Here is a 108,232-nt window from a genome sequence, read left to right as displayed (position 1 = left end):
GTCGGAGGTGAGAATCTCCTCCTGTTGGCTCTCGAGCGCGATGTTGCGCCGGTCGAACTTGATGACGTTCTCGAGGAACGGAGCCTTGGCGTTCAGCCCGGCCCCCTGGGTGCCAGGCGCATTGACCACCCGCACCGGTTCGCCGAAGCGGACCACGATCGCCTGCTCGCGTTGATCGACCACGAACAGGGTCTGGCTCAGCAGCACCAGCGCAGCCACCGCCAAGACGACGTACAGGGTGAAGCGGCTACGGATCATTGGGCGGCCCTCGCGCGCGGTCGGACGTCCACCTCTGGCTCGGGCGCGGACGCGGCGGGCGGCGCGGCCTGGCTGCGGGGGCGGAAGATGTCCGGCGGCAGGATGATCGGAGCTGAGGCGCCGTCGCCGTCGACGATCACCTTGTTCGAACGCGCGAGCACGCGCTGCATGGTCTCGATGTAGAGCCGGTCGCGGGTGACGCCCGGCGCGCGGCGGTATTCGGTATAGATGGAGTTGAAGCGGGCGGCGTCGCCAAGCGCCTCGCGCACCGACTGCTCGCGATAGCCCTGCGCCGACTGGATGATGCGCGCCGCGTCACCGCGGGCCTCGTTGACCACACGGTTCGCGTAGGTGCGCGCCTCGTTGACCGCCGAGGCCTGATCCTGTTCGGCGCTGCTCACGTCGCGGAACGCGGCCAGGGCCTGCTGCGGCGGGTTGGCGTTGCGGATCTGCACTTCCACGATGCGAACACCGGCGCCCCACTGGTCCAGGGTCCGCTGCATCAGCTCGGCGGTCTGCGCCTGCACCTGGCCGCGTTGGCCGAAGACCGCGTCGAGCGGCATGCGGCCCACCACTTCGCGCATGGCGCTTTCAGCCACCGCCTTCACGGAGGCTTCGGGGTCACGCAGGCGGAACACGAACTGATCAGCGTCCGAGACACGCCAGGTGACGCTGAAGTCGATGTCCACGATGTTCTCATCGCCGGTGAGCATCAGGCTCTCCTGCGGGACATCGCTCTCGCCGGCTCCGCCGATGTCGACGCGCTGCAGGCTGGTGACCGGCACCTTCACCACCCGCTCGATCGGGAAGGGAAGGTGATAGCGCAGGCCGGGCGCTTCGTTGCGTGTGTAGGCGCCGAAGGTGGTCACCACCGCTTCCTCCTGCGGCTGGACCACGTAGATCCCGGACAGCGCCCATAGGCCAAAGGCGACGCCCGCCACCGCGGCGATGGCGCCGGGGCGTAGACCGCCGCCGGGTCCGCCGAAGAAGCGGCCGAACCGGCGCTGGAGCTGTTCGAAGCTCTGGTTGAGGTCGGGACCGCCGGGCCGCTGCGGGCCACGCGGGCCGCCGCCCTGCGGGCGTTTGGGCGGCGTGTCGCGACGGTCGTTGTCGTCACCCGGCGAGCCCCACGGCCCGGGGTTGGCGTTGTCGTTCCAGGGCATCAGCCGGGTCGCGTCTTGGTCAAGGTTGTTTTTGTCTTCGTCCAGGCGCGGCCGTGTCGGGCAAGCCCCCGTGGGCTTGTAAACCGGCGCAGTCAGCCGGATATGAGACCCCTTCCCGGCCAAAGCAAGCCAAAGGGCGTCATGAACGAACGGGCAGCCCCTGAACGGGCCCAAATCCTGGCGGCGCTGGACACCGTGCGCGACCCCAAATCTGGCCAGGGGCTGAGCGCGGCGGGGCTGGTGCGCGGCCTGGTGCTGCGCGGGGACCGCGCGGCTTTTATGCTGGAGGTGGCGCCCGCCGACATCGCCCTCTACGGCCCGGTGCGCGAGGCCGCGGAGCGGGCGCTGGCCGACGTGCCCGGCGTGGCCACCGCCCAGGTGGTGCTGACCGCCGACGGCCCGGCTCCGCCCCCGCTGCAGACGGCGCCCCGCCGCCGCGCCCAGGTGAGCGAGGACCCGCAGGCCAGGCTCGGCCACATGCCGGAAGCCGAACGCCCGGCGCACGTGAAGAAGGTCATCGCCGTGGCCAGCGGCAAGGGCGGGGTGGGCAAGTCCACCGTCTCCGTGAACCTGGCCGTCGCCCTGGCCGGGCTCGGCTATCGCGCCGGCCTGCTCGACGCCGACATCTACGGACCCTCGGCGCCCCAGATGCTGGGCGTCAGCGACGAGCCGACGTTTGGCGCGGACAAGAAGCTGAACCCGCTGGAGGCCTACGGCGTCCAGGTCATGTCCATCGGCTTCATCGTCGAGGATGGGGCCGCCAACATCTGGCGCGGACCGATGGCCTCGTCGGCCCTGCGGACCCTGATGGGCTCAAACTGGGGCTCGGAGGCCGAGCCCCTGGACGTTCTGGTGGTGGACCTGCCGCCGGGCACCGGCGACATCCAGCTGACGCTGGTGCAGCGGCTGAAGCTGGACGGGGTGGTGATCGTCTCCACGCCGCAGGAGATCGCCCTGATCGACGCGCGGCGCGCCGCCACCATGTTCTCCAAGACCGGCACGCCGGTGCTGGGGGTGGTGGAGAACATGGCCTTCTTCCCGGATCCGGCCACGGGCGCGCGCATCCCGATCTTTGGCGAGGGGGGCGGCAAGGCCGAGGCCGAACGGCTGGGCGTGCCGCTTCTGGCCGAGGTGCCGATCGACATCGCCCTGCGGCAGGGCGGAGACGAGGGACGGCCGCTGGTGGCCACCCATCCGCAGAGCCCGGCCGCCCAGGCGTTCTTCAGGATGGCCGAGCAGCTGGCGCGGTGAGCGGCGAAGACCCGGCGCCGGTCAGCGCCTCGATCGGCTCGGCCTCGGCATAGAGGGCGGCGTCACGCGCCTCCAGTTCGCGCCGGATCTCGTTCGCCCGTTCGGCGGTGAGCTTGTAGCCCACAAAGCAGAACGCCCCGAGCGCCAGGAAGACGATCGGCCCGGCGGTGAAGGCGAGCGTCAGGCCCTGGATCGCCTCGGGCGTGTTGGCCCGCCCGAGCTTGGGGTCGTAGCCCAGACGAGCGAGCAGCGGGTAGGTGATGATCACCGCCGAGGCGAGCGCCAGCTTGCTGGTCGAAGTGATCAGCGAGTAGAGCACCCCAGCCCGCTCCTTGCCCTGGCGCAGCCGGATGTCGTCGGCGACGTCGGCGACCATGGCCCGGATCAGCGCGGTGAACCCCGCCGCCACGAAGCCGGCCACGAACTGGGTCGGCATGGACGCCCAGACGTTGCCCCGAGGCAGGAACAGCAGGGTGACCAGCGCGGCCGAGTAGATGGCGCTGGAGAGCATGGCCGCCCGATGCTTGCCGATCCTTGCGGCCACGGCTCCGGTCACCGGCGCGCCCACAAGGCCGGCCAGAATGTAGACGCCGAGCAGCATGTTGGCCTCGGCCGTGGTGAAACCCATGCGGTCTCGGCAGAAGAACAGGAACAGCGCCGCCATCCACCCCGGGCCCAGGGAGAGGCAGAGATCGGCGAGCAAGATCCTGGCCATGCTGCCGTGGGTGATCAGCTCGGCGTAATCGCGGACCCGGAACCTGTGGCCGCCGGTCTCCGGTGCGATGGTTTCCGGCGTCCGCCAGACCACCAGCAGGACCGCCAGCGGCGTGAGCCCGATGATCGCCCAGATCATCGCCCGCACGCCCTCGTGGTCGGCGTAGCCCCTCGCTTGCATGACGATCGGCACCAGCAGCACGCCGATGGCGCCGAGCACGCCAACACCGCCCATGATGCCGAACACCCGCGCACGTTCCGCGTAGCCGGTCGCCAGGCGCGCGCCCCAGGCGGCGTGCGACAGGACGAGCACCGAGAGCCCCAGGTACATGACCATCAGCCAGACGATCAGGTAGCCGGTTCCCACCCCCGACCTGGCCTGCAGCAGCATGTAGAGGCCGGCCATCAGCAGGGGCGCGCCGACAATGGTCCAAAGCCGATAGCGCCCGAACCGGCTGCGGGTCCGGTCCATCGCCAGGCCGAGGGCGGGCTCGACGGGAATGTCGATCATCCGGCAGGTGAAGAAGGCCGCCGCCACCGCCGTGAGCGGCACGCCGATGCTGGCGGCGAAATAGGCCGGCATGTGCACGGTGATGGCCATGGCGAGCGCCGCGATGGGCACGCTGGTGGCGGAGAACGCGAGCACCGTGGAGAGCGGAACGCCTCCGGGGGATGGTCGGGACTGGGACTCGGTCACTCTGGTCTCCTCCCTCATGGCCGTGTCGCCGTGGGCGCCGGGCTTTCTCGTGATCTCAGGTCATGCCGGACGGGGCGCTTCGCGCTCCTCTCCGGTCAGGCTCACCAGGGCGCCCGAAGGGTCGAGCGTTGCGTCGCGCTCGTCCAGCTGGCGGCGCACCTCGGCGGCGCGGGCGGCGGTCAGGCGGTAGCCCACCAGGCAGGCGGCCCCCAGCATCACGAAGACCACCGGCCCGACCACGAAGGACAGCATCAGGGCCTGGATCGCCTCGGGTGTGTTGCGTTGGCCAAGCTGCGGGTCGTAACCCATGCGCGACAAGACGCCGAACGTCAGGAAAATCGCGACGCCGCCCGCGATCTTCGAGGTGAGCGTGGTCATGGCGTAGAGCAGGCCGCTGCGCTCCTTGCCCTGCTTCAGCCGCATCTCGTCGGCGACGTCGGCTGTCATCGCGCGCGTCAGGACATTGAAGCCCTGGGCCAGGAAGCCGGTGAAGAACAGGGTGGGCAGCGAGGTCAGCACATTGCCCTTCGGCAGGAAGGGCAGGGTGATCAGCAGCAGAGAGTAGCCGGCGGCGATCAGCATCACCGTCCGATGCTTGCTGATCTTGGTCGCGACCCACGCCAGCGCCGGCGCCCCGACGATCCCGGCTACGATGTAGGCCAGCAGCAGGATGTTGGCCTCGCCGGACGTGAAGTGCATGTAGTCGCGGCTGTAGAGGATGTAGAGCGCCGCCATCCAGCCGGGCCCCAGGGAGACCATCAGGTCCACCAGCAGGATGCGCGACATGTTCCGGTCGGTGACGATCTCCAGGTAGTCGCGCAGCCGGAAGCGCTGCCCCGGGACCTCCCGGGCGATGGTCTCGGGCGTGCCCAGCACCACGATGGCCACGGCGATGGGCGCCAGCACGATCAGGTACCAGCCCATCGCCCGGACGCCCTGCGCCTCACCATAGCCCAGCTGCTCCATGACGATGGGGATCGCCAGGACGGTGACTGCGCCCAGCACGCCCACGGCGGCCATGATGCCGAACAGCCGGGCGCGGTCTTCGTAGGACTTGGCCAGGGTGGCCGCCCAGGCGTGATGCGAAAGCATCAGGATCGAGACGCCCAGGTACATCACCAGCAGCCAGGTGATCAGGTAGCCGGAGCCCACGCCGCGCCCGGCGGTCAGCAGCATGTAGAGGCCCAGCATCAGGAAGGGCGCGCCCACGAGGGTCCACAAGCGGTAACGGCCGAAGCGGGTCTTGGTGCGGTCCATGCCGAGGCCGAGCGCCACCTCGATGGGCACGTCGATCAGCCGGACCGTCCCGAACGCCGCGGCCACCACGGCCAGCGGCACCCCGATGTTGGCCGCGAAATAGGCGGGCAGGTGCACCGCGACGGCCAGGGTCAGCGCCTGCAGGGGCAGGCTGGTGGCGGCGAAGGCGAGGGCGGTCCGGAGCGGCAAGCGCCGGGCGCTGGCGGCGGCGGCGGCCGTCACGACGGGCGGTTCGCCGGGGCGAGATCCTCGCCCGTCAAAGACTCCAGGCTGGCCGCCGGGTCGAGGAGGGTGTCGCGTTCCTCCAGCTTTCGTCGGATCTCCGCGTGCCGCTCGGCGCTGAGCTTGTAGCCGATGAAGCAGGCCCCCGCGGCCATCACGAACACGATCGGCCCCACGATATAGGCAATCTCCAGCCCGCGGATCGCCTCGGGAGTGTTCACCGAGCCGGCCTGGGCCACGTAGCCGACCGCGGCCAGCACATTGAAGGTGAGGAAGATGGCGCCGGCCGTGGCCAGCTTCGACGTGGCGGTGATGCCGGCGTACATCAGCCCCATCCACTCGCGACCGCTGTCCAGGCGCAGTTCGTCGGCGATGTCGGCGCAGATCGCCCGGATCATCACTGTGAAGCCAGCGGCCATGGCCCCCACCAGGAACATCACCGGGGCGAAGGCCAGGAAGTTCCCCGGCGGCAGGAAGGGCACGACGATCAGGCCCAGCGAGTAGATGCTCGTGTTGACCATCAGGGCGCGGTGCTTGCTCAGCCGGTTGGCGAGCCAGGCGGCCAGCGGCGCGCCGGCGAAGCCGGCCACCACATAGATCAGCAGCAGAAGGTTCGCCGCGGCGGTGTCGAAGCCGCGGCTGTCCTTGAAGTAGAACAGGTAGAGCGCCGCCATCCAGCCGGGTCCGAGCGTCACCAGAAGGTCGGCGGCCAGCAGGCGGATGACGTTCCCGCGGCTGAACAGGGCCGCGTAGTCCTTGAGGCCGAACCGGGTGCTGTGGTCCGGGGCGATGCGCTCGGGAGAGCTCGCCACCACCAGCAGGCAGGTGGCGCCCGCGCTGGCGATGATGAACCAGATCATGGCCTGGACGCCTTCGGCGTCGCTCGCGCCCGCCTGGGTCATCACCACGGGGATCAGCAGCACCGCGATGGCGCCGATCACGCCGAGGCCGGTGATGGCGCCGAACACCCGGGAACGCTCGGAGTAGGTCGCCGCCAGCCGTCCTGCCCAGGCGAGGTGCGAGAGGTAGATGCCGGAGTAGCCGACGTACATCACCAGCAGCCACCACCCGAGGTAGGCCGCGCCCACGCCTTCCGGCGAGATCAGGAGCATGTAGAAGCCGAGCATCAGCACCGGGGCGCCCAGCGCCATCCAGACGCGGTATCGGCCGAACCGGGTCCGCGTGCGGTCCATCGCCAGGCCCATCAGCGCGTCCACCGGGATGTCGATGAAGCGGACGAGGGCGAAAACGGTGCCGACGAGGGCCAGGGACAGGCCCAGCTCGGCGGCGAAATAGCGGGGCAGGTGGACCGTGGCTGCGAGGACCAGGGCCCCAACCGGAATGCTGGCGCTCGCGAAGGTCAGCACAGCCGGAAGGGAAAGTGCGCCGCTCGGCGCGGCCTTGTTGCCCTGGGCCACCTGGATCTGCTCCTCCGCACCGACGCCTCTCCGGGCGCCTTCGAAAGTTACGCGCGTTCACCTGCCCTTCGGCAAGCGCTTTCCGATTACAAATACGAAACGGGCGGCCGCATGGCCGCCCGTCTGTCAGACCCCGTTGTGGGCGGACTCAGCCGCCCTGCATCTTGCGGAAGAACTTCTGGGTCTGCTCGCCGCCGTTCAGGTAGGCCTTGGCGCCGGTTTCGTCGGCGATCTGGCCCCAGGCGTCGCGAACCTGCTCGACGGTCGCCCCGCCGCCCAGGTAGACGCCCTCGGTCTCGACGATGCGCGACAGGGCGAAGGCGCCCGCGCCGGCGGTCAGGATGGCGCCGGTCGGGGCCTCTTCCGAGCAGAGGAACACCACGCCCGGCGTGACGTACTCGGGCTTCAGCTGCTCCAGGATGGCCGGCGGCATCAGGTTCTCGGTCATCCGCGTGGCGGCCACCGGGCTGATGGCGTTGACGTGGATGTTGTTCTTCTGGCCCTCGAGCTTCAGCGTGTTCATGAAGCCGATCAGGCCGAGCTTGGCCGCGCCGTAGTTGGACTGGCCGAAGTTGCCGTACAGGCCCGACGACGAGGTAGTGACCACGATCCGCCCGTAGTTCTGCTCGCGCATGATCTCCCAGACGGCCTTGGCGGGCTTCACCGTGCCGAACAGGTGGACGTCCACCACCACCTGGAAGTCGCCGATCTCCATCTTGGCGAAGGTCTTGTCGCGCAGGATGCCGGCGTTGGCGACGAGGATGTCGATGCGGCCCCAGGCGTCCATGGCGTCCTTGACCATGCGCTGGACGCCGGCGTCGTCGGTCACGGACGAGCCGTTGGCGATCGCCTCGCCGCCGAAGCCCTTGATCTCCTCGACGACCGCATTGGCAGCGTCCGAGCCGCCGCCGGAGCCGTCCATGGAGCCGCCGAGGTCGTTGACCACGACCTTGGCCCCGCGCCGGGCGAGCTCCAGGGCGTACTGGCGGCCGAGGCCGCCGCCTGCGCCGGTGACGATGGCCACTTTGCCGTCGAAGCGGATGTCCGCCATGTGAAGGTCCCCTCTGGAACAGCTGTTCGAAGTCGGCGCGCCTTGTGCGGCGCGGCGACGGGACCGTCAAGCTGACGCCGCGGAGACTAGCCGGCTGGACGCGAAGCGGCGCTCGCCTGCTTCTGGTCCATGAACTTCACCAGCACCCGCTGGCCGATCAGGAACGGGGCGCCGTCGGCCGCGACGACCACCTCCACAACGCGGTCGTCGGTCCGTTCGGTGGGATCGTCGGACTGCAGCTTGCGGGCGCCGAACACCGCCGCTCGGCGGAGGACGCGGCCTGGGTAGGCCTTGGTCGGGTCCGCCTCCGGCGACATCTGCACGGTCTGTCCGATGGTCACGTAGGGCAGGGCGTTCTCGGCGATCTCCGCGCGGACGATGCGGCCGGCCTGCGGCTCCAGGTCGAACATGTTGGACACGTTCAGGGTGGAGGCGCCGGCGCCCGGGTTGGCGTAGCGACGCACGATCCGCCCGTCGGCCGGGGCGCGGATGACCGACAGCTCCTGATCGTACCGGGTCTCGGCGAGGCGGGCCTCGGCCGTCGCGATCAGGGCGAGCTGGGCGGCGATTCGCGCATGCGCCTCGCGCACCGCGTCGCGGGACTGGTCGAGTTTCTGCGCGGCCACGAAGTTGGAGGCCGACAACCCCGCGAGCCGGCGTTCCTCGCGCTGCGCCGACGTCAGCTGCACCTCCAGCAGGGCCAGGGCCGCGCGGGCCTGGGCGACCTCGGCCTGGGCCCGCTGGGCGGCGAGGCGGGGCTCGTCGTCCTCCAGCCGGGCGAGCACCTGGCCACGCCGGACCATCTCGCCCTCCTGAACCAGCACCTCGCGGACCACGCCGGCGCGGCGGGCGGCGACCTGGATGATCCCGCCCTCCACGTCGGCCTTGCCGTTGGCCACCGCGGCGTAGGGCGTCTCCTGCTTGGCCTTGGCGGCTTCGGCCTTGGCGGCCTCGGCCTTCTTCGCCTGGGCCTGGCTGTTGAAGTAGAGGCCGGCGCCGCCGCCCAGGACGACCAGGAGCGCGACGATCCAGACGATGCGGTTGCGGAACAGGGCGAACATCTAGGCGGTCCTCAGGCTCGGACGACGTGGGCTTGGGCGTGGTCGGGTTGGGCGGGAGCCCGGGCGGGGTCGGCGCCGCCCGGGCGGTGGTCGGACAGGATCCGCCCGTCCTCCAGGTGGATCACCCGGTCGGCGTAGGCCTCCAGGCGCGGGTCGTGGGTGACGCAGATCACCGCGGCGCCGTGCTGCCTCGCGGCCCGCTGCAGCAGCTTGATGACGACCTGGCCATTCTCGCCGTCCAGCGCGCTGGTGGGCTCGTCGGCGAACAGCAGGCGCGGGTCCTTGGCGAGCGCCCGGGCGATGGCCACGCGCTGTTTCTCGCCGCCGGAGAGCTCGGAGGGCCGCATGTTCATGCGCATCTCCAGGCCCACCTCGGTCAGCGCGTCGGCGGCCTTGCGGCGCGCCTCGCCGGGGGCGTAGCCCTGGTACTTGAGGATGATCTCCACCTGCTGTCGCGCCGTGAGCGCCGGGAACAGGTTGAACCCCTGGAAGATGAAGCCGCAGTGGTCGAGGCGGAAGCGATCGCGCCGGCCGCCGGAGAGCTTCCAGATGTCCTGCGAAAGCGCGGTGACCTGGCCTTCGTCGGGCTTCAGCAGCCCGGACAGGGTGGCGACCAAGGTCGACTTGCCGGAGCCGGAGGGGCCCATGACCATGGTGACGTCGCCATGCAGGGCGTCGAAGTCGACCCGCTTCAGCACCTCGATGTGCGTCCGGCCCGTCTTGAAGCGCTTGTAGAGCCCGTGGGCGGCGATGGCGGTTTCGGAGGCGCTCATCTCAGCAGGTCCGCAGGTTGGCTCTTCTTGAGGATGCCCAGGGCGAGCAGCCCCGAGGCCATGGCGATCGCCAGCAGCATGATCGTGACGCCCACCAGCCACGGCAGGGGGAAGCCCATGGGCAGCCCGCTGTTGTTGGCCAGCAGGTAGACGCCGAGCGTCAGGACCGCGGTGACCCCCAGCCCGGCCACGCCCACCCAGAACGAAAGCTCCATCACGATCAGGCTGAGCGAACTCAGGGACACGCCGAGCGCCCGCAGGCTGGCGAACTCCTTGATGGACGCCAGGATCGCGCCGCGCAGCGTCTGAGAGGTGATGCCGATGCCGATCAGGAAGCCGAGCACCACCGAGAAGGTCAGGAACACCCCGATGATCTGCTCCTTCAGGATGGCGGCTTCGTTGGCCTTGGAGAGCTCCTGGCGGGTGAACGCCCGGTAGGCGCCCTTCGCGCCCGCGTTCAGCTTGTCGCGCACCCCATCGGCGCGCGCGGGATCCTTGATCCGCACCAGCATCGGCGCGTTGTCGCTTCCGCGCCGGCTGAGGCCGAGCAGTCGGTAGCTGTCGTTGGACATGACGACGCTCGTCTGGTCCATGCTGGCGTAGCCTTCGAGGAGCGCCCGCACCTTGACCGTCTTGCCATTGATCGTGGCGCTGTCGTTCAGCCCCACCCCCAGCTTCTTGAGGCTGGATTTGTCGACAGCGATCGCCATGGGCTCGAGCAGGGCGCGGCGCGTCTGTTCGCTGTAGTCGGTGGGGAGGCTGACGGATCCCGGCCGCGGGTCCACGGTCCAGATCTGCACGAAGTCGGTTTTCCGCTTTTTCCCCGGTTCCGGGACGTTCGCCCACATCGCGCCGTTGCCCATGAGCGGGGCGACCTCGACCACCTCCGGATGCATGTAGAGCTGCGGCCTTACGCGCATGGGCACGCCGGAACCCGGGCCGCTGTTGATGAGGCTGTCCGACTTGGGACCCAGCACCATGATGTCGGCGCGGCTGCGGTCGATGGTGGCGGTGATGCCGCGCACCAGGCCGGTGAACATGCCGATCTGCGCCAGGATCAGCAGGCCCGAGAAGGCCAGGGCGACCATGGCCGCGGTGTAGCGGCGCCATTCGTAGAGCAGCGTGGCGAGCGCCAGCGACATCGTCCCCCTCCGGCGAGCCGCCCTAGGGTTGTGGGCGGATCTTGACCGTAAGGAGGCCGCGGCGCGCCCCGGCGGATGCGGGGCGGCCGATTAAACCTTCGTAATGCTCGGGGGAGGAGCCGGGCGCAGGTTGGCCGCGCCCGGCGTGGGGTCAGGCGGCGATCGCCGTCTCCGGCAGGGCGCCGTCCAGGTCCAGCAGCGTGACGATCTGGTCCTCCAGGGTGATCACCCCGCGAACGAACTGGCTGCCGCCGGAGCCCAGGTCCGGGGCCGGCTGGATCTGCGAGGCTTCGACCGTGATGATGTCGCAGACCGCGTCCACCAGCAGTCCCACCGGGCGGCCGGTCAGCTCGGCCACCACGACCACCGAGGACGCCTCGGGGCTGCGCGCGGGCAGGCCCACGCGAGCCGAGAGGTCCAGCACCGGCAGCACCGTTCCGCGCAGGTTGATGAGGCCCAGCACGTAGACCGGTGCGTGCGGCAGGGGCGTGGACGTCGTCCAGCCGCGGATTTCGCGCACGATCATGATGTTCAGGGCGAAGAGCTGGCCGCCCACCTCGATGGTGATCAGCTCGCGCGCGCCGGCGCCCGGTTCGCCGCTCATCAGAATTCCTCCCAGCTGTCGACGCCCGCCGCCGCTTCGGACTTGCGCAGGGCCCCGCCGCCCCCGGCGTGGGTTGAGACTGTCTTCAGCGCGGCCCGTGGGGCCTGGGCCGGGGCCGAGCCCGAGGTCCGGCGCGCAGGCGCCGGCGCCTTGCCGGCCGCCGCGTCCTGCCCCAGCCGGAAGCGGCCGATCAGCCGGGTCAGCTCCTCGGCCTCCTGGGCGACGCTGTGGCTGGCGGCGGTGGACTGCTCGACCATGGCGGCGTTCTGCTGGGTGACCTGGTCCATCTGGTTCACCGCGGTGTTCACCTGGTGCAGGCCGGTGGCCTGCTCCTGGGCCGAGGCGGCGATCTCGCCCACCACGCTGGTGATGTCGGCCACCTGGGCGACGATGCGGTTGAGCGCCTCGCCGGTCTCGCCCACCAGGGCGACGCCCTGGCCCACCTGCTCGGTGGACGCGCTGATCAGGGTCTTGATCTCCTTGGCCGCGTCGGCCGAGCGCTGGGCCAGCGCCCGGACTTCCGAGGCCACGACGGCGAACCCCTTGCCGGCGTCGCCGGCGCGGGCGGCTTCCACCCCGGCGTTCAGGGCCAGCAGGTTGGTCTGGAACGCGATCTCGTCGATCACGCCGATGATCTGGCTGATCTGCGACGAGGACTTCTCGATCTCGCTCATCGCCTCGACGGCGTGGCGGACCACCTCGCCCGAGCGCTCGGCGTCCGAGCGGGCGGTGTTGACCACCTCGCGCGCATGGTTGGCGCCCTCGGCGGTCTTGCGCACCGTGGCGGTGATCTCGTCGAGCGCCGCGGCGGTCTCCTCGAGGCTCGCGGCCTGCTGCTCCGTGCGCTTGGAAAGGTCGTCGGCCGCCTGGCTGATCTCCTCGGTGCCCGAGCGCATGCCCCGGACGTTGGCGGCCACCGTGCGCAGGGTGTCCTGCAGCTGGTCCATGGCGCCGTTGAAGTCGGCCCGCAGCTTCTCGTACTCCTGGGCGAACGGCTCGTTCAGCCGGAACATCAGGTCCCCGGCGGCGAGCCGCTCGAGCCCGCCGGCGACGCCGTCGACCACCTGCTGCTGCTCACGGGCGGCCTGCGCCTTGGCGGCTTCCTGGCGGCGGCGCTCCTCCTCGGCGGCCTTGGCCTGCTCGGCCGTCGTGCCCTCCAGGCGCAGCTTCTCGATGGCGGCGTCCTTGAAGGTCTGCACCGCCCCGGCCATCTCGCCGATCTCGTCGCCGCGGCCGACCCCCGGCACCTCGACGGTGTTGTCGCCGTCGGCCAGCCGACGCATGGCCGCGGTCATCTGCACCACCGGGCGGGCCACCAGCCGCGACAGCATCCAGGCCATGGCGGCGGCGAAGCCGGCGGCCGCGAGCGCGCCCAGGATCATCACCAGATTGGCGGCGGCGATGGCTTCGGTCTGGCCGACGCGACGCTCGGCGAGCAATTCCTGCTGGGTTTCCTTCACCGCTTTGATCTCGGCCTCGAGAGTCTCGAGGGAGTTCATGGCGACCATGGCGGCCGCCTCGCCGCGGGTGGCCGGATCGACAGCCAGCGCCATCGGGCGCTCCGCATGTTCCGTCCGCCACGCCGCCAGGTGCGTACGCAACTGCTTGCCGCGCTCGCGCTGCTCGGCGACCTTGTGCTCGGTGATGAACCGCTCGAGCGCGGCGTCCATCGCCACCCCCTGCTGCTGGTAGTTGGAGCGGAACGCGCCGTCCTGGGCGAGCACGAAGCCCCGCGTGGCGGCCACCTGCTGGGCCAGGCCGCGCTCGACGATCTCGATGTCCGCGGCGCGCGCGTGGCCGAACTCCACGAGGCCCGCAAACTTCTGGGCCTCGGTGACCTTCCAGAAGATCACGCCATTGGCCGCGATCACCATGACTATAACGGCCCCAAAGGCGGCCGCCAATTTCATCGAAATCTTCGAATTACTAAGCATGATATGAAAAATCCCCCCAACCCGAACAACAATGGGCCGTCCCACAGCTCACAAGTCGTGAGTCGTGGTTTCCGAAAGATTACGTTCAGGGAGGAAGAGGCGGCCGGAGTTGTTCGCGCGGGGCTTGCCTGCACGCCGCGTGCTCAGGCTTGAGGTTGCGCGCCGTCTTAGGGGCGCCGGTAGCCGTGGGCCGGCGCGCGGCGCCCGCCCCGGCGGATCAGGCGGCGGCGTCGAGCGCCGTCTGGGGGATTGTGCCGTCGAGGTTCAGCACGGTGACGATGCCGTCGGCGCCGGTGATCACCCCGGTCACGAAGCCTCGGTAATCCGAGCCCAGCTCCGGCGGCGGCTTCATCTCGCCGTCGGCCACCGTGACAATGTCGCACACCGCGTCCACAAGCAGGCCGACCGGGCGTCCGGCGAGGTCGGCGACCACGACCACGGACGAGGCGTCCGGCTCGATCCGCGCCAGGCCGAGCAGGCCCGCCAGGTCGACGACCGGCAGCACGGCGCCGCGCAGGTTGATCATTCCCAGCACATATTCCGGCGCGTGGGGCAGGGGCGTGGAGGCGGTCCAGCCGCGGATCTCACGGACCGACATGATGTCCAGGGCGAACAGCTGTTCACCGATGCGGACCGAGATCAACTCGGCGGGGGAGGTGGGGGTCAAGGCTGAAGCCTCCATCAGAATTCTTCCCAGCCGGCGGGCTGGAGCTTGAGCGCCGCGCCGCCGGCGCTGGCGCGGCGCAGTTGCGGCAGGCTGGCGCGCGCGGGCGCCGGCCTCTGGGCTGCGGCAGGAGCCGGAGCAGGGCTTGGGCGACCGGCGTGGGCCTCATCGACCTTGAAGCGGCCGATCAGTTGGCTGAGTTGGGCGGTTTCCTGCGCCAGGCTGTGGCTGGCGGCGGTGGTCTGCTCGACCATGGCCGCGTTCTGCTGGGTGACCTGGTCCATCTGGTTGACTGCGGTGTTCACCTCGGCGAGGCCGGTGGCCTGCTCGGCCGCGGAGGCGGCGATCTCGGTGACCACGCCGGTGATGTCAGCCACCTGGGCGACGATGCGCTCGAGCGCTTCGCCGGTGCGGCCCACGAGGTCGACGCCCACGCCAACCTGATGCCCAGAGGCCGAGATCAGGCCCTTGATCTCCTTGGCGGCGTCGGCCGAACGCTGGGCCAGGGCCCGCACCTCGGAGGCGACCACGGCGAAGCCGCGGCCCGCGTCGCCGGCCCGGGCGGCTTCCACCCCGGCGTTGAGCGCCAGCAGGTTGGTCTGGAAGGCGATCTCGTCGATCACCCCGATGATCTGGCCGATCTGGGCGGAGGACTTCTCGATGCCGCTCATGGCTTCGACGGCCTGGCGCACCACCTCGCCGGAGCGCTCGGCGTCCTCACGGGCGGCCTGCACAACGTCGCGGGCGTGGTTCGCGCCCTCGGCGGTCTTGCGCACGGTGGCGGTGATCTCGTCCAGCGCCGCGGCCGTCTGCTCAAGGCTCGCCGCCTGTTGCTCGGTGCGCTTGGAGAGGTCGTCGGCCGCCTGGCCGATCTCGCCGGTCGCCGCCCCGATGCTGCTGGTCGTTCCGATAATCACGCCGACAACCTGCGCCAGACGCGTGATCGCCGCGTTAAAATCGCCCTGCACACGTGCATATTCCGGCGGAAACTCGCCCTGCAGCCGGACGGTCAGGTCGCCGTCGGCCAGGGCTTCGAGGCCTTCGGCGAGCCGGCTCATCACCGCCTCCAGCCGCTCCGCGGCCTCGCCGCGCTGCGCCTCGTTGGCGGCGCGCTCAGCCTCCACCGCGGTCACGTCGCTGGCGAACTTGATCACCTTGTAGGGCTTGCCGTCGGGGCCGAGCATCGGGTTGTAGCTGGCCTGGATCCAGACCTCCCGACCGCCCTTGCCGTAGCGGAGGTACTTGTCGGTAAAGAATTCGCCCCGCGCCAGCCGCGACCAGAAGGCGCGGTATTCGGGGCCCGCCGCATAGTCGGGGTCGACGAAGAGGCTGTGATGCCGGCCGACCACCTCCTCGGCCGTGTAGCCCAAGGTGGCCAGGAAGTTCTCGTTGGCGGCCAGGATGGTCCCGTCGAGCTCGAACTCGATAACCGCCTGCGAGCGCATGATCGCCGCGACCTTGGCTTCCAGTTCGGCCACATGGTCGGCCTGCGCCTGCCGGCGCTCACGATTGGCTTTGAACATCTTCACCCACACAGCCTGACATCGCGGTTCTTCGACCGCAGTGCGTGGCGTTCTGACGCAGCAGGCTTAAGGAATGTTGTATCGGGTGAGATATTTTATTCCTCGATAGGATCGGACTCGATGCTTTAGGGGCTTATTCACGCCTCCGGGTTGCAATGCGGCATGCACGCCCGGAACCCGCGAACATGAACGCCGTACCCGTTTCCCTCTCGCCGGAGGCCTATGACGACCTCCAGCTCGACCGTCAGCTCTGCCTCGCGGTGCAGATCTGCGACAGCCAGATCACCCGCATCTACCGCGAGCTGCTGAAGCCCCTGGGGCTCACCCACCCGCAGTACCTCGTCCTGCTGGTGCTCTGGGAACTGCCGCGCGCCACCATGGGCGACCTCCGGCGCGCGCTGTGCATGGACACCGGCGCGATCACCCCGCTCGTCAAGCGCATGGAGGCCGAGGGACTGTTGAAGCGCTCCCGCGACCAGGCCGACGAGCGACGCGTCTGGGTCGATCTCACGGACAAGGGGCGGAAGCTTCGCGACGCCGTGGCTGGCGTGCGCCAGGAAGTCGCGCGCCGTATCCCGATGAGCGCCGCCGAGCTCGGCGAGCTGCGCAGCGTGCTCCAGCGACTGAACGCCCGCATGCTCGAGGCCGCGCGCTAACGCTCTCCCTCCGCCCGGCTTGCGCTCGCCTCCGTCTGGCGCCCTTTATCGATCCTTGGGCCGCCCGACTCGGGCGGGGAGGGGGCCAAGGCGCACGATGATCGGACCGGAGAACGTCCAGAGCCTGGCGGGCGTCGCGCTCGTGCTGCTTGCCTGCTGGGGCCTCTCCGAAGACCGCAAGCGCTTCCCCTGGAAGCTGGCGATCGGCGCGATCCTGCTCCAGGCGCTGCTGGTGCTGGCGCTCTTCGGCCTGCCGGCTCTGCGCGCCGGCCTGGCTGGCGTCGGCACGGTGGTGGACGGCCTCGCCAACTCCACCCAGGCCGGCGTCAGCTTCGTGTTCGGCTTCCTGGCCGGCACCCCGAACCAGCCGTACGAGCTGGTCAATCCGTCGGGCCTGTTCGTCTTCGCCTTCCGGGTCCTGCCGGTGATCCTGGTGGTCTGCGCCCTGGCCGCCCTGCTTTGGCACTGGCGCATCCTGAAGTGGGTGACCCAGGCCTTCGGGCTGCTGTTCGAACGCACCATGGGCCTGCGCGGCGCGCCCGCGCTCGCCACCGCCACGACCATCTTCATGGGCCAGGTGGAAGGGCCGATCTTCATCCGCAGCTACCTGCCCAGCCTGTCGCGTTCGGAGCTGTTCCTGCTGATCGCCGTGGGCATGGCCTGCGTCTCAGGCTCCACCATGGTCGCCTACGCCACCATCCTGCGCGATGTGCTGCCGAACGCCGCCGCCCACGTGCTGACGGCGTCCATTGTTTCGGCGCCGGCCGGCGTGCTGCTGGCGCGCATCATCGTGCCGCGCAATCCGGCCGCCGAGCAGCCGCAGGACCTCGATCCCGCCCAAGCCAAGCGTTACGAGAGCTCGGTGGACGCCCTGATCAAGGGCACGGGCGACGGCCTGCAGATCGTCCTGAACGTCGCCGCCACCCTGATCGTCTTCGTCGCCCTGGTGGCCATGCTGAACGGCGTGCTCGGCCTGTTCCCCGACGTGCTGGGGGCGCCGCTCTCGGTGGAACGGATCCTCGGCGTGCTGTTCGCGCCGCTCGCCTGGGCGATCGGGGTGCCGTGGGAAGACGCCCTGCAGGCGGGCTCCCTGCTCGGCGTGAAGCTGGTGCTGACCGAGTTCACCGCCTTCATCAACCTGGGGGCCGTGCCGGTGGGCGAGATGAGCGAGCGCACCCGCGTTCTGATGACCTACGCGCTCTGCGGCTTCGCCAACGTGGCCTCCGTCGGGATCAATCTGGCGGGCTACTCCGTGCTCGTGCCGGAGCGGCGGAACGAGATCGTCGGCATGGTGTGGAAGGCGATGTTCGCCGGCTTTCTGGCCACCTGCCTCACCGCCTCGGTCGTTGGCCTGCTGCCCCGGGCGCTGTTCGGCTGAGCCGAGCTTGACCGCGGTGACCGACCGTGCGCTTTTTCCCGCGTAACGATGGGAGGAACAGCGCCATGAAGCTCTACGACACGCCGCTCGCCCCCAACCCGCGCCGGGTGCGCTGGTTCATGGCCGAGAAGGGGATCGAGGACGTCGAGGTGATCACCCTCAACCTGCTTGAGGGCACCCACAAGCAGCCCGAGTACCTGCAGAAGGCCGGCCTGGCCAACGTCCCCATGCTCGAGCTGGACGACGGGACCTGCTTCACCGAGAGCGTCGCCATCTGCCGCTACCTCGAAAGCCGCTATCCCGAGCCGAACATGTTCGGCCGCACAGCCGAAGAGACGGCGCTGATCGAGATGTGGCTGCGCCGCGCCGAGATGCTGGTGGCGACGCCCTTCATGCTCGGCGTGCGCCACTCGCACCCGGCGCTCGCCGTGCTGGAGCAGCAGAACCCCGCGGTCGCCGACTACAACAAGGAACAGGGGCTGAAGGCGCTCAAGGTGCTCGACCGGCGCCTCGCCGAGAGCGAGTGGCTGGCGGGGGAGCGGATCACCATCGCCGACATCGTCGCCTTCGTGGGCATCGACTTCGGGCGGATGATCAAGCTGAAGCCGCCGCAGGACCTGGCCCATGTGAACCGGTGGGCTGACGCCATGCGCGCCCGCCCGGCCGCTCAGGCGGGGATGCCCAAGGCCGCGGCCTAACCTCTCGCGGCTTCGGCGGCGACCTGGCCGGTCAGCCTGGGTCGCCGACCTTCTGCGCGTCGAGGTAGGCCCAGGTGGCGGCGCCGTCGAAGTGGCGGATCTTCACCGTGGACCAGTCCAGACCGTCCATCATCCGCGCGTTGACGCCCATCTTCTTCAGCTTGCCGTCCAGGCTTTGCCAGTGGGTGAGGCAGCCGCAGCTCTTGCAGCGATGGAAGGCCAGCATGCGATCGCCCCAGACATAGGGCTGGGTGGAGCCCGTGGGCGGCAGGCGCACGTCGTTCGGCTGGTAGTACGCCCATCGCGCCCCGCTGCGCCGGCAGATGGAGCAGTTGCAGATCGTCACCTCGCTCGGCATGGGCGCCGAGAGGCGAACGATCCCGCAGTGGCAGACGGCCTCGGTCATCCGCCGATGCTAGCCGCGCCCGCGCCGCTTGTCTCGCAGAGGGCGCGCGGCGGCCTAGCTGCCCCGCCGCGGCCCGACCTTCTTCAGCACCGAGGAGAAGCTCATCATCGGCTCGCCGCCCTGGCTGGCGTTCACGATCACCCCGCGCACGAACACCATGCTGCGGCCGGCCTTCACCACCTCGCCGGTGCATTCCACGATGTCGCCGATCGCCGCCGAGCCCACGAACTCGCCGTTGAAGGTGGCGGTGACCGCGCGGCTCTCCTGCAGGGCCTCGCCGGCGATCACGAACAGGCAGAAGTCGGCGAAGGTCATCATGCAGCCGCCGTGCATGAACATCCCGCCGTTCATGTGCTTCCGCTCCGCCCTGAAGGCGCAGACCCGCCGGCCGTCCCGCTCCTGGAAGTAGAAGGGCCCGGCCAGGTCCTCGTACGGGTCGCCGCCCGGATAGTAGCTCCAGCCGGCCCACTCGCCCTCGGTCACCGTCCGGAGCTTCGAGATGTAGTCCCCTTCGTCCTGCCCGCCGTCCATCGCCCCTCCTGACCACGCGGGAAGCGTTTGCCCGCGCGGATTTCAAACACTAGTTTGCCGGCCCGCTTGGAACCATCAGGAGCGAGCCCATGCAAGGCCGGACCGTCTATCTCTGCACGGGCGTGCGCACCCCCATCGGCCGCTACGGCGGCGCCCTGGCCAAGGTCCGGGCCGACGACCTGGCCGCCCACCCGCTGCGGGTTCTGATGGAGCGCCTGCCCTCCGTCGACTGGGAGGCGGTGGACGAGGTGGTCTACGGCTGCGTGAACCAGGCCGGCGAAGACAACCGCAACGTCGCCCGCATGGCGCTTCTGCTGGCGGGCATGCCGCAGCGGACGCCGGGGCTTACCGTCAACCGCCTCTGCGCCTCAGGCCTGGACGCCACCATCGCCGGCGCCCGGATGATCGCCACGGGCGAGGCCGACCTCGTCGTCACCGGCGGGGTGGAGAGCATGACCCGCTCGCCCTTCGTCATGGGCAAGGCCGACAGCGCCTTCTCCCGCCAGGCGGAGATCTTCGACACCACCATCGGCTGGCGTTTCGTGAACCCGAAGATGCAGAAGGACTTCGGCGTCGATTCCATGCCGGAGACCGCCGAGAACGTGGCCACCGACTACCAGATCGCCCGCGACGACCAGGACGCCTTCGCCCACCGCAGCCAACAGCGGGTCGGCAAGGCCCGCGAGCGCGGCTTCTTCGACCGCGAGATCGCCCCGGTCACCATCAAGGACCGCAAGGGCGACGTGGTCGTGGCGCAGGACGAGCATCCCCGGCCGGACACGACCCTGGACGCGCTCAAGGGCCTGAAGCCCATCGTCCGCGCCGACGGCACGGTCACCGCGGGCAACGCCTCGGGCGTCAACGACGGCGCCGCGGCCCTGCTGCTGGCCTCGGAGGAGGCCGTGAAGAAGTACGGCCTGGAGCCCCTGGCGCGCATCGAGGGCGGCGCCTCCGGCGGCGTCGCCCCGCGGGTGATGGGCGTGGGCCCGGTGCCCGCCGTCGACCGCCTCACCGCGCGGCTTGGCATCAGCGCCCGCGACTTCGACGTCATCGAGCTGAACGAGGCCTTCGCCGCCCAGGCCCTGGCCTGCACGCGGGCCTGGGGCCTCGCCGACGACGCCGAGCACGTGAACCCGCACGGCGGCGCCATCGCCATCGGCCACCCGCTGGGAGCCTCCGGCGCGCGCCTGGCGCTGACCGCCGCCCGCGCGCTCAAGGAGCGCGGCGGGGAGCGCGCGCTCGCCACCATGTGCGTCGGCGTCGGCCAGGGCTCGGCCATGGCGCTGGCCAGGGCCTGAGCATGCGCCGCGCCGTGAGCCTGGCGGCGGCGCTGGCCGTCGTCCTCTGCGGCGCAGGGGCTGCGGCCGCCGAGCCGCGCTCGCGCATCGCCGCCGACGGGGCGGTGGAGCTCTATGCCGGCGAACGGGTGACGCTGCGCTTCACCGCCGCCGGTCCACCGCAGCTCGTGAAGGCGGAGGCTGCGCCCCTGACGGCGGCCAATCCGCCGAAGCCAGGGCAGGGCGCCTTTCCGGATCCGCCGGCCGGGGCGGTGGTGTTGGCGGCCGGGCGAGAGGGCGGCCAACTGCGGCTGAAGATCGAGAGCGGCCTCAGCCAGGCGTTCGACTACCGCGCGCGGCTGCTCGGGGCGGCGGGCGAGGTCGCCCCCGCCTGCACGGCGCTGCCGTTGCTGGCCAGCTACGAGCAGTGGACGACGCCGGCCGAAGGCGTGCGCCTCTCGGACTTCCGCTTCCGCGACACGAACGAGGTGGTCTGCTATCCGGCGGGCCAGCCGCCCTTGGCCAAGTGAGCGTCCCCATGCTGTCCCTCGTCCTCGCCGCCGCCGTCGCCGCCCAGGCCGCGCCTCCGCCCAAGGGCGCCGCCGCGCCCAAGGCCTCCCCCCCGGCCAAGGCCGCCGCCCAAAGCCTGGCCTTCACGCCGAAGACCACGGTCGACGGCGAGACCCTGCAGGTGATCCTCGGCCAGCGCGCCATCTTCACCGTCGGCGACAACGGCCGCGCGTTCATCGAGAAGGTGGAGGACGGCAAGCTCGCCGCCGCCCATCCGGCCGGCCAGGTGAAGGAAACGTTCGAGGCCCCGGGCGAGGGGCTGGTGGCCGCCGCCCTCGACGGCTCGGCCGAGAAGCGCGCCACCGTGCTGAAGGTGTGGAACGGCCGCGCCGAGCCGCTCGACTTCCGCGCCATCGCCCTCGTGCTGCGCGGCCAGAAGCTCTCGCCCATGCCGGTGAACATCTGCGCCGTCCCGGCCGGGCAGACCAAGACCTACACCTGGCCCGCGCCCATCGTGGCGGTGGGCCTGGCCCGCTTCACGGGCAAGCCCAACGACGACGCAAGCTGCAAATAGACCTTGGGGGACCTGACACCATGGCGCTCGACCTCGAGACCCGCGACCAGCTCATCGACACCGTCCGCCGGTTCGTCACCGAGCGCCTGCGCCCGCTGGAAGCGCAGGTGGCCGAGCAGGACGCCATGCCCGACGACGTCGTCGAGGAGATGAAGGGCCTCGGCCTCTTCGGCCTGTCGATCCCCGAACAGTACGGCGGCCTCGACCTCTCCATGGAGGACGAGTGCCTGGTGGCCGTGGAGCTCGGCCGCACCAGCCCCGCCTTCCGCTCGGCCTTCGGCACCAACGTCGGCATCGGCTCCCAGGGCCTGGTGATGTTCGGCACCGACGAGCAGAAGCAGAAGTACCTGCCGGGCATCGCCTCGGGCGAGATCATCACCTCCTTCGCCCTGACCGAGCCGGAGGCCGGCTCCGACAGCGCCAATGTCCAGACCCGCGCCCTCCGCGACGGCGACCACTACGTCCTGAACGGCGCCAAGCGCTACATCACCAACGCCAACAAGGCCCACCTCTTCACCGTCATGGCCCGCTCGGACCCGGACAAGGCCGGCGCCGGCGGCGTCTCGGCCTTCCTGGTGGAGCGCGACCTGCCCGGCCTCAGCGTCGGCAAGCCCGAGAAGAAGATGGGCCAGCAGGGCGCCCACATCTGCGACGTCTACTTCGACAACGTCCGGGTGCCGGTCGAGAACCGCCTGGGCCGCGAGGGCGAGGGGTTCAAGGTGGCCATGCAGGTGCTCGACCGTGGGCGCCTGCACATCTCCGCGGTCTGCGTGGGCGTCGCCGAGCGGCTGATCGCCGACAGCGTCGCCTACATGACCGAGCGCAAGCAGTTCGGCCAGGCGCTCTCCAACTTCCAGCTGCTGCAGGGCATGATCGCTGACTGCAAGACCGAGGTCCTGGCCGCCAAGGCCCTGACCATGGAGACCGCCCGCAAGCGCGACGCCGGGCAGAGCGTCACCATGGAGGCGGCGGCCGCCAAGTACTTCGCCTCCGAGATGGTCGGCCGCGTCGCCGACCGCGCCGTGCAGATCTTCGGCGGCGCCGGCTACATCGGCGAATACGGCGTCGAGCGCTTCTACCGCGACGTGCGCATCTTCCGGATCTACGAGGGCACCAGCCAAATCCAGCAGGTGGTCATCGCCCGCGAGACCCTCAAGCGGGGCGGCTGATGTCGGCTCAGGTCGAGGCGGCCATCTTCGACCTGCTGGGCAAGCTCGCGCCCGGCAAGTCGATCTCGCCCGAGGATGTCGCCAAGGCGGTGGACGCGGCCGGCTGGCGGCGCGAACTTGGCAAGGTGAAGCCGGTGGCCGTCGGCCTCGCCCGCCAGGGCAAGCTGGTGATCACCCGGCACGGCAAGCCGGCCGATCCGGAGAAGTTCAAGGGCGTCTGGCGCATGCGCCTGCCGGGCGGCGACGACGCGCCGGCGGCGGAGACGCAAGAGGGAGAAGAGCCATGACCATCAAGATCTACGGCGGCACCCTGTCGCCGTTCGTGCGCAAGACGGTCGTCTTCGCCGTGGAGAAGGGGATCGACTTCGAGCTGGTGCAGGCGTTCGGCCCGATGGGGCCGCCCGAGTTCAAGGCGGCCAGCCCGTTCGGCAAGATCCCCGCCATGACGCACGGCGACTTCAGCCTGGCCGACTCCACCGCCATCGTCACCTACCTCGACGCCATCCAGCCCGAGCCGAACCTGATCCCCACGGAGCCCAAGGCCCGCGCCACGACGATCTGGTTCGAGGAGTTTGGCGACACCATCGTGGGCGCCTGCGCGGGCAAGGTGTTCTTCAACCGCTTCGTGGCGCCCAAGCTGCTGGGCCGTGACGGCGACCTCGCCGCCGCCGACGAGGCCGAGCGGGTCGAGTTCCCCAAGGTGGCCGACTACCTGGAGAAGGTGGTTCCCGCGGCCGGCTATCTGGTGGAGGACCGCTTCACCCTCGCCGACATCGCCGTCGCCAGCCCCTTCGCCACCCTCGAGCACGGCAAGTGCCTGCTGAACCCGACGACGCACCCGAAGGCCTACGGCTACGTGGAGTCGATCCTCGCCCGCCCGTCCTTCGCCAAGCTGATCGAGCAGGAGCGCCAGATCGTGAAGGCCCGCGAGAGCGCGTGAGGCTTTCCTCTCCCGCGCCTCCGGCGTGGGAGAGAAGGCGCGCGCTCCGCCGCATTGCCTCCGCCGGCCGGGGGCCTAAGTACGAGGCATGCCCCTCGACACCCTGCTGGCGGAGATCCGCGGCTGCCGGGCCTGCGCCGCGGACCTGGCCCACGAACCGCGGCCGGTGGTGCGCGTCTCCCGCCAGACCCGCCTGCTGATCTGCGGCCAGGCGCCGGGCCGCAAGGTGCACGAGAGCGGCCTCCCGTTCGACGACGCGTCCGGGGACCGCCTGCGCGACTGGCTGGGCGTCGACCGCGCCACCTTCTACGGCGACGAACGCCTGGGCACGGCGGCCATGGCCTTTTGCTTTCCCGGCACCGACCCCAAGGGCGGCGACTACCCGCCGCCGCCGCGCTGCGCCAACCTCTGGCGCCGCCGCCTGCTCTCCGAGCTGCCGAATGTGGAGCTCACCCTGCTGGTGGGCGGCCACGCGCAGGCCTGGGCGCTGGGGACCCGCGGCCCGATGTGGGAGACGGTGCGCAACTGGCGGAGCTATCTGCCGGACCGCCTGCCCCTGCCGCACCCGTCCTGGCGCAACACCCACTGGCTGAAGCGAAACCCCTGGTTCGACGCCGAAGTTACGCCTTACCTGAAGGACAGGGTTCGCCAGATCCTCCAGCCATGACCCGACTGCTCGCCGTTCTCCTCGCCGCGCTCAGCCTGGCCGCCTGCGCGCCCATGGCGATCCAGCAGGCCGGCCGCCCGCCCGCCGGTTTCCCAGGCCCGGCGCTGGCCGCCGACAGCATCACCACCTTCGACGGCGCTCGGCTGGGCCTCAGCCGATGGGAGGCGGCCGGCGAGCCCTGGGCGGTGATCGTCGGCGTCCACGGCATGAACGACTACGGCGCCGCCTTTCACCTGGCGGCGCCCTGGTGGGCGGAACAGGGTGTGACCACCTACGCCTACGACCAGCGCGGCTTCGGGCGCTCGCCGGGTCGGGGCATCTGGGCCGACGACGAGGTCCTGGTCGAGGACCTGCGCACCGTGGTGGCGCTCGCCCGCGCCCGGCATCCGACCGCCATCATCGCCGTGGCGGGCGAGAGCATGGGCGGCGCCGTGGCCGCCAAGGCCTTCGCCTCGGACCGGCCGCCCGCCGCCGACCGGCTGGTGCTGCTGGCGCCGGCGGTCTGGGGCTGGGACAGCCAGCCGCTGCCCTACAAGACGGCGCTGTGGTTCGCCGCCAACGTCACCCCGGGCAAGGTCTATACCCCGCCGCGTTGGCTCTCGGAGAAGATCGTCGCCAGCGACAACCGCGCCGAGCTGATCCGCATGGGCCGCGACCCGCTGATGGTGTGGGGCGCGCGCTCCGACACCCTCTACGGCCTCGTGCAGCTGATGGACGAAGGCGCCGAGAGCATCGGCCGGACCAGGGCGCCCACCCTCTACCTCGCCGGCAGGCACGACCAGATCATCCCCACCAAGGCGCACAAGCGCGCCGCCCGCCAGCTGAGGCCGGCGGACCGGAGCGCCTGGTACGAGAACGGCTACCACCTGCTGACCCGCGACCTGCAGGGCCCGCTGGTGTGGCGCGACATCCTGGCCTTCGTCCGCGACCCGCAGGCGCCGCTGCCTTCCGGCGCGCCGCCGATCCCGGGCGCGCCGCAGCCGCAGGTCGGCGCGCGCCGGGCCGCGGGGTTGTGACATGGCGGAGAGGGGCGTAGAGGCTGGCGCAAACCTTTCCCGTCAGAGGGCGTTGCAGGCGGCATGACCTTGTTCGATTCCCCGGCCTTCGAGGGCCACGAAGGCGTCCATTCGTTCTTCGACGAAAGAACCGGCCTTCGGACCATCATCGCCGTGCACTCCACGGCCCGGGGACCCGCCGCCGGCGGCTGCCGCATGTGGCCCTACCCCACCGCCGAGCTTGCCCTGGAGGACGCGCTGCGCCTGTCCCGGGCCATGTCCTACAAGAACGCCATGGCCGACCTGGAGCTGGGCGGCGGCAAGGCTGTGATCATCGGCGACAGCCGGACCCAGAAGACCCCCGCGCTGTTCGAAGCCTTCGGCCGCGCCGTCGAGCGGGTCGGCGGCCGTTACTGGACGGCGGAGGACGTCGGCGTCTCGCCGGCCGACCTGACCCACGCCCGCAGGCACACCCGCTACGTGGCCGGCCTGGAAGGCCATCCGGCCGCCTCGGGCGACCCCAGCCCGGTGACCGCCGAGGGCATCTTCCGCGGCATCCGGCTGTGCGTCCGCCGCGGATTAAGCCGCGACCTGGACGGCGTGACCGTGGCGATCCAGGGCGTCGGCCACGTGGGCGCCTACCTGGCCGACAAGCTGCATGCGGCGGGCGCCAAGCTGGTGATCGCCGACGTCAACGAGGCGGCGGTGCGCGAGGTCGCCGCCCGCACCGGCGCGAAGGTCGTGCCCGCCGCCGCCATCTTCGACGCCCAGGCCGACGTGTTCGCGCCCTGCGCGCTGGGCGGCGCCATCAACGAGGAGACGCTGCAGCGGATCTCCGCGCCGATCATCGCCGGCGGCGCCAACAACCAGCTGGCCTCGCCCGAGATCGGGCGCGAGCTCTTCGCCCAGGGGCGGCTCTACGCCCCCGACTACGTGATCAACGGCGGCGGCATCATCAACGTCGCCGGCGAGATCCGCGCTCTGGAGCGCGGCGAGGCCTTCGACGCGGCCTGGGTGGAGGCCAAGCTCGGCCGTCTGATGGACACCCTGGACGAGGTCCTCGACCGCGCCCGCCAGGAAAAGCGCCCCACCCACGAGGTCGCCAACGAGATCGCCCGCGCCCGCATCGCCGGGGCCGCGGAGAAGAAGGCCGCGGCCTGACCGCCTCTCCCGCGCCGCAGGCGCGGGAGAGGAGGGCCTCCTAAGCCAAAAACAAACCCGCTCACCCCGGCGAAAGCCGGGGCCCAAGCGACCTGGGGCCTGCACATCGGCCGGGGGAGGGCGGCGACGTGGGCTTGGGTCCCGGCTTTCGCCGGGACGAGCGGAAGAGGGTTACGCCAACTCGCGTTCCGGCACGCCCGGGCCAGGCTGCACGATGGCGGGGTCCATCCACATGACTTCCCAGACGTGCCCGTCGGGATCCTGGAAGCTGACGCCATACATCACGCCGTGGTCCTGGGCGGGCATCCACGGCTTGCCGCCGTTGGCGAGCGCCTTCGAAAGGAAGCCGTCCACCTCGGCGCGGCTGTCGGCGGAGAGGCAGATCAGCGCCTCCTTGCCCTTGGACGTGTCGGCGATCTCGCCCGTGATGAAGCTCTTGAACTTCTCCTCGGTGAGCAGCATCGCCACGATGTTCTCCTCGATCACCATCGAGATGGCCGTCTCGTCGGAGAACTGCGGGTTCTGGACTAAGCCCAGTCCGGCGTAGAAGCGGCGCGAGGCCTCGAGGTCCTTCACTGGCAGATTCACGAAGATCATCCGCATGGCGTTCGCTCCTGTGCGTCTTTGCGGCGGTTAGCTCGCCCCAAGGACGCGGAGCCTACGCCCGTCCCGACACGGCGCCGCGAACTTTCTCTCGTCAGAGCGCCTGCAGTCGGGCCGTCCGGGGCTCCTTCACCGCGACCAGCAGCAGCAGGAGAGCCAGCGCCAGGAAGCCCAGCGAGGCGCCGAACACCACGTTGTAGCCCAGCGCCTCGGCCATGAGCCCGCCGATCAGCGGTCCCGCCGTGGCGGTGATGCTCTCGGCCGTGGCCGAGACCGCGATCCGCATGGGCAACTCGTCGCGGCTGCCGAACTCCAGGATCATGGTCTGGGCGGCCATCATGTAGCCGGACTGCGCTGCGCCCAGGCCGCAGAAGGCGATGAAGATCGGCCCGATGTCGTGCAGCGACATCAGCAGAACCGTGGCTGCGATCCAGCCCAGCAGCGAGACCAGCAGCACCAGCCGGAAGCCGGTCTTGTCGCCGAGGTAGCCCCAGACCAGGTTCGAGACGGTGTCGGCCCCGAGGTAGGCCAGCGACAGCAGGCCCAGCGTCTTGCCGTCGAGGCCGATCTTCGAGCCCACGTAGATGATGTAGAACGGGGTGGCGATCCGCGCCGAGGTCGCCAGCATCTGGGTCAGCACGAAGGCGCCGTAGCTCTTGTCCTGGCGGATCAGCCGCGGGAAGTCGTGGATGCGGTCGCGAAAGCGGCCCTGCTCCCGGGTGGTCGGCGGCTCAGGCTCCTTCAACAGGAGCTGCAGCGCCCAGAGGCCGGCGCTGGTCAGGAAAAAGGCGAAGACGAAGGTTGTCGAATAGCCGTTGCCGAACAGGTTCGCGTCGATGAACCAACGTCCGGCGAAATAGGCCAGCGCCGCGGCGATCAACCCCCCGGTGGCGTTGCGCCAGGCCTGCAGGCGGCCGCGCCGGCTGATCGGGATCACCTTGGCCATGAGCATCGAGAACACCACTCGCTGGGCGCCCATGAAGATGCCGAACATCAGCATGAAGCCCAGGATCGCGGCCACGCGGGGGCGGGTGATCCACTCGCCCAGCGGACCCAGGCTGTAGCGGATCGGGTCGTTGGGCAGGAACCAGCCCGCCAGCGCGATCCCCAGGATCGCCATCCGCGCCAGGCCGCCCATCCACAGGGCCGCCGGCATCACCTTGGTGCGGTGCTCGATCTTGGTGGCGCCAAAGATCGGCGAGATCACCCCGCCCACCTGCTGCAGCGCCAGGCCGAGGCCGACGATGGCGTTCGATCCTGAGATGGCGAACAGGTAGGCGGGCAGGAAGGTGGGGGCGTTGACCAGCCGGAAGCCGGTCATTCCGAGCATGCCGTGCAGGTAGTTGCCGAGGTAGTTGCGCCTCAGGTTGTCCCAGACGAACTTCTCGTAGGCCGCCTCTCGGGCGGGAAGGTCGTCATCGCCCGACCCTTGCGAGTCCGCGGGCGCGACGTCCGGCGCGTCAGCCTTGGCGTCCAAAATGAAATCGCCGCGCGCCGACTGAAGCCCGCCCCGCGGCCCCCTTTTACGAAAACGTCAAAATCAATGAGACCGGTCTAACAGAGTCCGCGCGGGCCCGGGAAGCCGCGAAACGCAGGTCGCCAGCGCAAACACGGCGGCCGTCGCCTGCCCCGGCGAAGGCGGGACCATCGCCTCACGATGCGGCTGCAGGTCTTTGCTGTATGCTTTAGCGATGAGCGAGCCCACCGACAGGCGCCACGCGGCGGATGTCACTCTCCCGCCGGGTGTTGCTCCACGTGGCGGCCTTGACCGTCGCGAGGCGCTTCTGTGGGCGCTCGCCGCAGCGGCGATCAGCTTCCTGGTGCGCAACTATTTCCGGTACGAAGGCGCAGAGCGCTTCGCCCTGTTCGACGGTCTGGCCTTCTTCGCCGCCGCCATGCGCCTCACCCGTTCCGCCCCCGTGGCCGCCGATCCGCTCACCCTTGGCGGGGCTTTCGCCGCGACCGTGCTGGCGGCCTTTGGTCCGGAGCACTCCGCCGGCGTCGCGCTCACCCTGCTCTCGCTGATGGTCCTCGCCTCGCGTGACGTTCACGCGCGAGCGGCGGGCGCCGTGTTGCTGGCCCTCGCCGGGCACCAGCTGTGGAGCAAGGTGCTCTTCGCGGCGATCGGGCCGGAGATCGTGAAGGTCGATGCGACGCTCGTCGGTTGGGCGACGCAGCTGTTCGTTCCAGGGGCGACGTGGACCGGCAACATCATCGCGACGAGCTCGACGTTCAGCATCGTGGTGGAGGAAGGCTGCTCCAGCTTCAGCAACGTGTCCCTCGCGCTCCTGTGCTACGTCAGCGTGAGCCGGCTTGAGCGGGCCGAATGGCGCCGCGGGGATCTGTGGGTCATCTGCCTGATCTGTGCGGTGCAGATCCTGCTGAACGTCGGCCGGATCTTCGCGATGGCGCAGTCCTATTCGTCGTATCTGTTCTGGCACGACGGCGCGGGCGTGGGGATCTACGGCGCTCTCGCGTCGACGGCCGCCGTGCTCATCAGCGCGATCGGCACCCGCCTGGCCGGCAGACGATGAGCTGGATCTTCCGCGGTCTGGCCGCCCTGCTGCTCGTCGCGGCCGCTGCGAACGCCTGGCAGGCGCGCCCGGCGGGTCTCCAACCCGGCTCCGAGATCGCTCGACGGCTCACCTCGACGTTCCCGGCGTCGGCCGCCCCGCAAGTCGTTCTCGCGAGCGAGCCCATCTACGAGCTGCGGGTCGAGGGTTGCCCGGAACCCTTGAGGGTTGCGGTCGTGCCGCCGAGCTTCACGCCGCGCGCGGCGCTCCTGAACCTCGCCGCGCCCGGCGGGCGCACCATCTACGCCTACAGCGACTGGGTCGGCGAGCGGCCGGATCGGCGCGCCGTATTTATGCGGCGCCTGTGGCGTCCGCTGCTGGCGTCCATAGGGCTGAGCGACGACAGCCGAATGCGGGAGATGCTTGTGATCGCGGAGCCGCCTGGCTGCAACGTCGCCGCCACAGCGAGCTGGAGCAACTACTGGCGAGGCCGCAGGCCCTCATGAGCCGCCAGTGGGGAGCGAGAACGCCGCCCTTGATCAGCTAGTCCTTGTCATCCGAGGGGGGGCTTGCGGCGACGCAGCCTGGCGGCTCCGATCAGGCCCAGCGCCCCCAGCGTTGCGAGAGCCGCGGGAGCGCTCGCGACCAAGCCGGGTGCTGGCGCGCCGTGAGGCTGGCCCGACGGCGCACTGTGCGACGGCGGCGGAGCCCGGCGAGCCTCCTGGTTGTCGCTCTGACCGAACAGTACGGCCAGGGCGGACATGAAGAGGGCGAAAACGTTCATGGTTCAGCTTTCGATGCTCGGCGCCGACAGACCACGCAGCAACGTGTGTCGTTTGCCGCTGGCGAACCTCGGCGCCATGCCTCTGCACTAGCCCGTCAACGCCGGGCGGAACCGATCATTGGCTAATCGGCTTGGCCGGGAAGGACCTAAGGCCCCGCCTCGACCCGACCGGATCGCTCAGGCCGCGGCGGGAAGGGGGTCGGCCGGGCGTACATCGACCTCGACGGTGAGGTTCGACTCCCCGCCGTCGCCAAAGATCGCGCCGGAGATCGGCGCGGCCTCGGCCGGAGTGCGGGCCACGGCCACCGGGATCAGGTCGGCGCTTTCGGCCAGCGCATTGGTAGGGTCAAACTCGGTCCAGCCCAGCTCCGGCAGGAAGACCTCGCACCAGGCGTGGGTCGCGCCGGCCCCGCGGACGCCGTCATGGCCGGGGGAGTAGAGGTAGCCGGTGACGAAGCGGGCCGCATAGCCCAGCCTCCGCAGCGCCTCCACCATCAGCCAGGCGAAGTCGCGGCAGGTGCCTGAGCCCAGCTGCACGGTGTGGCTGGGCTCCTGCGCGCCGCCGATGTCGCGCCACTGGTACTCGAACTCGGCGTGGATTGTCCGGTTGAGCCGCAGCAGGAAGTTCAGCGCCGGCTCATAGGTCCCGCCGGCCCGCGCCCGCAGCCACTCCAGCAGGGCGCCGTCGGGGTCCTCCGTCACGGGCTCGATGAAGGGGGCCAGCACGGCGCGGTCAGCGGGCGCGTAGACGATCGGGTTGGCGGTCTGCGGATCGGCCACCTGCAGCTTGGCCAGCGGAGCCGGATAGCGCTCGATCACCAGCTCGCTGACGATCGACAGCGACGTGCTCTCGCCCTGAGGGGTGAAGCTGCACACCGAGTTGCCGAGCGCGTCGTACATCCAGCGCATCTCGCCGGGCGGGGAAACGGTCAGCAGGGCATCCACGACCCGGATGGCGTGGCTGTCCCGCGGCCGCACCAGCAGCCGGTGCGGCGCGAAGCTCACCGGACGCTCATAGGTGTAGAGCGTCTCGTGCCGGATGGAGAGGCGGGTCATGCCTGCCGGAACCGCCTGTTTGGCCCCGGGTTCCATTCGGCCGCAGTGGACAGAACAAAGGTGGAACCCTACATTGGGTCCATGGCCGTCCTCGACCTCAAGCGCAAGCTGGCCATCCTCTCCGACGCGGCGAAATACGATGCGTCCTGCGCCTCCTCGGGCAGCAGCAAGCGCGACTCTCGCGGCGGCAAGGGGGTGGGCTCAACCGAAGGCATGGGCATCTGTCACGCCTATGCGCCGGACGGGCGCTGCATTAGCCTGCTCAAGATCCTGCTGACCAACTTCTGCATCTACGACTGCGCCTACTGCGTGAACCGGGTCAGTTCGAACACACCGCGGGCGCGGTTTTCGGTGGACGAGGTCGTCGACCTGACCCTCGGCTTCTACAAGCGCAACTACATCGAGGGGCTGTTCCTCTCGTCGGGGATCATCCGCGACGCCGACTACACCATGGAGCAGTTGGTCCTGGTGGCGAAGACGCTGCGCGAGGTCCACGACTTCCGCGGCTATATCCACCTGAAGGTCATCCCCGAGGCCTCGCCGGCCCTGGTCAACGAGGCCGGCCTCTACGCCGACCGGGTGTCGATCAACATCGAGCTGCCGAAGGACGAGAGCCTCGAGCGGTTCGCGCCGGAGAAGGACGTCGTCGGCATCAAAAAGGCTATGGGCGCGGTCCGCCTAGGCGTGGAAGCCGGCAAGGACAAGGCGATCAAGGCAAAGGCGCCGAAGTTCGCCCCAGCCGGCCAGTCCACCCAGATGATCGTGGGCGCGGACGCCGCCAGTGACGGCGAGATCCTCAAGCGCAGCGAGACGCTCTACGGCGCCTACCGCCTGCGCCGGGTCTACTACTCGGCCTTCTCGCCAATCCCGGACTCCACCGCCAAGCTTCCGGTCATTCGGCCGCCGCTGGTTCGCGAGCACCGGCTCTACCAGGCCGATTGGCTGATGCGCTTCTACGGCTTCGAGCGAGCCGAGATCATTGGGGAGGGGGAGGATCTCGACCTCGCCATCGACCCGAAGCTCGCCTGGGCGCTGAAGAACCGCGGCGAGTTCCCGGTGGACGTCAACGTGGCCGACCGCGAGCGCCTGCTCCGGGTGCCCGGCCTGGGCGTCAAGGCCGTCGACCGGCTGATCGACGTGCGCCGCTTCAAGCAGCTCACCCTGGAAGACGTGCGGCGGCTGTCCCGCGGCCTCGAGAAGCTGAAGCCGTTCATCGTCACCGCGGACTGGCGGCCAGGCGCGCTCACCGACAGCGCGAACCTCCGCCAGCGGGTCGCGCCCGAGCCCGCGCCCCAGCAGCTGAGCCTCTTCTGATGCAGGTCGTCCGCCTCGCCAGCGAGACGGATGTCGCTGGATGGCGCGACGCGGCCCGCGCCCTGCGGACCCGCGGCGTGGCTCCGGAGGACACGCTGTGGACCGTCGACGGGGAGGGCGACCTGTTCGGCGAGGCTGCGCCCGCGCCGCAGCCCGGGGTTGCGCCTTTCACGGTGCCACGCGACTTCCTGGAACTTGCCGACACGGTCATCCTGCACCGGTCGGACGCCCGCTTTGCCCTGCTCTACCGCCTGCTGTGGCGCCTGCAGCGCGAGCCGAACCTGCTGCGCATCGCCTCCGACCCGGATGTCGTCCAGGCCCGCAGCTTCGCCAAGCAGGTGAGCCAGGCCGCCCACAAGATGAAGGCCTTCGTCCGCTTTCGGCAGGTGCACGACGACGAAGGCGAGATCTACGTCGCCTGGTTCGAGCCGGCGCACCGCGTGGTCGAGATGACCGCGCCGTTCTTCGCGCGCCGGTTCGCGAACATGCGCTTTTCCATCTTGGGTCCAGACCTATGCGCCCATTGGGACACGCGCCAGTTGAGCTTCACCCCGGGCGCCGACCCCGCCGACGCGCCTCGCGAAGACGCGCTCGAGGACTACTGGAAGACCTACTACGCCTCGATCTTCAACCCGGCCCGGCTGAAGACCGCCCAGATGCAGAAGGAGATGCCCAAGCGCTATTGGCGGAACCTGCCGGAAGCCCGGCTCATTCCGGAGCTGATCGCCCGCGCCGAGGCCCAGACGGAAGCCATGGTCACCCAGGCCCCCTCAGAACCCAGCCGCCGCATTGTCCGCGCGGCCCAGCGGGCCAGCCGCGACGCCCCCTATGACGGCGTGGCGCCCACCACCCTCGAGGAGGTCTGGGCCGGCGTGCAGGCCTGCCGCCGCTGCGACCTCTGGAAGTGCGGCACCCAGGGCGTGGGCGGCGAGGGCCCTCAGAAGGCGCGGCTGATGTTCGTCGGCGAGCAGCCCGGCGACCACGAGGACCTGGCCGGCAAGCCCTTCGTCGGACCAGCCGGCCAGGTGCTGGACAAGGCTCTGGCCGAAGCGGGCGTGCCCCGCGGCGAGACCTTCGTCACCAACGCCGTCAAGCACTTCAAGCACGAGCTGCGCGGCAAGCGCCGCATCCACAGGAACCCGGACGCGGGCGAGATCTCCGCCTGCCGCTGGTGGCTGGACAATGAGCGCCGGATCGTCCGGCCGCGGGTGATCGTCGCCCTGGGCGGCTCGGCCAGCCTGTCGGTGTTCGGCAAGACCATGCCGGTGGCCAAGTTCCGGCAGCAGGCGCTCCAGCTGCCCGACCAGGCGCAGGGCGTCGTCACCTACCACCCCTCCTACCTGCTCCGCGTGCCCGACGCCGAGGCCAAGGCCAAGGGCTACCGCATGTTCGTCGAGGACCTGAAGTTCGCCTGGAGCCTCGCCGCCTGAAAGGACCCCAATGGAACAGCCCCATCCCAGCCATCTCGATCAGACTGACCCCGCCAAGTCCGACGTCCGCGACATCCGCGAGGAGGCCGATCGCGAGATCGAGGCCTACGCCCCGGATCTGCACGACCTCGTCCTGCTGATGCCTGAGGACCGGTGGGAGGAGTTCCTCGCCCTGGCGCAGGGCGAGACCGCCGAGGAGGAGGGCGGCGTCCGCTACCGCGGCGTCCTGTTCCGCCGGGCGCCGGTCACCGCCGTGGTGGTCCAGGAGGGCTTCTGAGCTAAGCTCCGCGGTATACCTGGAGCGCCCCGCCATGAAGCTGCCTCTCCTCTTCCTCGCCATCTCCCTCGCGGGTTGCGCCCAGGTCTCCGGCGGCTACGCCCAGAAGGCCCATCAGACGCGGGTGCAGGCGGCGCTGGGCGACTACGAACAGGCGCGGCAACGCGGCGACATGCTGGGCATGTGCGTCAAGGCGAAAATGGTGGCGATCGCCTACGGCGACGCCCGCGACGGGCTGAACAGCAGCGCCTGGTACGCCCGCGAAAAGGAGGACTGCCGCTCGGCGCTCGCGGCCTACAACATCCGCCCGCCGGGCCAGGCCGAGGCGGGCGCCGCCGAGGACTAGACCGAGCCCTTGCGCTCCACGACGAGGATCCGCGCCTCACCCTGCGGGTGGGCGACGTGCTCGTCGCCAACCTCGGCGATGAACATGTCGGCCGGCCCGAGCCGCACCGCCTTCTCCTGGCCGCCCTGCCGGTAGCGCATCTCCACCTCGCCCTCGAGCACGAGGAAGACCTCGGCCCCGTCGTTGACGTGCCAGCGGTAGGGCTGGTCGGTCCAGTGGAGGCGCACGGTCGCGCCTTCGATCTCGGCCAGGTCGCGGGCGCCCCAGGCGCGATCGGCGCGGAAGGTCCGCGCATCGGTGACGATCTTCATGGCTGCGCTCTAGCCGCAATCGGCCGGCGGAGGAAGGCCGCTGCGCCGAAGCCGGCGCCCACGAGCATGGCGGCCACGCCGGCCGCCCCGAAGGTCACCCGGTAGGCGGTGACGTCGGCGAGGACGCCCCATCCGAGCATGAGCAGGGCGGTGGCGCCCTGCATGGCGAGGCCCTTGACCGATGCGACTGTGGCGCGGGTCTCCGGCCGCAGGGCGTGCTGAAACCGGGCGTCGGCGTTCACGTCCACCAGCCAATAGAGGCCGACGAACGCCATGGGCAGAACCACCGACCAGCGCTCGTAGGTCAGGGCTCCGGCCAGCATGAAGCCGCCGCCCAGGATCAGCAGCAGGTAGAGCGCGCCCATCGGCAGGCGCCCCGCCCGGTGGGCGAGCACGGCGGAGGTGGCCCCCACCGCCCCCACCGCCGCCATGAACAGGGCGATGCCCGGCTTGGGCAGGCCCACGTCGCGGGCGAACAGCGGCCAGTAGTCGGCGCAGGACATCACCACCGCCTGCATGGCGGCGATGAACAGCAGCAGGTGCGGCACGCCGGGCAGGCTGGCGGCCTGCGCCACGCCCTCACGCAGGTGGCTGAAGTAACCCCAGCGCGCGGCGACCGCGGCCTTCGGGGCCTTGGGAAGGCTGAGCGCGGCGACCACGGCGAAGACGCCGGCGGCGGCGCTGGCCAGGATCAGCACCTCGTAGCCTCGCGCGGCCACGGGCGCGGCGGCGAGGGAGGCGCCGAGCACCCCGGCCGCCCTGCCGGCCTGGGCGCGGCCCATCACCCGCGCGTACTCGGCCTCGCGCCCGAGGGCCTTCAGTTCGTCGTAGATGACGGCCTCGAAGGCCCCATTGAAGGTGGCGCTCTTCAGGCCCCACAGCATCAGCCCGAGGAGGAAGCCCCAGAAGTTCGGGAAGGCGAGCCAGACGAAGAAGCCTGCGCAGCGGACCAGCTGGGCCACGGCCAGCAGGCCGCGCCGGGAGGTCCGGTCGGCCAGCACCCCGCAAGGCACTTCCAGCAGCAGCCCCATGACGGACCAGGACGCCAGCACCACGCCGATCTGGGTCGGCGTCAGGCCGCGCTCGGCGAACATCACCGTGTAGAACGGGACGATCAGCAGGAAGGAGTCGAAGAAGCGGAGGGCGCTCGCGCTGAGGACGAGCCGCCGCACCTAGGCGAGGAAGCCGGCTTCGGCGAAGTCCAGCATGCGCTGCAGGAGGGCCTGAACGTCGGCCTCGCGGGTGATGCCCCCGGAGAGGTGATGCAGCCGGTCGAACTCAGCGAAGCGGTTGTTGTGCACCATGCCCAGGCAGAAGTGCAGCCGCCAGTAGACTTCCTCACGGGGCAGGTCGGGGCGCGCCGCGATGAGGGCGCCAGCGAAGCGTTCCAGGTGGCTGACGTCGTTGCGCAGCGCCTCGCGCATCTGCTCCGTGCCTTCGGATCGGGCCCGGATGATGAACTGCACCGAGATCCGGCGGTCGTTGTCCGGAGCGGCCCAGCGAAGCGGCGGGGCGAAGTAGGCCTCCAGGATGTCGCGAACCGGCGGCTTGCCGTGGTGGCGGTCGTTCGCCTCGTGCAGCATCCGCGCCCGCTCGCGGTTCAACTCGCTGGTGCGGCGGCGGAAGATCTCGAAGAGCAGGGCGTCCTTGGAGCCGAAGTGATAGTTCACCGACGCTAGGTTGACGCCCGCCTCGGCGGTGATGTCGCGCACCGAGACGTTCTGGAAGCCGTGCAGGGCGAACAGCCGCTCGGCGGCGTTGAACACCGCCTGTTTGGTGGCGGCCTGCGCCTCGTCGGTGGCGGCGGGATCGTGGAGGAGGGGATCGGTCATGCGAATCCCTGCAGTCTTTCCACGAGACTAGACCGTTTGGGAACCGTCACAAACGCCGCAACCTCAGCGAGCGAGCTCCTTCATCGCCTTTTCCAGCCCGTCGAGGGTGAGCGGGAACATACGGTCGTTCACCAGCTGCTTGATGACGCCGATCGACGGCGTGTAGTCCCAGTGGCGCTCGGCCGTAGGGTTCAGCCAGACCACGTGCTCGTAGATCTGGCTGACCCGGTCGAGCCAGATGGCGCCGGCCTCCTCGTTCCAGTGCTCCACCGAGCCGCCCGGATAGGTGATCTCGTAGGGGCTCATGGTCGCGTCGCCCACGAAGATCACCTTGTAGTCGTGCGGGAACTTGTGGAGCACGTCCCAGGTCGGGATCTTCTCGGCGTGCCGGCGGCGATTGTCCTTCCACACGGCCTCGTAAAGGCAGTTGTGGAAGTAGTAGAACTCCATGTTCTTGAACTCGGCGCGCGCGGCGCTGAACAGCTCCTCGCAGACCTTGATGTGCGAATCCATGGAGCCGCCGATGTCGAAGAAGATCAGGACGCTGATCTTGTTTCGGCGCTCTGGGCGCATGTGGATGTCAAGGTAGCCCTTCTCCGCCGTACCGCGGATGGTGCCGTCCATGTCCAGCTCTTCGGCGGCGCCGTCGCGGACCCACTTTCGGAGGCGCCGCAGGGCGACCTTGATGTTGCGGGTGCCGAGCTCGACCTGGTCGTCCAGGTTCTTGTACTCGCGCTTGTCCCAGACCTTGATCGCCTTACCGTGCCGGCCCTTTTCCTGGCCGATGCGGATGCCCTCGGGGTGATAGCCATGGGTGCCAAAAGGCGAGGTGCCGCCGGTGCCGATGGCCTTGTTGCCGCCCTCGTGACGCTCCTTCTGCTCCTTCAGGCGCTCGGCAAGCGCCTCCATGAGCTTGTCGAAGCCGCCCATGGCTTCGATCTGCGCCTTCTCCTCCTCGGTGAGGAACTTCTCGGAGATCTTCTTCAGCCACTCGGCCGGAATGTCGGCGGTGATGCCGTCCTCGACCCGCTCCAGCCCCTTGAACACGTGGCCGAACACCTGGTCGAACTTGTCGATATTCTTCTCGTCCTTCACCAGGGCGGCGCGGGACAGGTAGTAGAAGTCGTCAACCGACCGGTCGATCACCCCCTTGTCGAGCCCCTCCATGAGCATGAGGTACTCTTTGAGGGTGACCGGCACGCGGGCCTGCCGCAGCTCGGTGAAGAAGCGCATGAACATGCCGGGTCTCGCGCGTCGAACGACTGTTTGAACGCGAAGGATGGGGCCGCGGGTTCGGGTTGTCCAGCGCGCGACTTACCGGAGCGGTCCGCGGCAGGCGATCGCGAAGGCGGTCGCAGTCTTCGGGTCGGGAGAGGGGAAGGCGAGGGCGCGCGGTCCCTGACGCACGCCAAGGCCGCCACCCGCTGTGATCGCAGACGGCAGGGTCTCGGGCACAGGGCCGACCGCGCTGAGCACCGGCGCGACCCCTTCGGCGGTCAGTTGGAAGGTGTCCCCGCCAGTCGCCAGCCAGACGGCGCCCGGCGTCCCCTTCAGCCGCGGCGTGGCGAGCCACAGGTCGGCCGGATTGCGACGGCAGGCGATCCTCAAGCCCTCGCCGCGCGAGTCGGTCCAGACCAGCGCCGAGCCGGCCGTGGCCGAAGCCTGCAGCGTCCATGCTCCGTTCGCCGCCGTAGGTCTCGGCGCGGGGAGGCTGGCGCAGCCGGCCACGGCAAGGGCCACCAGGATCGAAAGGGCCTTCATCCTTGCCCGAACGCCTGCCGGCAGAGTTCGGTGGCGAAGGCGTCGCTGATCATCAGCTGCCGGTCGGCGAAGATCGCCTCGATCGGCCCGCCGGCGTCCACCGCCACATGGATGGGATAGCGGCCGACCACCGCGCCATTCGCCGGATCCACGAACTCGGCGACCCCGGCGATCTCGTGCTCGCCCCCGCCGCTCAGGAGCTGGACGAGGCGATCTTCCCGATGGGTCCGGGACACGTGCAGGCGCAGGTCGAGCTTCTCCGGGCCGCGGGCGCAGGCGCTGAGGTTCTCGTGCACGGAGTCGGTGAAGGTGTCGGAGAAGTCTGCATTGCCGCTGACCCAGTCGCTCGTCATTCGCACCACGTTGATGTGGCTGCGGGCGGCGATCTCCGGCGCCATGGGCAGGGGCGCGGTCCCGGTGGTGGCGGTGGCGCAGGCGGCGAGGGAAAGCGCCGCGGCGGCGACGGCGAGGGGGCGGAGGGACATCGATCTGCTCTTCAGGCTTGGCTGTATCTGCGCCCCAGGAGCCATGGCCAAGCTGACGCTGCGATGAACGGCGAAGCTTGAGAGCGTTCAGGCTTCGACGGCCCGCAGCTTGCGCCAGACGGTCATGCGCGAGACGCCGAGCCGACGGGCGATCTCCACCGGCCCAATCCCGGCCTGCTGCAGCTCGCGAATTTCTTCGGCGGCGGCGGGACGGCGGCGGCGGACCAGCCCTGGCGGCTCCAGCGCGGCGACCGCCTGCAGCGCCGCCTTCAGGGCGCGGCCGCCGTTGCCTTCGGTGGAGAGCTCAGGCTCGGTGACAAACAGGATGGCGCCACGCTGCTCCAGTCGTTCCACCACCTCCAAGACGTTGCGGCCGCCGCGGCCGAGGTGGTCCAGTCTGGTGACCACCAGCTGGTCGCCAGGGCCTATGAAATCGAGAATGGAGTCGAGGACGGCGAATTCGTCGACGCCGGGCGGGATCGGTTCTTCTGCACGCACCACGTGACAGCCCATGGCCTTCAGCATGGCGGTCTCGCCGGCCGAGGTCTCGTCCCTCAGCCTCACATAGCCGATCCTCAGCATCCCGACGCTCCCAGCAAACCTTGCCGATTGCGACGGAGGTTCCCAAAACTGGGGCCGCTCGCCAAGAGCGTCGTTCGTTAAATCGCGGCAATAATCGCTGCCAAGCTTATGAATTCAGGCAAAATCGTGTTGAGCCCGGGCATCGCTGCGCCCCTGAGTAGAAAAACTGACCCCACTCCGGCGCAGGATGAACTCGCGGTCGACTGTTTGTCCCACTTCGAAGCCGTACTCACCGACCTTGTCGAACCCATGCCGGGCGTAGAAGCGCTGGGCGCCGAAGTTCTCCGACCAGACGCCGATCCAGACGTCGCGAGGGCCGGCCGCCTGCAGCCAGCCGATGACCTCCGCAAACAAGCGGCCGCCGAGGCCGCCGCCTTGCCATTCCTTGACCAGGTAGAAGCGCTTGAGCTCGCCGCAGGCGGGCGTGACCTCCGGATGCGGCAGGCCACAGGGGCCGGCCTCGGCGTAGCCCACCGCACGCCCCTCCGCTTCCACGAGCCAGGCCGCCCTGGCCGGGTCCGTCAAGTTGGCGCGGGTGCGCTCCAGGTCGTAGGCCTCGGCGAGGAAGGTGCGCAGGTCCTCCGGCGGATAGAGATGGGCGAAGGTGTCGCTGAAGGTTCGGGCGCCGATCTCGGCGAGAACCTCGGCGTCCTGGGGGCCGGCGCGACGGATCGTGGCTTCGGGCATCGCTGGGCGGAGACTTCGATTAGGATGGGACAATGACCCTCGCCCTCTACACCCATACCGACATGTTCGACCACCGGCCGGGCGAATGGCACCCGGAGCGGCCCGAGCGCCTGCGCTCGGTGATCGCGGCCCTCGAGGACGCATCGGACCTCGATCTCGAGGCGCGCGAGGCGCCCCTCGCAGAGGAGGCGGACCTCGCCCTGGTCCATCCTGCCGCCTACATCGAGCAGATCCTGGCGCTGAACCCCGGCGAGGGCGTCGTGGAGCTTGACCCGGACACCTACATGTCGGCCGGCAGCGTGGCGGCCGCCCGCCGCGCGGCCGGGGCGGTGGTCAGCGCGGTGCGCGACGTGGCGTCGGGCAAGACCGGCCGGGCCTTCTGCGCCGTGCGCCCGCCCGGCCACCACGCCGAGCCCGCCACGCCGATGGGCTTCTGCGTCTTTTCCAATGTGGCCGTCGCCGCGCGGGCGGCCCAGGCCGCCGGTCTGGAGCGCGTCGCGGTCGTGGACTTCGATATCCACCACGGCAACGGCACCCAGGCGGCCTTCGCAGGCCGGGAGGGGCTGTTCCTGGCCTCCATTCAGCAGTGGCCGATGTGGCCGGGCACCGGGCACCCGTCGGAGGACGCGCCCGGCAACATCGCCAACGCCGTGGCCCCGCCGAACGCGTCACCCGAAGTCTGGCGCAAGGCTTTCGAATCGCTGATGCCGCGGCTGGACGACTTCGCGCCGGACCTGATCATCGTCTCGGCCGGGTTCGACGCCCACCGGCGCGACCCCATCGGCGAGTCGGGCCAGAACCTGGAGGAGGCCGACTTCGCCTGGGCGACGCGGGCCATCCTCGAGGTGGCGCGACGCCGCGCCAAGGGCCGGGTTGTGTCCTCGCTCGAGGGCGGGTACGACCTGCAGGCTCTGGGGCAGTCGTCGCTTGCGCACGTACGGGCCCTGTCCGAGGGGTGAGGAACGCGGCGCGTGGGTAGGAATTCCGGCGCCGACCGGATCGAATGGCCAGCGTCTTGACCGCCGAGGTTCCCGTCGCGACCGACCGCGCCCGAACGGGCGCCATCATCCTCGCCCGTCACGGGGAACCGGCGCTGTCGCGCAAGGTGCGGCTGAACGCGGACGAGTACCGGACGTTCTGGGCGAGCTACGAAGTGCTGGGTCTGCTGCCCGGCCAGACGCCGCCGGATAGCCTCCTCCGTTTCGTCGAGACCTGCGGGACCCTCGTGGCCTCGACCCGGCTGCGCTCGATCGAGAGCGCCGAGGCCTTGGCCCGCGGGCGTGAATTCACGCGTTATGAGATGCTGATCGAGGCGCCGCTGCCGCCGCCACGGTGGCCGAGCTGGGTGCGGATGTCGCCGAAGATGTGGGGCTTCTGGGCGCGCGTCTGGTGGTGGTTCTTCAACCACCACGACGGCCAGGAGACCCGGCGCGAGGCTGAGCGCCGGGCCGACGAGGCCGCCGCCATGTTGGCCAAGCTGGCGCAGGACGGGGAGGATGTCGTGGTGCTGGCGCACGGCTTCTTCAACTTCATGATCGGCCGCTCGCTGAAGCGCATCGGCTGGCGGTGCGCCTGGAGCGAGGGCTACAAATACTGGTCAATGCGCCGCTTCGAACGCGTCCGCTGACGCCCGGCGCGCCGCCCCCGACCGGGGCGTGGCCTGATCGATTTACGGAGCGAGCTTTGTCGCCTGTCCTTGACGTCTACATCGGCTACGACCGGCAGGAGGTCCTTGCCTACCATGTGCTCTGCCAGAGCATCATGGACCGCTGCTCGCGCCCGGTGCGCTTCACGCCGATCAACCTCGCGGCGCTGCGAGCCGTCTTCCACCGGCCGATGCTTGCCGAACAGTCCACCGAGTTCTCGTTCTCGCGATTCCTCACGCCCTTCCTCTCGGGCTACCAGGGCTGGTCGCTGTTCATGGACTGCGACATGCTCGCGCGGGCCGACTTCGCAGACCTGTTTGCGCTCGCCGATGACCGATACGCGGTCATGGTCTGCCAGCACGACTACGTGCCCAAGGATCAGGTGAAATTCCTGAACCACACGCAGTCGCGGTACGCGAAGAAGAACTGGTCCAGCGTCATGCTGCTGAACAACGCCCGTTGCCGCGCGCTCACGCCCGAGTACGTCGCCAGCGCGTCCGGGGCCGACCTCCACCAGTTCCGCTGGCTGCAGGGTGAGGACGAGATCGGCGCGTTGCCGCTGGAATGGAACTGGCTGGTCGGCGAGTACGATCATAACCCCGCCGCCAAGGTCGCCCACTACACGCGCGGCGGCCCCTACTTCGCGGGCTATGAGGACTGCGACTACGCCGACGAATGGCGTGAGGCGCTGGCGCGCGTCCGCCACGTGGAGGGCAGGGCCCCCGGCCTTTAGGCCTTCAGCGAAGCCCAGGGCCCGGTGATAGCGATGGTCGTCCCCGGGAAGTAGATGTTCAGGAAGCAGGTTGAGCCGTCCGGCGAAAAGCACACGCCCGCGAGCTCGGTGTTCGGCGCCCCCGCCACCGCCGGCGGCGTGGCGTTGCGGCCGATCGTATAGACCTGCCCCTTCGGCGTGATCGCCTTCAGCATGTTGTGGCCGCGGTACTTGTCCTCGCAGACGAACAGGTGGCCGTTCGGCGCGATGGAGATGTTGTCGGGCATGGACATCACCTCGCTGTCGCCGGTCTCCAGGAACAGCTGGATCTCGCCCGGGCGGTCCTTTTCGCCCGGCTTGCCTTCCTGAGGGCTCGGGCGATAGCGCATCACCTGGCCGTCCTTGTTCGGGCCGCCGGTGGTGCAGGTGAAATAGAGTTCGCCGTCGCCGAAGAAGATGCCCTCGCCGCGCGCGAAGTAGGCCGCTCCCCTGCCGTGGCCGCGATGTCGCAGGTCGTTGTGCGGGTTGTCGACCCCCTCGAGGTCGATCCACGCCACCTTGCGCCTGTCCCCCACCTTCCAGAAGCGGCCGTCCCAGTTGCGGGGGTCCGCGTCCTTGGCGTCCCGGAAGCCGAGCGCCTGGAGGCGCCCGCCGGCGTGCAGCTTGGCGGGGTCGTTCGGGAGATAGCGGTAGAAGAGGCAGAAGCCGTCGGCGAAGTCCTCGGTGAGATACACGATGCCGGTGCGCGGGTCGGTCGCCGTGGCCTCGTGCTTGAAGCGGCCCATGCCTGTGATCGGAACCGGCTCGGCCAAACCGCGCAGGTCGGCCGGCACCTCGAAGACCCAGCCGTGGTCCTTGGCGCCGCCTTGCCCCGCCTTGATCTCGGTTTCCTCACAGGAGAGCCAGGTGCGCTGCGGCGTGCGGCCGCCGGCGCAGTTCACCGTGGTGCCGATGAGGCTCAGGTGATGGGTCACCAGCCGCTGCTGCTTGGCGTCCCACACGAGGGTGGTCGTCCCCCCGTCCATCGGCAGCCCCTTGGCCGTCAGGTCGTACGCCTTGCCCGCCGGCATCCGGGCGGCGAGCGCGCCGTCCTTGCCGAAGGCGGACCGGTCGGGCTCCGACGGCCGCTGCTCATGGTTGCGAACCAGGATGGTGCGGTTCGGGTCGCTCGGGTCGGGAAAGGCGGCCATGCCGTCGGCCTTACCCGGGGTGAGGAAGCCGTCGTCCATCGGCTGGCCTGCGCGCGAGACGATCTTGTAGGAGAAGCCCGGCGGCAGGTCGAAGAGGCCGGCAGGATCGGGGACCAGGGGCCCGTAGCCCGCGATCTCGTTCCTGTAGCCGCCGATCGGCTGCGCCATGGCCCGCGAAAGGCCGCCAAAGGCGGCGGAAGTGGCGGCGAGCGCCAGGAAGCTGCGGCGGCTGACGGACATGTAGACACTCCCCGACGTCGCTCGCACCTATCGCGCCGGCCGGTTACAGTCCAATGACGGATGTGCGGCCCAATGACGGTTGTGCAGGGCCGGCCAGCGTCTTAACGGTGATCCGGTTCTCGCGCCCCTCCGCACGTGGGCGCCTCCGGGAAGGTGACATGTCCGAAGCCGCCGACATCGCTGGCCTGTCGTTCGAGCAGGCGCTGGCCGAGCTGGAGCAGATCGTGGCCCGCCTGGAGTCCGGCCAGGCGCCCCTGGAGGACTCCATCCGCATGTACGAACGCGGCGCGGCGCTGAAGGCCCATTGCGAAACGCGGCTCGAAGCCGCGCGCCTGCGCGTGGAGAAGATCGTCATGGGCGCCGGCGGCGCCCAGGGAGGCCCGCAAGCGGTCGAGCCGGCCGAGTTCAGCTGATGGTCGACCTCGCCAGGCGTGTCGCCGAGGCCGCGGACCTCGTCACCGTCGCCCTCGACGAACTCCTGCCGCGCGCCGACGGCCCGGAGTCGCGCCTCACCGAAGCCATGCGTTACGCGGCTCTCGGCCCCGGCAAGCGTTTGCGGACCTACTTCGCACTCGAGACCGGCCGGATGTTCGAACTGCCCGAGCGTTCGGTCCTGCGCACCGCCTGCGCTCTAGAGTGCATCCAGGCCTACAGCCTGATCCACGACGACCTGCCGTGCATGGACGACGACGACATGCGCCGCGGACGGCCAACCGTGCACCGGGCCTATGACGAGGCGACCGCCGTGCTCGCCGGCGACGCGCTTCAGACCGCAGCCTTCGAGATCCTGGCCCATCCGGACACCCACCACGACGGGGCCATCCGGGCCGAACTGGTCGCCAGGCTCGCCCGCGCTTCAGGCGCCCAGGGGATGTGCGGCGGCCAGATGATCGACATCCTGGGCGTTCGCGACGATCTCGGCGGCGTGGCCCGGATGCAGCGGCTGAAGACCGGGGCCCTGATCGCCTGCGCCTTCGAGCTGCCGCTGGTCATGGCCCGCGCCAAGGAGGCCGAGCGGCACGCGCTGCTGGCCTTCGCCCACGACCTCGGTCTCGCCTACCAGATCGTCGACGACCTGCTCGACGCCGAGGGCGACCCCGACCAGATGGGCAAGGCGGCCGGCAAGGACGCCGCCAAGGGCAAGGCCAACTTCGTCACGCTTCTTGGGGTGGACGCAGCGCGCGAACGGCTGGGCCTGCTTCGAAAACAGACGAAAGATCATCTGGAACCGTTCGGCGCTCAGGCCGAATTCCTGCGGGCCAGCGTGGATTTCGTGCTAGAGCGCCGCCACTAGTTTCCGAGGCATACCCGCGTTCCCATGCCCCCCGTCACGCCCCTGCTCGACACCGTCGCCTCGCCCGCCGACACGCGGCCGATGAGCATCCCGCAGCTCCGCCAGCTGGCTGACGAGCTCCGCGCCGAGACCATCGACGCGGTCTCGCAGACCGGCGGCCACCTGGGCGCCGGCCTCGGCGTCGTAGAGCTGACGGTGGCCCTGCACCACGTCTACGAGACGCCGCGGGACATCCTCATCTGGGACGTCGGCCACCAGGCCTATCCCCACAAAATCCTCACTGGCCGACGGGACCGGATCCGGACCCTGCGCCAGGGCGGCGGCCTGTCGGGCTTCACCAAGCGGGCCGAGAGCGAGTACGACCCGTTCGGCGCGGCCCACGCCGCCACCTCGATCTCCGCAGCGCTCGGCTTCTGCGCCGCCCGCGACCGGGAGGGCCGGGACAACCGGGTGGTGGCGGTCATCGGCGACGGCTCGATGAGCGCCGGCATGGCTTACGAGGCGATGAACAACGCCGCCGAGACCACCCGGCAGCTGACCGTCATCCTCAACGACAACGATATGTCCATCGCGCCCCCGGTGGGCGGCATGAGCGCCTACATGGCCCGGCTTGTGTCGGGCGGCGGCTACCGCTCGCTGCGAAACCTCGGCAAGGCGGTCAGCAAGGCGTTCCCGCGGCCGCTGCAGGAAGCGGCGCGCAAGGCCGAGGAATACGCCCGGGGCATGGTCACCGGCGGGACCTTCTTCGAGGAGCTGGGCTTCTACTACGTGGGCCCCATCGACGGCCACGACATGGACGCCCTGGTCCATGTCCTGCAGAACGCCCGCAACATCGTGGACAAGCCGGTGCTGGTCCACGTGGTGACCCAGAAGGGCAAGGGCTATGCGCCGGCCGAGAACGCGGCCGACAAATACCACGGCGTGGTCAAGTTCGACGTGGTCACCGGAGCCCAGGCCAAGGCCCAGGCGGCGGCTCCGCAGTACACCAAGGTGTTCGCCCAGGAGCTGGTGAAGCACGCCGAGCGCGATCCCAAGATCGTGGCCATCACTGCGGCCATGCCCTCGGGCACCGGCCTCGACCTGTTCGGCCAGCGCTTCCCGGAACGCACCTACGACGTGGGCATCGCCGAGCAGCACGCGGTGACCTTCGCCGCAGGCCTGGCCGCCGACGGCATGAAGCCGTTCTGTGCGATCTACTCGACCTTCCTGCAGCGCGGTTACGACCAGGTGGTCCACGACGTCGCCATCCAGGGTCTGCCGGTGCGATTCGCCATGGACCGGGCCGGCCTGGTCGGCGCCGACGGCCCCACCCACGCGGGCTCCTTCGACATCGGCTTCATGGGGGCGCTGCCCGGCATGGTGCTGATGGCGCCGTCCGATGAGGCCGAGCTGGCCCATGCGGTCGCCACGGCTGTGGCGGTGGAGGACCGGCCGAGCGCTTTCCGCTATCCGCGGGGCGAGGGCCTCGGCGTCGATATCCCGGACCTCGCCGCTCCCTGGGAGATCGGCAAGGGCCGCATCGTGCGCGAGGGGACGGCCGTCGCCATCCTGTCGTTCGGCACCCGACTCGCCGAGAGCCTCAAGGCGGCGGACCTGCTCGCCGCCCGCGGCCTTCCCGCCACCGTGGCCGACGCCCGGTTCGCCAAGCCGCTGGACCTCGACCTGCTGCTGCGGCTGGCCCGCGAGCACGAGGCGCTGATCACCGTCGAAGAAGGCGCCATGGGCGGCTTCGGCTCGTTCGTCCTGCAGGCGCTGGCCCAGCATGGCGCCCTCGACCGCGGCCTGAAGGTGCGCACGCTGGTCCTGCCCGACGTGTTCCAGGACCAGGACAAGCCAGAGGCCATGTACGCCCAGGCCGGCCTTGACGCCGAGGGCATCCTGCGCGGCGCGCTCTCGGCGCTGGGCGTGGACAACGCCTCGGTGGCCGGGCGGCGCGCGTAGGGCCCCGGCGGCCGACGTTCAGCTGTCTTGACGTTTCGGCGGCGCCGAAACGGGGCTAGCCGGCGCAGGTCGCCAGGAACTGGCGCGCCTTGGCGGGATCGCCGGGCACAGGGGTGCTGCGGCCGTTGACCGCCACCGCCAGCTCGCCGCTGTCGGCAAACCGGCGCAGGACAGCGTCGCTCGCCGGGGCGCTCGCCTCGACGACCGCGCCTTCGCCCATCGACGGCCCGATCTCGGCCCGGTAGCGGGCGCTGCGGCTGCCGGAGGCCAGGGTGAGCTCGGGACGCGCACCGGCCGGGGCGTTGGCCGAGACCAGCACCGTGCCCGAGCCGGGCGCGCAGCTCATCATCAGCACCACGTTGTCGGTGTAGGGCTGGCCGTAGGCGAGCTTGGCGCCTTCGCCCTCCACCTGGTGCAGCGACCAGGCCATGCCGGGCATGGCGGAGGGAGTCATCTCGTGGGCGCAGGCGCTGAGCGTGCAGGCGGCAAGGAAGCTGAGAGCGGCGCGGCGGCGCATGGACGACCCCTTCTGAGGGGGTTAACGCCACATCTGCGCCGCCGTTGCGGTGACCTGCGTCACCCGCGCGGAATATTTTGCCGCCGTCAGAACGGGGAGAAGCGCTCCACCAGCGACTGGCCCGCGGGGGTCTTCTGCACGCGGCTGATGTCGCCGCGGCCGGCGTAGCTGATGCGCGCCTCGGCGATCTGCGTGTGGCGGATGGTGTTCGCGCTGGAGATGTCTTCCGGTCGGACGATCCCGGCGACCGTCAGCTGGCGCACCTCGGCGTTGGTGCGCACTTCCTGGGTGCCCTGGATGACCAGGTTGCCGTTGGGCAGGACGGCGCTGACCACCGCGGCGATGGTCAGGGAAATCTTCTCGGCGCGGTTCACCGCGCCGTTGCCGGTGCTGGCGGTCTTGGACGCCGTCTCGATCAGCTGGGCCGGGTCGATCGCAGGGGTGCCGGGCGGCAGCAGGCGGCCGATGCTGGACTCCAGGCCCAGCAGGTGCGGCACGCCGGCCGTGACGCCGCTGGTCCTCGACGCCGTGGTCGAGTTGATGGTCTTGGCGCTGTCGTCGATGTCGATGTTGACCGTGAGGATGTCGCCGATCTTGTTGGCGCGCTGGTCGATGAAGAAGGCGCGGGCGCCGCTTCGCCACAGGGAGTTGGCGCTGGCCGGCTGGGCCGGCACCGCGGGGAGCACCACCTGGTGCTGCGGCACGAGGGCGGCGGGGTAGCCGACAGGGGCCAGCTCGGGGCCCTTCACCGCCTCGGTGACGGTGGAGCAGGCGGCCAGCGGCAGCAGGGCGGCGGCGAGGGCGACGGGGGCGAGACGCATGACTGTGGGCTTCCTCTAGCGGAGCGCGATGCGGGTGGAGCGGGCGGCCTTGAGCTGGTCGGCGGCGGGGCCGACGACGGCCTGGCCCGGGCCGATCACGACGGCCTGGATGATCTTCTTCGAGAGCGTGTTCTGGACGTTGATCAGGTCGCCGGCGGCGCCGCCCGAGAGCGTCTTGGCCTGCAGGGCTAGCGAGATGCCGGCGTCCTCGTAGGCGACGGTGATCAGCTCGCCGGGCTTCACCACCTGGGCGGCGGCGACGTCGCGGGCCGAAACGGCTGCGCCGGCGCGCAGCGGACGCTTGGCCGCGAGGCCGATCACCTGGTCGGCGTCGGCCGGGGCGTCGGCGGGGGCGGCGGCCATCTTGGCCCAGACGAGGTCTTCCGCCTGCACCAGCTCTCCGGCCGCCAGGCTGCGGGCGTAGGTCAGCACCTCAACGTTGCCGCGGGGCGTGGCGGCGTTGGCCGCGTTGGCGGCGCCGGCTTGCGGCCCACGGACCAGGATGCGCTTCACGCCCTCGGCGTTCGGCCACTCGAGGCCCGCGCGCCAGGCGAGCGACTGGACGATGCGGGCGTCCAGCGACACGGTCGCGCCTGGCCGGGCGGCGATCCGCACCGAGCCGGCGGCGCCCGCGCCGTCGAACAGGTCCCCCAGGGTCACCATCCCATCGGCGTCGCTGGTGTCGGCCTTCAGGGTCACCGGCTGGGCGGCGAGCGCCGGGCCGGCGGCGAGCAGGGCGGCCAGGGCGAAGGGGAGGGCGCGCGAGACGCGGGTCATGGCCTTACGACTTCACCTGGTTGGCCACGCCCAGCATGTTGTCGGCGGTGGAGATGACCTTGGAGTTCATCTCGTAGGCCCGCTGGGCGACGATCAGGGCGGTGATCTCCGACACCGCGTCCACGTTCGAAGCTTCCGTGTAGCCCTGCAGCAGCTGGCCGATGCCCTGGCTGCCGGGCGTGCCGGTGATCGCCGGGCCGGAGGCGGCGGTCTCCATCAGCAGGTTGCCCCCCTTCTGGCTCAGCCCGCCCTCATTGACGAAGGTGGCGAGCTCCAGGGTGCCGACGATGGTGGGCGCCGTCTGGCCGGGCTGGGTCACCTGGACCTGGCCGGCGAGAGAGATGGAGATTTCGGTGGCGTCGTTCGGGATCGCGATGCCGGGTTGGATCTGGTAGCCCTGCTGCGTCACCAGCTGGCCTTGGTCGTTCACCGCCAGGTTGCCGGCCCGCGTGTAGGCGGTCTCGCCCGTGGGCAGCAGCACCTGGAAGTAGCCGCGCCCGTCGATCGCCAGGTCGAAATCGTTCTCGGTGCGGGTCATCGTCCCCTGGGTCGGGATGCGATAGACGGCGCCGGCCTTCACGCCCGCGCCGATCTGCACGCCGGTCGGCACGATGGTGCCCTGGTCCGAGGACTGCGCGCCCGCCTGCTCGAAGGTCTGGTAGAGCAGGTCCTGGAACTCGGCGCGCTGACGCTTGAACGCCACCGTGTTCATGTTGGCGATGTTGTTCGAGATGACCTCGACGTTCAGCTGCTGGGCAGCCATGCCGGTGGCGGCGGTGCGGAGGGCCTGCATCGTCCGTTACTCCCTTAGCTCACCCGGCCCATGCGCTCGACGGCGCGGCGCGAGAGGTCGGCGGTGGAATCCATCATGCGGGCCATCGACTCGTAGGCCCGCTGCACCTCGATCATCCGGGTGATCTCGAGGATCGGCCGGACGTTCGAGCCTTCCAGCGTCCCCTGGCGCACGCGGGCGCCGGCGACGGCCTGAGGCACGCCGTTGGAGGTGTTCTGGTAGAGGTTGTCGCCGCGCTTCTCGAGCACGGAGAGGTCGTCGAAGGTGACCACGGCGAGCTTGCCGATCCGCTCGCCGCCCTGGCTGATCGTGCCGTCCTCGGCGACCAGCACGGGACCAAGCTCCGGGTCGATGGTGATCTCGCCGCCGCCCTCGTCGAGCACGGGCGATCCGCCCTGGGTCGACAGCCGGCCGAGCTCGTCGGTCCGGAAGCGGCCGTCGCGGGTGTAGCGCTCGCCTTCCGCGCTCTGGACGCGGAAGAAGCCCTGGCCTTCGATGGCGATGTCGAGCGGAGCGTCGGTCTTGCGCAGCGCGCCCTGGCCGAAGTCGCGCGCGACGCCGTCAGCCACGACGAACTTTACCGGCTTCGGGCCCTGCAGGGTGAAGGCCGGCGCCTTCGGTTCGGCGCGCTGCAGAAGCGACTCGACCTTGAAGCCGGCGGTGTCGGCGTTGGCGATGTTGTTGGCGATGATGTCCAGCTCGCGCCGAAGCACGATCTGGCGGGACAGTCCGACGTAGGATGCGTTTTCCATTAAGGTCTGCCTGAACCCAAGCTCAACTCTCGCCGGCCTTCGCTGCAAGCATCGGGCCAGTCGAAAATCTCAGGAAATCCAGGAGTTAAGATGGTTAACGGGCGGCGCCCGGCGATTTCTGCCGGGCCCGATTTGCCGTCGTTAAGGTCCGTTAAAAACCGCTTCTTAACCAAACCGGGGCGATGGAGAGGAGGCTAGATTCTAAGGAACGCGCGCGTGGCCGACGATAAGGTCAAGGAAGCCCAAGAAGACGGCGCCGACGGCGACGCCGAAGGCGGCGGCAAGAAGAAGCCGCCGCTCAAGGTGCTGATCATCGCGGCCGCCGCCGCGGTGCTCGTGCTGGGCGGCGGGGGCGGCGCGGCCTTCTTCCTGATGAAGCCGAAGCCCGACGAGGCGCACGCCGAGAAGGGCAAGGACAAGAAGAAGGAAAAGAAGGGGAAGGAAGAGAAGGGCCACGGCGGCAAGGAGGGCGAGGGCGGCGGCGCCCAGGTCCGCGAAGGCCCCGATGGCGTGATCTTCTACACCATGCCCGACGTGGTGGTGAACATGCAGACCGCCGAGGGGCGGTCCACCTTCCTGAAGCTGAAGCTTACCCTCGAGCTGCCGGACGAGGAGACTGTCGAGCACCTCGACCCGAACATGCCGAGGCTGCAGGACATGTTCCAGACCTTCCTGCGCGAGCTGCGCCCCGAGGACCTGCAGGGCAGCCAGGGTTCCTACCAGCTGCGGATGGAGATCCTGCGGCGGGTCAACCTGGTGATCGCGCCCTCGAAGGCGAACGCCGTGCTCATCGAGGAGATGCTGATCAACTGACGCGCCCAAGGCGCGCCGGTTCGCAAGCTGCCCATGTCCGAAGAGAACGATCTCAACGCCAACGAATGGAACGCCGCCCAAGGGGAGGGCGGCGACGCCAGCAACGCGTCCGAGCGGATCCTGAACCAGGACGAGATCGACAGCCTCCTTGGCTTCGACCTGTCGGACGACGACGGCTCGGAACGCACCGGCATCCGGGCGATCATCAACTCGGCGCTGGTCTCGTACGAGCGCCTTCCGATGCTGGAGATCGTCTTCGACCGCCTGGTGCGGTTGATGACCACCTCGCTGCGGAACTTCACGTCCGACAACGTCGAGGTCAGCCTCGACAACATCTCCTCGATCCGTTTCGGCGACTACCTGAACTCCATCCCGCTGCCGGCGATCCTGTCCGTGTTCCGGGCGGAGGAGCTGAACAACTACGGCCTGCTCACCGTCGATTCGAACCTGATCTACTCGATCGTCGACGTGCTGCTGGGCGGCCGGCGCGGCACGGCGGCCATGCGTATCGAGGGCCGGCCCTACACCACCATCGAGCGCGTGCTGGTGCAGCGGATGGTCGAGGTGGTGCTGGCCGACGCCAAGGAGGCCTTCGAGCCGCTGACGCCGGTGAGCTTCACCCTCGACCGGCTGGAGACCAACCCGCGCTTCGCCGCCATCGCGCGGCCGGCCAACGCCGCCATCCTGGTGAAGCTGCGCATCGACATGGAAGACCGCGGCGGGCGAATCGAGCTCTTGCTGCCCTACGCGACCCTCGAGCCCATCCGGAAAATGCTGCTGCAGCAGTTCATGGGCGAGAAGTTCGGCCGCGACAACATCTGGGAAAGCCACCTGGCCACTGAGCTCTGGACCACCACCACGGAGGTCCGCGCTGTGCTCGACGAGCAGGAGGTCCCGCTCAAGCAGGTCCTGGACCTGAAGGTCGGCGACACCATCATGCTCAACGCCACGCCCGACAGCCTGATCGAGCTCAGGGCCGGGTCCATCCCGCTCACGCGCGGCCGCATGGGCCGCCGCAACAGCCACATCGCCGTCCGTGTGGAGGCGCCCCTGACGCCCACCGCGCGGCAAGCCGTCCAGAGGATCTGATGAGCATCATCGCGATCGGCCTGAACCTGATGCTCGCCGGCCTGCTGGCGGCGGCGCTCGCCATGGGGTGGCGGCTGAACAAACGCTTGCAGGCGCTGCGTGACAGCCATGACGGCTTCGCGCGCGCCGTGCGCGAGCTGAACGCCGCCGCCGAGCGCGCGGAGCAGGGGCTCGCCGACCTGCGCGCCGCCACCGACGAGGCCACCGACGCCCTCGGCGATCGCATCCAGAAGGGCCGCGACCTGGTCCACAAGCTGGAGCGGCTGATCGAGCAGGCTCCGGCAACGCCCACGCGGCGCCGTGAGATCGAGGACGACCGGGACGACGAACGCGCCCAGGAGCGCCGGTTGGGCGCCCTGCTCGCCGCGGCCCGCGAGGCGCGCAAGCGTCCCGAGCGGCTCGTGCGCGAGGCGCCGGCCCCGCGACCCCGCGCCAGCTTCGACGACGAGCTGTTCGACGACGAACCCCTCAGCCTGACGGACGTGCGGGGGGCCCGGCGATGAACAACATCCCCCGCATCCTGCCGCTTCTGGGCGTCGCCATGGGCGGCGTCCTTGCCGTGAACGCCCTGGCGGGCGCGCGAGGCCTGCCCGAGCTGGTCTCCGGCGCCCGGGCCTTCGCTGAGGAAACCGCCAAGGGCGGAAAGGCCGAGCACAAGCCGGACGGCGAGAAGGCGCCCGTGGGCGCCGCCAAGGACGCCGCCGCCCAGGCGGCCGCCCGCGGCGCGGCCTGTGCGCCCACCGCCGCGGAGCTTGCCAAGCAGGCCGGCTTGTCGCCCGCCGAGTTGCAGGTGCTGCAGAGCCTCGGCGCCCGCCGCGGCGAACTCGACCAGCGCGAGAACGCCATGGACACCCAGCTCGCCCTGCTGGCGGCGGCCGAGGCCAAGCTGGACGCCAAGGTCCGGGCCCTGAACGGCCTCAAGGGCGAGGTCCAGGGCCTGCTGCAGCTGGCCGACACCAAGGAGGCCGCCGAGATCGACCGGCTGGTGACGGTGTTCGAGGGCATGAAGGCCAAGGACGCCGCGCCGCGGATGGTGCTGCTCGACGACTCGGTGCGCATCCCGGTGGCGGCGAAGATGAAGCCGCGCGCCCTGTCGGCCATCCTGGCCCAGATGCCGCCGGCCGAGGCCAAGAAGCTCACGGAAGCCCTGGCCAAGCGGTTCACGGACGCCAAGGCCGCCGCCGCGCGGGCCGCCGCCGCGGCCGCCGACCCGGGTCCAACCGCCGCGCCGCCCGCCCAGCAGGCCGCGACGACGCCGCCGGCCAAGGGCCAGACGCCTGCGCCGCGCAAGGCGGCCGCCGCGCCGCCCGCCCCGGCTGCGCCGCAGGCGAAGGCCGGCTGATCCGATGAGCCTGCGCCGGGCCCTCCGCACCGGGGTGGCGGCCGCCTGCATCGCAGGCGTGGCCGCGCCCACGGGCGCTGCGCCGGGCGCCAGCGAACGCTTCGCCGCCCGCGGGCCGCTCGACGTGCGGGTCGCCCAGGCCGAAGGGTTCTCGCGCATCGAGTTCCACTGGGCGGGCGGCGCGCGCGCCACCACCCGCCGCGACGGGCAGCGGCTGATCCTCACCTTCAGCCGGGACGCCGACCCGGACATCGCGCGCCTGCGCACGTCGCCGCCCAGGTGGATCGAGGGGGCGGAGAAGCGCCACGTGGGCGGCCGGCTGGAAGTCGCCCTGCTGCTGGCGCAAGGCGCCGACGCCAAGATCGGCACGGCCGATGGGGCCACCTTCGTCAACGTCTTCGAGAAGCCGGCGCCGCCGCCTGAGCCCGAGAACGCCGTCACCGAGGCCGCGCCGCCGCCAGTCGAGCCCGAGCCGCCGCGGCCCAACCCGATCCCGCCTGGCGGCGTGGTCCCCATGCAGGCCAAGGTGGTCAACGGCCAGGTGCTGCTGACCTTCGACTGGGCCAACCCGGCCGGCGCCGCGGTCTTCCGGCGCGGCGGGTCGGTGTGGGTGGTGTTCGACGCCCCCGCCCGCCTGGACGTTTCACGAGCGCCGCTGGGCGTGCCACAGGTCGCCGGCATGGAGACCTTCCGGGGCTCGGATTACGCCGCGGTGCGCATGGAGGTCCCGCGCAGCGTCCCGGTCGCCGCCAAGGCCGAGGGGACCGCCTGGACGATCGCCATAGGCAACGGCGATCAGGCCGCGCCGGCGGTGGTCAAGGTCACCCGCGACGCGGTGCAGGGCCCGCCGCTGCTGCGCGCGGCCGTCGCCGGCGCCACCCGCGTCATCCGGCTCCCCGACCCCGGAGCTGGCGACGAGTTGAGGGTCGTCACCGCGCTCGGGCCCGCCAAGGGGATCCCGACGCGGCGCGACTTCGTGCAGATGGCCCTGCTGCCCTCGGTGCAGGGTCTCGCCATCGAGCCGCACGCCGACGACCTGCAGGTGTCGCGCGCCGGCGATCTGGTGGACATCGGTCGCGACAAAGGCCTCACCCTGTCCTCCGACTGGGCGGTGAAGGCCCGGGAATCTGAGCTTCTCGGCGCCCCACGCCGCGCCGCCATGCCCGGCCTGATCGACCCGGACTGGGGGAAGACCGGCGAACACGGTTTCCTCGCGCGCTACAACGCCCTGTTCGCCGCCGCGACCGAGGAGGCGGCCAGCAAGGACAAGGCCGCGCCGGTGGCCGCGCAGCTCGCGCTCGCCCGCTTCCTGGTGGGCTCGGAGCTGTCCTTCGAAGCCATCGGCGTATTGAACGCCGCCCTGAAGGCGCACCCGGAACTCGCGGACAACGCCGAGTTCCGCGGCTTGCGCGGCATCGCTCGTGTGATGGCGCGGCGCTACAGGGAGGCCGAGGCGGATTTCTCCGCGCCGGTGCTCTCGGAAGATGCGTCGGCGTCCCTGTGGCGCAGCTACATCGCCGCCCAGCAGGCGCACTGGCCCGAGGCGCGGGCCCAGTTCTCCAGGGGCCTGGAGGCCTTCTCTCTGTTCTCCCCCGTCTGGAAGGCGCGCTTCGCGCGCGGCGACGCCCAGGCGGCCCTGGCGATGGGCGACTATGCGGGGGCCGAGGCGCGCATCAAGCTGGCGCTCGCCGACAAGACCGACAGCCTGGAGGAGCTGGCCACGAGACTGGTGCAGGCCCGGATCGTCGAGATGCAGGGCGACCGCGAACGCGCGCTGCGGATCTACCTGGCGATCACCCGGGCGCCGCTGGAGTCCCTGGCCTCGCCGGCCCTGCTGCGCGCCACCCAGATCCAGGTGGAGACCGGCAAGATCACGCCGGTGCAGGCCGCCCAGACCTTCGACGGCCTGCGCTACCGCTGGCGCGGCGACGCCACCGAACTCGAAACCATCCGGGCGCTGGGCCAGCTCTACCTGAGCCAGGGGCGTTACCGCGAGGCGCTGGAGGCGCTGCGCTCGGCCGGCATGCGCCTGCCCGACCTGCCGGAGGCGGTGCAGTTGCAGGCCGACCTCGCGGGCGCGTTCCGGGGCCTGTTCCTGGACGGCCTCGCCGACGGGCTGGAGCCGATCCAGGCGCTGGCCCTGTTCTACGACTTCAAGGAGCTGACCCCGATCGGCGCCGACGGCGACCTGATGGTCCGCAAGCTGGTGCGGCGCCTGGTGGACGTGGACCTGCTGGGCCAGGCCGCCGAGCTCCTCAAGTACCAGGCCGATAACCGCCTCGACGGTGTCGCTCGGGCGCAGGTGGCCACCGACCTCGCCCTCATCTACCTGATGGACCGCAAGCCCGAGCAGGCGCTGCAGGCCATCAACTCGTCACGCACCACCATCCTGCCGTCGGCGCTGAACGCCGAGCGACGGCTGATCGAGGCCCGCGCCTGGGCGGGGGTCGGCCGCTACGATGGGGCGCTGGAGATCATCGAGCGGGACAGCACGCGCGAAGCGCAGGAGCTGCGCGCGGAGATCACCTGGAAGCAGAAGGACTGGGCCGCCGCCGGCCCGCTGTTCGAGAAGGCGCTCGGCGACCGTTGGAAGCGGCCCGAGCCGCTGTCCAGCGAGGAGGAAGGCAAGCTGCTCCGCGCCGGCGTGGCCTACAGCCTGGCCGGCGACGAGGCGGCGCTCGCTCGGCTGGAGGGACAGTACCGCGGCTTCTACGACCAGGCGCATAACCCGGAGGCGCTCAGGGTGGCGCTAACCGGGGTGCCCACCGGCCGCGTCAGCGCCGCGGATTTCGGGCGGATCGCCGCGGACAACGAGGCCTTCGCCGGCTGGGTGGCGCGTATGAAGGACCGTTTCCGTTCCCGGCCGTCTCCCACGGGCGGGCGTCCCGCCGCCGCCCCAGCTCCAGCGCGGCAGGCGGCTGCCGCCGCGCCTGCAGCCCGCGGTTGAGCCTGCAATAATCGCGAACAAAACCGCTGTTATTCCGTGCCCCAAGAACGGGAGGACGGCGGATGAAGCGGCTGGCGATCACGGGCGCGGTGGCCTTGGCGGCGGCGCTCGGCGGCCTGGCGGCCCAGGCGGGGCAGGCGGGCGCGCCCGCCGCTGCGGCGGCCGCCGTGCCTGCCCAGGTGGACGATTTCCAGTTGACCGACCAGACGCGGTTGGCGCACCGGCTCTACTACTACCACTACGCCCCGGCGATCGTGCTGATGAGCCAGACGAACGGCTCGGCTGCGTCTCGCGAGGCAGCCGCGCGGCTGGAGGCGCTGCAGGCCGCCTACAAGGACCGCGGCGTGCTGTTCTTTATGGTCAACTCGAACCTCGGCCAGTCTCGCGAGACGGCCGCCGCGGAAGCCGCGGCGCGCGGCTACACCATCCCCATCCTGATGGACGAGCAACAGCTGGTGGGCGAGCAGCTCGGCGTCCGGCGCGAGGGCGAGGTCTTCGTGATCAATCCGAAGACCTGGGGCGTGGCCTATCACGGCCCGGTCGACCGGGCGGGCGCGGCGCTCGACGCCGTGCTGGCCGGCAAGGCGCCCGCCCAGGCGCGGGTGGCGGTCACCGGCGGCAGGGCCATCGCGTTCCCTGACCGGGCGCGCGCTGCCGAATTCTCCAAGATCTCGTATGCCCGCGACGTGGCGCCGATCCTCCAGCAGAAGTGCGCCGGCTGCCATATCGCGGGCGGCATCGGCCCCTTCGCCATGGACAGCTACGAGGTGGTGAAGGGCTTCTCGCCGATGATCCGCGAGACGGTGCGGACGCGGCGCATGCCGCCCTACTTCGCCGACCCGCACATCGGCCGGTTCAAGAACGACCAGGGCCTGACCGCCGAACAGACCAAGACGCTGGTTCACTGGATCGAGGCCGGCGCGCCGCGCGGCGAGGGCGCCGACCCGCTGCTGGCCAACGCCGGCAAGACCGCGCCGGAGTGGCCCCCCTACCTCGGCAAGCCCGACGTGGTGGTCGACCTGCCCGCCTTCCAGGTGCCGGCCAGCGGCCTCGTCGAGTACCAGAACATGCGGGTGCCAAACCCCTTCAAGGAGGACGCCTGGCTGAAGGCGATCTCGATCCGGCCGGGCGACCGCACCGTTCTGCACCACGTGGTGTCCAATCACGTGCCGGACTCAAGCCGGCCGCGCTCCAAGATCCCAGGCGGATCAGTGGGCTCCTACACCCCGGGGGCCGAAGCCCAGGTGATCGCCGACGGCGCCGGGGCGCCGGTGCCGGCGGGCGGGCTGCTGAACTTCCAGATGCACTACACGACGACGGGCAAGGCCACGACCGACCGGACGCAGGTGGGCTTCTACACGCTGAAGACGCCGCCGAAGTACATCAAGCGCTCGGTGGTCATCGGCGACTTCGCCTTGATGATCCCGGCTGGCGCGCAGCGGCACCGCGAGGTGGCCTACATGACCTTCCCGGCCGACGCCTACATCTACACCCTCTACCCGCACGCCCACTACCGAGGCGCCCATGTGGAGCTGAAGGCCCGCACCCCCGACGGCAAGGAGACCATGCTGCTCTCCCTGCCGAAGTACGACTTCAACTGGCAGCGCGACTACGACCCGGTCGAGCCGATCCTCGTGAAGAAGGGGACCAAGCTGATCGCGACCTGGGTCTACGACAACTCGCCCCACAACCCGGCCAACCCCGACCCGAAGCGCAACGTCACCTGGGGCGAGCAGACGCCCGACGAGATGATGTACTTCCGGCTCAACTACCGCTGGGCCGACGAGACGGTGGACAACGTGCGCAACGACCTGCAGCAGGCGCTGTTCGCCTCGGGCATGATCGGCGCCCTGGACGACAACATCGACGGCAAGGTGCAGCTGGCCGAGCTGCGCGGCCGGCTGAAGGACGCCATGGGCGCGCGCTTCGGCGAGCTGGACAAGAACCGGGACGGGGGGCTGGACGGCGCCGAGCTGGCGGCGATCAGCCGCCGCGAGATGCGCCGGGCGGCGGAGGAGACGCCGGACCTCTGAGGCGTCGGTCTGGTCCTGTGGGAGCCGCGAAGGAGACCAAGATCGGGCGGAACTTGCGTCAGCCCTCGTGTTCCGCCTCGTCCGCGTCGTCGGCCGCGCCGACCTTCTCTTCGACCGTTGCGCTCAGCCGCTGGAAGATTCCGAGCCCAAGGAGCAGGGCCACCCCGCCCAGGATGAGCACGACGGGGTAGACGAGCTGGTCGAGGCTGCTCTGGCCGGCCTTCGACAGCGCCACCAGGGCGTCCATGAGCACGGCGATGATGATGACTGTGATGAACTTGGTGATGCTCCGGCGCGTCTCGGCCGCCTTGCGCATCTCGCGGCCGCGTCGCACCTCCTCGTCGTAGACGTAGCGCGCCACGTCGAACACAGCGAGCGAGAGGATCAGATAGCCGAGGGAGTTCACCATGGCGGTGACGAACGGCTTGCCCTGCATGAGCGCGCTGATGAGCGACACCGGGCCGGTGGCGACAAGCACGGCGGCGAAAGCCATCAGCACCAGGCTGGCGAGCGTGTAGAAGGCGGCGGCGAGACGGTTCATGCCCGTCGCCTACGCGTCTGCGCCGCCCTTGTTCCGTCGCGCCCGATCAGCGCCGTCAGCGACCAAGCTGTCGGCCGCCCGATGGGGCGGGTCAGCTGGGATATCGCTCGAACGTGGGGAGTTCGTGCAGGCTGGCCATCCACCCGATGCGTTCGGCGACCTGGATCTGCGCCGTGGGTTGGATCGCGCCGGGGTCATCGAGCGTCGCCGATTGCACGTCGACCAGGCCCGGGAAGATCTCTTCGTTGGTGTAGAACAAGCCTGTGCCGCACACCTCGCAGAAGTGGCGTCGTCCGTGCTCCGAGGACGCATAGACCCGGGTGGCGCCGTTGATCTTGATCTGGTCCGCGGGGACCATCGCCCAGGCGACCATCGGCGCCCCCGCCGAGCGCCGGCAGTCCGTGCAGTGGCAAAGGGCGCGGTGAATGGTTTGCTCGGGCATCTCGTATGTGACCGCCCCGCAGTGGCAACGTCCGGTGAGCATCGGCCCATCCTCCCATCTTCAACTGCGGGACATTAGCACCGGCCTGTCGCCACCGTGGTGGCGGCAGCGGCCACCGTGACGTCAGGATTCCGTGCGGGCCGCCACGCCCTATCCCGCCCCGGCGCCGCGCTGGAAGCTTTCGACCAGGGAGCCGCAGACGAGGCGCCAGCCGTCGACCAGGACGAAGAAGATCAGCTTGAAGGGGAGGCTGATGGTCACCGGCGGGAGCATCATCATGCCCATGCTCATGAGCACGCTGGCCACCACCAGGTCGATCACCAGGAAAGGGACGAACAGCAGGAAGCCGATCTCGAAGGCGCGCTTCAGCTCGCTGATCATGAAGGCCGGGGTGACCACGCGCAGCGGGGTGTCCTGAAGCGTCGGCGGCCGCTCGATGCGGGACAGGCGGACGAAGAGGGCGAGGTCGTCGCGGTCCACCTGGCTGAGCATGAAGGCCTTCACCGGTCCGCCGGCCGCGTCGAACGCCTGGGGCAGCTCGATCTGCTGGTCCATCAGCGGCTTGATGCCCTCCTGGTAGGAGCGCTCCAGCGTCGGGCCCATGACGATGGCGGTGAGGAACAGGGCCAGGGAGATGATCACCGAGTTCGGCGGGCTCTGCTGCAGGCCGAGCGCCGTGCGCAGCAGGGACAGCACCACCACGATCCGCACGAAGCTGGTGGTCATGATGACGATGGACGGGGCCAGCGACAGGACCGTCAGCAGCCCCATCAGCTGAACGACGCGCTCGGTCAGGCCCGCCCCGGTGCCGAGGTCGACGTTCAGCGCCTGGGCCATGGCGGCGGCCGGGAAGATCAGGAACAGGGCGGTGGTGACGGCGGCGAGACCGAGCGCGCGGCGCCACTCGTCGGCGGGCAGGGCGCGGATCGCCTGAAGTAGCTCCCGCATCAGGCGGCGTCCTTCGGCGGGCCGACGGCGACGCCTTCCGCCAGCACCCGGCCTTCGCCCAGCAGCAGCAGCATCTCCTGGCCATCGCAGGACACCAGCACCAGCCGGCGGGTGGGATCGAGCACCAGGTTCTCGACGATCGCGAGCCGGCGCTCGGCCTTGGGCTTGGCGAGCCGGGCCAGCGCGTCGGGGCCGAAGCGGCGTAGCATCACCGCGCCCAGGCCGATCAGGCCAAGGGTCAGGGCGAGTGCGAAAACGGCCCGGAGGAGGGCGGGAAAATCCATGCAGCTTCTGCCACTTAGAGGGTTCTGAGCGGCATTCGGGGGTGAATCCCTTAATCGCTGATTAACCCTGTTTATTCACCATGTTCGGCATGGACATCGGCGACATCCCGCTCTTCTCGATGCTGCGTGGCCGGCTCGGCTACCTGTCCGAGCGGCAGAAGCTGATCGCCCAGAACGTGGCCAATTCCGACACGCCGGGATTCGCGCCCAAGGACCTCAAGCCCTTCAGTTTCCAGGCCCCGCCCAAGGCGGCCGCTGCCCCGGGCCTGCGGCCGGCCGGTGTGCAGGCGGTGACCCACCCCGGGCACCTGCTGTCGCCGAGCAGCGCAGCCCAGGCCCGCGGCTACAAGCAGACCAAGGGCGAGGTCACCGAAACCACCCTCGACGGCAACGCCGTGTCCCTCGAGGACGAGATGCTGAAGATGACGGACGCGCGGATGAGCTACGACGCCGCCATCACCTTCTACCAGAAGTCCATGAACCTGCTGCGCATGGCCGCCCGCTCGCCGGGCCGCTGAGCAAGGCTGCGAAGGAGTAGCGTCCCATGGCCCCGCGTTCCCTCTCCGGTGTCGCCCAGGCGGTGGCCGCCTCGGCCATGCGCGCCCAGCAGGCCCGCATGCGGGTGATCGCCGAAAACCTGGCCAACGCCAATTCCACCTCGCGCACGCCGGGCGGCGACCCCTACCGCCGGCAGGCGCCGGTGTTCGAGCCGACGCGGGTGTCGGGCGCCCAGGGCGTGAAGATGACCGGCGTTCAGCCGGACCAGAAGCCGTTCAAGACCGAGTACGACCCAGGCGCGCCCGGGGCCGACGCCAACGGCTACGTGAAGCTGCCCAATGTCGATTCGCTGATCGAGGCGCTCGACATGAAGGAGGCGCAGCGCGCCTACGAGGCCAACCTCAACGTCATCGAGACCGCGCGGGCCATGGAATCGCGCACCCTCGACCTCCTGAAGAAGTAGGAGCTGACCGGTGATCAACGCGCTTTCCGCCGCCAAGGCCTACGCCGCCGTCCAGAAGAGCGCCGGGATCGACCCCGGGATGGGCGCGGGCGAGGTGGGCGGCGTCGGCGGCGGCTTCGGGGACATCCTGAAGACCGCCATGACCGACGCCATCAAGGCCTCGAAGCATGCGGAAGGCCAGATGGCGGCCCAGGTGGCCGGCCGGGCCGAGCTGGTGGATGTGGTCACCGCCATCTCCGCCGCCGAGGCCAGCCTGGAGACGGTGATGGCGGTCCGCGACCAGGTGATCAGCGCCTACCAGGAAATCATGCGGATGCCGATTTGAGCGCGTAGCGACTCATCTCGGCGAAAGCCGGATCCAAGCCGAGCCGCAGATTAGATTCCGTCTTTCGCCGGGATGACTCGCTGCGCGGTCACCTCACCGCGGCGCAGGCGACGCGCGCGCCGGCGCCGCCGATGGGCTGGCTGAGCTGGTCATCGGCATTGGCGTGGATCAGGACCGCCGAGCCGTCCTTGTCCTTCAGCTGGGGCAGGGTGATCAGGCTGGAGAACACCTCGGCCATCCCCGTCCCGTGGCTGTCCACATAGAGGTTCGGCAGGTCGCCCGTCTCGTTGGCCTTGGGGTTCAGCAGCCCGTGCACCCGCTCGCCGCCCGGATGGGTGTGGCCGCCCGCCGAGGTGAAGTCGGACTTCGAGCAGTCGGCCTTCTCGTGGAAGTGCAGGCCGTGCCAGCCGGGGGTCAGGCCCTTGGCCTCCACCCGCATCAGCACGCCCTTGGGCGCGGCGGTCAGGGTGACCTTGCCGATGGTCTCGCCGGCGGCGTTCTTCAGCTCGGCGGTGGTGGGCGCCGGGGCCTGGGCCTGGGTGGCGCCGGCCAGGAGGAGGCTCGCGGCGGCCGCGGCGCCGAGCAGCTTCAGAACGGTCATCGGGAACTCCTAACGCGTGGGGGGAGGGCGAAGCCTAGCAACCGTGTTAGGCCTTTTCCATGGCGGGGGCGGTGATCGAGCTGTCGGGCGTGGGCAAGCGCTATGGCGCGCACGCGGCGCTGTCGGGCGTGTCGCTGAGCGTCCAGGCGGGCGAGTTCGTGGCCCTGGTGGGGGGCTCGGGCTCGGGCAAGACCACGCTGCTCAAGACCATCAACCGGCTGGTGGCGCACGATGAGGGCGCGGTCCGAGTGGGCGGCCAGGACGTCGCCGCGGTCCCGCCGCACGTCCTGCGCCGCGGGATCGGCTACGTCTTTCAGGAAGTGGGCCTGTTCCCGCACCTGACCGTGGCCGAGAACATCGCGATGACGCCGCGCCTGCTGGGCTGGGGCGCCGAGCGGATCGCCGCCCGCACGGCCGAGCTGCTGGAGCTGGTGGCCCTGCCGGCGGAGGTCGGCGGCCGCACGCCCGATTCGCTCTCCGGCGGACAGCGCCAGCGCGTCGGAGTCGGCCGGGCGCTGGCGGCCGAGCCCGCGCTGCTGCTGATGGACGAGCCGTTCGGGGCGCTGGATCCCCTGACGCGCGACCAGCTGGGGGCCGACGTGCGCGCCCTGCACGACCGGCTCGGGCTGACCACCGTGATGGTCACCCACGACATGGCCGAGGCGGTGCTGCTCGCCGACCGCATTGTCGTGCTGAAGGCCGGTCGGGTTCTCGCCGACGGAGCGCCCGCCGCCCTGCTGGCGGAGACGCGCGACCCGGACGTCCGCGCCCTGCTGGAGGCGCCGCGCCGCCAGGCGGAGCGGCTGGCCCGGAGGCTCGGCGCGTGAGCCCTCAGTTCTCCGAAGCCTTCGCCCTCCTGCCGCAATACCTGGACTCGCACGTGCTGCTGTCGGCCAGCGCGCTGGTGCTGGGCGTCGCCGTCAGCCTGCCGTTGGCGGTGGGCGCGGCCCGCAGTCCGAGGCTGCGCTGGCCCGTGCTGGCCTTCGCCAGCCTCGTGCAGACCATCCCCAGCCTGGCGCTGTTGGCCCTGTTCTATCCCCTGCTGCTGGGGCTCTCGGCGCTGAGCCGCTCGCTGTTCGGCCATGGGTTCTCGGCGCTGGGTTTCCTGCCTTCCCTGTTGGCGCTGACGCTCTATTCCATGCTGCCGGTGCTCAGGAACGGCGCGGCCGGCGTCCTGGGCGTCGACCCGGCGGTGCGTGAGGCCGCCGACGGGGTCGGCATGACCTCGCGCCAGAAGCTCCTGGAGGTCGAGCTGCCCCTGGCCGCGCCTGTGATCATGGCGGGGGTCCGCACCGCCGCCGTCTGGACGATCGGGGCAGCGACGCTGTCGACCCCTGTAGGGCAGACCAGCCTCGGCAACTACATCTTCGCCGGCCTGCAGACCGAGAACTGGGTGTTCGTCCTCTTCGGCTGCGCGGCCGCGGCCCTGCTGGCGATGGCCGCCGACCAGCTGCTGGGCCTCGTTGAGGCGGGCCTGCGGCGTCGAAGCCGCCGGCGCGTGCTGGCGGGCCTGGCGGGACTGGCCGTCGGGACTGCCCTGGCGCTGGCCCCCCTGGCCGGGCTCGGCAAGGCGGCGGCCTATGTGGTCGGCGCGAAAAACTTCTCCGAGCAGTACATCCTGGCCGAGCTCGTCGCCGGCCGGCTCGAGGGTGCCGGGGCGGAGGTCAGCCGGCGCGACAACCTCGGCTCTTCCATCGCCTACTCGGCGCTCGCAGCCTCCGAACTCGACGTTTACGTCGACTACTCGGGAACGCTGTGGACCAATGTCCTGGGGCGCACCGACAACCCCGGCCGCGCGGCGGTGCTCGCCAGCCTCACCGCCGAGCTGAAGCGCCGTGACGGGGTGGTGGTGCTGGGCTCGCTGGGGTTCGAGAACGCCTACGCCTTCGTCATGCGCCCGGACCGGGCGCAGGCCCTGGGCGTGCGGACCCTGGACGACCTCGCTCGGGTCGCGCCGCAGCTCACCTTGGGCTCGGACCTCGAGTTCCTGTCCCGGCCGGAGTGGAAGGCCGTGGAGACCGCCTACGGGCTGAAGTTCGGACGCGCGCGTTCCTACCAGCCGACCTTCATGTACCGCGCCCTGGCCGGCGGCGAGGCCGACGTGATCAGCGCCTTCTCCTCCGACGGCCGGATCGCCGCCGATGGCCTGGTGGTGCTGGAGGATCCCAAGGGCGCGATTCCGCCCTACGACGCGGTGATCCTGGTCGCGCCAGAACGGGCGGGCGACGACCAGCTGCTGAGCACGCTGCGGCCGCTCGTGGGGGCGATCCCCGTGGAGGCCATGCGGGCGGCGAACTACAGCGTCGACCGGGATGCGGAGAAGGCGAGCCCCGCGCAGGCGGCCCGGGCGCTTGGGGCGCAGCTGCGGCGGTGAGGCCGGCCCCCCTCCGCCTCCGCCGTTAACCATTTAGCCCTTCGTTAACCATGCGGGACCAGTCTGCACGGGTCGGCGCGCGGCGCCGATTCCGTAAGCTTTCCACGAGGTTCCCATGAACGGCGCCGAGGTTCTGGACGTCGGGCGCGACGCCATCTGGCTGACCATCCAGCTCTGCGCGCCGGTGCTGATCGTGGGCCTCGTCGTGGGTGTGGGCGTGGGCCTGCTGCAGGCGCTGACCCAGATCCAGGAGCAGACCCTGGTGTTCGCCCCGAAGATCGTGGCGATCTTCGTCTCCCTGCTGGTCTTCCTGCCGCTCATGGGCGCCCTGATGAGCGGCTTCATGCGGCACATCGCGGCCCGCATCTCGGCCATGTGAGGCAGGCCGACAGGCCGCCGCCATGGAATCCTACGCCACAGCCCAGCAGGTCTACGCCGCAGGCCTGCTCTTCGCCCGGCTGGCCGCCATCGTCATGCTGATCCCCGGCATCGGCGAGGCGTTCATCCCCGCGCGCATCCGGCTGGCCCTCGCCTTCGTCATGGCGCTGGCCCTGTTCCCGGTGATCGGGCCCAGCGTGCCGCCCATCCCGGGCGCGGTCAGCGGCGTGGCCGGCGCGGTGATCAAGGAGACCGCCATCGGCCTGATCATCGGCGGCATCCTGCGGCTGTTCATGTCGTCCCTCGCGGCGGCGGGCGAGATCATCTCCATCCAGACCACCCTGGCCTTCTCGCAGACCGCCAACCCGATGCAGGCGCAGCCGTCCACCACCCTGGGCACCTTCCTGGGCCTGATCGGCATCCTGCTGGTGATGACCACTGGCCTGCACCACCTGTTCATCGGCGCGATCGTCAGGTCCTACGACCTCTTCCCCTTCGCCCGTCAGGTGATGGTGGGCGACGCCGGCCAGCTGGCTATCGAAACCGTGGGCAAGTCCTTCGCGCTAGGCCTACAGCTCTCGGCCCCGGTGCTGGTCTTCTCCCTGGTTCTGAACATCGCCATCGGCGTGGTCGGGCGGGTGATGCCGCAGTTCCAGGTGTTCTTCGTCGCCACGCCAGTCATGGTGCTGGCGGGGCTTTCCGTCTTCGCGCTCTCGCTGGGGGTGATGGGCGTCGTCTGGACCGATCGCTACCGCGATCTCCTGAGCCGCTTCGGGTGAGGCATGGCTGAAGAGAACGACGGCGCATCGAAAACAGAAGAGCCTACCCCGCGAAAGCTCGAGCAGGCGCGGGCCAAGGGCGATGTGCCCAAGACCTCGGACCTGCCGCAGTTCCTCTCGTTCTTCGCGGTGGTCGGCTTGCTGGCGATCGCTGGCGGCGGGCTGTCCCGCAACCTGGCGATGGACCTCCTGCCGTTCATCGCCGACCCGGATGGGATCAACGTTTCCACCGGCTCGGGTGCGGGCCTTGCGTGGCGCGCGGCGCTGGCGGCGGCCCCGATCATCGTCGGCGTGATGCTGGCCGCCGCCTTCGCGGGCGCGGCGGGCAACCTCGTCCAGACGGGGCTGATGTTCACGCCCGACAAGCTGAAGATGGACTTCAAGAAGCTCTCGCCCATGCAGGGCCTGAAGCGGCTCTTCGGGCTGGACGCCCTGATGCAGTTCTTCAAGGGCGTGGTGAAGATCATCATCGTCAGCTTCCTCGTCTGGTGGGTGCTGAAGCCGCACCTGATGCCGATGATGCGCCTGGCCAACATGGAGCCGGCGATGATCCTGCCGATGACCGTCGACATCCTGCGCCGGCTGGTGTTCGCGGTCTGCGGCCTGCTGCTGCTGGTCTCTGGGGCCGACTGGTTCTGGCAGAAGCAGCGCTTCATGGTCCGGATGCGCATGTCCAAGGAGGAGCTGAAGGAGGACTTCAAGCAGACCGAGGGCGATCCGCACGTGAAGGCGCGCCAGAAGCAGATCCGCTTCACCCGCGCCCGCCAGCGGATGATGCAGGCGGTGCCCAAGGCCACCGTGGTGGTGATGAACCCCACCCACTACGCCGTGGCGCTGAAGTATGTGCAGGGCGAGGACGACGCGCCGCAGTGCGTGGCCAAGGGCCTGGACAGCCTCGCGCTCAAGATCCGCGCTATCGCGGAGGAGGCGGGCGTGCCGGTCATCGAAGACCCGCCGCTGGCGCGGGCCCTCTACGCGGCGGTGGACATCGAGGAGACGATCCCGCCCGCGCATTACGAGGCCGTGGCGAAAATCATCGGCTTCATCCTGAACGGCGGAAAGAAGGCCGAGCGCCGGGCGAGGCCCCTATGAGGGCCTGTGACAATCCGGGGGCTGTGAGAAGATTGGCATGAGTGATTCGATAGAGTTCCCCGCCCACCGACCGGAGACGCCGCGCGCCATGGCCGAGCGCCAGCCGAAGCGCCGCGGGTTCGACCCGCTCACCGCCGCCGCCGTGGCGTTCTTCCTGCTCGCCGTGGCGCTAGCCGCCACGCCGGCGCTGAACGCCGGGCCGGCGACGCTCGCCGGCCTGCTGCTGCTGATCGGACTGGCGGGCGTGGCCTGTCTGGGCCTTTTCGTGCTGCGCAGCGCCGTGGATCCCACCGCCGAGGCCGAGCCCGCCGCCGACAAGCTGATCGAGGCGCTCTCGGAACCGGCGGCGATCGCCAGCGCCGACGGTCGGCTGCAGGCCTGCAACGCCGCCTGGAAGCAGGCCATGGGCCCGGCCACGCGCCTGCCGAAGTCGGGCGCCTCGGCCGCCAGCCTGTTCGCCGCGCTCGCCGCCGCCCGCAAAGGGGAGACCGGCCGGGCCTCGATCCGCAACAACGGGACCGATCTGGAGCTGACGGTATCGCCCCTGGGGCCGCGTCGCTTCCTGGTCCGCCTGCCGGGTCCCGCGCCGTCGCTCGCGCTGCCGGCCGCCGCCCTGGAGGTGATTCACGCCGTCTCCACCGCCAGGAGCCCGCCGCCCAAGGTGCTGGACGCCTTCGCCGCGGCCTCGCCATTCGGCGCGGCCTTGCTGGACGGCGAGGATCCGTTCGAGGCGAAGATCCTGGAGGCCAATCCGGCCCTGAAGGCCGTGGCCGGCGGGGGCGATGTCGGCCAGCCCTTCGGCCAGCTGATCGACCCGGCCTCGCGCGCTGACGCCGCCCAACGGCTGGCCGCGGGCAACCAGGTGGGCGCGCTGGAAGTGCGCCTGGCCCACGACCCCGTCCGCATCGCCCACCTCTACCTGGCGAAGTCCGAGGGCCGCTGGGTCGCCTACCTGGTGGACGTCTCCGAGCAGAAGCAGATCGAGCTGCAGCTAGCTCAGAGCCAGAAGATGCAGGCCATCGGCCAGCTGGCCGGCGGCGTGGCGCACGACTTCAACAACCTGCTCACCGCCATCTTCATGCAGCTTGACGTGCTGGCCTCGCGCCACCCGGTCGGCGACCCCTCCTACGAGGGCCTGAACGAGATCCGCCAGACCTCCACCCGCGCCGCCGATCTGGTCCGCAAGCTGCTGGCCTTCTCGCGCAAGCAGACCGTCCAGCGCGAGGTGCTCGACCTTGGCGAGCTGATCAGCGAGTTCGAGGTCCTGCTGCGCCGGGTGCTCTATGAGGATGTGAAGCTGGTCACCGACTACGGCCGCAACCTGCCGCAGGTGAAGGCCGACCGCGGCCAGCTCGAAACCGCGGTGATGAACCTCGCGGTCAATGCGCGCGACGCCGTGCGCGCCCACGGCGGCGGCCAGGTGAAGATCCGTACCGCGCGGCTCACCCAGGAGCAGGCGAACCAGCTCGGCTATCCGGGCGCCCAGGGCGACCAGGCGCTCATCGAGGTCTCGGACGACGGCCCCGGCATCGCGCCCGAGATCATGGAGAAGATCTTCGAGCCCTTCTTCACCACCAAGCCGGTGGGCGAGGGGACGGGCCTGGGCCTCGCCACCGTCTACGGCATCGTCAAGCAGTCGGACGGCTGGATCAGCATCGACAGCCGACCCGGCGAGGGCGCCGCCTTCCGCATCTTCCTGCCGATCCACGTGCCCTCGGCCGTCTCCCCGCCTGCGGCCCCGGTCCAGCCGAAGCGGCCGGTGGCCCGCGACCTGTCGGGCGCCGGCCGGATCCTGTTCGTCGAGGACGAGGACGCGGTGCGCGGCGTCGCCGCCAAGCTGCTGCGCGCCCGTGGCTACGAGGTGATCGAGGCGGCCTCCGGCGAGGAGGCCCTGGAGCTCGCCGAGGAGCACGCCGGCCAGATCGACCTGATGATCTCCGATGTGGTCATGCCCGGCATGCAGGGCCCGGACCTGCTGAAACAGGCCCGCGGCTACCTGGGCGCCGCCCCGGTGATGTTCATCTCCGGCTACGCCGAGAGCGAGTTCTCCGACCTCCTGGAAGGCGAGACGAACGTCTCCTTCCTTCCCAAGCCGATCGACATCAAGACGCTCGCCGAACGGGTGAAGCAGGAACTCCAGAAGGCGGCGTAGGCGGGGAGAGCCGACGCTCGTGTTCCTGCGGCGCGCGCGGTCTTGGTATTTCCTCCCGCGGACAGGGAGAGAGGGAGCGGACGCGTTGCGCCGACTTGCGCTTGCAGGAGCGCCGCCGCAAACATCCTCAACCCTCTAGCCGCCGAGTACGCCGCCCGTGTCCAAGCCTGCGCCCAAGACCATGAGCCTCGCCGAGGCGTTCGCCCGCGGGGTCGCGGCCGGGCGGGCGGGACGGGTGGCGGAGGCGGAGGCGGTCTATCGAGCGATCCTGAAGGCGGCGCCCGTTCCGGAGGCCTTTCGGAACCTTGGGCTGCTGCTGGACGAGCAGGGGCGCGGGCGGGAGGCCGAAGCCGTCTATCGCGCGGCGCTGGAGGCGAACCCGCAGGACCCCGTCGCCCAGCTCAACCTCGCCTTGCTGCTGCTGAAGGACGGCCGCTACGCCGAGGGCTGGCCTCTGTTCGAGAGCCGGTTCGCCCGCCCGGGCGCCTGGCCCAAGCCGAGTCTCTCCTTCCCTGAGTGGCAGGGCGAGCCGGTGCGCTCCCTGCTGATCTGGCACGAGCAGGGCCTGGGCGACCAGATCCAGTTCGCCCGCTACGCGCCTGTGCTCAAGGCGCGAGGACTCGACGTCACCCTCGTCTGCAACCCGGCGCTGGCCCGGCTGTTCGCGCCGCTGGGCGTCACCATTGTACCGGCCGAGGGGCGGCCGACGGTGCCGCGCCATGACGCCTGGGTGATGGCTGGCGGCTTGCCGCGCCTGTTGGGAACGACGCTCGAAACCATCCCCCCCGCACCTTATCTTCCCGCCGCCGCCGGTGGGGCGGGCATAGGGCTCGCCACCCGTGGCAATCCGAACCATCCCAAGCACGCGATCCGCTCCCTGGACGCAGAGACGGAAGCGGCGCTGCGCGCGTTGCCGGGCGTGGTCAGCCTTCAGCCTGAGGACAGCGGCGCGAAGGACATGGAGGACACCGCCCGGATCATCGATGGCCTGGGCCTGGTGATCACCGTCGACACCAGCGTGGCCCACTTGGCCGGGGCCATGGGCAAGCCGTGCTGGGTGCTGCTGCCGACCGACGTGGACTGGCGCTGGCTGCGCGATCGGGCGGACAGCCCGTGGTACCCCTCGGTGCGACTATTCCGCCAGCGGTCCGCCGGCGACTGGGCGCCGGTCCTCGCCGAGGTGCGCGCCGCCCTCGGCGCGCGGGATGAACGCGAGTGGAGGAGCCGATGAGCAGCGATCTCCAGCTTAAGGGGCGGGGTCGCCTCCCGGTCAGGGTCAAGGCCGGCGAGGCGGTGGGAACCGGCGCCCTGGGGGCGGCGGCGCTGGGCGCGCTTGCCGTGGGGGCGCTGGCGTTCGGCGCGATCGCCGTCGGGCGGCTGGCGGTCGGCAAGATGGCCATCCGGCGGCTGCGCATCGGCCGCCTGGAGGTCGACGAGCTGGTGGTGCGGAAGGTCAGCCCGCCGCCGCGGCGCTGACTGGGGCCGCCGCGCCATAGGGGCTCAGGTCGATGCCGGGATAGCGGAGCGCGACGTCGCACAAGGTCTGTTCGTTCCAGTAGGGGTCGCCCGGCGGCGGCCAGCCGAACAGGTCGCGCTGGCGCGGCGTCATCTTCACCATCGCCTCCTTCCAGCCGGGCCGCAGCGACTGGTCGGGCCAGGCGAGCTTGCCCTGCCAGCGCCAGCCCCGCGGCTTGAAGTCGATGGGCATGACGAAGCGCGAGCGGCCTTCGGCCTTGAAGTTGGAGCCGCGGTGAAAGACGTCGGTGCGGTAGATCAGCATCGAGCCGGCCGGTCCGGTGACGGCGATCTCGTCGTCGAAGAAGTCGCCCATTGTCGTCTGGCTCACGCCGATCGGGATGTGGCGGGTCTTGTCCACGGGCACGACCTTGGTGGGGCCGTCCAGCTCGGTCACGTCCGACAGCAGGATGAAGCAGGTCATCTGCGCCATGGTCTGGTCGGCGCGCGGGACCACGATGGTGTGGTTCTCGTAGTCGCGGTGGTGGTGCTGGTCGTAGTCGACGGCGCCGGCGTACTTGGCCCAGAGCTCGATCTTGTAGCAGTCGATCTCCGTCGTGCCGCAGAACCGCTCGGCCGCGTCGATCAGGTCGGGGTAGACCGCCACCCGGTTCAGCGCCCAGGACGGGTAGGGGAAGAAACGCAGGCCGGCGAACTGGCTGCGGGTGAACTTCGCGTAGGCGCCGGGATCGGCGAAGTAGGCCGCCGGCGTCGGATAGATCTCCCACAGGGCGTCCTGCGCCGCCGAGAGCGTCTCGCGATCCAGAAACCCCTCCACGACCGTGAAGCCGCGGTCCCAGACCTCGGCCAGCTTGGCGTCCGGTATCCGCATCCGCCTGTCCTCCTGGCGCCGAGGGAAGCGCGGTCCGGGCGTCGCCGCAAGGGCGCGGCGACGTGCTGGGTGGCGCACAACCTCCGGAAGACCCGCCGCGGTCCCTCTAATCCTCCGGTGGCGGGTCTTGTAACCACTCGGTAAGTTCCTGTTTTTCCGGGATTAAGTCCGCTGCGGTACAGCTTGGCCCGAGACCCACGGCAGAAAGCTGCGCAGCATGTTCGATCCCGTCGCGGCGGCCTTGGCCTCCGCAGGCCTGGCGGCGCTGTCCCTGGCGTGGTTCGGGGTGCTGCTGGCCTGGCACGGCCTGCACGCCCGCAGCGAGACCCGTCGCGCCGCGCAGCGCGCCGAGGCCGAGGCCCTGCTCGACGCCATGGAGACCGGCCGGGCGTCGGCCGCCGAGGCTGTCGCGGCGTTGCGGCGACGGCCCGCCGTGCTCGCGGAGGCGCTTGCCACCCGGCGCGTCGGCGGCCCGGCCGCCGCCCGTCTGGCCAGCGCGGTGGAGTCCGCCGGCCTCGCCGAGGTGCTGCGCCGGCGCGCCGAACGCGCTCGCGGGCCGGCGCGCCTGGTCGCCATCGACGCCCTGGGCGCCTTGCCCGGCCCGGAGACCGCCCGGGTGCTGCGCCGGATCTGGTTCTACGGGCGAGGCGAGGCGCGGATCGCCGCCCTTCAGGCTCTGGAGGAGTTCGGGCGGCCGCTGCCGCTCGGGGCGGTGCTGCGCAGCCTTGACCACGACGACGTGGTCGCCTCGCGCCGGCTGATCGCCCTTCTCGAGGTGCTGGTCCGCGGCCGGCCGGAAACGGCCGCCCGCCTGGCGCACTCGGGCAAGCTCACCCTCCGGACCCGCGCCGCCCTGCAGCAGGCCATCGACCGGGCGGCCTGCCCGGCCGGGCGCCGCGCCCGCCGGGCCACGCGGCCCCGCGTGGCCGCATGAGCGAGCTGCTCGTCCAGGCGGCTCCGGCGGCCCTGTTCGTCGCCCGGGGGCTGGAGGCCCTGGTGGTCCTGGCTGGGGTGACCCAGAGCGTCAGCTACGTCTGGCAGTTGCTGCTCGCCGCCTTCGTCATCGCGCGCCGCCCGCCCGTCACCGAAACGGCCATCCTGCGCCGGCGCTATGCGGCGGCCGCGCCGCGCATCTCCATCCTCGTCCCGGCGCACAACGAGGCTGCGACGATCATCACCAGCGTCCGCTCGCTGCTCGCCTTGGACTATCCCGACTTCGAGGTGCTGGTGGTGGACGACGGCTCGACCGACGCCACGCTCGGCTGCCTGGTGGAGGCGTTCGGCCTGCGCGAACGGCGAGGCCGCACCGCCTGCGGCGCGCGCCGCTTCGGCGCCCGTGCCGAGGGCAGGCTGCGGGTGCTCAGCAAGCTCAACGGCGGCAAGGGCGACGCCCTGAACGCCGGCCTCGCCGAGGCCGACGGCGAGCTGGTGTGCGTGATCGACGCCGACTGCGTGCTCGAGCCCGACGCCCTGCTGCGCGCGGCCCAGCCCTTCATCGACCATCCTGACGAGGTGGTCGCCGTGGGCGCCACCATCCGGCCTGTGAACGGCTGTCGGGTCACGCCCGAGGGACGGGTGGAGGTGGACACGCCGCGCAATCCGCTCGCCCTGCTGCAGACGGTGGAGTACCTGCGCGCCTTCATGTCGGCCCGGCTGGCCTGGAGCCAGCTGGGCGCGCTGACCCTGATCTCCGGCGCCTTCGGCCTGTTCCGGCGTGACGTCCTGGTGGAGATCGGCGGCTACAGCACCACGACGCTCGGCGAGGACCTGGAGCTGGTCGTCCGCCTGCGCCGCCACCTGCAGGACGGCCATCGGCAGGGCCGGGTGGTGTTCATCCCTGAGCCCCTGTGCTGGACCGAGGCGCCGGAGGACCTCGCTGTGCTGCGGCGTCAGCGCGTGCGCTGGCAGCGTGGCGCGCTCGAGACCTTCGCCGCCCATTGGCCCATGCTGTTCCACCGCCGCTACGGCCGGATCGGCCTGCTGGGGCTCGGCCGCATTCTGCTGGTAGACGTCATGGGGCCGATCCTGGAACTGGCGGGCTGGAGCCTGCTCCTGCTGTTCTGGGCGTTGGGGGCGCTCTCCACCGACCATGCCCTGGCCTACCTGGCGCTGGCGATCTCGTTCGGGGTCGCCATCAGCCTTTTCACCCTTTCCCTCGAGGAGGCCGAGCTGCGCCGCTTCCCGCGCACCCGCAGCCTGGTCGCTCTGGCCGCCGCTGCGGTGCTGGAGAACTTCGGCTATCGGCAGCTCAACACGCTCTGGCGGATCGAAGGCACGCTGCGCCACTTCACCACCCCGCCGAGCTGGGGAACCATGACACGCAAGGGGTTCGCACCCGCCGCCGCCTGACTCCCCGCTTTGAGCCCTCTTGCGTCCGTCGCCCGCAGGGGCGAGCGTCTGGCCCATTAGAACAAAAGCCATTTGGGAGGACGCGATGGGTGAGGCTCGGATCAATCCGAACGGAACGCTGCGGGGGAAGACGGCGCTGGTCACTGGCGCCAGCCGCGGCATCGGCGAAGCCATCGCCGCCCGGCTGGCCATGGAAGGGGCCCGGGTGGTCTGCTCGGCCCGCACCGCTGAGAGCGGCGACAGCAAGCTGCCCGGCACCCTGCATGACACCGTGGACCGCATCCGCCGGGCGGGCGGCGAAGCCACCTTCATCAGGGCCGACCTCTCCTCGGCCGAAGACCGGGAACAGCTGGTGGCCCAGGCCGCGGAGGCCTACGGCCCTGTGGACATCCTGGTGAACAACGCCGCGGTCACCTTCTTCATCCCGGTGGAGACCTTCCCGGAGAAGCGCTTCAAGCTGATGATGGAGGTTCAGGTCTGGGCGCCCTTCCACCTGGCCCAGCTGGTGCTGCCCGGCATGCGCGAGCGCAAGCAGGGCTGGATCGTGAACATCTCCTCGCCGGCCGGCATCCATCCGAAGTTGCCGTTCGCCAGGGGCCGTGGCGGCACCGTCTACGGCATGTGCAAGGCGGCGCTGGAGCGCTTCACAACCGGCCTCGCCTCGGAAGTCTACGAGGACAACGTTGCGGTGAACGTGGTCTCGCCCGGCCTGGTGGACACCCCCGGCGTCGCGGTGCACGGCCTGATCAACGAGCAGACCAAGGACCGCGTGCAGCCCATCGAGTACATCGCGGAAGCCGTCTACCGTCTCGCCTCGGGCGATCCCAAGACCATGACCGGCCGCATCGACTACGCCGAGCCGCTCCTGAAGGAGCTCTCCGTCCAACCGGCGGAGCTGGTCTGAGGCATGATCGAGCAGACCCTCGACCTCCCCACCCGGGACGGCGCCGCCACCACCTTCATCGTCCACCCGGAGCGCGAGGGGCCGTACCCGGTGGTCCTGTTCTTCATGGACGCCCCGGCGATCCGCGAGGAGCTGCGCGACATGGCCCGGCGGATCGCCGCCGTCGGCTACTACGTGATGCTGCCCAACCTCTACTACCGGCGCGGCGTGCTGGAGCTGGCCGACCTGCCGCCGCTGCCCGAGGCCGAGGCCAGGGCGCGCATGTTCGACCTGATGGGCTCGTTGACCATCGCCGGGGTGATGGAGGACGCTGACGCCCTGATGGACTTCGCCGACCGCGACGCGGCGGCCAGCCCGGGCCGAATGGCGACCCTGGGCTACTGCATGAGCGGCCAGTACGCGGTGAACTACGCCGCCCGCAACCCGCGGGTGGCGGCCGCGGCCTCCATCTATGGCGTGCGCCTGGTCACCGACCAGGACGACAGCCCCCACCTGGCCGCTCAGCGATCGAAGGCCGAGTTCTACTTCGCCTGCGCCGAGACGGACGCCTACGCCCCGCCGGAGATGGTGGAGGCCCTGGACGCCGCCCTGAAGGACTCCGACACGCGCGCGGAGGTGGAGCTCTATCCGGGCACACACCACGGCTTCGCCTTCCCGCAGCGCGCGGTCTACGACAAGGCCGCCGCCGAGCGGCACTGGGAGCGGCTGTTCAGCCTGTGGCGGCGGACACTGAGCTAGGCTGCGGCGAGAGACGAAGCATCTGGAAAGGTGAATGAAAACAGGCGTCCGCAACTATCTCGCGAGATAAACCTTGAAAATCGCCCGATTTGGCCTATCTTGTTTTAATCAAATCTCGAACCGGCTCGCTGCCGATCTGGTCTCCACCTTGGTGGCTGTGTCCAGAAACGCCTTACGACCCTACCCGAAAATTTGATCTCACCACCCACAGTGGGTGCGAGAACTCGTGTCCGGAAAGGGACGACAATGCAAAACGGCACCGTGAAGTGGTTCAACGCCACCAAGGGCTTCGGCTTCATCCAGCCTGACGACGGCGGCAACGATGTGTTCGTGCACATCTCGGCCGTGGAACGCGCGGGCCTCGGCGGCCTGCACGAGGGCCAGAAGCTCGGCTTCGAGCTGCAGCGTGACCAGCGCAGCGGCAAGATGTCGGCTGGCAACCTCCAGGCGGCCTAAGCGACGTTCGGAGGCGGCCCCCAGGGCCGCCTCCGAGACTTCGCTACGGGGGCGATCCCGCCCCAGCGCCTCCGGAGGAACCATGTCGACCCAGAAATCCGACGCCCGCGCCGTCGAGTACCGCGTCCGCGCCGATGCGGCCACGGCCGCCGCCGGCGCCTGCCAGCTCGATCGCATGCGCGAACAGCACGAAGCGGCCGCCGCGGTGTGGACGCAACTGGCTGAAGCCGAGGAGCGCCGCGCCCGCGAGCGCTTGGTCTTCCACGGGGCCGCCGTCACCACCGTGCCGGGCGGCGCCGCATGAGGAACGCCCTGAAGGACGGTTTCAACGACCGCATGCAGGCGCAGGCGGACGCCCGCAAGGCGCTGCTGGACAAGTTCAAGCCGCGGCCTACCGTCACCGATCCCCGGATCGGCGAGCGGGCCGCGGACCGCGCCGCCGAACTGAGCCGCGTCCGCGAGGAGCGGACCGAGGCCAGGCTGGCCCGCAAACAGGCCGCCGCCGACGCGATCGCTGCGGCCGCGGAGGCCGTGCTCGCCGCGGAAGCCAATGCGCTTGATCTTAAGCGAGGCGAGCGCAAGGAACGAAAAGCGTTGACCAAGGCTGAAGCCAAGGCCAAGCGCGATGCCCGCTATGCCGCCCGTAAGGCGCGGAAGTAGCAGCGTCTAGGAACAACGAACGAAAGGACGCCCCTTTGGCGAAAGAAGAGCTGGTCGAGTTCGACGGCCTCATCACCGAACTGCTGCCGGAGGGCCGTTTCCGCGTGCGCCTCGAGAACGACCACGAAATCCTGGCCTACACGGCCGGCAAGATGAAGAAGAACCGCATCCGCTCGATGGTCGGCGACCGCGTGACGGTCGAGATGACGCCCTACGACATGGATCGCGGACGGATCACCTTCCGGCACAAGCCCGAAGGCGCACGGGTCGGCGGCGGCCCGCCGCGGCCGCAATACCGCCGGCGCTGAGCGCCGGCGTTCCGCCTGGCTGCGGGTCCTCCGGGCCCGCCTGAGGAGCTGCGCCGCATGGACGATCTCACCGACGCCGAAGTCGGCGCGCTCCGCAACCTCGCTCACAAGCGGGACGGGGTTGTGGCTCCCTTCATCAATATCGCCGACGCCCGTCGCCTGACCGACCTCGGCCTCGCCCGGCGCAGCCGGCAGGGCTGGGACATCACGGCCGCCGGCGCGGCCGTGCTGGCCAGGCTCGGCCCCGGTCCCGCGGCAGCCGGCGGCGACGTGGTGCCTTTCTGAGGCTCAGGCCGGCGGCCGCTGCGCCACCACCGGCGGCGCCCAGCCCGGCTCCAGGGCCTTGGCTGGATGCGATCCGGTCACCTGGCCCATGAACGGCGGCCATATGTCGTAGCCCAGCAGCTGCTGCAGCCGGGGAGACATGGCGGCGGCCTGCTCGCGCGGGATCCCCAGGTAGAAATTCTCCTGCGTGCGCGCCCACGGCTCGCAATACTGGTTGGTGAAGGCGAGTCTCGGCCTTGGGCTGCGGTTCGCGCCGCCGCGGTGGAGCAGGGTGCCCGCGAACACCACCGCCGCGCCGGACGGCATCACCATGGGGACCATCATGGCCTGGAGCGCCTCGGGGTCGTTCGGCCGCCCGGGCGCGCCGGGGTCGCCCCAGAGGTGGCTGCCCGGGATGATCTCCGTCCCGCCGTTCTCCGCCGTGAAATCGTCCACCGCCACGATGACCGTGTAGCTGATCGCCGGCCGCGGCCGCGGCTGGCGGTAGAAGCCATCGTCCTGGTGTAGGTCCTGCGCCGTCTCGCCCGGATAGATGCAGATCGCCTGGCTGGCGGTCAGCAGGAACCCCGGCTGCAGGAAGCGCGAGAGCAGCGCCATCAGGCGCGGATCCTCGGTGACCTCCTCGAACACCTTGTCGCGCGCCACCAGGGTGTAGACCCGCTCCGTCCTGAACCCCTCGAAGTCGTTCCGCCCATGGTGCGCGCCGAGGTAGGGCGCGAGCCCGTCCCGAACGCGGGCCACCGTGGCCGCGTCCAGGAAATCCTCGATGACGGTATAGCCCTGCTCGCGGACGCGCGCGGCGTGCGCGTCCGCGTCGAAGCGGTGGGTGGCGACGTCCATGGCGCAGGTCCTCCCGCCAAAACGCTACCACCGGAGCCGCCCTGCGGTTAGCCCTCCTGCAAGGCTCGTGAGGGGCGCTCGCTTGCCTCCCCCGCCCGCCGGGCGGAAGGTGCGGCGCCTGAACGGAGCCTCCGATGTCACAGTCCCTGAAGATCCGCCGCGTGGCCGGCGCGCTCGGCGCCGAGATTTCCGGCGTCGACCTGTCGCGGGACCTACCCGACGAGACCGTCACGGCGATCCGCAAGGCGCTCGTGGAGCACCAGGTGGTCTTCTTCCGCGACCAGGATCTCACGCCGGCCCAGCAGGTCGCCTTCGGCCGCCGCTTCGGGCCGCTGAACATCCACCCGTTCGTTCAAGGCATGGCCGATCAGCCCGAGGTGATGGAGATCATCAAGGAGCCGCAGGACAAGGTGAACTTCGGCGGCGGCTGGCACTCGGACATGAGCTTCCTGGAGACGCCGGCGATCGGCTCGATCCTCTACGCCGTCGAGGTGCCGGAGTTCGGCGGCGACACCCTGTTCGCCAGCCAGGCTGCGGCCTACGATGCCCTCTCGCCGGGCCTGAAGGCGACGCTGGAGACGCTCTCCGCCGTTCACTCGGCGAGCCGCGAATATTCCGCCCAGGGCCACTCGGCCCAGAAGCGGGCGGGCATGCAGGTGGCGGAGGCCGACGGCTACGTGGGCGAGTACGTCCACCCGGTGGTGCTCACCCACCCGGAGAGCGGCCGCAAGGCGCTCTACGTGAACCCGGCCTTCACCCTGCGCATCGACGGATGGAAGACCAGCGAGAGCAAGGCGCTGCTCGACTACCTCTTCAACCACTGCCGGTACGAAGGCTTCACCTGCCGCTTCAGCTGGCGCGAGGGCTCGGTGGCCTTCTGGGACAACCGCTCTGTCTGGCACTTCGCCCTGAACGACTACCCCGGCCAGCGCCGCCACATGCGCCGGGTCACCGTGGATCCCTGGCCGGCCATGGCCGAGCAGGCGAGGGAAGCAGAGCTGGCCGCCGGCTAGCGGCTCAGGAACGCCTTCACCCCCTCCGCCGCCGCGACGCCGGTGGCGAAGCTGGCCTGCAGGAGATAGCCGCCCGTGGGGGCTTCCCAGTCCAGCATCTCGCCGGCGGCGAACACGCCCGGGCGGGCCTTCAGCATGAGCCGCTCGTCCACGGCCTCGAGGCGCAGGCCGCCTGCGCTCGAGATGGCGCGGGCGAGGCCCTCGACCCCGGTGACCGGCAGCGGGCAGGCCTTGATCAACCGGGCCAGCGGGCCGGGCTCGGCGGGCAGGTCCTTGCCGGCCGCCTCGCGCAACAGGTTGACCTCCACGGGCGACAGGCTGAGCGCCTTGCGCAGGTGGTTGGCCAGGCTCTCGCCCTTCCGCGGTCGGGCGAGGCGGTCGGTGAGGCGCTGGATCGTCTGGTCCGGGCGCAGGTCGATCTGCAGCGTCGCCGGCGCCGCGTCGCGCAGCGCCGCCGAGATGGCGTAGACCGCCCCGCCTTCCAGGCCATAGCGGGTGACCACCGCGTCGCCGCGGCTGGCGTGCCCGCCCACGCGAAGCGCCACGTTCTTCAGCGGCTGGCCTTCGAAGCGGTCGCGGAACACCGCGCTCCAGGCGATGTCCGCGCCGACGTTGGCCGGGCGGAAGGGGGCGACGTCTTCGATCCAGGCCGCCCAGGCGCCGTCCGAGCCGAGCCTCGGCCAGCTGGCGCCGCCCAAGGCCAGGACCACCGCGTCGGCGCGTACCGCCGTCCCGCCCTCGGGCGTCTCGAGACGCAGCGCGCCGTCGGTGTCCCAGCCGCGCCACTCGTGCCGCAGGCGCACCTCCACCCCAAGACTCGCCAGCCGCTGCAGCCAGGCGCGCAGCAGGGGCGAGGCTTTCAGCGACTTCGGGAACACCCGGCCGGACGAGCCCACGAAGGTCGGCTGGCCCAGGCCCTCGGCCCAGGCGACCAGGGCGGCGGGCGGAAAAGCCGCGATGATCGGCCGAAGGCGGTCCACAGCGGCCCCGTCGTAGCGGCCGAGGAAGCTCTCCAGGTCCTCCGAGTGGGTCAGGTTCAGCCCGCCGCGCCCGGCCATCAGGAACTTGCGGGCGAGGGAGGGCATGCGGTCGAAGACCGTCACCGCGAGGCCAGCCCCGGCCAGAACCTCGGCGGCCATCAGCCCCGCCGGGCCGCCGCCGACGACGGCGACGCTCGGCGTCACACCCCGGCCATGGCCAGGACGGCGGCGAGGCCGACGGCCTGACCACGGACCGAGGCGGTCTTCTCCACGTCGATCCACTCGTCGGGCGCGTGTGCGCGGCCGCCCGAGCCGCCGGAGCCGATGGTCACCGCCGGGATGCCCAGGCTGATCGGGATGTTGCTGTCCGTGGAGCTGGCGCCGAGGACCGGCGTGTAGCCGGCGGCCTGCACCGCGGCCTTGGTCGCGCGAACGATCTCGGCGTCCTCGCGGGTGGCGCCCGTCGGCCGGTCCCCGATCAGCTTAACGTCGGCGCTGATCTCGCCGAACCGGGTGTTGCGCGCCTTGTTCTCGGCGGCGACGGCGTCCTTGACGATCTGCTGGAACCGGGCGTCCACCTTGGCCAGCTCGTCCTTTGACTCCGACCGCATGTCCACCTCAAGCCAGATCGACTCCGGGATCGAGTTCACCGAGGTGCCGCCGCCCACAACGCTCGTCGCATAGGTGGTCTTCGGCTGGGTGGGCGTGACGATCTTGTTCATCTCGACGACCGCGGTCCCCATGGCCGCCATGGGGTTCACCGTGCCGAACGCGCCGTAGCTGTGGCCGCCCGGACCCTTGAAGGTGACACGGTAGCGCCGGGAGCCCACCGCCCCGAAGGTCACCCGCTCGGGGGAGGTCCCGTCCATGGAGAAGAAGGCTGCGATGCGGTCCTTGTACTTGCCCTTGGTGAAGATGTGGCGCACCCCGCGCAGGTCGCCGGGCCCCTCCTCGCCGACATTGCCGACAAAGAGGATGTCCGACTTCGTGCGGATCTTCGCCGCGTCCAAGGCGCGGATGTAGGCCAGCAGCACGGCAAGGGAATGGGTGTCGTCGCCGACGCCGGGCGCGTGCAGCTTGGTCCCCTCGCGGCGGACCTTCACGTTGGTGCCTTCCGGGAACACCGTGTCCAGGTGGGCCGCCAGCACCACGACCTTGCCGCCGGCGGGCCCTGTCCCGCGGCGCAGGCCCATGACGTTGCCCTCCGCGTCCATCTCCACGTCTGACAGCCCATGCGCCTTCAGCATCTCCATGTAGGCGCGGGCGCGGGCCTCCTCCTTGAAGGGCGGCGCCGGGATCTCGGTCAGCTTGATGGTGTCCTCGACGGTCCGCGCATGGTCCTGGTCGAGCTTGGCCACGGCCGCCTTGAACGGGGCGCTGGCGACCAGCCGCTGCACCCTCTGCTCTGGTCCAGCGCCGCGCTCCTGGGCCTGTGCGGCGCCGGTGAGGGTGAGGGCGAGGGCGGCGGCGAGGGCGTAACGCGGCGCGGTGAACATCGGTCTGGAATCCTTGCGCGAATGCGGCCGCATATGAGCCGATCTCGCCGCGGGGGACCAGCACGCGGGGGCCGATCCTTGCGCATTACCGGAAATTAACAAGGCCGACCTTGCCGGCGCCTTGCCGCCGGGCGCCTGCGACCCTTAAGCCTTCGGGTCACAGATGTAACACCGGGGGACGCTCATGCTGAGCCGCCGCAATCTCCTGCTGTCCGCCGGCGCAGGCCTCGCGCTCACGGGCTGCGCGACGGCGGAGCCGCCGCCGGCCCCGCCCGTAGCCGCCGCCCCGCCGCCGCCCGCGCCGCCCAGCGCCGAGCAGCAGCTGGCGAGCTTCCTGGACGACCTGTTCGAAGAGGCGCTGAAGGAGAGGCCTGAGCTCGTCACCTCGCTGGGCCTCGACAAGGGCGAGCGCGCCGCCGCCAAGTCCCAGCTGCACGACGCCTCCCTGGAGGCCGTCGACCGGCGTCGCCGCCGCAACGCCGAGATGCTGGTCCGCCTGAAGACCATCGACCGCTCGCAGCTCAGCGGCATGTCCGCCGTCAACTACGACAGCATGCTCTACGGCATGGAGGTGGACGCCGAGGCCAACGCCCGCTTCCGGTTCGGCGGGGAGGGGGCGGGCTCCCCCTATGTGCTGTCGCAGATCGGCGGCGCTTGGTCGGACGTGCCCGACTTCCTCTCGGCCCAGCACACCGTCGAGACGCGCGAGGACGCCGAGGCCTATGTCGCCCGCATGGAAGCCTTCGCCCGGGTGCTGAACCAGGAGGTGGAGCGGGTGCGCCATGACGCAGGCCTGGGCGTCATCCCGCCGGACTACGCCATCAAGGGCGCCATCGCCCAGATGAAGGTGCTGCGCGCCCCCGCCGACAAGGCCGCCCTGATCCGCAACCTCACCGACCGCACCACCGCCAAGGGCATCCCCGGCGACTGGCGGGGCGAAGCGGGCCGCGTCTACGAAGCCGTCGTGGTCCCGGCCATCGACCGGCAGATCGCTCTCCTGGAGAGCCTGCTGCCGCGCGCCACCCACGACGCGGGCGTCTGGAAGCTGCCAGATGGCGAGGCCTACTATGCGCTCGCCCTGCGCGGCCAGACCACCTCCAACATGACCCCGCAGGAGGTCCACCAGCTGGGCCTGGAGGTGACCCGCGAGCTGCACGCCCGGGCCGACGTCCTGTTCCGCAAGATCGGCTACACCAAGGGCGGGGTCGGCCGCCGCTACGACCAGCTCTACAAGTCCAGGAAGGGCGTCTATCCGAACACCGACGCCGGCAAGGCGCAGCTGATCGCCGAGCTGAACAAGCTGGTGGCGAAGATGGAGGCGCGGCTGCCCGAGCAGTTCGCCACCCTGCACAAGGCCAAGCTCGAGATCCGGCGCATCCCCAAGGAGACCGAGCAGGGCGCCTCGACCCACTACAGCGAGGGCAGTCTCGATGGCTCGCGCCCGGGCATCTACTGGATCAACCTGCGGGATACGGCGGAAGCCCCCTATTGGTTCATGCCCACGACCACCATCCACGAGGGCGTGCCGGGCCACCACATGCAGCTCTCGATCCAGCGCGAGGCAGACCTGCCCATGATCCGGCGGGTGATGACCTACGGCGCCTACGTCGAGGGCTGGGCGCTCTACACCGAGCAGGTGGCCCAGGAGATGGGCTTCTACGAGGGCGATACGCTGGGGGAGCTGGGCTACATCCACGACGCCCTTCTGCGCTCCGGGCGCCTCGTCACCGACACCGGCATCCACCACCTGCGCTGGAGCCGCGAGAAGGCGATCGCCACCCTTTCGGAAATCGACGGGGACCCGCCCTCGCTTTCGGCCCAGGAGATCGAGCGTTACTCGGTCTGGCCGGGCCAGGCGTGCAGCTACATGGTCGGCAAGGTGACCCTCCTGCGCCTGCGGGAGAAGGCCAAGGCCGCGCTCGGGACGCGGTACGACCCCCGCGCCTTCCACGACGCGGTGCTGCTGTCCGGCTCCATGCCGCTGACCGTGCTGGAAGCCCGCATCGACCAGTACATCGCCGCCGCCCGCGCCTGACGCCGCACCCCTTTTCAGATTGGAGGGCCTGAAGATGACGGCCATCGACCGCCGCGCATTCCTGACGACCACCGCCGCCGCCGCCCTGTCGGGGCCTGCGCTCGCCCAGGCCTCCGGCGAGGACCAGAAGCTGCGCGTCCTGCTCGACGCCATCTACGAGGAGAACCTCGCGGCCTCGCCCGAGGCGGTGACGCGGCTAGGCCTCGACAAGGGCGCCCGCGCGGCCGCCAAGTCCAAGCTCGACGGATCGTCGGCCGCCGACATCGCCGAGGACCGGGCGCGCAACGCCGCCCAGCTGAAGCGGCTCGAGGCCATCGACGGCGCCAAGCTGTCGCCCCGCAGCCGCTCGGACTGGGAGACGGTGCTCTTCACCGCCCGCACCAACGCCGAGGGGACCCGGTTCGGCTACGGCGACGCCTTCGGCCAGGAGCCCTACGTCGTCTCCCAGCTGAACGGCGCCTATCGGGACAAGCCTGACTTCCTGGGCACGCAGCACACCATCGAGACCCGCGCCGACGCCGACGCCTACCTGTCGCGCCTGGAAGCCTACGCCCAGGTGATGGACCAGGAGACTGAGCGCGCGCGCGCCGACGCCGGCCGGGGCGTCGTCCCGCCGGACTTCATCATCGCCAAGGCGCTGACCCAGATGCGGGCGCTGAAGGTCGACCCGGCGACCTCGCCGCTTGTCCGCTCCGTGGCCGACCGAGCGAAGGAGAAGGGCCTCGCGGGCGAGTGGGAGGCGCGGGCCGCCGGCATCTACAGCGGCAAGGTGGTCCCCGCGCTGGATCGGCAGATCGCCCTGTTCGAAGGCCTGCAGCCGAAAGCGACGCACGAGGCGGGCTGCTGGCGCCTGCCGGAAGGCGAGGCCTTCTACCGGCACGCGCTCAAGAACATGACCACGACGACGCTCAGCGCGGACGAGGTCCACCAGCTCGGGCTGGAAACGGCGAAGTCGCTGTCGGCGCGCGCCGACACTATCCTGAAGGCCCAGGGCTACTCAAAGGGGACCGTGGGCGAGCGGATCGCCGCGCTCTTCAAGGAGCCGAAGTACCTCTACCCCAACACCGACGAGGCCAAGGAGCGGCTGATCGCCGACCTCAACAAGTACGTCGACGCCATCCGTCCGCGGCTGCCGGAGGCCTTTGGCCAGCTCCCCAAGGCGCCGGTGGAGATCCGCCGGGTGCCCAAGTTCATCGAGGCCGGCGCCCCAGGCGGCTACTACAATCGCCCCGCCCTCGATGGCTCGCGGCCCGGCATCTACTGGATCAATCTGCGCGACAGCGCCGAGAACCCCACCTGGACGCTGAAGACGCTGACCTACCACGAGAGCATTCCGGGCCATCACCTGCAGCGCACTCTGCAGCAGGAGGGCGACGCGCCCATGCTGCGCCGGACCGCCGGCTTCCCGGCGTTCGCGGAGGGCTGGGCGCTCTATTCCGAGCAGCTGGCGCTGGAGATGGGCATGTACGAGGGCGACCCGCTGGGCGAGCTCGGCATGCTTCAGGCCGCGTTGTTCCGCGCCGCGCGCCTTGTGGTCGACACCGGCCTCCACGCCAAGCGCTGGAGCCGCGAGAAGGCCATCGAGACCATGGTCGCCATCGACGGCAGCCCGGTCTCCTCCGCCACCACCGAGATCGAGCGCTACTGCGTCCGCCCGGCTCAGGCCTGCAGCTACATGGTGGGCAAGCTCACCTGGCTGCGCCTGCGCGAGAAGGCCAAGGCCGCGCTCGGCCCGCGCTTCGACCTGCGCAAGTTCCACGACGCCGTCCTCCTCGGGGGCGCTATGCCGCTCACGGTTCTCGAGGGCGTCGTCGACCGTCACATCGCCGCTTCCAAGGCTTGAGAGCACCCATGACCCGCATCGACCGCCGCAGCTTCCTCGCCACCTCCGCCGCCGGCGCCCTCGCGGCCGCCACGCCGGCCCTCGCCCAAGCGGGCGGCGAGGACGCCAGGCTCCGCGCCCAGCTCGACCGCATGTTCGAGACCCTGGTGGACGACAGCCCCGAGTTCGCCACCCAGCTCGGCCTCGACAAGGGCGCGCGCGCCCACCTGAAGTCCAAGCTCGACGACGACAGCCTGGCCGCCAAGGCCCGGCGGCTGGAGCGCTCGCGCAAGTGGCTGGCCGAGCTGAAGGCCATCGATCGCGCCAAGCTGTCGGCCGGGTCCAAGGTCGACCTGGACGTGGTCACCTACCAGCAGGAGCGGGCGGTGGCGGCGGGCGAGCGTTGGAAGTTCGGCAACGTGGGCGGCAACTTCCAGCCCTACGTCATCAGCCAGCGTGGCGGCGCCTACGCCAACGTCCCCGACTTCATGGACAGCCAGCACAAGGTGGAGACCGCCGCCGACGCCGAGGCCTGGCTGTCGCGCCTGTCGCAGTTCGCCAAGGCCCTGGACGTTGACCTGGAGCGCCAGCGGATCGACGTGGCCCAGGGGGTGGTCCCGCCGGACTTCGTCTGCGACCTGGCCATCGGCCAGATGAAGGCGCTGCGCGACCAGCCGGCGGCGCGCACCATCATGGTCACCTCGCTCGCCAAGAAGGCGCAGGCGGCCAAGCTCTCCGGCGATTGGGCGGGCCGCGCCGAGAAGATCGTGGCCGCCGAGGTGTTCCCGGCGCTGGACCGGCAGATGGCCGGCATGCAGGCCGTGCGCGCGAGGGCGAAGCCCGACACCGGCGTCTGGGCCCTTCCGGACGGCGACGCCTACTACGCCGACTGCGTGAAGGCCTCCACCACCACCAACTACACGCCCGAGGAGGTCCACCAGATGGGCCGCCAGCAGGTGGCCGAGATCTCCGCCCGGCTGGACGGCATCCTGAAGAGCCAGGGCCTGACGCAGGGCTCGATCAGCCAGCGCCTCGTCGCCCTGAACAACGATCCCAAGCAGGTCTATCCGGCCACCGACGAGGGCCGCGCCCGCATGCTGGCCGACCTGAACAAGGACGTGGCCGACCTCTACGCCCTGCTCCCCCGCGCCTTCGCCACCCTGCCCAAGTCGAAGGTCGAGGTGCGCCGGGTGCCGGTGTTCATCCAGGACGGCGCCGCCAACGGCTACTACCAGTCCGCCTCGCTGGACGGCTCGCGCCCGGCGGCCTTCTACATCAACCTGAAGGAGACCTCGGACTGGCCGCGCTATAACCTGAAGACCCTGGCCGTCCACGAGACCGTGCCGGGCCACCACCTGCAGATCGCGCTGGCCCAGGAGAGCACCCGCATCCCGATCCTGCGGCGGACCGGCTTCGGCTTCTCGGCCTTCTCCGAGGGCTGGGCGCTCTATTCCGAACAGCTGGCCGACGAGATGGGCGCCTACGAAGGCGATCCGCTGGGGCAGGCCGGCTACCTGCAGTCCCTGCTGTTCCGCGCCGCGCGGCTGGTCACCGACACGGGCATCCACGCCAAGCGGTGGACCCGCGCGCAGGCCACCCAGTACATGGTCGACACCATCGGCAACACGCCGAGCCGCGCCCAGCGCGAGGTGGAGCGCTACTTCTCCAGCCCGGGCCAGGCCAACTCGTACAAGGTCGGCCACACCGTCTGGGCCAGGCTGCGCGAGGAGGCCAAGGCGAAGCTTGGGCGCAGGTTCGACCTCAAGGCCTACCACGACCACGTCCTGCTCTCCGGCGCCATGCCGCTGACGGTCCTGGAGCGGCACGTGAGCGAGTGGGTGGCGCAGCAGGCCTGATCAAGATCCGCTCACCCCGGCGAAAGCCGGGGTGAGCGGAAGCATGAGGCCGATCACACGCTGCTGACATTGGGCTGTCAGCAGCCCGGGTTTAAATGACCGTCGGTTGGCGAAACCGCAGCTCAGGAGATCCCCATGTCCGACCTCGTGTTCTACACCAACCCCATGTCCCGCGGCCGGATCATCCGCTGGATGCTCGAGGAAGTCGGCCAGCCCTACGAGACCGTGCTGGTGGACTGGGCCAACAAGGACCCCGCCTTCCTGGCCGTGAATCCCATGGGCAAGGTGCCCACCATCAAGCACGGCGACACCGTGGTGACCGAGGCGGGCGCCATCTGCGCCTACCTCGCCGACGCCTTCCCGGACGCCGGCCTCGCCCCCCCGCCGGGCAGCCGCGACCGCGGGCCCTACTACCGCTGGCTGTTCTTCGCCGCGGGCCCCATCGAGCAGGCGGTGGGCGCCAAGGCGCTCGGCCTTGAGCCGCAGGGCGACCAGGAGGCCTTCCTCGGCTTCGGCAACATGGACCGGGTGCTGAACACCCTCGAGGCCTATCTGCAGGACCATGAGTTCATCGCGGGCGGCCGCTTCACCGCCGCCGACCTCTACGTGGCCTCGCACCTGGCCTGGGGGATGCAGTTCGGCACGATCGAGAAGCGCCCGGCGTTCGAGGCCTACGCAGCCCGCCACACCGCTCGCCCCGCCGCGGTGCGCGCGGCCGAGATCGACGACGGCCTCATCGCCGCGCGGCAGCAGCCCGAGCCGGCTGAATGAGGTCCCACTTCGTGCCGTAGAGGTCCTCGAAGACCGCGACGGTCCCGTAGGGCTCCCGTCGCGGCGCCTCCAGGAACCGCACGCCGGCCGCGGCCATGCGGGCATGGTCGCGGTCGAAGTCGTCGGTCTCCAGGAACAGGAAGACGCGGCCGCCCGCCTGGTCGCCCACGGCTCGCGCCTGCTCGCCGCTCGCCCGCGCCAGCAGCAGGCCCGCCTCCGACCCCGCCGGGCGCACCACCACCCAGCGCTTGCCGCCGCCCATGTGGGTGTCTTCGACGAGCTCGAAGCCGAGCTTGCCCACATAGAAGCCGATCGCCTCGTCATAGTCGCGGACGAGCAGGGCGGTGAGGGCCAGGCGCTGGGGCATGGGGCATCCTACCTCCCCGGTGAGCGGCAGCGAACGGGGGAGGGGGACCATCGGCCGAGGCGCAGCCGAAGAGCCGATGGTGGAGGGGGCGAGCCGCACGCGGCGCGGCCGCTCGCCCCCTCCACCCCTCGCTCTTCGGTCAGCTGGCGCTGACCTCGGCAAGCGGTCCCCCTCCCCCGCCTCGCAGGGGAGGCAGGCTCAGGCCGGCTCGGCCCTTTGCGCGCCGCGGCTGGCCTCTTCCGCCAGTCGTCCGGTCAGCTCGCTCATGTGGTCGAAGTCGGCTTCAAAGGCGCCCAGGCCCTGCGTCAGGCCGCGGAGCTCGGCGATGAGGTGCTGGCGCTCGCTCTGCGGCAGGTAGGCCTCGATGCGCTCCCAGCCCCGCCAGTCCTCGCGCGGCGCAAGGCCCAGGATCTGGCCGCGCCGGGCCGTGAGGGCCGAGGTCACGTTCGAGGCGCTGGGCGAGGGCGAGTAGACCGTCAGCTTCTCGATCGGCTCCAGCAGCACTGAGCCGCAGGCCTTCAGCGCCTCCTCGATGGCCACCCGCCCGACGGTGCGGAACGCCATTTCCGAGGAGTCGACGCTGTGGGTCTGGCCGTCCGTCAAGGTCACCTCCAGGTCTGTCACGGGGAAGCCCAGCGGCCCCCGCGCCAGCCCGTCGCGCACCCCCTGCTCGACCGCGGGCACCCACTGCTTGGGCACCGCCCCGCCGACGATCTTCGACGCGAACTGGAAGCCTGAGCCCCGCGGCAGGGGTCGGACCTCGATGGTCACGTCGGCGAACTGGCCATGGCCGCCGGACTGCTTCTTGTGGCGCGCCCGGTGCGTCACGCCCCGCTGGATGGTCTCGCGGTAGGCGGTCTTCGGATCGGCGGTGTCGATCTCCACGCCGAAGCGCCGCTTCAGCCGCTCCAGGGCCAGGCGCAGATGGCCCTCGCCCTGGCCGGCGAGCAGCACCTGGCGAGCCTCCGCGTCGTGGGTCAGCGACAGGCCGGGGTCCTCCTCGATCAGCTTGGAGAGCGCTCCAGACAGCCGCACGTCGTCCTTGCGGTTCTTGGCCGCCAGCGCCACGGCGAACAGCGGCCGCCTAGGCCGCACGGCCTGCTTCAGGAGCTGAGGCTCTCCCGTGAGCGACAGGATCTGACCCGCCGCCGCCTGCTCCACCTTGCCCACCGCCACCACATCGCCCACCGCCGCCTGGGGTGTCTTCTTCAGGTTGGCGCCCTGCACGGCGAACAGACCTGCCGCCCGGCAGCGCTCCCCGCCCGGCAGCACCAGCTCGGCCCCGTCGTCCAGCTTCTGGCCGAAGACGCGGGCGTAGGCCAGCTTGCCGGACTGGCCGGCATAGGCCGCCTTCAGGACATAGGCGCCCTTTTCCACGCCCAGGCGCTCGGCCGCGCGGTCCGGGAGCGGCGCCTCGTGGCGGAGCGCCTTCAGCAGCCGCTGCACGCCGAAGCCGTTGGACGCGGAGCCGAAGAAGACCGGCACGATCAGCCCGTCCTGCATCTCGCGCACCAGGTCGGCGAAGACGGCGTCCCGGCTGGGCGTCACGTCCGAGAGCAGCTGCTCCAGCAGCTCGTCGTCGAAGTCGGCGATCTGCTCCAGCATGTGGAAGCGCGCCTCGGCCTCGGCGTCCTTCAGATCCTCGGGGATCTCCACCTGCGCCGGCTCGCCGGGGCGGTAGACGAAGGCCCGCTCCAGGGCCAGGTCGATGAAGCCGGTGACGTGCTCGCCCTCCCAGGTGGGGATCTGGCGGGCGACCAGCGGCGCGGCGCTCACCGGCGCCAGCGCGTCCAGCAGCTCCTGCAGGGAGCCACGAGCCTGGTCCATCTTGTTGATGAACAGGGCGTGCGGCACGCCCAGCCGCTCCAGCTCGCGCAGCGTCGGCTGCAGCAGCTGGGCCTTGGCCGGATCGGGCTCGGCCACCACGATGGCCAGGTCGGCCGCCGGCAGGGCGGCGTCGACGTCGCCGCAGAATTCCAGCGACCCCGGGCAGTCGATGATCGCGAAGCGGTCGCCCATGAACTCGAAGCCGGCGAGGTTCAGCTCCACCGAATGGCCGCGGGCCCGCGCCTCGGGACTGGAGTCGCCGACCATCTCGCCGCCGCCGCCGGCCCGGGCGTGCGTCGCGCCGGTGGCCAGCAGCAGGGCCTCCATCAGGGTCGTTTTGCCCGCGCTCGTGGGGCCGACGAGCGCGAGCGCCCGAACCGACCCCTGGGTCTGGATTGGCATGGTCTGGTCCTCCCATCACCTCAGGCGCCGAGGGACGGGACGCCTCCACGGCGCGGCTATGGCGGTCTGGGACCAGGGACAGGCTGGCCTTCGCCGCCTCCTGGAAAAAACGCTACGCCCGAGAACGTCGCTAGCCTAGCGCTCCGCGCTTCACGGCCGGGTGATCGCTGCGGCTGAAGGACCACGGAATACACGGACCACACGGAATGGCGGGCAGGATGACCCGACGTGCTCGGATGCCCGCCGAAGGCGGGCGATCAGCCCACGGTGCAGAGTACTGCGAGCCTTCTGTGTATTCCGTGTCTTCCGTGGTTCCCCACCCGACCCGGCGCAGAGCTCAGGCGGCGGCCTTGCCGGGGGCCCAGTCGAGGTCGTCGGAGGCGGCGCCGTACAGCCAGCCCTGGGCGTAGTCGACGCCCGCCTCGCGCACCGCGGTCTCGGCGGCCTCGGTCTCCACCATCTCGGCGATGGTGCGGATCTTCAGCTCCTGGCACATGGACACCAGGTGCTTGACGAAGGTCGCCTCGCGGCCGCCGCGCTGCAGGTCGCGGATGTAGCGCCCGTCGATCTTCAGCACGTCTAGCTTCAGCTGCTGCAGGTAGGCCAGCGACGCCGCGCCGGCGCCGAAGTCGTCGAGGCAGATTTCGCAGCCCTCGTTGCGCAGCGCCGTCAGGTGGCGGTCCGCCAGCTTGAGGTCCTCGAGCGCCGCGCTCTCGGTGAGTTCGAACAGCACCCGGCCGCGGGCCTTGGGGAAGGCGTGCAGGGCGCGCGTGGCGCTCTCGATGAAGTCGCTGCTGGCGATGGTGCGCCCCGAGACGTTGACCGCCAGCCTGAGACCCGGGCGCTTCGACAGCACCTCCAGCGCGCGTTCCAGGATGGCCAGATCGAGGGCCTCGATCAGGTCCATCTCCTCGGCCATGCGGATCAGCGGGAAGGGGCTGCCCTGGTCGCCGAAGCGCACCAGCGCCTCGTAGTGGTGCAGGCCGCCGGTCTGCAGCGAGACCACCGGCTGGTAGACGAGGTGGAAGTCCTTGTTGCGGATCGCCGCGCCCAGCGCGCCGACCTCGTCCAGGGTCTTCTCCATGGAGCGGCTGAGCGCGTCGCCGAGGTCGGCGGGAAGCGCCCCGCCCGGGCCTTCCTTCAGGAAGGTGTCGAGGCAGTAGCGCAGCGCGCGGACCGCCTGGCGGTCGCCATCGCCGCTCAGCGGCACGGCCTCCGCCTTGGGGGTGATCGGCTTGGGCGAGCCGGCGTTGACCAGCTTGGTCACGCGCCGCACGAGGGCGCTCATCGCCTCGCCGCGCGAGCGGACCAGGGCGAAGCGCTCGTCGCCGAGCGCCGTGGCCGCGGCCCCGCCGTAGGCCTCGGCGCGCAGGGCGCCGGAAAGGGTGCGGTCCAGGGCCTCGCGCGCGGCGGGCGAGGCGCCTTTCCGGGCGGCTTCCAGCCCCTCCATGTCCAGCATGGCCAGTTCGAGGTCGGCGCCCGAGGCCTTCGCGGCGCGGAGCAGCTCCACCGCCGCGGCCTCGAAGGCGTCGCGGTCCTGCAGCCCGCCGGCCTTGGGGGCCGCGTCCGGCGCGGCGCGGGAGAGCGCGCAAGAGACCGCGCCGCCGTTGCCAGGCAGGCGGAAGGCGCAGATCGAGACTGCTCGCTGCGGCCTGTCCTTGGCCTTGGTCAGGCAGGCCACCACCGGGCCGGCCCGCGAGCCGTCTTCCAGCCCCTCGAACAGGGCGTCGACCATCGGCAGGTCGTCGGGATGGATGAAGTCGTCCCAGGCGCGGCCCTTCAGGTCGCCCTCGGCGGCCCCCGACACCACCTCGCTCGCGCCCATGGCGAAGGCGATGCGCTTGTCGGCGCCCACCTCCACCAGGAGGTCGGCGTTCGCGAAGGCGAAACCGAGCAGCCGCGGGACGGGGATGGACACTTTCGGCGCGGACTCCGGACGCAGATAGGCGTCGAGCCTAGCCGGCGCGGATTAACCCGCGGTTGCCGATCATCGTTATCCGGATCATGCTCCCGACGGCAAAAACATACGGGAGGTTCGAAGATGCCCTACGCCCAGGGACGTGTGATCCACGATGCCGACAGCCACATCATGGAGAGCCTGGACTGGCTTCCGTCCTATGCGGAGCCTTCGATCCGCGACCGCCTGATCAGCATGCGGCTGGAGGCGGGCGGCTCGGGCGCGGCCAAGGCCATCGAAAAGGCGCTGGCCCGGCAGAGGGACGCCGCCGCGACAGCCGAGATCGCCAGCAACGTGGTGGAAGGACCCAAGGGCTGGGCCGCCTTCGGCGCCATGGATCCCGGCGAGCGCGTACGCGCCCTCGACGACCTGGGCTTCTCCCGCCAGCTGGTGTTCACCACCTTCGCCGGTTCCCAGTTCATGCCCTCGCCCGAACTCGAGGTGAAGTATGGCGGCGCGCGCGCCCTGAACCGCGGCATCGCCGAATGGTGCGCCCGCGACGCCCGGTTGATCGCCGTGGGCGTGGTTCCGCTGGACGACCCGGCCCGGGCGGAGGCCGAGATCGACTTCGCGCTGAAGGCCGGCTGCGGCGCCATCTGGATACCGGCGGCGCCCGCTGGCGAGGTCTCCCCGGGCCACCCGGACCTCGACCGCGTCTGGGCCAGGCTCGCCGAGGCGGGCGCGCCCTTCATGCTGCACGTGGGGGCCACCGCCCCGGTGCTGCCGCCCGCCTATCACAAGAACGGCCACCCCCGGCCGAAGGACTGGCTGGGCGGCGGCGAGAACCTGCGGGCCAAGGACTTCTTCGCCCTGTCCTTCGCGCCCCAGAACTTCCTCGCGGCCCTGGCCCTGGACGGGGTCTTCGAGCGCTTCCCAAGGCTGCGCGGCGGGGTCATCGAGCTGGGCGCGGGCTGGGTCCCCGACATGCTCCGCCGGCTCGATCAGGCCTGGAAGGGCTGGCGCAAGACCGACCCGGTGATCGGCGGCCTCTCCATGCCGCCGTCGGAGTTCATCCGTCGGGCCGTGCGCTTCACCCCGTTCGCCACCGAGGACGCCGGCACGATCATCCGCGAAGGCGGCAAGGAGCTGTTCCTGTTCTCCTCGGACTTCCCGCACCCGGAGGGCACCCGCAATCCCATCGAACGGTTCGAGGCCACCTTCGGGGGCTTCGACGAGGAGACCAGGGACCGGTTCTACCGGCGCAACTTCGAGGACCTGTTCGCCGCCTGAGCCGTGGCGGTAAAGACGAGGGGCGCCGGTCGGGCGGGGAGCTTGGCCGGCGCCCCTCGAGCCTCCCCGTGGTTGCGGAACGGGGAGGGATCCTGTGTCAGGCGCTCAGCGGCTGGGGCTCGGCCTCGCGGCCCAGCCGCCGGCGGTGCTTTAGCTTGCGCTTGCGCTCGGTGAGCACGGTGAACAGCCGTTCCCGCTGGTGCTCGGCGGCGGCCAGGATGCGGGTGTTCTGGATGTCCAGGTCGCGGGCCGCCTCATTGGCCAGCCGCTCCATCTCGTTCGGGGCCACCGACCACAGAAGGTCGATGAGATCCGACACCAGCAGCTCCAGGGTCGCCACCCGGGCGACCAGGTCGCGTCGGCTGGCGGCAATGTCGTCGCTCATCTCACGCCTCTGCCCACTCGGTTCCTTAGCAGGCTACCGGCTCACATCTTAAGGTTTAGCTATCGCAACTGCGGGTGTGGTTTACGCGCGGTGAACAGGTGTCCCCTCACGCCGCTCATCCCGGCGAAAGCCGGGACCGAAGCGGACTCTCGGTCAAACCGGCATTGCGGAGGTCTTCACCTGCTTGGATCCCGGCTTTCGCCAGGGACGAGCGGAAGAATGGCGTGGAGATCAGTTCGGGGCCGCAGTTCCGGCCGTCGCAGCCGCAACGGGATCGGCCGGGGCGGGCGCCGCCTCCGTCGCGCTCACCTCGGTCGCCACAGGTCCGCCCGCCGCCGGCGCGGCCTCCGCCTGCCTCGCCTCGGCCTTGTCCTTCTTCTTGCCCCCGCCGAACACCTTCTTCACGACCCCGACCGTGCCCTTGCCGAGGGTGTTGCCGACCATGCTGCCGGCGATGCTCCCCAGCGGGCCGCCGGCGCTGCCCACCGTGCTGCCGACAAGACCACCGACCGTGCCGCCCGCGGCCTTGGCGACGTCCGGCTTCTTCTTCTTCTCGGCGGTCTGCGCAGCCGGCGGGGGCGGCGCAGGGTCGCCCGGCTGTGGGCCGGGCGGCGGCTCCGCCGGCGGGACAGGCGCAGCCGTAGGGGGCGCAGCCTCGGGCGGCGCGTCCTCAGGTTCAGCCAGGGGCAGGGGGGCCGCCTCGGAGGGCGGAGACGCGGGCGTGGCGGGGGCTGGGACGGGGGCCGTCACCGGCGTCTGGGCCGCCACAGCGGCGGGCAGCGCCACGGCGCCGGCCAGCATCACGATCAGCGTCTTGCGCACCGGAGGTCCTCCAAAGCGATCTCGCCCCTCGTGTCGGGGCCGAACGCCTTGGGGGACGCCGGGTTCAGCTCAGCTTGCCGAGCCGCAACGTGACAGGCCCGCGTTCGCCGCGGGCCTGTCGACGTCGTCGACGCGTCGGGGCCTCAGCCCGTGACGCGCAGGTTCGTCGCCGAGGTCTTGCCCGAGCGGCGGTCCTGTTCGAGGTCGTAGGAGACCGTCTGGCCTTCGTTCAGGCCGCGCAGACCGGCCTGTTCGACCGCCGAGATGTGGACGAACACGTCCTGGCCGCCGTCGTTGGGCTGGATGAAGCCGAAACCCTTGGTCGGGTTGAACCACTTCACCGTGCCGTCGCCCGAACCGGAGACCTGGCCCGCCGGACGACCGCCGCCGCCGCCGAAGCCGCCGCCGCCGCCGCCGCGCGGACGGTCGAAACCGCCGCCGCCGCCGCCGCCGAAGCCGCCGCCGCGCGGACGGTCAAAGCCGCCGCCGCCGCCGCCGCCGCGGGAAACCGGGGCGCCCTGGCCGGTGACGACCAGTTGGCCCGCCGAGAGCTTGCCCGAACGGCGATCCTGCTCCAGTTCGTACTGGACCTGATCGCCTTCGTTCAGGCCGCGGAGACCCGCCTGCTCGACTGCCGAGATGTGGACGAAGACGTCGGAGCCGCCATCGTCAGGTTGAATAAATCCGAAGCCCTTAGCGGTGTTGAACCACTTGACCGTGCCGCTCGCCATTCGCGTGACCTAACCGAGATAGAAGTCTTCCGCCGCCCAACCGGCGACGTCCGGCCGCCGCTTGTGACGAGCCGTACTCGCTATGTAACGGTGGAAAACGCCCGCGGATAGCCGCTCCGTGACAGAAGCGGACAATCGGCTTATCAGCGTCCCCCCTCCGCAAAGCCCCTCCAGCAGGCTCTTATCGTGCAAAGCATTTGTATCTATTGCGGTTCGGCCGCCGGGACCGACCCCGCCTTTCTCGACGAAGCCGTGCGCGCCGGAACGCTGATCGCGCAGCAGGGGCTGACGCTGGTCTATGGCGGCGGGCGAGTGGGGCTGATGGGCGCCGTGGCCGACGCCGCCCTGGCCGCCGGCGGCAAGGTGGTGGGCGTCATGCCCGCTGATCTGGTGAGCCAGGAGATCGGCCACACCGGGCTGACCGAGCTGCACGTGGTCAATTCCATGCACGAGCGGAAGTGGAAGATGGCCGAGCTCGCCGACGGCTTCCTCTGCCTGCCGGGCGGTCCCGGCACCTTCGAGGAGATCTTCGAGCAGTGGACCTGGGCCCTGCTCGGCTTCCACGCCAAGCCCTGCGGCTTCGTCAATGTGAACGGCTATTACGAGCCGATGCGCGCGCTCGTGCAGAACATGGCCGACCACGGCTTCACCACCCAGACCTACGCCGACATGCTGGTCTACGCGGACGACACGGCCCAGGCGCTGGACGCCTTCCGCGCCTATGTCCCGCCGCCGCCCAAATGGAACCGGGCCCCGGTGGAGCAGCGCTACTAGAGGCCGGGGTCGCCGGGGGGAGGCAGGGCGACGGCCGCCGCGGCCTCTAAGCGCCGGTCCTGCCAACGCTGGAAGATCGTCCAGCCGACGAAGATCGCCAGCGGGCCGGTGAGCAGGACGAGAGGCAGCACGTCCAAGGCTACTGCCCTCCGCCGAGCGGATTGGGCGCCCGGGCCTGGACCCGTCCGTGCAGGCGCTCGCGCTCCTGCCGCAGGCGATCGTTCTCGGCGGTGATGTCCGCGACGTCGGCCGTCAGCTGCTGCACGCGCAGCTTGAGATAGGCGTTCTCGCGCTCCAGTTCGTCGGGGCTGCGCTGGGCCATCACATCCACCAGACCATCGCCATGACGGCCGCCACGAGGGCTGCGCCGGCCCACAGCGGGACGTTGCGCGGCGAGAAGAAGGGGGTCTTTTGCGGGTCGGTCATAGGTGCGGCCTCCGGCCGGGGTTCAGGACCTGGAGGTCACGTCCTGATGGTTGATCTGCTGGTCTCCGGGGGCGACGAGCACCCGCGCGCGGCCGCCCGCCGCCTCGAAGGAGCGGGCCGCCGAGCAGGCGCTGCGGACCGCTGGCGCCCGGCTCAGGTAGTCGCCATGGAAGACGTGGTCACGGGTCACCTCCCACACGCCCGCGCGCTCGCGGACGTGGAAGGTGCAGCTCCGGTGCTCGTCGCGCAGGAGCAGGGTCGGTCTCATTGGCCGGCCAGGGCGCGGCGGAGGAAGAAAACTGCCGGAAGCGCCAGCGCGGCGACCACGCAGAGCGCGGAGCCGGCGAAAAGGAGCGACATTGCTGTCTCGATGGGGCGCCGCGTCGGTTCTGCTCGACCGCTTGGCTGGCGGCGCACGCCCGACGGCGCACGAGCATCATATGGGGGCGCGCCGGCGATAGCCAGCGCTGCCGGCGCGTGCGGCGGATCGCCGGGTCTGCGCGTTAGGCTGTCGGAGCACGAGGAGCCCCCGCATGAAGCTCTCTGACGAGGATCGCGACCGCCTGGCCCTGCACTCGGCCTTCGCCGTCCACCAGATCGCCCGCTGGGTCGCCACCCAGCCGGACGTCGCCCCCGAGATCCGCGAGCGCCTTCGCGCCCACATCTCGGCGATCGAGGGCGTCCTGGTCACCACCGGCCACGACTGGATCAAGGACGAGATCGAGGCGACCGAAAGAGCGCTGGCGGGCTAGGGACCTCCCGTCCGCTTGGGAGCCAGGCTCGCCTCACCTCACATAGCTGGCGCCGTTGATGTCGATCACCGCGCCGGTCATCGAGGGCGGCGCCTCGAGCGCCAGGTAGGCGGCGGCGCTGGCCACCTCCTGCGGCGTCGCCACCCGCCCCAGCGGGATGTCGGCCAGCAGCTTGTCGCCGCCACGGCTCGCCAGGTAGTCCTCGGCCATGCCGGTCATGGTGAAGCCGGGACAGACGGCGAAGGCCAGGATCTCCTCGCGGGCGTAGCCCCGGGCGATCGACTTGGTCATGCCCACCATTCCGGCCTTGGAGGCCGCATAGTGCCAGTGGGCCGGGCTGTCCCCGCGGTAGGCGGCGCGGCTGGCGATGTTGACGATGCGTCCGCCGCGCCCGCGCTCGCGGAAGTGCAGCACCGCGCGGCGGCTGAGGTCGGCGGAGGCCTGCAGGTTGATCTGCATCGTCCGGGCCCAGCCCGCCTGCCAGTCGTCGAGCGGCGCGTCCACCGCGACCGGCTCGAACACGCCCGCGTTGTTCACCAGCGCGTCGATGCGGCCGTCGAGGGCGGCCAGCGCCCGGTCCCACAGGGCGTCGGCGGCCGCCGGGTCGGAGAGGTCGGCCCCCAGCACGCCGGCGGCTTCGCGGCTGCCGTGGCCGACCACGCGCGCGCCCTTCGACTCCAGAGCCTCGACGATCGCCCTGCCGATGCCGCGGGTGGAGCCGGTGACGAAGATGTGAGCGGTTTCAGCCATGCCGCTCTCGTAGCGGCCTGCGGTCGCGGGCGCTAGGCGGGCCGCCGGCCTTGCCTTAGCCTTGGGGTCACGAGGCCGCGCGTCTTCGCGGCGTCACGACCTGGACCCGATGCGCGCCTTCGCCTTCGCCGTCGCCTACTACGCCATCTCCATTCCCCACGTCCTCGCCGCCGCCGTCGCCGCGCTCCGGCCCGGCCGCGGCGCCGTGCGCCGGGTGATCGCCCGCTACGCCCGCCGGATGGTCTGGGCCATGCGGGTCTTCGCCGGCATCCAGCTGGAGGTCCGCGGCCGCGAGCACCTGCCGCAAGGCGCCTTCATCATCGCCGCCAAGCACCAGTCCTGGGGCGACGGCTTCCTCTGCTACTCGCAGTTCGAGGACCTGGCCTTCGTCACCGGCGACCACCTCGAGCGCTTCCCGCTCTTCAAGGGCATCCTTCAGAAGCTCGGCGCCATCGTGGTCGACAGCTGCGGCGGCCCCGAGGCGCGCGCCGCGCTCTCCGCCGCCGCCGCCAAGGCCCGCGAGGAGGGCCGCAAGATCCTGATCTATCCGGAAGGCGCGCTGGCCCCGGTCGGCGCCCGCTATCGCTACCGGACCGGCGTCTACCACATGGCCCAGGACTTCGAGATGGTCGTGGTCCCGGCCGCCACCAACCTCGGCCTCTACTGGCCGCAGCAGAAGTTCGCGAAGCACGCCGGCACGGCGATCCTCGAGTTCCTGCCGCCGATTCCGCTCGGCCTCGACAAGGCCGAGTTCATGGCCCGCCTGGAAGACGCCATCGAGACCCGCACGGCCGAGCTCGTCGCCGAGGCGACCGGCCAGCCGGTGACGCCCTCGCGCCTCGAGGTCCCGCCACACGTGCTGGCGCGTGAGGCCAAGGAAGCCGCCGCCACAGCCTAGGTTAAGGCGCCGGCGGGCGGGGGCGGCGGGCGGGCTCAGCCCGCCTTTTCCGCCTGCGCCCGGTTCACGGCGCCGATGGCCGCCGCAGCGGCCGCGAGGCTGAGCGCGGCGTCGATGTCGGCCTCGAGGCTGCCGCGCACCGCCGCGTCCTGCGCCCGGCAGAGCGCCGCCAGCCGCTCGGCGACCCGACCCAGGGCGTCGGACGCCTCCACCAGCTCGCCGGCCGCGCCCGGCGCCTTGGCGACGAAAGCCTCGAAACCCGCGGCGTCGCGGTCGCCGGCCGCCAGGGCCTCGTCGGCGAGGCCGCGGGCCTCCTCTGCAGCCGCCGCCAGCCCGGCGTCGCCGCCGAGCCGCCGTGCGGTGATGGTGAAGGCCTTGGCCGCGCAGGCGGCGGCCAGCGCCAGGGCGACGGCCGCCGCGGCGCCTGAACCCGGCGCCGGCGCGTCCGCCGCCACCGCCTCGACCATGTCGCCGAGCGGCTGGGCGGCGAGCGGCACGCCCTTAGTCCTCGACCGTGAAGCCGACCTTGATCGTCACCTGATAGTGCGCGACCCGACCCTCCTCCACGTGGCCGCGGGTCTCCACGACCTGGAACCAGCGGATGTGCCGCATGCTCTCGCTGGCGCGGGCGATGGCGGTCTGGATGGCGTCCTCGATGGAGGTCTCCGAAGAGCCCACGATCTCCATCAGGCGGTACACGTTGTCGTCGCGCATGTTTCCCTATCCCGGTTGGTATAGGGGCGCTTACGCCCAAGCCGGGGGAAGGGTTCCGGCCGCTTACGCGGCGGAGGCGGCGGGGGAGGCGGGGGCGGCGTCCTGCGCCGCGCCGGCCACGGCCTGGGCCAGGGCCGCATAGAGCCGCGCGGCCTCGATGGGCTTGGCCACGCAGTCGTCCATGCCGGCCTCGCGATAGCTGGCCAGCTGGTGGGTCATCACGTTGGCGGTGAGCGCCACGATGGGCGTCCGCGGCCGTCCGCCGGCCGCCTCCTCGGCGCGGATCGCCCGGGCCGCGTCGATCCCGTCCATCACCGGCATCTGCACGTCCAGCAGCACCACGTCCCAAGGCTGCGCGCGCCAGGCGGCCAGCGCCTGGGCGCCGTCCTCCACCATGGTGGGCGTGATCCCGGCCTGGGCGAGCAGGGTTTGCAGGACCAGGCGGTTGGTGGCGTTGTCGTCCGCGGCCAGCACACGGATCTCCTGGTCCGCAACATCGTCGGCCGCGGCCTCGGGCGCCTCCGCCGGGGCAGCGTCCTCGCCTGCGGCCGCCAGCGGCAGCGCCAGGGTGAAGGTGGAGCCCTCGCCGGGCGTGCTCTCCACCCGCACCTCCCCGCCCATCAGCCCCGCCAGCTGGCGGCAGATGGCCAGGCCGAGCCCCGTGCCGCCGTGGGTGCGGAAGTTGGACGCCTCGGCCTGGGCGTAGGGCTTGAAGAGCCGGGCCAGCTGTTCGGACGTCAGGCCCGGCCCCGTGTCGCTAACGCTGATCTCGATGCGCTCGCCCACCGGACGCACGGCCAGCCGCACGCCGCCAGTCTCGGTGAACTTCACCGCGTTTGAGAGGAAGTTGTAGGCGATCTGCCGAATCCGGGTCGGGTCGCCCAGGTAGCGGCCGTCCGCCTCGGGGGCGATCTCCAGCGCCAGCTTCAGGCCCTTGGCCTCGGCCGTGCCGGCATAGGCCTGGGCCGCCTGGGTGAGCACCTCGGCCAGGTCGAAGGCGACGGTCTCGATCTGCAGCTTGCCGGCCTCGATCTTCGACAGGTCCAGCACGTCGTTGAGGATCGCCAGCAGGGCCGCGCCCGACTGCTGCACCACGCCCAGCCGCTGCTTCTGCACCTCGGGCAGGGGCTCGGCGGCCATCGCCTGGGCCATGCCCAGGATGCCGTTCAGCGGCGTGCGGATCTCGTGGGTCATGGTCGCCAGGAAGGCGCTCTTGGCCCGGTTGGCGGCGTCGGCCTCGTCGCGCGCGTCGCGCAGCGCCTCGGTGTTCAGCCAGCCGTTGCGGATGGCGATCCCGATGTGCGCCAGGAATAGGGCGCCGGCCAGCACCATGGAGATCGCGCCCACCACGCCCATTTCGCGCATGCTCACCAGCGGCAGGGCAAACCAGTGCAGCACGAATGGGGTGAGCGCCACCGCCAGGATGGTGCGATCGTGGTGCATGTGGATGCCCACGTGCACCAGGCTCGAGGCCAGCAGGATGATGGTCACCACCTGGCCCGGCGTCCCGCCGTGCAGCCACAGGTGGATGGAGATCAGCGGATAGAGGCCGGTGCTCAGCGCGGTGGCCAGGGCGCAGAACAGCCGCTGGCGCGGGGTGGGGTCGACTTCCTCGCCGCCCCGGAAGGGGCCGAAGGCCAGGGCGTCGGGGATCTGGGCCAGGGCCACGGCCGCCAGCCAGATCCACGGCCAGACGGACGGCGCCAGCGCATAGCCTATGCCCGCCACCACGGTGGCGGCGCCCATCCGGGTGAACCGCTCCCGCGCCCGGGCCTGGGCGATCAATGCAAAGTCGCGGCCGGCCCGCATCTGCCTCTTTCCCATGCCGATCCGCCACTTACCCACAGGGCGGCTAACGAAGCGTTTCTCGCGTCCGCGGCCGATGGGCGCCCCTCGGCGGGCGGGGGCCGCGAAGATCGCGATAAAGGTCAGACGGCCGGTCTTGCTTCGCCACGGTCGAGCGCGGCCAGGAGGCCCATCCCGAGCCAGGCGCCCAGGATTGGACTGAGGCCGACGCCGACCATCGGGACCGGGAACGCGCCCAGGGCCGGCGCGGCCACCCAGCCCGCGAAGAGCGCCGACAGCGCGGCGCCCGCCGCGGCGACACCGTCAGGGCGACGTCCGCGCGTGGCGAGGATCGGCGCCACGGCGATGGCCGCGAGGAGCGCCACGCAGGCGGCGGCCAGCCAGAGAGACTGGCTGTTGGCGAGCAGGATGATGCCCTCGACCTCGGGGACGGGCTCCAGGGGATCGGGGCGCGTCCAGGTCCAGCCGGCGATCGCGGTCGCCGCCGCCGCGAGGGCGCCCCTCGGCGCCAGGGGATCCGCTGTCCGCGCTGCGGCCAGGGCGCAGACCGCCAGCGCCAGGGCCGTCGCCTGCGACGCGTCAGGCTGCAGGGCCACGACGCCGAGCCCAAGGAGGGCTGGCAGCCACCCCCACCCGCCGCGCGATGTGAGCACGGCCGTTGCGACAATCAGGGACGGCGACAACAGCATCGCCGCGTTGATCCGGACGGGGCCGGCGCTCAGCCAGCGATGCACGCCCTCGAGTCCTGGACTGAAGAGCGAGGCGCAGAGGCCGAGCAAGGCGAGGGCGGCGGCCGCGTAGGCCGCCCGCGGACCAGCCCGCGACGCGAGCCAGACAGCCGCGAGCAGGCCCACGACCCAGGCCCCGAGGTTCCGCGCCCAAAGCCCTGCCGGCACGCCGCTCGTCGCGCACACCACGGCGCCGAGCGCCACCGCAGCCAGAGACAGGCCGGCGAACATCGGGATCGGCCGCCTGGCCGCGGCAGGGGAAATCATCCAGCTGTGGCCCAGGTCATTGCGGAGCGAAGTCGGCCGAGCGGCCGATTTGACGGTGCAGCTGGCCCGGGCGAATGTCCACGCCTGCTAGCGGACGTCGGCCAAGGACGAGCAGCCAGCCGCGCCGGGCCGCGGCCAGCACCCCATGACGCGGATCAACGCCCGGCGGGCCTGCCCTCCGTCGCCGGATCGGGTGGGCAGCGGCCTTGCGTCTGGATCCTGGCGTCGTACTCGCCGCGGTTGCGCAGCACGTAGCGGTCGAAGGCGTCGCTGACGTTGTCGTTCATGCCTTGCAGGCAAAGAAGGATGTCATCGCCCTTCTTCAATGCCGCGAGGTCGGCCCTGAGGCGCGCCTCGTCGACCGGTCGACCGCCCCTCAACACCGTCCCATCCATGAAGAAGGCCAGCACGATCTTCGGCTCGGGCGCCGCCACCGGCGCCGCCGTGACCCCGACGGGCCAAGCGAGCGCGGCGAGCGCCACAAGCGCCCTCGCTGTGCGACGAACGGCGCCCGAGGCGCCAAGGCCAGGCTGTGCATGTGGCGAGCGGAGCATGGCTCCCCATACGCCGAGAAGATGGCCACAAAGGGTCGTGAGCCGACTCAAGCCGCGGCCTTGGCCGGATCGGGTCGCCGCGCCCGAAGCTCGGCCGTTCAAGCGTCAACTCGGGCGGATCGCCAGGTGGGCCCGGGTAGAAGCCGCCCAGACCGTTGGCGGCTTCCGACTTCCGCCCGGCGTCTAGCGCGCAGCCTCGAACACAGCTGCGATCTCGAGGTCCACGACATCAGAGACGGCTGGGACGGCATAGCCCAAGCCGAAGTCACTGCGCTTGAGTTTGCCCTTGGCGGAGAAGCCGACCGTCTCGGCCTTGCTCATCGGATTCGCGCCAGCGCCGTAGAACTTCGCGTCCAGGACGACGGGCTTCGTCACCCCGCGCAGCGTCAGGTCGCCCGTGATGGTCGCCTGCTGCCCACGCACGACGACAGTCCGGGAGACGAACCGCGCGGTCGGGAACTTGGCCACGTCGAACAGGTCAGGCGTCTGCAGGTGCTTGGCGAAGTCGCTCGAGGTCACCGACAGGCCGGACAGCGGGATCTCCACCTGCAGCTTCGCAGCCGAGGGGCGGGCGGGATCGAGCTGAAGCTCGCCGCTCATGCCGCCGACCATGCCGGACAGGCGCGAGAATCCGAAATGGTCCACCGACCACAGCACCTGCGTGTGGTGAGGCTCCAGCTTGTAGGTTCCGGCTTTGACGGCCGACGCGGTCGCCGGCTGTTGGGCCGTAGCTGGCGCCAGCGACGCCGCCGACAAGGTAAGCCCGAGGGCGATGGCGAGGCCGAGGTTGTTCAACTTGGATCTCCGAGCGGCTGGGGGAGGGGCGAGGCGAGCTGATCGCCTCAGATGTGGGCTTTGTTTCGACCCCGGAGCGCGTCCAGGCTCCAGGATCCAGGGCCGGCGAACACCAGGTAGAGGAAGATGAAGCAGAACATGATCGCGGCCTCGCCGTGGTTGAGCGCGGGCCAGAAGCCTTGGGTCGCGTGCGCCATGAAGTAGGCGGCGGCCATCGTTCCGGACGCGATGAACGCTGCAGGGCGGGTGAAGAGTCCCAGTGCGATTAGGCCGCCGCCGAGCAGTTCGATGACGCCCGCGGCCACGATGATCGGCGGAAGAGGCCCGCCCGGCCCGGGCATGGCCGCGGGAAAGGCGAAGAACTTCATCGTCGCGTGCTCGATGAACAGCAGGGCCGTGATGATCCGCAGCAGCGAGAGAACCCGCGGCGACCAGTGATCAAGCTTGGACATTTGTTTCTCCTGAACGCGATGTCACGCCGCCGCTGGCGTTTCGCCGAAGCGGAAGCTCGAGGCGGTGATTCCGCCGCTGAAGTCCTTCTGGTGGTAGACGAGCGCCGCAGGCTCGTGCTCCGCGGCGCCAACCACGGCCATCAGCGGGATGAGATGGTCCTCCTGCGGGTGCGCCGCCCGCGCGCAAGGCGCCTGCTCCCAGCGCACAAGGCGTTCGGTTCGAACGTCCGCGGTCGATCCCAGAAGGGTTTCCTGGAGCCAGGCGTCGAAGCGCCTCGACGGCTCGAAGCCGGCCTCGCCGCGCATCTCGCTGAGGTTATGGTAGCTGAGCCCGCTGCCGATGATCAGGACCCCTTCCTCCCGCAGCGGCGCCAGCAGCCGGCCGAGCTGAAGGTGGAGTTCCGGGTCGTAGCTCAGATCGATCGACAGCTGGACCAGCGGAATGGTCTCCTCGGGATACAGCGGCTTCATGATGCTGAAGGTGCCGTGGTCGTAGCCCCGCTCCGGATCCAGGCGAGCCACAAGGCCGCCCGCCGCCAGCAGCTGTCGAACACGTTCCGCAAGCTCCGGCGAGCCCGGCGCCTGGTACTTGATTTGGTAGGTGTGAGGCGGGAAGCCCGAGTAGTCGTAGACCATCCCAGGCCGCTCGGCCGACGAGATGGCGAAGCCCCGCTCCTCCCAGTGCCCCGTGATCACGAGCACCGCGCGCGGCGCGTCGGCCAGCTCTCGGCGGATGTCGACCAGCGACTGCTCGAGCTGATCGAACATTCGGCGGAAGGGGCCATCGAGGTAGGGCCACGGGCCCCCGCCATGGCTGATGAAATAGGTCGGTAGACGGGCCATTTTCGTCCTCCGGGCGATCCGAGGCGCTTAGATAGGCTCGCCACCTCCCGCTCGGGAGAGATAAAAGATCGATCAGATCCATCTGCACGGTAGATAGCACATGCTTGGAACGGTCACGCTCGATCAGCTCAGAGTCCTGGTCACTATCGAGGAAACCGGCAGTTTCTCGGCCGCGGGTCGGCGATTGCAGCGGGCGCAGTCGGCTATCAGTCACGCCGTGCAGTCGCTCGAGGCGCTCCAGGGTGTTCAGCTGTTCGATCGCTCCGCCCGTGCGCCGATCCTGACGGAAGCGGGTCGCGCCCTTGTCGCCCAAGCGCGCCAGGTGCTGAGGCAGGCCGAGCTCTTCGAGCGAACAGCGAGCGCCATCGCCGGCGGCTTGGAGCCCGAGCTTACGTTCGCCGTGGACAGCATGGTTCCGATCGAGCCGGTGATCCAAGCCCTCGGCGCGCTGCAACGGCGCTTCCCCGACCTGGCCGTGACGCTCTTTACGGAAGCACTTGGCGGCGCCGAACGACGTGCCCGGGACGGGTCGGCGGTCTTAGGTCTGTGCATGCTGTTTCCACCCGCAGCGCAGGAGCTTCAGGCCTACCCGATCACGTCGATCGAGCTCACGCCGGTGGTTTCGCCTGCCCACCCTCTCGCGAGCGAGACGCGGCCGATGTCGAGAGAGGTCTTGGCGGAGCATGTCCAGCTGGTGTTGACCGATCCGACCAACCAGGCCGGACCGAGTTACAGCGTCGTGAGCCCACGCGTGTGGCGTTTCGTCGACCTGAGCAGTCGCCTCGACTTCCTGCGGGCGGGTTTCGGGTGGGCGACCATGCCGCGACATCTGGTCGAACGGCATCTGCGCAACGGTGACTTGTTGCAGTTGCCCATCGAGGATCCCTCGATCCTGCCAGGCGCGCTCCAGATCTACGCCGTCCATCAGCGCAATCGCCCCCTCGGCGTGGGTGCGCGCTCGCTGCTGGAGGACCTGCAGCAGAGCTGAGTCTCCCCTTCCGCTGTGGGTCGAAGCGGACAACACCGCCTGGGCCTCGTCGGGGACGGCCATATCACCTTGGAAGGCTGTTGCGTCGGGCCCCGCCTGCGCCCTGCATCACGGTTTTGGCCTCGGACGACAGGCCAGCCGGACAGTAGCGTCTGCACAGCTCGCCCGAGCTCGATGTTCCTTTAGGGATCAGCGACCGCGTCCCAAAGGAGTGTGCGGGCGGTATGTCGCACAAAGCGCCTCTGGTTGCTCAGATGATGTAGCCGATCCGAGCCTGGTCGGCTTCATGGTTGTCGCGAGGAACCGCCAACATTTTCAGATTTCACGAGCGCGCGGTGCACGATCTTGCGAACCCACCGAAGTCGGGTGGGTCTGCTGTTGGGTTCAACACGGAGGGGGCTCCAATGAACGGCTACCGGATCTTCTTGACCCCTGGCGGGCGCAT

The 108,232-nt window shown here is 70.5% G+C and carries 120 protein-coding genes and 1 pseudogene (1 of these 121 cut by a window edge); 61 read left to right on the top strand and 60 right to left on the bottom strand.

Annotated features, from left to right (window positions below):
- Positions 1 to 258, bottom strand: the 5' end (the start) of a protein-coding gene (hflC, locus tag VIL67_RS12025; RefSeq protein WP_332049136.1) for a protease modulator HflC. It extends 642 nt beyond the left edge of the window; only the first 258 of its 900 coding nucleotides appear in the window; its start codon is at positions 256 to 258; the stop codon falls past the left edge of the window.
- Positions 255 to 1,421, bottom strand: coding sequence for an FtsH protease activity modulator HflK (hflK, locus tag VIL67_RS12020; RefSeq protein ID WP_332049135.1), 1,167 nt, complete (start codon positions 1,419 to 1,421; stop codon positions 255 to 257). Before hflK ends, hflC begins: the two co-directional genes overlap by 4 nt.
- Positions 1,422 to 1,562: 141 nt before the next feature.
- Between hflK and VIL67_RS12015 the strand changes: the two genes are divergently transcribed.
- Positions 1,563 to 2,672: an Mrp/NBP35 family ATP-binding protein gene (locus VIL67_RS12015; RefSeq protein ID WP_332049134.1), complete on the top strand. Its 1,110-nt coding sequence runs from the start codon at positions 1,563 to 1,565 to the stop codon at positions 2,670 to 2,672.
- Here the strand turns inward: VIL67_RS12015 and VIL67_RS12010 are convergent.
- The 11 genes from VIL67_RS12010 to VIL67_RS11960 all read right to left on the bottom strand — a co-directional run bounded on the left by VIL67_RS12010 (position 2,644) and on the right by VIL67_RS11960 (position 15,732).
- Positions 2,644 to 4,083 (bottom strand): MFS transporter, encoded by a 1,440-nt coding sequence (locus tag VIL67_RS12010; RefSeq protein ID WP_332049133.1) that lies wholly within the window; start codon positions 4,081 to 4,083, stop codon positions 2,644 to 2,646. The genes VIL67_RS12015 and VIL67_RS12010 overlap by 29 nt on opposite strands.
- Before the next feature lie 60 nt (positions 4,084 to 4,143).
- Positions 4,144 to 5,562 carry an MFS transporter gene (locus tag VIL67_RS12005; protein WP_332049132.1) on the bottom strand — a complete coding sequence of 473 codons (1,419 nt, stop codon included), beginning with the start codon at positions 5,560 to 5,562 and terminating at the stop codon, positions 4,144 to 4,146.
- Positions 5,559 to 6,980, bottom strand: a complete 1,422-nt coding sequence (locus tag VIL67_RS12000; protein WP_332049131.1) for an MFS transporter — start codon at positions 6,978 to 6,980, stop codon at positions 5,559 to 5,561. The genes VIL67_RS12005 and VIL67_RS12000 overlap by 4 nt, the downstream gene beginning before the upstream one ends.
- Positions 6,981 to 7,128: 148 nt before the next feature.
- Positions 7,129 to 8,031 carry an SDR family NAD(P)-dependent oxidoreductase gene (locus VIL67_RS11995; RefSeq protein WP_332049130.1) on the bottom strand — a complete coding sequence of 301 codons (903 nt, stop codon included), beginning with the start codon at positions 8,029 to 8,031 and terminating at the stop codon, positions 7,129 to 7,131.
- Between the two features lie 86 nt (positions 8,032 to 8,117).
- A complete protein-coding gene (locus VIL67_RS11990) occupies positions 8,118 to 9,092 on the bottom strand; it encodes an HlyD family secretion protein (protein ID WP_332049129.1) in 975 nt (324 codons plus the stop codon).
- Positions 9,093 to 9,103: 11 nt separating this feature from the next.
- A complete protein-coding gene (locus tag VIL67_RS11985) occupies positions 9,104 to 9,865 on the bottom strand; it encodes an ABC transporter ATP-binding protein (RefSeq protein WP_332049128.1) in 762 nt (253 codons plus the stop codon).
- The gene (locus tag VIL67_RS11980; protein ID WP_332049127.1) at positions 9,862 to 11,007 is read right to left on the bottom strand and encodes an ABC transporter permease; all 1,146 of its coding nucleotides are present in this window, start codon (positions 11,005 to 11,007) and stop codon (positions 9,862 to 9,864) included. The genes VIL67_RS11985 and VIL67_RS11980 overlap by 4 nt, the downstream gene beginning before the upstream one ends.
- Positions 11,008 to 11,158: 151 nt before the next feature.
- Complete coding sequence (locus VIL67_RS11975; RefSeq protein WP_332049126.1) at positions 11,159 to 11,611, bottom strand: chemotaxis protein CheW; 453 nt, start codon at positions 11,609 to 11,611, stop codon at positions 11,159 to 11,161.
- Complete coding sequence (locus VIL67_RS11970) at positions 11,611 to 13,521, bottom strand: methyl-accepting chemotaxis protein (RefSeq protein WP_332049125.1); 1,911 nt, start codon at positions 13,519 to 13,521, stop codon at positions 11,611 to 11,613. The genes VIL67_RS11975 and VIL67_RS11970 overlap by 1 nt, the downstream gene beginning before the upstream one ends.
- Before the next feature lie 241 nt (positions 13,522 to 13,762).
- Positions 13,763 to 14,212, bottom strand: coding sequence for a chemotaxis protein CheW (locus VIL67_RS11965; RefSeq protein ID WP_332049124.1), 450 nt, complete (start codon positions 14,210 to 14,212; stop codon positions 13,763 to 13,765).
- Positions 14,213 to 14,226: 14 nt separating this feature from the next.
- Entirely contained in the window at positions 14,227 to 15,732 is a 1,506-nt protein-coding gene (locus VIL67_RS11960; RefSeq protein ID WP_332049468.1) for a methyl-accepting chemotaxis protein, read from the bottom strand.
- Between the two features lie 185 nt (positions 15,733 to 15,917).
- Here VIL67_RS11960 and VIL67_RS11955 point away from each other — a divergent pair, with 185 nt between their 5' ends.
- The 3 genes from VIL67_RS11955 to VIL67_RS11945 all read left to right on the top strand — a co-directional run bounded on the left by VIL67_RS11955 (position 15,918) and on the right by VIL67_RS11945 (position 18,464).
- Positions 15,918 to 16,388, top strand: a complete 471-nt coding sequence (locus VIL67_RS11955) for a MarR family winged helix-turn-helix transcriptional regulator (RefSeq protein WP_332049123.1) — start codon at positions 15,918 to 15,920, stop codon at positions 16,386 to 16,388.
- Positions 16,389 to 16,485: 97 nt separating this feature from the next.
- Positions 16,486 to 17,766 carry a NupC/NupG family nucleoside CNT transporter gene (locus VIL67_RS11950; protein WP_332049122.1) on the top strand — a complete coding sequence of 427 codons (1,281 nt, stop codon included), beginning with the start codon at positions 16,486 to 16,488 and terminating at the stop codon, positions 17,764 to 17,766.
- A gap of 65 nt (positions 17,767 to 17,831) precedes the next feature.
- Positions 17,832 to 18,464, top strand: a complete 633-nt coding sequence (locus tag VIL67_RS11945) for a glutathione S-transferase family protein (RefSeq protein WP_332049121.1) — start codon at positions 17,832 to 17,834, stop codon at positions 18,462 to 18,464.
- A gap of 31 nt (positions 18,465 to 18,495) precedes the next feature.
- On the opposite strand, the gene VIL67_RS11940 is transcribed toward VIL67_RS11945, so the two are convergent.
- Complete coding sequence (locus VIL67_RS11940) at positions 18,496 to 18,870, bottom strand: GFA family protein (protein ID WP_332049120.1); 375 nt, start codon at positions 18,868 to 18,870, stop codon at positions 18,496 to 18,498.
- 54 nt (positions 18,871 to 18,924) lie between these two features.
- A complete protein-coding gene (locus tag VIL67_RS11935; RefSeq protein WP_332049119.1) occupies positions 18,925 to 19,401 on the bottom strand; it encodes a PaaI family thioesterase in 477 nt (158 codons plus the stop codon).
- An 89-nt stretch (positions 19,402 to 19,490) separates the two neighbouring features.
- On the opposite strand from VIL67_RS11935, the gene pcaF reads away from it, so the two are divergent.
- From pcaF to VIL67_RS11890, 9 genes are all read left to right on the top strand, one after another.
- Complete coding sequence (pcaF, locus tag VIL67_RS11930) at positions 19,491 to 20,699, top strand: 3-oxoadipyl-CoA thiolase (protein WP_332049118.1); 1,209 nt, start codon at positions 19,491 to 19,493, stop codon at positions 20,697 to 20,699.
- Between the two features lie 2 nt (positions 20,700 to 20,701).
- Positions 20,702 to 21,208: a hypothetical protein gene (locus tag VIL67_RS11925; protein ID WP_332049117.1), complete on the top strand. Its 507-nt coding sequence runs from the start codon at positions 20,702 to 20,704 to the stop codon at positions 21,206 to 21,208.
- Between the two features lie 8 nt (positions 21,209 to 21,216).
- A complete protein-coding gene (locus VIL67_RS11920; protein WP_332049116.1) occupies positions 21,217 to 21,762 on the top strand; it encodes a hypothetical protein in 546 nt (181 codons plus the stop codon).
- Between the two features lie 20 nt (positions 21,763 to 21,782).
- A complete protein-coding gene (locus tag VIL67_RS11915) occupies positions 21,783 to 22,931 on the top strand; it encodes an acyl-CoA dehydrogenase family protein (protein ID WP_332049115.1) in 1,149 nt (382 codons plus the stop codon).
- Positions 22,931 to 23,218, top strand: a complete 288-nt coding sequence (locus VIL67_RS11910) for a DUF3253 domain-containing protein (protein WP_332049114.1) — start codon at positions 22,931 to 22,933, stop codon at positions 23,216 to 23,218. Before VIL67_RS11915 ends, VIL67_RS11910 begins: the two co-directional genes overlap by 1 nt.
- Positions 23,215 to 23,871, top strand: coding sequence for a glutathione S-transferase family protein (locus VIL67_RS11905; RefSeq protein WP_332049113.1), 657 nt, complete (start codon positions 23,215 to 23,217; stop codon positions 23,869 to 23,871). The genes VIL67_RS11910 and VIL67_RS11905 overlap by 4 nt, the downstream gene beginning before the upstream one ends.
- A gap of 88 nt (positions 23,872 to 23,959) precedes the next feature.
- Complete coding sequence (locus VIL67_RS11900; RefSeq protein ID WP_332049112.1) at positions 23,960 to 24,538, top strand: uracil-DNA glycosylase family protein; 579 nt, start codon at positions 23,960 to 23,962, stop codon at positions 24,536 to 24,538.
- A complete protein-coding gene (locus VIL67_RS11895) occupies positions 24,535 to 25,554 on the top strand; it encodes an alpha/beta hydrolase (RefSeq protein ID WP_332049111.1) in 1,020 nt (339 codons plus the stop codon). Before VIL67_RS11900 ends, VIL67_RS11895 begins: the two co-directional genes overlap by 4 nt.
- 63 nt (positions 25,555 to 25,617) lie before the next feature.
- Positions 25,618 to 26,694 carry a Glu/Leu/Phe/Val dehydrogenase dimerization domain-containing protein gene (locus VIL67_RS11890; RefSeq protein WP_332049110.1) on the top strand — a complete coding sequence of 359 codons (1,077 nt, stop codon included), beginning with the start codon at positions 25,618 to 25,620 and terminating at the stop codon, positions 26,692 to 26,694.
- A gap of 171 nt (positions 26,695 to 26,865) precedes the next feature.
- Here VIL67_RS11890 and VIL67_RS11885 read toward each other — a convergent pair whose 3' ends face one another.
- Both VIL67_RS11885 and VIL67_RS11880 read right to left on the bottom strand, forming a co-directional pair.
- Positions 26,866 to 27,297, bottom strand: a complete 432-nt coding sequence (locus VIL67_RS11885; protein ID WP_332049109.1) for a VOC family protein — start codon at positions 27,295 to 27,297, stop codon at positions 26,866 to 26,868.
- A gap of 94 nt (positions 27,298 to 27,391) precedes the next feature.
- Positions 27,392 to 28,774 (bottom strand): MFS transporter, encoded by a 1,383-nt coding sequence (locus VIL67_RS11880; protein ID WP_332049108.1) that lies wholly within the window; start codon positions 28,772 to 28,774, stop codon positions 27,392 to 27,394.
- Between the two features lie 214 nt (positions 28,775 to 28,988).
- Here VIL67_RS11880 and VIL67_RS11875 point away from each other — a divergent pair, with 214 nt between their 5' ends.
- Entirely contained in the window at positions 28,989 to 29,831 is an 843-nt protein-coding gene (locus VIL67_RS11875; protein ID WP_332049107.1) for a hypothetical protein, read from the top strand.
- On the top strand, positions 29,828 to 30,316 hold the full coding sequence (locus VIL67_RS11870) for a hypothetical protein (RefSeq protein ID WP_332049106.1): 489 nt from the start codon (positions 29,828 to 29,830) through the stop codon (positions 30,314 to 30,316). The genes VIL67_RS11875 and VIL67_RS11870 overlap by 4 nt, the downstream gene beginning before the upstream one ends.
- A 455-nt stretch (positions 30,317 to 30,771) precedes the next feature.
- Here the strand turns inward: VIL67_RS11870 and VIL67_RS11865 are convergent, their stop codons facing one another.
- Positions 30,772 to 31,650, bottom strand: coding sequence for a transglutaminase family protein (locus VIL67_RS11865; protein ID WP_332049105.1), 879 nt, complete (start codon positions 31,648 to 31,650; stop codon positions 30,772 to 30,774).
- 81 nt (positions 31,651 to 31,731) lie between these two features.
- Here VIL67_RS11865 and VIL67_RS11860 point away from each other — a divergent pair, with 81 nt between their 5' ends.
- Genes VIL67_RS11860 through VIL67_RS11845 form a run of 4 tightly spaced genes read left to right on the top strand, consistent with a single transcriptional unit; the run spans position 31,732 to position 35,017 of the window.
- Positions 31,732 to 32,964, top strand: a complete 1,233-nt coding sequence (locus tag VIL67_RS11860; protein ID WP_332049467.1) for a putative DNA modification/repair radical SAM protein — start codon at positions 31,732 to 31,734, stop codon at positions 32,962 to 32,964.
- The gene (locus VIL67_RS11855) at positions 32,964 to 34,394 is read left to right on the top strand and encodes a UdgX family uracil-DNA binding protein (RefSeq protein ID WP_332049104.1); all 1,431 of its coding nucleotides are present in this window, start codon (positions 32,964 to 32,966) and stop codon (positions 34,392 to 34,394) included. The genes VIL67_RS11860 and VIL67_RS11855 overlap by 1 nt, the downstream gene beginning before the upstream one ends.
- 10 nt (positions 34,395 to 34,404) lie before the next feature.
- Positions 34,405 to 34,671 (top strand): hypothetical protein, encoded by a 267-nt coding sequence (locus VIL67_RS11850; protein WP_332049103.1) that lies wholly within the window; start codon positions 34,405 to 34,407, stop codon positions 34,669 to 34,671.
- A 34-nt stretch (positions 34,672 to 34,705) separates the two neighbouring features.
- Positions 34,706 to 35,017, top strand: coding sequence for a hypothetical protein (locus VIL67_RS11845; RefSeq protein ID WP_332049102.1), 312 nt, complete (start codon positions 34,706 to 34,708; stop codon positions 35,015 to 35,017).
- Here the strand turns inward: VIL67_RS11845 and VIL67_RS11840 are convergent.
- The 8 genes from VIL67_RS11840 to VIL67_RS11805 form a co-directional block, all read right to left on the bottom strand.
- Positions 35,014 to 35,328, bottom strand: a complete 315-nt coding sequence (locus tag VIL67_RS11840) for a cupin domain-containing protein (RefSeq protein ID WP_332049101.1) — start codon at positions 35,326 to 35,328, stop codon at positions 35,014 to 35,016. The two genes, VIL67_RS11845 and VIL67_RS11840, sit on opposite strands and share 4 nt — an antisense overlap.
- Positions 35,325 to 36,500 carry an MFS transporter gene (locus tag VIL67_RS11835; RefSeq protein ID WP_332049100.1) on the bottom strand — a complete coding sequence of 392 codons (1,176 nt, stop codon included), beginning with the start codon at positions 36,498 to 36,500 and terminating at the stop codon, positions 35,325 to 35,327. Before VIL67_RS11835 ends, VIL67_RS11840 begins: the two co-directional genes overlap by 4 nt.
- On the bottom strand, positions 36,501 to 37,160 hold the full coding sequence (locus tag VIL67_RS11830) for a TetR/AcrR family transcriptional regulator (protein ID WP_332049099.1): 660 nt from the start codon (positions 37,158 to 37,160) through the stop codon (positions 36,501 to 36,503). It abuts the gene before it with no gap.
- A gap of 63 nt (positions 37,161 to 37,223) precedes the next feature.
- Positions 37,224 to 38,399 (bottom strand): vWA domain-containing protein, encoded by a 1,176-nt coding sequence (locus VIL67_RS11825; RefSeq protein WP_332049098.1) that lies wholly within the window; start codon positions 38,397 to 38,399, stop codon positions 37,224 to 37,226.
- A 75-nt stretch (positions 38,400 to 38,474) separates the two neighbouring features.
- On the bottom strand, positions 38,475 to 38,921 hold the full coding sequence (locus VIL67_RS11820; RefSeq protein ID WP_332049097.1) for a hypothetical protein: 447 nt from the start codon (positions 38,919 to 38,921) through the stop codon (positions 38,475 to 38,477).
- Positions 38,918 to 39,406: a hypothetical protein gene (locus tag VIL67_RS11815; RefSeq protein ID WP_332049096.1), complete on the bottom strand. Its 489-nt coding sequence runs from the start codon at positions 39,404 to 39,406 to the stop codon at positions 38,918 to 38,920. The genes VIL67_RS11820 and VIL67_RS11815 overlap by 4 nt, the downstream gene beginning before the upstream one ends.
- Before the next feature lie 87 nt (positions 39,407 to 39,493).
- On the bottom strand, positions 39,494 to 39,988 hold the full coding sequence (locus VIL67_RS11810) for a recombinase family protein (RefSeq protein ID WP_332049095.1): 495 nt from the start codon (positions 39,986 to 39,988) through the stop codon (positions 39,494 to 39,496).
- A gap of 114 nt (positions 39,989 to 40,102) precedes the next feature.
- Positions 40,103 to 40,675 (bottom strand): GNAT family N-acetyltransferase, encoded by a 573-nt coding sequence (locus VIL67_RS11805; protein WP_332049094.1) that lies wholly within the window; start codon positions 40,673 to 40,675, stop codon positions 40,103 to 40,105.
- Positions 40,676 to 40,707: 32 nt separating this feature from the next.
- Between VIL67_RS11805 and VIL67_RS11800 the strand changes: the two genes are divergently transcribed.
- From VIL67_RS11800 to VIL67_RS11790, 3 genes are read left to right on the top strand one after another with little or no spacing between them, the layout of a single operon-like run.
- On the top strand, positions 40,708 to 41,634 hold the full coding sequence (locus tag VIL67_RS11800; RefSeq protein WP_332049093.1) for a histone deacetylase family protein: 927 nt from the start codon (positions 40,708 to 40,710) through the stop codon (positions 41,632 to 41,634).
- Between the two features lie 44 nt (positions 41,635 to 41,678).
- Positions 41,679 to 42,302 carry a histidine phosphatase family protein gene (locus tag VIL67_RS11795; RefSeq protein WP_332049092.1) on the top strand — a complete coding sequence of 208 codons (624 nt, stop codon included), beginning with the start codon at positions 41,679 to 41,681 and terminating at the stop codon, positions 42,300 to 42,302.
- Between the two features lie 56 nt (positions 42,303 to 42,358).
- The gene (locus VIL67_RS11790) at positions 42,359 to 43,054 is read left to right on the top strand and encodes a hypothetical protein (protein ID WP_332049091.1); all 696 of its coding nucleotides are present in this window, start codon (positions 42,359 to 42,361) and stop codon (positions 43,052 to 43,054) included.
- On the opposite strand, the gene VIL67_RS11785 is transcribed toward VIL67_RS11790, so the two are convergent.
- Complete coding sequence (locus VIL67_RS11785) at positions 43,051 to 44,463, bottom strand: alkaline phosphatase PhoX (RefSeq protein ID WP_332049090.1); 1,413 nt, start codon at positions 44,461 to 44,463, stop codon at positions 43,051 to 43,053. The genes VIL67_RS11790 and VIL67_RS11785 overlap by 4 nt on opposite strands.
- 158 nt (positions 44,464 to 44,621) lie before the next feature.
- Here VIL67_RS11785 and VIL67_RS11780 point away from each other — a divergent pair, with 158 nt between their 5' ends.
- From VIL67_RS11780 to dxs, 3 genes are read left to right on the top strand one after another with little or no spacing between them, the layout of a single operon-like run.
- Positions 44,622 to 44,876: an exodeoxyribonuclease VII small subunit gene (locus VIL67_RS11780; RefSeq protein ID WP_332049089.1), complete on the top strand. Its 255-nt coding sequence runs from the start codon at positions 44,622 to 44,624 to the stop codon at positions 44,874 to 44,876.
- Positions 44,876 to 45,757, top strand: a complete 882-nt coding sequence (locus tag VIL67_RS11775) for a polyprenyl synthetase family protein (RefSeq protein WP_332049088.1) — start codon at positions 44,876 to 44,878, stop codon at positions 45,755 to 45,757. The genes VIL67_RS11780 and VIL67_RS11775 overlap by 1 nt, the downstream gene beginning before the upstream one ends.
- 24 nt (positions 45,758 to 45,781) lie before the next feature.
- Complete coding sequence (gene dxs / locus VIL67_RS11770; RefSeq protein ID WP_332049087.1) at positions 45,782 to 47,698, top strand: 1-deoxy-D-xylulose-5-phosphate synthase; 1,917 nt, start codon at positions 45,782 to 45,784, stop codon at positions 47,696 to 47,698.
- A 55-nt stretch (positions 47,699 to 47,753) separates the two neighbouring features.
- Here the strand turns inward: dxs and VIL67_RS11765 are convergent, their stop codons facing one another.
- From VIL67_RS11765 to flgF, 5 genes are all read right to left on the bottom strand, one after another.
- Positions 47,754 to 48,215, bottom strand: coding sequence for a hypothetical protein (locus VIL67_RS11765; protein ID WP_332049086.1), 462 nt, complete (start codon positions 48,213 to 48,215; stop codon positions 47,754 to 47,756).
- 86 nt (positions 48,216 to 48,301) lie between these two features.
- A complete protein-coding gene (flgH, locus tag VIL67_RS11760) occupies positions 48,302 to 49,036 on the bottom strand; it encodes a flagellar basal body L-ring protein FlgH (protein WP_332049085.1) in 735 nt (244 codons plus the stop codon).
- A gap of 15 nt (positions 49,037 to 49,051) precedes the next feature.
- Complete coding sequence (gene flgA / locus VIL67_RS11755; RefSeq protein ID WP_332049084.1) at positions 49,052 to 49,813, bottom strand: flagellar basal body P-ring formation chaperone FlgA; 762 nt, start codon at positions 49,811 to 49,813, stop codon at positions 49,052 to 49,054.
- 4 nt (positions 49,814 to 49,817) lie between these two features.
- Positions 49,818 to 50,606 (bottom strand): flagellar basal-body rod protein FlgG, encoded by a 789-nt coding sequence (gene flgG, locus VIL67_RS11750; protein WP_332049083.1) that lies wholly within the window; start codon positions 50,604 to 50,606, stop codon positions 49,818 to 49,820.
- A 14-nt stretch (positions 50,607 to 50,620) separates the two neighbouring features.
- Entirely contained in the window at positions 50,621 to 51,358 is a 738-nt protein-coding gene (flgF, locus tag VIL67_RS11745) for a flagellar basal-body rod protein FlgF (RefSeq protein ID WP_332049082.1), read from the bottom strand.
- Positions 51,359 to 51,574: 216 nt separating this feature from the next.
- Here flgF and VIL67_RS11740 point away from each other — a divergent pair, with 216 nt between their 5' ends.
- From VIL67_RS11740 to VIL67_RS11715, 6 genes are all read left to right on the top strand, one after another.
- Complete coding sequence (locus VIL67_RS11740) at positions 51,575 to 52,171, top strand: flagellar basal body-associated FliL family protein (protein ID WP_332049081.1); 597 nt, start codon at positions 51,575 to 51,577, stop codon at positions 52,169 to 52,171.
- Positions 52,172 to 52,204: 33 nt separating this feature from the next.
- A complete protein-coding gene (fliM, locus tag VIL67_RS11735; protein ID WP_332049080.1) occupies positions 52,205 to 53,260 on the top strand; it encodes a flagellar motor switch protein FliM in 1,056 nt (351 codons plus the stop codon).
- Positions 53,260 to 53,763 (top strand): DUF6468 domain-containing protein, encoded by a 504-nt coding sequence (locus VIL67_RS11730; RefSeq protein ID WP_332049079.1) that lies wholly within the window; start codon positions 53,260 to 53,262, stop codon positions 53,761 to 53,763. The genes fliM and VIL67_RS11730 overlap by 1 nt, the downstream gene beginning before the upstream one ends.
- The gene (locus VIL67_RS11725; protein WP_332049078.1) at positions 53,760 to 54,602 is read left to right on the top strand and encodes a MotE family protein; all 843 of its coding nucleotides are present in this window, start codon (positions 53,760 to 53,762) and stop codon (positions 54,600 to 54,602) included. The genes VIL67_RS11730 and VIL67_RS11725 overlap by 4 nt, the downstream gene beginning before the upstream one ends.
- Positions 54,603 to 54,606: 4 nt before the next feature.
- Positions 54,607 to 57,549 (top strand): endoglucanase, encoded by a 2,943-nt coding sequence (locus VIL67_RS11720; protein ID WP_332049077.1) that lies wholly within the window; start codon positions 54,607 to 54,609, stop codon positions 57,547 to 57,549.
- A gap of 62 nt (positions 57,550 to 57,611) precedes the next feature.
- Complete coding sequence (locus VIL67_RS11715) at positions 57,612 to 59,582, top strand: redoxin domain-containing protein (protein WP_332049076.1); 1,971 nt, start codon at positions 57,612 to 57,614, stop codon at positions 59,580 to 59,582.
- Between the two features lie 58 nt (positions 59,583 to 59,640).
- Here VIL67_RS11715 and VIL67_RS11710 read toward each other — a convergent pair whose 3' ends face one another.
- The 4 genes from VIL67_RS11710 to VIL67_RS11695 all read right to left on the bottom strand — a co-directional run bounded on the left by VIL67_RS11710 (position 59,641) and on the right by VIL67_RS11695 (position 61,797).
- Positions 59,641 to 60,123 carry a GNAT family acetyltransferase gene (locus VIL67_RS11710; protein ID WP_332049075.1) on the bottom strand — a complete coding sequence of 161 codons (483 nt, stop codon included), beginning with the start codon at positions 60,121 to 60,123 and terminating at the stop codon, positions 59,641 to 59,643.
- 91 nt (positions 60,124 to 60,214) lie between these two features.
- Positions 60,215 to 60,607, bottom strand: a complete 393-nt coding sequence (locus VIL67_RS11705; protein ID WP_473964808.1) for a GFA family protein — start codon at positions 60,605 to 60,607, stop codon at positions 60,215 to 60,217.
- A 108-nt stretch (positions 60,608 to 60,715) separates the two neighbouring features.
- Positions 60,716 to 61,402: a flagellar type III secretion system pore protein FliP gene (fliP, locus tag VIL67_RS11700; RefSeq protein WP_414696208.1), complete on the bottom strand. Its 687-nt coding sequence runs from the start codon at positions 61,400 to 61,402 to the stop codon at positions 60,716 to 60,718.
- A gap of 110 nt (positions 61,403 to 61,512) precedes the next feature.
- Positions 61,513 to 61,797, bottom strand: a complete 285-nt coding sequence (locus VIL67_RS11695; RefSeq protein ID WP_332049073.1) for a flagellar biosynthetic protein FliO — start codon at positions 61,795 to 61,797, stop codon at positions 61,513 to 61,515.
- An 89-nt stretch (positions 61,798 to 61,886) separates the two neighbouring features.
- Here VIL67_RS11695 and flgB point away from each other — a divergent pair, with 89 nt between their 5' ends.
- Genes flgB through fliE form a run of 3 tightly spaced genes read left to right on the top strand, consistent with a single transcriptional unit; the run spans position 61,887 to position 63,083 of the window.
- Positions 61,887 to 62,315, top strand: a complete 429-nt coding sequence (flgB, locus tag VIL67_RS11690) for a flagellar basal body rod protein FlgB (RefSeq protein ID WP_332049465.1) — start codon at positions 61,887 to 61,889, stop codon at positions 62,313 to 62,315.
- 26 nt (positions 62,316 to 62,341) lie between these two features.
- A complete protein-coding gene (gene flgC, locus VIL67_RS11685; protein ID WP_332049072.1) occupies positions 62,342 to 62,758 on the top strand; it encodes a flagellar basal body rod protein FlgC in 417 nt (138 codons plus the stop codon).
- A gap of 10 nt (positions 62,759 to 62,768) precedes the next feature.
- Positions 62,769 to 63,083 (top strand): flagellar hook-basal body complex protein FliE, encoded by a 315-nt coding sequence (fliE, locus tag VIL67_RS11680; RefSeq protein ID WP_414696206.1) that lies wholly within the window; start codon positions 62,769 to 62,771, stop codon positions 63,081 to 63,083.
- An 88-nt stretch (positions 63,084 to 63,171) separates the two neighbouring features.
- Here the strand turns inward: fliE and VIL67_RS11675 are convergent, their stop codons facing one another.
- Positions 63,172 to 63,684: a superoxide dismutase family protein gene (locus tag VIL67_RS11675; protein WP_332049071.1), complete on the bottom strand. Its 513-nt coding sequence runs from the start codon at positions 63,682 to 63,684 to the stop codon at positions 63,172 to 63,174.
- 59 nt (positions 63,685 to 63,743) lie between these two features.
- Here VIL67_RS11675 and VIL67_RS11670 point away from each other — a divergent pair, with 59 nt between their 5' ends.
- The 8 genes from VIL67_RS11670 to VIL67_RS11635 all read left to right on the top strand — a co-directional run bounded on the left by VIL67_RS11670 (position 63,744) and on the right by VIL67_RS11635 (position 71,935).
- A complete protein-coding gene (locus tag VIL67_RS11670; RefSeq protein WP_332049070.1) occupies positions 63,744 to 64,511 on the top strand; it encodes an ATP-binding cassette domain-containing protein in 768 nt (255 codons plus the stop codon).
- Positions 64,508 to 66,058 (top strand): glycine betaine ABC transporter substrate-binding protein, encoded by a 1,551-nt coding sequence (locus VIL67_RS11665; protein ID WP_332049069.1) that lies wholly within the window; start codon positions 64,508 to 64,510, stop codon positions 66,056 to 66,058. The genes VIL67_RS11670 and VIL67_RS11665 overlap by 4 nt, the downstream gene beginning before the upstream one ends.
- 115 nt (positions 66,059 to 66,173) lie before the next feature.
- Entirely contained in the window at positions 66,174 to 66,437 is a 264-nt protein-coding gene (fliQ, locus tag VIL67_RS11660) for a flagellar biosynthesis protein FliQ (protein ID WP_332049068.1), read from the top strand.
- A 22-nt stretch (positions 66,438 to 66,459) separates the two neighbouring features.
- Entirely contained in the window at positions 66,460 to 67,215 is a 756-nt protein-coding gene (gene fliR / locus VIL67_RS11655; RefSeq protein ID WP_332049067.1) for a flagellar biosynthetic protein FliR, read from the top strand.
- Positions 67,216 to 67,218: 3 nt separating this feature from the next.
- The gene (gene flhB, locus VIL67_RS11650; RefSeq protein ID WP_332049066.1) at positions 67,219 to 68,307 is read left to right on the top strand and encodes a flagellar biosynthesis protein FlhB; all 1,089 of its coding nucleotides are present in this window, start codon (positions 67,219 to 67,221) and stop codon (positions 68,305 to 68,307) included.
- 88 nt (positions 68,308 to 68,395) lie between these two features.
- Positions 68,396 to 70,459, top strand: a complete 2,064-nt coding sequence (gene cckA, locus VIL67_RS11645) for a cell cycle histidine kinase CckA (RefSeq protein ID WP_332049463.1) — start codon at positions 68,396 to 68,398, stop codon at positions 70,457 to 70,459.
- 157 nt (positions 70,460 to 70,616) lie between these two features.
- A complete protein-coding gene (locus VIL67_RS11640) occupies positions 70,617 to 71,690 on the top strand; it encodes a tetratricopeptide repeat protein (RefSeq protein ID WP_332049065.1) in 1,074 nt (357 codons plus the stop codon).
- Positions 71,687 to 71,935: a hypothetical protein gene (locus VIL67_RS11635; protein WP_332049064.1), complete on the top strand. Its 249-nt coding sequence runs from the start codon at positions 71,687 to 71,689 to the stop codon at positions 71,933 to 71,935. The genes VIL67_RS11640 and VIL67_RS11635 overlap by 4 nt, the downstream gene beginning before the upstream one ends.
- On the opposite strand, the gene VIL67_RS11630 is transcribed toward VIL67_RS11635, so the two are convergent.
- The gene (locus VIL67_RS11630) at positions 71,913 to 72,806 is read right to left on the bottom strand and encodes a phytanoyl-CoA dioxygenase family protein (RefSeq protein ID WP_332049063.1); all 894 of its coding nucleotides are present in this window, start codon (positions 72,804 to 72,806) and stop codon (positions 71,913 to 71,915) included. The two genes, VIL67_RS11635 and VIL67_RS11630, sit on opposite strands and share 23 nt — an antisense overlap.
- A 217-nt stretch (positions 72,807 to 73,023) precedes the next feature.
- On the opposite strand from VIL67_RS11630, the gene VIL67_RS11625 reads away from it, so the two are divergent.
- From VIL67_RS11625 to VIL67_RS11585, 9 genes are all read left to right on the top strand, one after another.
- The gene (locus VIL67_RS11625; RefSeq protein WP_332049062.1) at positions 73,024 to 73,740 is read left to right on the top strand and encodes a hypothetical protein; all 717 of its coding nucleotides are present in this window, start codon (positions 73,024 to 73,026) and stop codon (positions 73,738 to 73,740) included.
- Positions 73,737 to 75,155 (top strand): glycosyltransferase family 2 protein, encoded by a 1,419-nt coding sequence (locus tag VIL67_RS11620; protein ID WP_332049061.1) that lies wholly within the window; start codon positions 73,737 to 73,739, stop codon positions 75,153 to 75,155. Before VIL67_RS11625 ends, VIL67_RS11620 begins: the two co-directional genes overlap by 4 nt.
- 85 nt (positions 75,156 to 75,240) lie before the next feature.
- Positions 75,241 to 76,059 carry an SDR family NAD(P)-dependent oxidoreductase gene (locus VIL67_RS11615; RefSeq protein ID WP_332049060.1) on the top strand — a complete coding sequence of 273 codons (819 nt, stop codon included), beginning with the start codon at positions 75,241 to 75,243 and terminating at the stop codon, positions 76,057 to 76,059.
- A gap of 3 nt (positions 76,060 to 76,062) precedes the next feature.
- A complete protein-coding gene (locus VIL67_RS11610) occupies positions 76,063 to 76,797 on the top strand; it encodes a dienelactone hydrolase family protein (RefSeq protein WP_332049059.1) in 735 nt (244 codons plus the stop codon).
- A gap of 246 nt (positions 76,798 to 77,043) precedes the next feature.
- Complete coding sequence (locus VIL67_RS11605; protein WP_332049058.1) at positions 77,044 to 77,253, top strand: cold-shock protein; 210 nt, start codon at positions 77,044 to 77,046, stop codon at positions 77,251 to 77,253.
- A gap of 82 nt (positions 77,254 to 77,335) precedes the next feature.
- Positions 77,336 to 77,557, top strand: a complete 222-nt coding sequence (locus VIL67_RS11600; protein WP_332049057.1) for a hypothetical protein — start codon at positions 77,336 to 77,338, stop codon at positions 77,555 to 77,557.
- Between the two features lie 32 nt (positions 77,558 to 77,589).
- Complete coding sequence (locus tag VIL67_RS11595; protein WP_332049056.1) at positions 77,590 to 77,913, top strand: DUF6481 family protein; 324 nt, start codon at positions 77,590 to 77,592, stop codon at positions 77,911 to 77,913.
- Between the two features lie 35 nt (positions 77,914 to 77,948).
- Positions 77,949 to 78,221 (top strand): translation initiation factor IF-1, encoded by a 273-nt coding sequence (gene infA, locus VIL67_RS11590; RefSeq protein WP_332049055.1) that lies wholly within the window; start codon positions 77,949 to 77,951, stop codon positions 78,219 to 78,221.
- Positions 78,222 to 78,278: 57 nt separating this feature from the next.
- A complete protein-coding gene (locus tag VIL67_RS11585; protein ID WP_332049054.1) occupies positions 78,279 to 78,506 on the top strand; it encodes a hypothetical protein in 228 nt (75 codons plus the stop codon).
- 3 nt (positions 78,507 to 78,509) lie between these two features.
- Here VIL67_RS11585 and VIL67_RS11580 read toward each other — a convergent pair whose 3' ends face one another.
- Positions 78,510 to 79,346, bottom strand: a complete 837-nt coding sequence (locus tag VIL67_RS11580; protein ID WP_332049053.1) for a phytanoyl-CoA dioxygenase family protein — start codon at positions 79,344 to 79,346, stop codon at positions 78,510 to 78,512.
- A 134-nt stretch (positions 79,347 to 79,480) separates the two neighbouring features.
- Here VIL67_RS11580 and VIL67_RS11575 point away from each other — a divergent pair, with 134 nt between their 5' ends.
- A complete protein-coding gene (locus VIL67_RS11575; protein ID WP_332049052.1) occupies positions 79,481 to 80,359 on the top strand; it encodes a TauD/TfdA dioxygenase family protein in 879 nt (292 codons plus the stop codon).
- Here the strand turns inward: VIL67_RS11575 and VIL67_RS11570 are convergent.
- Both VIL67_RS11570 and VIL67_RS11565 read right to left on the bottom strand, forming a co-directional pair.
- Positions 80,356 to 81,543 (bottom strand): BaiN/RdsA family NAD(P)/FAD-dependent oxidoreductase, encoded by a 1,188-nt coding sequence (locus VIL67_RS11570; RefSeq protein WP_332049051.1) that lies wholly within the window; start codon positions 81,541 to 81,543, stop codon positions 80,356 to 80,358. The genes VIL67_RS11575 and VIL67_RS11570 overlap by 4 nt on opposite strands.
- Entirely contained in the window at positions 81,540 to 82,835 is a 1,296-nt protein-coding gene (locus VIL67_RS11565; protein WP_332049050.1) for a M20/M25/M40 family metallo-hydrolase, read from the bottom strand. Before VIL67_RS11565 ends, VIL67_RS11570 begins: the two co-directional genes overlap by 4 nt.
- Positions 82,836 to 83,019: 184 nt before the next feature.
- Between VIL67_RS11565 and VIL67_RS11560 the strand changes: the two genes are divergently transcribed.
- From VIL67_RS11560 to VIL67_RS11545, 4 genes are all read left to right on the top strand, one after another.
- Complete coding sequence (locus VIL67_RS11560) at positions 83,020 to 84,870, top strand: DUF885 domain-containing protein (RefSeq protein WP_332049049.1); 1,851 nt, start codon at positions 83,020 to 83,022, stop codon at positions 84,868 to 84,870.
- A gap of 34 nt (positions 84,871 to 84,904) precedes the next feature.
- Positions 84,905 to 86,713 carry a DUF885 domain-containing protein gene (locus VIL67_RS11555; protein WP_332049048.1) on the top strand — a complete coding sequence of 603 codons (1,809 nt, stop codon included), beginning with the start codon at positions 84,905 to 84,907 and terminating at the stop codon, positions 86,711 to 86,713.
- A gap of 8 nt (positions 86,714 to 86,721) precedes the next feature.
- A complete protein-coding gene (locus VIL67_RS11550) occupies positions 86,722 to 88,548 on the top strand; it encodes a DUF885 domain-containing protein (RefSeq protein ID WP_332049047.1) in 1,827 nt (608 codons plus the stop codon).
- Positions 88,549 to 88,683: 135 nt separating this feature from the next.
- A complete protein-coding gene (locus tag VIL67_RS11545) occupies positions 88,684 to 89,319 on the top strand; it encodes a glutathione S-transferase family protein (RefSeq protein WP_332049046.1) in 636 nt (211 codons plus the stop codon).
- Here the strand turns inward: VIL67_RS11545 and VIL67_RS11540 are convergent.
- The 3 genes from VIL67_RS11540 to VIL67_RS11530 form a co-directional block, all read right to left on the bottom strand.
- Positions 89,282 to 89,686, bottom strand: coding sequence for a VOC family protein (locus VIL67_RS11540; protein ID WP_332049045.1), 405 nt, complete (start codon positions 89,684 to 89,686; stop codon positions 89,282 to 89,284). The two genes, VIL67_RS11545 and VIL67_RS11540, sit on opposite strands and share 38 nt — an antisense overlap.
- Positions 89,687 to 89,884: 198 nt before the next feature.
- On the bottom strand, positions 89,885 to 91,915 hold the full coding sequence (locus tag VIL67_RS11535) for an elongation factor G (RefSeq protein ID WP_332049044.1): 2,031 nt from the start codon (positions 91,913 to 91,915) through the stop codon (positions 89,885 to 89,887).
- Positions 91,916 to 92,252: 337 nt separating this feature from the next.
- Complete coding sequence (locus VIL67_RS11530) at positions 92,253 to 93,833, bottom strand: EAL domain-containing protein (RefSeq protein ID WP_332049043.1); 1,581 nt, start codon at positions 93,831 to 93,833, stop codon at positions 92,253 to 92,255.
- Positions 93,834 to 93,956: 123 nt separating this feature from the next.
- Between VIL67_RS11530 and VIL67_RS11525 the strand changes: the two genes are divergently transcribed.
- A complete protein-coding gene (locus VIL67_RS11525) occupies positions 93,957 to 95,102 on the top strand; it encodes an amidohydrolase family protein (protein ID WP_332049042.1) in 1,146 nt (381 codons plus the stop codon).
- Between the two features lie 97 nt (positions 95,103 to 95,199).
- Here the strand turns inward: VIL67_RS11525 and VIL67_RS11520 are convergent, their stop codons facing one another.
- The 4 genes and pseudogenes from VIL67_RS11520 to VIL67_RS11505 form a co-directional block, all read right to left on the bottom strand.
- Positions 95,200 to 95,487, bottom strand: a complete 288-nt coding sequence (locus VIL67_RS11520; RefSeq protein WP_332049041.1) for a hypothetical protein — start codon at positions 95,485 to 95,487, stop codon at positions 95,200 to 95,202.
- 231 nt (positions 95,488 to 95,718) lie between these two features.
- Positions 95,719 to 96,309, bottom strand: a complete 591-nt coding sequence (locus tag VIL67_RS11515) for a hypothetical protein (protein WP_332049040.1) — start codon at positions 96,307 to 96,309, stop codon at positions 95,719 to 95,721.
- A 143-nt stretch (positions 96,310 to 96,452) separates the two neighbouring features.
- Entirely contained in the window at positions 96,453 to 96,650 is a 198-nt protein-coding gene (locus VIL67_RS11510; protein WP_332049462.1) for a cold-shock protein, read from the bottom strand.
- A 192-nt stretch (positions 96,651 to 96,842) separates the two neighbouring features.
- A pseudogene (locus tag VIL67_RS11505) lies at positions 96,843 to 97,040 on the bottom strand (cold-shock protein); the annotation flags it as partial.
- Positions 97,041 to 97,226: 186 nt separating this feature from the next.
- Between VIL67_RS11505 and VIL67_RS11500 the strand changes: the two are divergent.
- Positions 97,227 to 97,814, top strand: a complete 588-nt coding sequence (locus tag VIL67_RS11500; RefSeq protein ID WP_332049039.1) for an LOG family protein — start codon at positions 97,227 to 97,229, stop codon at positions 97,812 to 97,814.
- Here the strand turns inward: VIL67_RS11500 and VIL67_RS11495 are convergent.
- The 3 genes from VIL67_RS11495 to VIL67_RS11485 form a co-directional block, all read right to left on the bottom strand.
- Positions 97,811 to 97,951 carry a hypothetical protein gene (locus VIL67_RS11495; protein ID WP_332049038.1) on the bottom strand — a complete coding sequence of 47 codons (141 nt, stop codon included), beginning with the start codon at positions 97,949 to 97,951 and terminating at the stop codon, positions 97,811 to 97,813. The two genes, VIL67_RS11500 and VIL67_RS11495, sit on opposite strands and share 4 nt — an antisense overlap.
- Before the next feature lie 2 nt (positions 97,952 to 97,953).
- Entirely contained in the window at positions 97,954 to 98,136 is a 183-nt protein-coding gene (locus tag VIL67_RS11490) for a hypothetical protein (RefSeq protein WP_332049037.1), read from the bottom strand.
- A 126-nt stretch (positions 98,137 to 98,262) separates the two neighbouring features.
- Positions 98,263 to 98,508, bottom strand: coding sequence for a hypothetical protein (locus VIL67_RS11485; protein ID WP_332049036.1), 246 nt, complete (start codon positions 98,506 to 98,508; stop codon positions 98,263 to 98,265).
- A 265-nt stretch (positions 98,509 to 98,773) separates the two neighbouring features.
- Here VIL67_RS11485 and VIL67_RS11480 point away from each other — a divergent pair, with 265 nt between their 5' ends.
- The gene (locus VIL67_RS11480) at positions 98,774 to 98,992 is read left to right on the top strand and encodes a hypothetical protein (protein ID WP_332049035.1); all 219 of its coding nucleotides are present in this window, start codon (positions 98,774 to 98,776) and stop codon (positions 98,990 to 98,992) included.
- Positions 98,993 to 99,025: 33 nt separating this feature from the next.
- Here the strand turns inward: VIL67_RS11480 and VIL67_RS11475 are convergent, their stop codons facing one another.
- Complete coding sequence (locus tag VIL67_RS11475; RefSeq protein WP_332049034.1) at positions 99,026 to 99,742, bottom strand: SDR family NAD(P)-dependent oxidoreductase; 717 nt, start codon at positions 99,740 to 99,742, stop codon at positions 99,026 to 99,028.
- Positions 99,743 to 99,851: 109 nt separating this feature from the next.
- Between VIL67_RS11475 and VIL67_RS11470 the strand changes: the two genes are divergently transcribed.
- Entirely contained in the window at positions 99,852 to 100,640 is a 789-nt protein-coding gene (locus tag VIL67_RS11470; protein ID WP_332049033.1) for a lysophospholipid acyltransferase family protein, read from the top strand.
- Positions 100,641 to 100,675: 35 nt separating this feature from the next.
- Here the strand turns inward: VIL67_RS11470 and VIL67_RS11465 are convergent, their stop codons facing one another.
- The 8 genes from VIL67_RS11465 to VIL67_RS11430 all read right to left on the bottom strand — a co-directional run bounded on the left by VIL67_RS11465 (position 100,676) and on the right by VIL67_RS11430 (position 106,799).
- Positions 100,676 to 101,137 carry a hypothetical protein gene (locus tag VIL67_RS11465; protein WP_332049032.1) on the bottom strand — a complete coding sequence of 154 codons (462 nt, stop codon included), beginning with the start codon at positions 101,135 to 101,137 and terminating at the stop codon, positions 100,676 to 100,678.
- Between the two features lie 4 nt (positions 101,138 to 101,141).
- Complete coding sequence (locus VIL67_RS11460) at positions 101,142 to 101,354, bottom strand: dodecin (RefSeq protein ID WP_332049031.1); 213 nt, start codon at positions 101,352 to 101,354, stop codon at positions 101,142 to 101,144.
- A gap of 63 nt (positions 101,355 to 101,417) precedes the next feature.
- Positions 101,418 to 103,178, bottom strand: coding sequence for an ATP-binding protein (locus VIL67_RS11455; RefSeq protein ID WP_332049030.1), 1,761 nt, complete (start codon positions 103,176 to 103,178; stop codon positions 101,418 to 101,420).
- A 104-nt stretch (positions 103,179 to 103,282) separates the two neighbouring features.
- The gene (locus tag VIL67_RS11450) at positions 103,283 to 104,155 is read right to left on the bottom strand and encodes a hypothetical protein (RefSeq protein WP_332049029.1); all 873 of its coding nucleotides are present in this window, start codon (positions 104,153 to 104,155) and stop codon (positions 103,283 to 103,285) included.
- Between the two features lie 155 nt (positions 104,156 to 104,310).
- Positions 104,311 to 104,637, bottom strand: a complete 327-nt coding sequence (locus VIL67_RS11445; protein WP_332049028.1) for a hypothetical protein — start codon at positions 104,635 to 104,637, stop codon at positions 104,311 to 104,313.
- Between the two features lie 255 nt (positions 104,638 to 104,892).
- A complete protein-coding gene (locus VIL67_RS11440) occupies positions 104,893 to 105,504 on the bottom strand; it encodes a YceI family protein (protein WP_332049027.1) in 612 nt (203 codons plus the stop codon).
- A gap of 47 nt (positions 105,505 to 105,551) precedes the next feature.
- Positions 105,552 to 105,956, bottom strand: coding sequence for a DoxX family protein (locus tag VIL67_RS11435; protein WP_332049026.1), 405 nt, complete (start codon positions 105,954 to 105,956; stop codon positions 105,552 to 105,554).
- A gap of 21 nt (positions 105,957 to 105,977) precedes the next feature.
- Complete coding sequence (locus VIL67_RS11430; RefSeq protein WP_332049025.1) at positions 105,978 to 106,799, bottom strand: DODA-type extradiol aromatic ring-opening family dioxygenase; 822 nt, start codon at positions 106,797 to 106,799, stop codon at positions 105,978 to 105,980.
- 100 nt (positions 106,800 to 106,899) lie between these two features.
- On the opposite strand from VIL67_RS11430, the gene VIL67_RS11425 reads away from it, so the two are divergent.
- Complete coding sequence (locus tag VIL67_RS11425; protein WP_332049024.1) at positions 106,900 to 107,787, top strand: LysR family transcriptional regulator; 888 nt, start codon at positions 106,900 to 106,902, stop codon at positions 107,785 to 107,787.
- Positions 107,788 to 108,232 lie beyond the last annotated feature (445 nt).

Source organism: Phenylobacterium sp., assembly GCF_036563385.1.
Taxonomy (GTDB): domain Bacteria; phylum Pseudomonadota; class Alphaproteobacteria; order Caulobacterales; family Caulobacteraceae; genus Phenylobacterium.
This window is presented reverse-complemented; position numbering and strand designations above follow the sequence as displayed.

Coding starts and splice junctions, on each gene's coding strand:
- hflK (WP_332049135.1), bottom strand. CDS start 1,421: ATGCCCTGGAACGACAACGCCAACCCCGGGCCGTGGGGCTCGCCGGGT.
- VIL67_RS12015 (WP_332049134.1), top strand. CDS start 1,563: ATGAACGAACGGGCAGCCCCTGAACGGGCCCAAATCCTGGCGGCGCTG.
- VIL67_RS11995 (WP_332049130.1), bottom strand. CDS start 8,031: ATGGCGGACATCCGCTTCGACGGCAAAGTGGCCATCGTCACCGGCGCA.
- VIL67_RS11990 (WP_332049129.1), bottom strand. CDS start 9,092: ATGTTCGCCCTGTTCCGCAACCGCATCGTCTGGATCGTCGCGCTCCTG.
- VIL67_RS11985 (WP_332049128.1), bottom strand. CDS start 9,865: ATGAGCGCCTCCGAAACCGCCATCGCCGCCCACGGGCTCTACAAGCGC.
- VIL67_RS11980 (WP_332049127.1), bottom strand. CDS start 11,007: ATGTCGCTGGCGCTCGCCACGCTGCTCTACGAATGGCGCCGCTACACC.
- VIL67_RS11975 (WP_332049126.1), bottom strand. CDS start 11,611: ATGAGCGGCGAACCGGGCGCCGGCGCGCGCGAGCTGATCACCATCGAG.
- VIL67_RS11970 (WP_332049125.1), bottom strand. CDS start 13,521: ATGAAATTGGCGGCCGCCTTTGGGGCCGTTATAGTCATGGTGATCGCG.
- VIL67_RS11960 (WP_332049468.1), bottom strand. CDS start 15,732: ATGTTCAAAGCCAATCGTGAGCGCCGGCAGGCGCAGGCCGACCATGTG.
- VIL67_RS11955 (WP_332049123.1), top strand. CDS start 15,918: ATGAACGCCGTACCCGTTTCCCTCTCGCCGGAGGCCTATGACGACCTC.
- VIL67_RS11950 (WP_332049122.1), top strand. CDS start 16,486: ATGATCGGACCGGAGAACGTCCAGAGCCTGGCGGGCGTCGCGCTCGTG.
- VIL67_RS11945 (WP_332049121.1), top strand. CDS start 17,832: ATGAAGCTCTACGACACGCCGCTCGCCCCCAACCCGCGCCGGGTGCGC.
- VIL67_RS11940 (WP_332049120.1), bottom strand. CDS start 18,870: ATGACCGAGGCCGTCTGCCACTGCGGGATCGTTCGCCTCTCGGCGCCC.
- VIL67_RS11935 (WP_332049119.1), bottom strand. CDS start 19,401: ATGGACGGCGGGCAGGACGAAGGGGACTACATCTCGAAGCTCCGGACG.
- pcaF (WP_332049118.1), top strand. CDS start 19,491: ATGCAAGGCCGGACCGTCTATCTCTGCACGGGCGTGCGCACCCCCATC.
- VIL67_RS11925 (WP_332049117.1), top strand. CDS start 20,702: ATGCGCCGCGCCGTGAGCCTGGCGGCGGCGCTGGCCGTCGTCCTCTGC.
- VIL67_RS11920 (WP_332049116.1), top strand. CDS start 21,217: ATGCTGTCCCTCGTCCTCGCCGCCGCCGTCGCCGCCCAGGCCGCGCCT.
- VIL67_RS11915 (WP_332049115.1), top strand. CDS start 21,783: ATGGCGCTCGACCTCGAGACCCGCGACCAGCTCATCGACACCGTCCGC.
- VIL67_RS11910 (WP_332049114.1), top strand. CDS start 22,931: ATGTCGGCTCAGGTCGAGGCGGCCATCTTCGACCTGCTGGGCAAGCTC.
- VIL67_RS11905 (WP_332049113.1), top strand. CDS start 23,215: ATGACCATCAAGATCTACGGCGGCACCCTGTCGCCGTTCGTGCGCAAG.
- VIL67_RS11900 (WP_332049112.1), top strand. CDS start 23,960: ATGCCCCTCGACACCCTGCTGGCGGAGATCCGCGGCTGCCGGGCCTGC.
- VIL67_RS11895 (WP_332049111.1), top strand. CDS start 24,535: ATGACCCGACTGCTCGCCGTTCTCCTCGCCGCGCTCAGCCTGGCCGCC.
- VIL67_RS11890 (WP_332049110.1), top strand. CDS start 25,618: ATGACCTTGTTCGATTCCCCGGCCTTCGAGGGCCACGAAGGCGTCCAT.
- VIL67_RS11885 (WP_332049109.1), bottom strand. CDS start 27,297: ATGCGGATGATCTTCGTGAATCTGCCAGTGAAGGACCTCGAGGCCTCG.
- VIL67_RS11875 (WP_332049107.1), top strand. CDS start 28,989: ATGAGCGAGCCCACCGACAGGCGCCACGCGGCGGATGTCACTCTCCCG.
- VIL67_RS11870 (WP_332049106.1), top strand. CDS start 29,828: ATGAGCTGGATCTTCCGCGGTCTGGCCGCCCTGCTGCTCGTCGCGGCC.
- VIL67_RS11865 (WP_332049105.1), bottom strand. CDS start 31,650: ATGACCCGCCTCTCCATCCGGCACGAGACGCTCTACACCTATGAGCGT.
- VIL67_RS11860 (WP_332049467.1), top strand. CDS start 31,732: ATGGCCGTCCTCGACCTCAAGCGCAAGCTGGCCATCCTCTCCGACGCG.
- VIL67_RS11855 (WP_332049104.1), top strand. CDS start 32,964: ATGCAGGTCGTCCGCCTCGCCAGCGAGACGGATGTCGCTGGATGGCGC.
- VIL67_RS11850 (WP_332049103.1), top strand. CDS start 34,405: ATGGAACAGCCCCATCCCAGCCATCTCGATCAGACTGACCCCGCCAAG.
- VIL67_RS11845 (WP_332049102.1), top strand. CDS start 34,706: ATGAAGCTGCCTCTCCTCTTCCTCGCCATCTCCCTCGCGGGTTGCGCC.
- VIL67_RS11840 (WP_332049101.1), bottom strand. CDS start 35,328: ATGAAGATCGTCACCGATGCGCGGACCTTCCGCGCCGATCGCGCCTGG.
- VIL67_RS11830 (WP_332049099.1), bottom strand. CDS start 37,160: ATGACCGATCCCCTCCTCCACGATCCCGCCGCCACCGACGAGGCGCAG.
- VIL67_RS11825 (WP_332049098.1), bottom strand. CDS start 38,399: ATGTTCATGCGCTTCTTCACCGAGCTGCGGCAGGCCCGCGTGCCGGTC.
- VIL67_RS11820 (WP_332049097.1), bottom strand. CDS start 38,921: ATGAAGGCCCTTTCGATCCTGGTGGCCCTTGCCGTGGCCGGCTGCGCC.
- VIL67_RS11815 (WP_332049096.1), bottom strand. CDS start 39,406: ATGTCCCTCCGCCCCCTCGCCGTCGCCGCCGCGGCGCTTTCCCTCGCC.
- VIL67_RS11810 (WP_332049095.1), bottom strand. CDS start 39,988: ATGCTGAGGATCGGCTATGTGAGGCTGAGGGACGAGACCTCGGCCGGC.
- VIL67_RS11805 (WP_332049094.1), bottom strand. CDS start 40,675: ATGCCCGAAGCCACGATCCGTCGCGCCGGCCCCCAGGACGCCGAGGTT.
- VIL67_RS11800 (WP_332049093.1), top strand. CDS start 40,708: ATGACCCTCGCCCTCTACACCCATACCGACATGTTCGACCACCGGCCG.
- VIL67_RS11795 (WP_332049092.1), top strand. CDS start 41,679: ATGGCCAGCGTCTTGACCGCCGAGGTTCCCGTCGCGACCGACCGCGCC.
- VIL67_RS11785 (WP_332049090.1), bottom strand. CDS start 44,463: ATGTCCGTCAGCCGCCGCAGCTTCCTGGCGCTCGCCGCCACTTCCGCC.
- VIL67_RS11780 (WP_332049089.1), top strand. CDS start 44,622: ATGTCCGAAGCCGCCGACATCGCTGGCCTGTCGTTCGAGCAGGCGCTG.
- VIL67_RS11775 (WP_332049088.1), top strand. CDS start 44,876: ATGGTCGACCTCGCCAGGCGTGTCGCCGAGGCCGCGGACCTCGTCACC.
- dxs (WP_332049087.1), top strand. CDS start 45,782: ATGCCCCCCGTCACGCCCCTGCTCGACACCGTCGCCTCGCCCGCCGAC.
- VIL67_RS11765 (WP_332049086.1), bottom strand. CDS start 48,215: ATGCGCCGCCGCGCCGCTCTCAGCTTCCTTGCCGCCTGCACGCTCAGC.
- flgH (WP_332049085.1), bottom strand. CDS start 49,036: ATGCGTCTCGCCCCCGTCGCCCTCGCCGCCGCCCTGCTGCCGCTGGCC.
- flgA (WP_332049084.1), bottom strand. CDS start 49,813: ATGACCCGCGTCTCGCGCGCCCTCCCCTTCGCCCTGGCCGCCCTGCTC.
- flgG (WP_332049083.1), bottom strand. CDS start 50,606: ATGCAGGCCCTCCGCACCGCCGCCACCGGCATGGCTGCCCAGCAGCTG.
- flgF (WP_332049082.1), bottom strand. CDS start 51,358: ATGGAAAACGCATCCTACGTCGGACTGTCCCGCCAGATCGTGCTTCGG.
- fliM (WP_332049080.1), top strand. CDS start 52,205: ATGTCCGAAGAGAACGATCTCAACGCCAACGAATGGAACGCCGCCCAA.
- VIL67_RS11730 (WP_332049079.1), top strand. CDS start 53,260: ATGAGCATCATCGCGATCGGCCTGAACCTGATGCTCGCCGGCCTGCTG.
- VIL67_RS11725 (WP_332049078.1), top strand. CDS start 53,760: ATGAACAACATCCCCCGCATCCTGCCGCTTCTGGGCGTCGCCATGGGC.
- VIL67_RS11720 (WP_332049077.1), top strand. CDS start 54,607: ATGAGCCTGCGCCGGGCCCTCCGCACCGGGGTGGCGGCCGCCTGCATC.
- VIL67_RS11715 (WP_332049076.1), top strand. CDS start 57,612: ATGAAGCGGCTGGCGATCACGGGCGCGGTGGCCTTGGCGGCGGCGCTC.
- VIL67_RS11710 (WP_332049075.1), bottom strand. CDS start 60,123: ATGAACCGTCTCGCCGCCGCCTTCTACACGCTCGCCAGCCTGGTGCTG.
- VIL67_RS11705 (WP_473964808.1), bottom strand. CDS start 60,607: ATGCTCACCGGACGTTGCCACTGCGGGGCGGTCACATACGAGATGCCC.
- fliP (WP_414696208.1), bottom strand. CDS start 61,402: ATGGCCCAGGCGCTGAACGTCGACCTCGGCACCGGGGCGGGCCTGACC.
- VIL67_RS11695 (WP_332049073.1), bottom strand. CDS start 61,797: ATGGATTTTCCCGCCCTCCTCCGGGCCGTTTTCGCACTCGCCCTGACC.
- flgB (WP_332049465.1), top strand. CDS start 61,887: ATGGACATCGGCGACATCCCGCTCTTCTCGATGCTGCGTGGCCGGCTC.
- flgC (WP_332049072.1), top strand. CDS start 62,342: ATGGCCCCGCGTTCCCTCTCCGGTGTCGCCCAGGCGGTGGCCGCCTCG.
- VIL67_RS11675 (WP_332049071.1), bottom strand. CDS start 63,684: ATGACCGTTCTGAAGCTGCTCGGCGCCGCGGCCGCCGCGAGCCTCCTC.
- VIL67_RS11670 (WP_332049070.1), top strand. CDS start 63,744: ATGGCGGGGGCGGTGATCGAGCTGTCGGGCGTGGGCAAGCGCTATGGC.
- fliQ (WP_332049068.1), top strand. CDS start 66,174: ATGAACGGCGCCGAGGTTCTGGACGTCGGGCGCGACGCCATCTGGCTG.
- fliR (WP_332049067.1), top strand. CDS start 66,460: ATGGAATCCTACGCCACAGCCCAGCAGGTCTACGCCGCAGGCCTGCTC.
- flhB (WP_332049066.1), top strand. CDS start 67,219: ATGGCTGAAGAGAACGACGGCGCATCGAAAACAGAAGAGCCTACCCCG.
- cckA (WP_332049463.1), top strand. CDS start 68,396: ATGGCCGAGCGCCAGCCGAAGCGCCGCGGGTTCGACCCGCTCACCGCC.
- VIL67_RS11635 (WP_332049064.1), top strand. CDS start 71,687: ATGAGCAGCGATCTCCAGCTTAAGGGGCGGGGTCGCCTCCCGGTCAGG.
- VIL67_RS11630 (WP_332049063.1), bottom strand. CDS start 72,806: ATGCGGATACCGGACGCCAAGCTGGCCGAGGTCTGGGACCGCGGCTTC.
- VIL67_RS11625 (WP_332049062.1), top strand. CDS start 73,024: ATGTTCGATCCCGTCGCGGCGGCCTTGGCCTCCGCAGGCCTGGCGGCG.
- VIL67_RS11620 (WP_332049061.1), top strand. CDS start 73,737: ATGAGCGAGCTGCTCGTCCAGGCGGCTCCGGCGGCCCTGTTCGTCGCC.
- VIL67_RS11615 (WP_332049060.1), top strand. CDS start 75,241: ATGGGTGAGGCTCGGATCAATCCGAACGGAACGCTGCGGGGGAAGACG.
- VIL67_RS11610 (WP_332049059.1), top strand. CDS start 76,063: ATGATCGAGCAGACCCTCGACCTCCCCACCCGGGACGGCGCCGCCACC.
- VIL67_RS11605 (WP_332049058.1), top strand. CDS start 77,044: ATGCAAAACGGCACCGTGAAGTGGTTCAACGCCACCAAGGGCTTCGGC.
- VIL67_RS11600 (WP_332049057.1), top strand. CDS start 77,336: ATGTCGACCCAGAAATCCGACGCCCGCGCCGTCGAGTACCGCGTCCGC.
- VIL67_RS11595 (WP_332049056.1), top strand. CDS start 77,590: ATGCAGGCGCAGGCGGACGCCCGCAAGGCGCTGCTGGACAAGTTCAAG.
- VIL67_RS11585 (WP_332049054.1), top strand. CDS start 78,279: ATGGACGATCTCACCGACGCCGAAGTCGGCGCGCTCCGCAACCTCGCT.
- VIL67_RS11580 (WP_332049053.1), bottom strand. CDS start 79,346: ATGGACGTCGCCACCCACCGCTTCGACGCGGACGCGCACGCCGCGCGC.
- VIL67_RS11575 (WP_332049052.1), top strand. CDS start 79,481: ATGTCACAGTCCCTGAAGATCCGCCGCGTGGCCGGCGCGCTCGGCGCC.
- VIL67_RS11565 (WP_332049050.1), bottom strand. CDS start 82,835: ATGTTCACCGCGCCGCGTTACGCCCTCGCCGCCGCCCTCGCCCTCACC.
- VIL67_RS11560 (WP_332049049.1), top strand. CDS start 83,020: ATGCTGAGCCGCCGCAATCTCCTGCTGTCCGCCGGCGCAGGCCTCGCG.
- VIL67_RS11555 (WP_332049048.1), top strand. CDS start 84,905: ATGACGGCCATCGACCGCCGCGCATTCCTGACGACCACCGCCGCCGCC.
- VIL67_RS11550 (WP_332049047.1), top strand. CDS start 86,722: ATGACCCGCATCGACCGCCGCAGCTTCCTCGCCACCTCCGCCGCCGGC.
- VIL67_RS11545 (WP_332049046.1), top strand. CDS start 88,684: ATGTCCGACCTCGTGTTCTACACCAACCCCATGTCCCGCGGCCGGATC.
- VIL67_RS11540 (WP_332049045.1), bottom strand. CDS start 89,686: ATGCCCCAGCGCCTGGCCCTCACCGCCCTGCTCGTCCGCGACTATGAC.
- VIL67_RS11535 (WP_332049044.1), bottom strand. CDS start 91,915: ATGCCAATCCAGACCCAGGGGTCGGTTCGGGCGCTCGCGCTCGTCGGC.
- VIL67_RS11525 (WP_332049042.1), top strand. CDS start 93,957: ATGCCCTACGCCCAGGGACGTGTGATCCACGATGCCGACAGCCACATC.
- VIL67_RS11520 (WP_332049041.1), bottom strand. CDS start 95,487: ATGAGCGACGACATTGCCGCCAGCCGACGCGACCTGGTCGCCCGGGTG.
- VIL67_RS11490 (WP_332049037.1), bottom strand. CDS start 98,136: ATGGCCCAGCGCAGCCCCGACGAACTGGAGCGCGAGAACGCCTATCTC.
- VIL67_RS11485 (WP_332049036.1), bottom strand. CDS start 98,508: ATGAGACCGACCCTGCTCCTGCGCGACGAGCACCGGAGCTGCACCTTC.
- VIL67_RS11480 (WP_332049035.1), top strand. CDS start 98,774: ATGAAGCTCTCTGACGAGGATCGCGACCGCCTGGCCCTGCACTCGGCC.
- VIL67_RS11475 (WP_332049034.1), bottom strand. CDS start 99,742: ATGGCTGAAACCGCTCACATCTTCGTCACCGGCTCCACCCGCGGCATC.
- VIL67_RS11470 (WP_332049033.1), top strand. CDS start 99,852: ATGCGCGCCTTCGCCTTCGCCGTCGCCTACTACGCCATCTCCATTCCC.
- VIL67_RS11460 (WP_332049031.1), bottom strand. CDS start 101,354: ATGCGCGACGACAACGTGTACCGCCTGATGGAGATCGTGGGCTCTTCG.
- VIL67_RS11455 (WP_332049030.1), bottom strand. CDS start 103,178: ATGGGAAAGAGGCAGATGCGGGCCGGCCGCGACTTTGCATTGATCGCC.
- VIL67_RS11450 (WP_332049029.1), bottom strand. CDS start 104,155: ATGATTTCCCCTGCCGCGGCCAGGCGGCCGATCCCGATGTTCGCCGGC.
- VIL67_RS11435 (WP_332049026.1), bottom strand. CDS start 105,956: ATGTCCAAGCTTGATCACTGGTCGCCGCGGGTTCTCTCGCTGCTGCGG.
- VIL67_RS11430 (WP_332049025.1), bottom strand. CDS start 106,799: ATGGCCCGTCTACCGACCTATTTCATCAGCCATGGCGGGGGCCCGTGG.
- VIL67_RS11425 (WP_332049024.1), top strand. CDS start 106,900: ATGCTTGGAACGGTCACGCTCGATCAGCTCAGAGTCCTGGTCACTATC.